Raw genomic sequence first — 107,116 nt, 5'->3', positions numbered from 1 at the left:
CATGGCCGGTGTCGGTGGGATAGTTGCGGTCCTGATGGAGCGAGATGGTCAGGATATCGGGGTCGTTCAAGAAGATCGCCTCGGTCCCGTTGCCGTGGTGGACGTCCCAGTCGATCACGGCGAAGCGTTTCGCGGGAGTTTCTGCCTGAGCGGCGCGGATGGCGATGGCGATATTGGCCAGCAGGCAGAAGCCATTGGGGCGATCGGGCAGGCAATGGTGGCCCGGCGGGCGCGAGAGGGCATAGCCGTTGCGGGCCTGTCCGGTGAGGATGTCGATCAACCCGCGTTTGGCGAGGCCTGCCGAGAGGGCAGCGAGTTCATAGCCGCCCCGCCCGAAGGGGGCGCGGGGGCCAAGTTCGCCGCCATCGGCATCGGACAGCGCCTTGAACTGGTCGAGATAGGTGGCGGGGTGGACGCGGAGGAGGTCGTCGCGCGTTGCGGGGTCGGCGCTGCGGGGGGAGAGGTGGTGGATCAGGCCCGTCACCTCGATCAGGTTTTTCAGGCGGCGTTTGGTTTCGGGCGATTCGGGCAGGCCGCCGCCGGGTTGCACCAGCGCGCCGATGGGGCCGCCCACGGGCAGGGTGAGGGCGTAGTTGCCGCCGTGATGCCAGAAGAGCCGTTCGTCGGTGTAGAAGGCGGTGATCATTCTGGCCTCGGGTCTGGGGGCGGTTGCGGGCAGGTTAGGCGCGGGGCAGGGTGGAAGGCCAGAGGGGAGATGCGATGAAGAAGGGTGAGCGGGCCGATCTGGCGGTGCCGGGGGCGGAGTTTGTGGTCAAGGCCGTGCCACGGGCGCGGGTGGCGGCGTGCGCGCTGGAGGGGGAGGTGTGGCGGATCGCAGTGCATGAGCCGCCCGAGGAGGGCCGCGCCACGGCGGCGGTGGCGGAGGCGCTGGCCCATGCGCTGGGCGTGGCGAAGGGGCGGCTGGTGCTGGTGCGGGGGGCGGCGTCGCGGGACAAGCGGTTCCGGCTGGATTAGGGGGCCTTTGTGGCGGGTTTGGCTTCGATCCGGTAGCTGCCTTCGGGCAGGTCCAATGCGGCGGCGAGGTCGCGCAGTTGCGTGAGCGACAGGGTGATGCGGACGGGTTCTTCGGTCAGCGGGTCAAGCTGTTCCAGCGTCACGCAATCCTCGAAGGCGAGGATGGTGATGTCTTCTTGCAGGCCTTCATGCCCCTCGTCGATGAGGGTGATCACGGTGGCGTCGAAATCGTGCTCGATGGTGAACATGGCAGGCAGGCTAGCGCGGTGATGTGGGGGCGTGCAATCGGGAAAACCCCGCATGGGCGGGGCGGCGGGCGGATGGGCGCTGAATTGCGCGTGAGGCGGGGCGGTGGGGGCTGGTTCGTGCCGCGCGCTTTGCTAGATTGCCGGGAACGAGTTTTGCAACGAGATTTGCGGACCCCTTGCTGGGGTGGCGCGGACGGATGGAACGGGCAGGCTATGCGGGCAATGGTTCTGGCGATGATGGCGGTAGGCGGGCTGGCGGCCTGTGTGCCGACTTACGAGGCGGGCTATCCCGCGCCCGTGCCAGTGGGCGAGGTGGCGCAGGTGGCCGCGGCACCATTGCCGCCCCGGCAGGCGGCGGAGAATTTCATCCGCGTGGTCCGGCAGGTGGAGCCGATGACCGAAGAGATTTGCCGCGCCCGCACGCGGGGGGTGAATTGCGATTTCCGCATCGTGATCGATGATCGGCCCGGAATGGGGCCGAACGCGTTCCAGACGCTGGATGAAACGGGGCGGCCGATCCTTGGCTTTACGCTGGCGCTGATTGCGGATGCGCGCAACGCCGATGAGATCGCCTTTGTGCTGGGCCATGAGGCGAGCCATCACATTCTGGGCCATATCCCGCAGCAGCAGCAGACTGCGATGGCGGGGGCGATGGTGGCGGGGATACTGGCGCAGGCGACCGGGGCCGGGTCCGAGGCGGTGCAGGCGGCGCAACAGATGGGCGCTTCTGTCGGCGCGCGGCGCTATTCGCGCGATTTCGAGCTGGAGGCCGATGCGCTGGGCACGGAGATCGCCTTTTACGCGGGATATGACCCCGTGCTGGGGGCGGGGTTCTTTGACCGGCTGCCCGATCCGGGGGATCAGTTCCTGGGCAGTCACCCGCCCAATTCCCAGCGCAAGGCGCAGGTGCGGGCGGTGGTGGCGCGGCTGGGCGGGTATTGAGCGCCGCCGCTTCGGTTTGATCTGCGTCAAGGCAGGGCGGGCTGCGCGCGGGCAGGGTTGTCGTCACGGGGCCGGGTTTGCGGCCCTGCAAGGAGGCGACGGGATGATCGGATATGCAGAGGCACCCAAGGCTTGGGGACTGACGCGCGGGATGGGCCGGGTGCTGGGCGTCAGCCTGACCGGCGCAGTGGTCGAGGGCTGGTTGCATCGTGGGGAACTTGCGGCGCTGGTGGATCGCTGTCAGGCCTGCGGGCAGGACGCGGATTGCACCGGCTGGCTGGCCAGCCATGTGACGGCGGAAACGCTGCCGGATTTCTGCGCGAACAAGGACGGGATCGAGGCGCTGGTTCCGCGCTGATCCGACGTTATCCGGGCCAGTCGTCGGGACCAGTCCTGGGGGGGCTTGAGGCGCGGAGGTCTGCGTGACAGGGTCGCGCGGATGGAAAAGCTTGGGGAAATCCTGCGCGACCGCGGGTCGCGCTATGCCGTTTCGGGCGGGCCGGTTGTGGGCCGTGCCGGGGTGGAGGCCTTGCTGGCCGATCTGAAGCGCGACAAGAAATATGCCAAGGCCACCCATAATTCCTGGGCCTGCATCCTGAGCGAGGGCGGGCCGCAGAAGGGCGATGATGGCGAGGCGGGGGCAGGAGCAGTGATCCTGCGGATGCTGGAGCGCGCGGGGCTGGTCGATCATGTGATCGTGGTGACGCGCTGGTATGGCGGGGTGCATCTGGGTGGTGACAGGTTTGCGCATGTGGTGACCTGTGTGCGGGCCTATCTCGACGCGCTGGAGCGGGCAGGATAAGGCTGACCTTGCGGCAGGCAGGGAGAGGGCGCGATGATCGGCTGGCTGAAGGCAGAGATACGCCGGATCGGCAATACGACGATCTGGTCCTGGCAGGGCTGGGTCTCGGCCTGGGCGCGGGAGAAATCGCTGCGGCAATGGACGCTGGTCAACCTGATCTCGGCCACGCTGGCGCTGACGCTGGACTTGACGCCGGGGGAACGGGCGCTGATCCTGGCGCTGGGCTTGCTGCTGCTGGCCGCCGAACTGGCGAATACGGCCATCGAGGAGGTGGTCGATTACATCTCTGAGGAGATCGATCCACGGGCAAAGCGGGCCAAGGATGCCGGATCGGCCATGGTGGCGGTGACGGCACTGGCGGGCGGGCTGGCCTGGGTGGTGATCCTGATCGGGTGAGGGGGCGTTCTCGGACGCAGAGCACGCAGCGGAAAATGACGCATTTTCCGGGGCACGCCGTTCGGGGCCGCCGCGCGCTGTGGCACAGGCGGATTTGGGTATTTGTGGCCAAGATGAAGGATCAGGGCCGCTTTGCCTGACGCCGCAGATGGGCGCGGTAGAGAATAGGCGCGGCGATCCGGTCGTAGAGCAGGGTCAGCGCCGGGTTGATGAGGGGCAACCCTGTAAGCCGAGCGAGCCAGCGCCAGCGCGGCAGGCCCGCCCAGATGGCGCGGAAGGCCGCGAGGCCGGAGAGCAGTTCGCCTTCTTTCAGCACATGCAGGCGGCGGGCGGCCTGATCCGGGGTCAGGCCGTAGCGGGATGCATCCTCCAGCCGGTCAAAGCGGAGGGGGGCACCGTCGCGGGCGGCGGCGGCGCGGTAATGATCAATCTCGAACCGGCAGACCGGGCAGGTGTCGTTGTAGAGGATGCGGGTTTCGTCGCTCATGCCCTGCAAGCTAGGTGCGGGGCGGGCGGGGCCAAGGGGGCCGTGACGATGTGTCAGAGCCGTGAATGGCTGCCATCGCAGAAGGGGGCCTTGGCGCTGGCCTTGCAGCCGCAGAAGAACAGCTTCTTGCCCTCTTCCGCCGTGACCTTGACCGGGGAAAAGCTGGTGCCCTTGTGGCTGCCGTCGCAGAAGGGCTGGTTCTTCGACTCGCCGCAGGCGCACCAGAAATAGGTTTTTCCCGCCTCGGCCTCGACCGGGTAGGGGGCTTTCTGGGCGATCTTGGGGATGTCGGACATTCGGCTGGCTCCTGATTGGCTTGCGCGTCGCAGGATGTGCGGCGGGCGGCCGTTCGGTCAAGCCGTCAGGCGACCCCAGAGATCGTATTCGCCCGCCTCTTCGACCTGAACCGTCACGATATCGCCGGGGGAGAGGGTGGCGAAATCTTCATCGATGAACAGGTTGCCGTCGATTTCCGGTGCATCGGCCTGCGTGCGGCAGGTGGCGCCTTCGTCATCGACCTCATCCACGATGACCTGCAGCACTTTTCCAACCTTGGCGGCCAGTTTGGCCTCGGATATTGCCTGCGCTTTTGCCATGAAGCGATCCCAGCGGTCCTGCTTCACCTCTTCTGGCACGTGATCGGGGAGCGCGTTGGAGCGTGCGCCGGGGACGTTTTCGTATTTGAAGCAGCCGACACGGTCGAGCTGCGCCTCATCCATCCAGTCGAGCAGGGTCTGGAATTCGGCCTCGGTCTCGCCGGGGTAGCCCACGATGAAGGTGGAGCGGAGTGTGATGTCGGGGCAGGTGGCGCGCCAGGCGGCGATTTCGTCCAGCGTGCGGGCGGCGGCGGCGGGACGGGCCATGCGGCGCAGGACGTCGGGGTGGGCGTGCTGAAACGGGATGTCGAGATAAGGCAGGATCAACCCTTCGGCCATGAGCGGGATCAGGTCGCGCACATGGGGGTAGGGGTAGACGTAATGCAGGCGCACCCAGGCGCCAAGCTGGCCCATTTCACGCGCCAGATCGGTGATATGGGCGCGAACGGTGCGGTCTTTCCACGGGCTGTCGTCATGCTTGCGGTCCACGCCATAGGCCGAGGTGTCCTGGCTGATGACGAGGAGTTCCCTGACCCCCGCCTCGACCAGCTTTTCCGCCTCACGCAGAACGGCATTGGCCGGCCGGCTGACGAGCTTGCCGCGCATGTCGGGGATGATGCAGAACTTGCACTTGTGGTTACAGCCTTCGGAGATTTTCAGATAGCTGTAGTGGCGCGGGGTCAGGCTGACGCCGGTGGCGGGCAGCAGGTCGATGAAGGGGTCGGGCTGCGGCGGTACGGCAAGGTGGACGGCGTCCAGCACCTGTTCGTATTGATGTGGTCCGGTGACGGCGAGAACCTTGGGATGCGCGCCGGTGATGTAATCGGGTTCCGCGCCAAGGCAGCCGGTGACGATGACGCGGCCGTTTTCCTTGAGCGCCTCGCCGATGGCATCGAGGCTTTCGGCGCGGGCAGAGTCCAGAAACCCGCAGGTGTTGACGATGACGGCATCGGCACCGGTGTAATCGGGGCTGATGGCATATCCTTCGGCCCGCAGGCGGGTGAGGATGCGTTCGCTGTCCACCAGCGCCTTGGGGCAGCCGAGCGAGACCATGCCGATGGTGGGCTGGCCCGCACGGCGTTCGTCAGGAACGCTGGCACGGGCAAGGTCGGGGCGCAGGTTGGGCGGGTTCTGGGTCATGTGCGCGCCATACCCCAAACGCGGCGCGGCGGGAAGGGCGGTGATCCAATCGCGCGGCTGCGCCGCATTGCTTTTGTCTCGCCTCCCGCGCCTGCGCGCGTCCGGCTCGGACGCAGGGGGCTTTCATCCCCCTCTTGGCCTGCTGCGCGGTCCAATTCACCCCCTGAGGGTATTTTTCCCAAGATGAAGGAGTGCTGGGTTTCATCTTGGCCCAAATACCCTCGGCGAGACAGCCAGCGGTGCGCCATCGGTTCGAACATCAATGGCGGAAAGGGGCGAAGCGCCCCCGCCTCTGAGCCGGAGCGCGCAGGCGCGGAGGCGAGGCAAAAGAAATGCGGCGCAGCCGCGCAATTGGATCACCGCTCGCCGCTTGCCCTGCGGGTGGGGGCGGCATAGCGTCCGGGGCGAGATTTGGGGCCAGATTTGGGGCCAGAGGAGACCTGCCATGACCGATACCCGCCCGCTGATCCTGTCCTGCCCCTTGCCGCGCAGTTTGCCGTTGATCTTCAGGCCGGACGGGTTGGCGGAATTGCGGGCGCGGTACCGGATTGTCGAGACGACGGATGAAGCCTTGCCCGCGCTGGCGGAGGATGTGCTGGCAGAGGCGCGCTATATCATCGGGCAGCCGCCGATGGATGGGGCGCTGCTGGCGCGGCTATCGTCGCTGCGCTGCATTTTCAATGTGGAATCCAATCTTCTCAACAACATGCCCTATGATGAGGTGTTCCGTCGCGGCATTCATGTGGTGACCACAGGGGCGGTCTTTGCCCAGCCGGTGGCCGAAATCGGGCTGGGGTTTGCGCTTTCGCTCTTGCGCAACATCCACGGGGCGGATGCGGATTTCCGGGCGGGGCAGGAGTTGTGGGGGGGTGACGGCAATGGCAATGCGCGGCTGCTGACCGGGGCAGAGGTGGGGATCATCGGGTTCGGGGATCTGGGCCGGGCCTGCGCGCGGGTGCTTACGGGGTTTGCGCCGCGCTTGCGGGTGTTCGATCCCTGGCTGCCCGTGTCGCGCATCCGCGAGGCGGGGGCGGAGCCTGCGACGCTGGAGGCGGTGCTGGCCGGGTCGGATGTGGTGTTCTGCACGGCAGCCGTCACGTCGGAGAACCGGGCCTTTCTGGGGGCGGAGGCTTTTGCCACCATGCGGCGGGGGGCGATCTTTCTGCTGCTGTCGCGTGCGGATGTGGTGGATTTTCCGGCGCTGATGGGTGCGGTGCAGGGGGGCCATATCCTTGCCGCGTCCGACGTGTTCCCCGATGAGCCTTTGGCCGTGGATCATCCGGTGCGGGCGATTCCCTGTTTCCTGCTTTCGGCGCATCGGGCGGGGGCGTTAGACATCGCGTTCAAGCGGATGGGTGAGATGGTGTTGGAAGATCTGGCCCTGCTGGACCGGGGTTTGCCGCCCATGGTCTGCAAGCGGGCCGAGCGGGAAACCGTGGCGCGGTTCCGGTCCAAACCCGTGGTGGTGAACTGATCCGCCGATGCGTCGGGCGGCGCTTGCGGCGCGGGCAGGGGCAGGCGTAACCTGCGGTTGATGCTGGGTTTGGGGGGTGGAATGCGCTGGGTTTTCCGGGTTCTTGGGGTGCTGGCGGTGCTGGTGGTCATTGGTGCGGCGGCGCTGGTTCTGATCCCGTCGGATCGGGTGGCGGCGCTGGCGGTGGCGCAGTTTGAAAAGGTCACCGGGCGGCAATTGACGATTGAAGGCGGCGTCACGCCCACGCTCTGGCCCGTGTTGGGCGTGGAGATGGGGCGGATCGAGATATCGAACGCCGACTGGTCCGAAGAAGGGCCGATGCTGGTGGCCGATGCGCTGGCGATCCGGATCGATTCCAATGCGCTGTTCGGGGGCGAGGTGCGGATCACCGGGCTGGAATTGACGCGGCCAGAGATATTGATCGAAAGCGGCGAAGAGGGCGCGGGCAACTGGGTGTTTGGCGGCGCGCAAGGGGGCACGGCGACGGCGGATATGGCGACGGCGGATACGCCCTTTTCGCTGGACCTTGGGGTCATTCGCGATGGCAGCATCGGCTATGTCGATCATGCGACGGGGCGGCGGGTGCAGTTGACCGGCGTCGATCTGGAGGCGCGGCTGGCCGATTATGATGGCCCGCTTGAGGTGACGATGACCGGCACTTCGGCGGGGGAGGCGGTGGCGCTGGACATGACTTTGGCGGCGTTCCGCACGGCCTATGAGGGGGGCGTGTCGCCCGTCACGCTGGCGCTGGAGGCCGGGGCGGCGCGGATCGGGTTTGAAGGGCGGGCCGGGTTTCAGCCGGTGATGGCCGAAGGGCGGCTGGAGGCGGATCTTGCCGATCTGCGCGCGCTGTCGGCGCTGGTTGGCATGGACGCACCGGCACTGCCGCAGGGGTTCGGGCGGGACAGCGTGACGGTGGCGGGGGATGTGACGCTGACGCCGGAGGGATCGGCGCATCTGCGCGGCGGGACCATCGCGCTGGACGGCACGGCGATCACCGGCGATCTGGACCTGACGCAGGGCGAGGCGCGGCCCAAGCTGGTGGCGCGGCTGGTGGTGGGCGATCTGGCTGTGGCCGAGAATGTGGCCGGTGGCAGCAGCGCGGGCGAAGGTGGCGGCGATGTGGCCACCGCGGGCTGGTCGGACCGGCCCATTGATGTGAGCGGGCTGTCGGCGCTGGATGCCGAGCTTGGCCTGCGGGCGGCGTCGCTGGACCTTGGGGCGGTGAACCTGGGGCCGGTGGCGGCCTCGGTCACGCTGGACAATGCGCGCGCGGTGATCCGGCTGGATGAGGTGGGTGCCTATGGCGGCACGGTGGGCGGGCAGTTCGTGGTGAACGGGCGGCAGGGCCTGTCGGTGGGCGGGGATATGGCCTTCCGCGATATCAGCCTGCAACCGATGCTGACGGACCTGACGGGGTTCGAGCGGCTGGTGGGGACGGGGGATCTGTCGGTCGATTTCCTTGGGTCGGGCAATTCGGTGGCGGCGATCATGAACAGCCTGTCCGGGTCAGGCGTGCTGAACCTTGGGTCGGGGGAGATTCTGGGGCTGGACATTGCGGGGATGATCACGCGGCTGGACACGGGCTATGTGGGTGAGGGGCAGAAGACGATCTTTGACAGCCTGTCTGCGAGTTTCGACATGGATCAGGGCGATCTGTTCAACAGCGATCTGATTCTGGCGGGGCCGGTGATCAGCGCCGAAGGATCGGGGCGGATCGGGCTGGGCGCGCGCGATCTGGAATATCGCATCCGGCCCACGGCCTTGCGCGGCGCGGACGGGACCGGGGGCATTTCGGTGCCGCTGTGGATCACCGGGTCCTGGGCCGCGCCGAGCTATGCGCTGGATCTGGAGGCGCTGGCGGAGGAGAATTTCAAGGAAGAGGCCAAGGCCCTTGAGGATGATCTGAAAGCCAAGGCCGCCGAGGAACTGGGGCAGGTGGAGGGCGAGTCGCTGGAGGATGCCGCCCGGCGCAAGCTGGAGGAAGAGTTGGGCGAGGGCGTGGGCGGATTGCTGGAAGGGCTGTTGGGCGGGAACTGAACGGAGTGCGATTTTTCATGCGAAAAATCGGGTGATCCTTCGGGGAAGGATCAGGCCTGACGGGCGGTAGGCGGGCTTGTCCGTTCGTGCGACGCAGTGCAGTCTTTGCGCGATGCGTGGGCAGGGGGGAAAGCCATGGGCAAGGATGTGGGTGAGGCGCTGACGGATGCGGCCTTTACGCGGACGCGGTTGAAAGGGTCGATGGTGGAGGCGTCATGGTCTGGGGCGCTGAGCTTTTTCCGGCGAAAATATACCAAAGACCTGACCGGGGTGGATGTGGCGATCACGGGCATCCCGTTTGACACATCGGTGAGCAACCGCCCCGGCGCGCGGCTGGGGCCGGAGGCGATACGGCGGGCATCCGCCCCGCATGCCTGGGGGCCGATCTGGCCGTGGCGGTTTGATCCGTTCGATACGCTGGCCTGCATCGACTATGGCGATTGCGGGTTCGACTGGGGCGAGCCGATGGAGACGCCCGCCGCGATCGAGGCGCATGTGGCGGGGATATTGGCGGCGGGGGCGACGACGCTGAATCTGGGCGGGGATCATTTCACCACCTATCCGACGCTGAAGGCCTATGCCGCGAAATATGGGCCGATGGGGATGGTCCAGTTCGACGCGCATCGCGATGTGGAACAGGATGCAGGCGGGCGCATCGACCATGGGTCGATGTTCTATTACGCGGTGCGCGATGGCATCCTTGATCCGAAACGCGTGGTGCAGGTGGGGATACGGACCTGTTTCCACGGCGAGCAGACGCATGGGATGACCATTCTGCATGCCGATCAGGTTCATGCCATGCCCGCCGAGGAGGTGGCGGCGGTGATCCGGCGGGTGCTGGGGGACGGGCCGTCTTACCTGACCTTTGACATTGATTGTCTGGACCCTTCCACCGCGCCGGGGACGGGGACGCCGGTTCCCGGCGGGCTGACCTCGTATCAGGCGCTGTCGATCCTGCGGGCGATGAAGGGGTTGGATTTCAAGGGGATGGATGTGGTCGAGGTATCGCCCCCCTTTGACCATGCCGAGATGACTTCGACCGCCGCCGCGATCATCGCGGTCGAGATGCTGTGCCTGAAGGCCTGGGCGCGGGGGGCGCGGGGGGCGGAGTGAGGGGCAAGGTCTGCTGACAGAACGCTGTCAGCAGGGGGGTGGTTTCTTCCGGGCGTCAACCGAAGGAAGGAGCATCCCATGCAAAAGGTTTCCGTCAATCCGTGGTCCTGGTCAAAGGCGCTTGGCTATGATCAGGGCGTTCTTGTCAGCGCAGCCGCGCGGCAGTTGATCTGTGCGGGGCAGACGGCTGTGGATGGCGCAGGCGCGCCGCAGCATCCCGGCGACATGCGCGCGCAGCTTGGGCTGGCGCTGGACAATCTGGAGGCGGTGCTGGCCGCCGGGGGGATGGGTCTGGGGAACCTTGTGCGGATCGCGGTCTTTGCCACCGATGTAGACGCGCTGTTGCCGCATATGGATGTGCTGGGCCGCAGGCTGGGGGCGGCGGGGGTGGCCCCGGCCATGACTCTGGTGGGTGTGACGCGGCTGGCACTGCCGCCCTTGATGGTGGAACTGGAGGCGGTGGCGATGGGCTAGGCTTGCGCTCTTTCCCGGTGCCGGGGCAGGTTGGGCGGGTGAGGCAGGATTGGGCGGGGGGCGGGATGCGCCGTGCGGAACGGCTGTTTCGGCTGGTGAACGAAATGCGCGCGCGGGGCCATTGCCGCGCGGCAGATCTTGCCGTTGCGCTGGAGATCAGCCTGCGCACAGTGTACCGCGACATCGCGCATTTGCAGGCCTCCGGCCTGCCGATTGAAGGCGAGGCGGGGGTGGGCTATGTGCTGCGCCCCGGCTTTTCCCTGCCCAGCCTGACCTTTACCCATGAACAACTGGATGCGCTGGCAGTGGCGCTGTCCTTTGCCGAGCGGGTGGATGACCCGGTTCTGGCGCAGGCGGCGCGCGAAGTGCGGGCGAAGGTGCAGGCAAGCCTGCCGAAGCCGGAATTGCGGCGGCTGGCGGATGCGCCCTTCTTCTCGCTTTCGCGCAAGACCGGGGCGGCGGATCATGCCGCGCGGCTGCGGGCGGCGATCCGGCAGCGGCGGATGGTGCGGCTGGCCTATGTCGATGCGGCGGGAGTGCAGTCAGATCGGCGGCTGCGTCCGCTGGCCGTCTGGACCTTTGAGGAAGGCTGGATGGTATCGGGCTGGTGCGAGTTGCGCGGGGATTTCCGCACCTTTCGGCTGGACCGCATCGCGGGGCTTGAGGTGCTGGACGAGCGTTTCGCGCCAGATGAGGCGAAGGACCTGCGCGCCTTTTTGGCGCGGGAGGCCTGCGAGGCGCAGTGAGGGGGGCAGGACTGCCCCCCGCAGGGATCAGCGGCGACGGTCGCGGCGCGCGCTCATGGGTTGGAAGGCCACGCCGACATGCGCCTCGCAATAGGGTTTGCCGGGCAGCGAGGGCAGGCCGCAGAACCAGAAATCATCGGTGGCCGGGTCGCCGATGGGCCATTTGCAGGTGCGTTCGGTCAGTTCCATCAGCGTCAGGCGGCGGGCGCGCTTTTCCACTTCGCGCACGGAGGCCAGCGCTTCAGGGCTGATCTCATTGGCGGAAGGCTGCGGCGGCAGGGGCTGGCCTGCGGGAACGATGGCCTTGCGGATCGGCAAAGGCGTGACATTGGACGGTGCAGCGGCGGGCGCGGCGGCGGCCGGGCGTTCGGGTGCCGTGCGCGCCGCGGGTTCGGGGCGCGCGGCCGGTTCGGGCCGGGGATCGGGCTTGGCGGCCGAGGCGGCGGCGACGGGGGTATCTTCCTCATCGTCCTTGCCGCCGGCGACGCGGTTGGACAGGCCAAGACGATGGACCTTGCCGATCACCGCGTTGCGGGTGACGCCGCCCAGTTCCTTGGCGATCTGCGAGGCCGACTGGCCTTCGGCCCACATGCGCTTGAGCGTCTCGACGCGCTCATCGGTCCAGGACATGACAACCCCTTTGGTGGATGGTTCCCCGCCATTCTAGACGGGACAGTGCGGGATACAAGACGGACGTGGCAAGATCAAGCGCTGCCGGAAGTTGTGGCTTTTCAAGGCGCGGATTTTGCCTTATGCCCCTACGGCATGAGCAACTGGACCGCACCTTTTTCGCTGCCCCGACGCCGACGCTGATTGCGCCGGACGTGTTGCCATGGCCCATACCTGCGGGCCGCCCCCCACCAATCGTTGACTTTGCACCCGCCCGGCCTTTACGGCTAGGGCTTCGCTTCAAGGACATGACCCATGATTTCTGCCGTCCTGCCGACCTATAACCGTGCCCCCCTTGCCTTTACCCATGGCGAAGGCTCTTGGCTTGTGGCCGAGGATGGCAGCCGATACCTGGACCTTGGCGCAGGGATTGCCGTGAACGCGCTGGGCCATGCCCACCCTGCGCTGGTCGAGGTGATCAGCGCGCAGGCGGCCAAGCTGTGGCATGTGTCGAACCTGTACCGCATTCCCGAACAGGAACGGCTGGCCGAGATGTTGGTCGACCGGACTTTTGCCGACACGGTGTTCTTCACCAATTCCGGGACGGAAGCCGCGGAACTGGCCATCAAGATGGCGCGGAAATACTGGTACGAAAAAGGCCAGCCCGAGCGGGTGGAGATCCTCTGTTTCGAAGGGGCTTTCCATGGACGGTCCACCGGGGCCATCGCGGCGGCGGGGTCGGAGAAGATGGTCAAGGGGTATGGTCCCCTGATGCCGGGCTTCGTGCATCTGAAATTCGGCGACCATGACGCACTGCGCGCGGCGATCGGGCCGCGGACGGCGGCGATCATGGTGGAACCCATTCAGGGCGAAGGCGGTATCCGCGTGTTGCCGGATGCCTGCCTCAAGGGCCTGCGCGATCTGTGTGACGAGTCCGGCGCGCTGATGATCCTCGATGAGGTGCAATGCGGCATGGGCCGGACCGGGCGGCTGTTCGCGCATGAATGGTCGGGCGTGACGCCCGATATCATGATGGTGGCGAAGGGCATCGGCGGCGGCTTCCCGCTGGGCGCGGTTCTGGCGACAGAGGCTGCGGCGGTGGGCATGGTGGCGGGATCGCACGGGTCCACCTATGGCGGCAACCCGCTAGGCTGCGCCGTGGGGGCTAAGGTGGTGGAGATCGTGTCGGACGACGCCTTTCTTGATGCGGTGAAGGCCAAGGGCGCGCGCTTCCGTCAGGGGCTCGAGGGGTTGGTCGCCAGCCATCCCGAGGTGTTCGAGGCGGTGCGGGGGCAGGGCCTGATCATGGGCCTGAAATGCCGCGCGCCGAATACGGATGTGGTGAAGGCGGCTTACGGCGAGCATCTGCTGACGGTGCCGGCGGCGGATAACGTGCTGCGCCTGTTGCCTGCGCTGAACATCACGGATGCGGATATCACCGAGGCCGTGGCGCGGCTGGACCGCGCCGCCCAACGGGTGAAGGCCGATGTCGCCGCATGAGGCCTATGCCTTCCCGCGGGTGACCCGCGCCGATTACCCGCTGCTGCGGGGCTGGCTGGCCCAGCCCCATGTGCGGGCGTGGTGGGGCGACCCGGAGGAAGAGATCGCGCTGATCGACGAGGACATTGACGATGGCCCGACCGATATGCGCCTTGTCGCATTGGGGGACCTGCCCTTTGCCTATGTGCAGGATTACCCCGCGCATCATTGGGGCGCGCCGCAGTTTGCCGGGTTTCCGCCCGCCGCGCGGGGGGTAGATACATTCCTAGGCGATCCAGCCTTTCTGGGGCAGGGCCATGCGCCGCGCTATCTGCACCAGCGCTGCCGCGACCTGGTGGCGGCCGGGGCAACGGCGGTGGTCATCGACCCCAGCCCCGATAATGAACGCGCTGTGCGCTGCTACCTCCGAGCGGGTTTCGTGCCGCGCGGCATCGCGCCCTGCGAGGATGGTGATCCGGTTGTTGTTATGGAATTCGATCCCGCCTCTTCCTCTTGGTGAAACCACCCATCTTGGGGCTTAGCCCCCTAAAAGCGAAATGACATGAAACACTTCCTTGATATCCACAAGACCGACGCGGCCGAGCTGCGGGCGATGATCGACAACGCCCATGCGATGAAATCAGCCCGCAATGGCCGCCCGCGCGGCGCGCCGGATGATGACCAGCCCTTGAAGGGGCGGATGGTGGCGCTGATCTTCGAGAAGCCCTCGACCCGGACTCGCGTGAGTTTCGATGTAGGCGTGCGCCAGATGGGCGGCGAGACGATGGTCCTGTCGGGCAAGGAAATGCAGCTGGGCCATGGTGAGACGATTGCCGATACGGCGCGGGTTCTGTCACGCTATGTGGATCTGATTATGATCCGCACGTTTGAAGAGGCGACGCTGCTGGAGATGGCGGAACATGCCACGGTGCCGGTGATCAACGGGCTGACCAACCGCACCCATCCCTGCCAGATCATGGCCGATGTGATGACCTATGAGGAACATCGCGGCCCCATCGCGGGGAAAAAAGTGGTGTGGTGCGGTGACGGCAACAATGTCGCGGCCAGCTTCCTGCACGCGGCGGGGCAGTTCGGGTTCGATTTCACCTTCACGGGGCCGGAAACGCTGGACCCCGAAGACAAGTTCGTAGAGTTCGCCCGGGGCAAGGGCAGCAAGGTGACGATCCAGCGCGATCCGTTCACGGCGGTGGAGGGGGCTGATCTGGTGGTGACCGACACCTGGGTGTCGATGCATGACCCGGAATCGGCCAAGGAACGCCGCCACAACCAACTGCGCCCCTATCAGGTGAACGAACAGCTGATGAGCCGGGCAAAGCCTGACAGCCTGTTCATGCATTGCCTGCCCGCGCACCGCAACGATGAGGCGACAAGCGCGGTGATGGACGGCCCGCATTCGGTGATCTTTGACGAGGCCGAGAACCGCCTGCACGCGCAAAAGGCGGTGATGCGCTGGTGTCTGGGGGTGTGAGCCAAAAATCTTCGAAGATTTTTGCAAATTTCTTCGAAGAAATTTGGGGTGCGCGTCCTGATCTGTTGTGCCTTTTGCGAGTGTTGCCGTGTCGTCCAGACCCCTGTTTCCCAGCTCTGCCCGCTTGCGCCATCTGCTGCTGACCGATCTGGTGGCGCAGAACGGTCGGCTGCACCTTACACGGGCGCTGTCGCGGGCCTTGGGGCTTCGGCGGCGCGATCTGCGGGTTGAGGTGGATGGCTGGATTGCCACTGGCGTGCCGATGGAATGGTGGGCGCGCAATCACCTGATCTGGACGGGGCGGTCCGAACGCATCGTGTTGCAGGCCACATCCGACGAGGTGACGACGCTGGTCACCGCGCTCCGTTCGGTGCGGCAGCATGGGCATGACAGGTCAATGCTGGGCGATGCGGCGGACCTGCTGCATCAGGTGATGGAGGCGTTGACGCCCGCCACCCGCAGCCGGCTTGTCGCGCTGGCGGGGGGCGAGTTGTCGCTTTTGCCGCCCGTGATGGCGGCGGATGACAGTTCGGGCAGCCCGGTGCGCGCGGCGGTTCTTGCCGCCCTGCGCGATAGCCGCGTCCTTGGCTTCATCTATACGGCATCGGATAGTGCGAGGTCCGCGCGCGAGGTCTGGCCCTTGGGCCTGACGCATCATGGGGTGTGCCTTCTGGCCTTTTGCACCCTGCGTCAGGCGTTCCGGACCTTTCGCATCGACCAGATTGCCGCACCGCAGATCGGTCCGTCTGTGCCCAAGTCGCGCGATGCGCTTTTGCGCGACTGGCGGCACTTCGATCCCGGGGGGGACGAGCGTTGGGATATCGAGACGGGCGAGATGAGGGGCGACCCCGATGCCGAGGACGGCTGTTGACACGGGGCCTTGACGGGCAGACGGTCGCACCAACCCCATCAAGGACCCCGCCATGCATCACCGTTCCGTCGCCGTTTACGACCGTTTCCTTGCCAACCTGTCCACCATTCTGACCAAGGCCGAGGCGCATTGTGCGGCGCGCAATATCAAGCCTGAGGCGATGCTGACCTTCCGGCTTTACCCTGACATGTTCCCCTTTGTGCGGCAGGTGCAATTGGCCTGCGATTTCGCGGCCCGCGCGGCGGCGCGGCTGGCCGGGGAGGAACCGAAGGGCTTTCCCGATACCGAAACGACCTTTGCCGAATTGCAGGACCGCATCCGCGCGGCGCGGGGCTATATGGCGGGGTTCGAGCCTGCCCGCTATGACGGGGCCGAGACGCGGGCGATCACGCTGAAGATGCGGGGGCAAGAGGTCACGCTGAGTGGCGAGAATTTCCTGAACCTCTATTCCCTGCCGCAGTTCCATTTCCACCTGACCACGGCCTACAACATCCTGCGCCACAACGGGGTGGAGTTGGGCAAGGGCGATTACATGGGGGCGGCGTAAAGGCATGAGGACCGCGCTGCTTTCCATCGACATGCAGATGGGTATGGCCGACCGCATCGCGGCAGGCCGCCAGCAGGCCAATCCGCAGGCCGAGGCGCATGTCGCGGCGCTGCTGGCGTTGTTCCGGGGGCAGGGCTGGCCCGTGGTGCATGTGTTCCACGATGAGCCCGGCACGCCTTTTGCGCGCGATCTGCCGGGGGGGCAGCCGATGCCCTGCGCGCTGCCTGTGGCGGGGGAGCCGGTGCTGTGGAAATCCCGGTCTTCGGCCTTTGCCGGGACGGGGCTGGAGGCGCTGTTGCGGCAGATGGGGGTGGAGCGCGTCGTCGTGGTGGGTGCGGTGGCGGCCTTTTGCGTGACATCGACCGTGCGGTCGGCGTCAGACCTTGGGTTCGCGGTGCTGCTGCCCGAGGATGCGCTGCTGGCCTTTGACCTTGCGGCGCTGGATGGCGGGCGGCTGGATGCGCGGGATATCTTGCGCATGACCCTGGCCGTGCTGGGCGCGGATTTCGCGCGCGTGCTGCGGGCCGATGAGGTGGCGGCGGTGATCGCCGCCTGATCAGGGGGGACGATCAGGCGGGGACGGGGCGCAGGCCATCGGCCGGGGCTGAGCGGCGGGCCATGAGCGCCACCACCACCAGCAGCACCGCCAGCGCGCCATAGGTAAGCCGGAAACCCACATGTTCGGCGACAAAGCCGATGGCCGAGGGCGCGACGAGGATGCCGGAATAGGCCATCATCGACACGGCTGCGATCCCCGCGCCGGGCGACATGCCGGGCAGGTTTCCTGCGGCGGAGAACATGATCGGCATCATGTTGGCGACACCCAGACCTGCCAGGAAGAATCCCGCAAGCGCCGCGACCTCATTCGGGGCCAGCGCCGCGCCCATCAGACCGACGGAAGCGATCAGCCCTGACCAACGCAGCGTGGCCACCGCGCCAAAGCGGTTGCGCACGCCATCGCCTGCAAAGCGCATGATGGCCATGGCGGCAGAGAAGAAGGCGAAGGCAAGACCGGAGCGCGCCACCTCGGCCCCCAGTTCCTGACGCACATAGAGCGCGGCCCAATCCAGCACCGCACCTTCGGGCACCATGCAGAACAGCGCCAGCAGCCCGAGGATCCAGACCGAGGCCGCGCGCGGCACGAGCTGCGCCCGTTCGGGTGTGGCGCCGGGGGCAAGGACGGGGCGCGCGTCATCGGGGGCAAGGAAGGGCATCGCCACCAGCACCGCCAGCGCGGCCATGCCCGCGGCCCAGAGCGCCTGCCCCCCGGCCCCCAGATGGGCCAACAGCCAGCCGCCGCCCGCACCGCCAAGAAAGCCGCCCACGCTCCAGAATCCATGGAGCGAGGACATGACGGCGCGGCCAAGCCTGCGTTCCACCTCTACCGCATGGGCGTTCATCACCACATCCATGGAGCCAAGCGTCGCGCCGAACAGCGCCATGGCGGGGATCAGCAGCATCAGGTTGGGCGCGAAAACCACCAGCGGCAGTGCGGGCAGGATGGACAGAGCAAAGACGCGCAGCACGCGGCGCGCGCCGAATATCTCGATCAACCGGCCGGAAAAGAGCATGGCCCCGATGGCGCCAAGGCCGAGGACAAGGATCAGCAGGCCCAGCGTCGCCTCGGTGATCTGATGGCGCGGCAGCAGGAGCGGGATCTGCGGCGCCCAGGCCCCCATGACAAAGCCATTGGCCAGGAACATGGCCGAAACTGCCCAGCGGCCACGGCGGGTGATGTGCAGGTCGGTCATCGAAAACGCTCCGGACAGGTCGGCTTGTTGCATAAGCGAGCGGCTGGCCCGGCGAAAGGGGCGATGCGTTGACGTTTCGTTACAGCGCGTTTCTGGCTTATGATTCTGGCCCATGACTCTGGCCTGTGAGGGTGCCGTCGCGCGCGCCCTGCGAAATTTCTGCGAAATTTCAGAAGGGACGATCTTCTGCGAAGATCGGTGGCCAATCCCTCACAGACGGATCTGATCGTGATTTTTCGCAGAAAAATCGTGCGATCAGGTGCCGCGGGGTTTGGCGCGCAGGGTGGGTTCGGCCACGGTCGGGTCTTCGGGCCAAGGGTGGCGCGGGTATGCCCCGCGCATGTCCTTGCGCACATCGGCATAGGAGGTGGCCCAAAAGCGGGGCAGGTCCATCGTCACCTGCACCGGGCGCTGGCCGGGCGAGAGGAGCGTGATGCGCAAGGGCAGCCGTGCCGCGCCCACGACCGGGTGGCGGGTGACGCCGAACATTTCCTGCAGGCGCACTTCGATTGCCGGGGCCTCGCCATCGTAATCAATCGGCACATGGCGGCCGAGGGGGGTGTTGAAATGGGCGGGCACCAGCGTATCAAGGCGCTGGGTCTGGTCCCAATCCAGCATGGCCTTGAGTGCGTTTGTCGTGTCGAAAGCACGAAGGTCGGCTTCGGTTCTGGCGCGGCCCAGATGGGGGAGGAGCCAATCTTCCAGCGTCGCGATCAGCGCCGCATCGGTCATGTCGGGGAAATCGGTGCCACCGCCGCGGGCCAGTTCCACGCGGGCGCGCAGGCGGCGGGCGGCGGCGGTCCAGGGCAGGCCAAGCTGGTGGATCCCGTCAAGCGCGGCGCGGGCCATCGCCTCGGCCGGGGCGTCGGGCCAGATCCGATCATCCAGCACCAGCGCGCCCAGCCGCTCCTGACGGCGGGCGAGCACGCGGCCTTCGCGGCGGGACCATTCGCAGAGGTCGTGCCAGCGGATGCGGTCGGCAAACAGGGCGCGCAATTCGGACTCGGTGATGGAGATTGCCTGCCGGATCGTCGCCTCGCGCGGGTCGCCGTCCAGATCGGTGGCGACGATCAGCCTTGCGCCCGACAGGGGCAGGCCTGCGGCCATGGCCGCGCCCTTGCCGCCCGACAGCACCCAGCGCGGGGCGTCGCCCTTGCGGCGCATGCCAATCCGGTCGGGGTAGGCCAGTGCTGCCATCTGCGCGGGGGACAGGCCGTCTTGTGTGCCCTGGGGGATGGCGCGGGAGAGGCGTTTCGCCTCATCCCGGATGCGGTCGATGGTGGGGCGGTGGGCCTGTGGCGGGGGGCGGTCGATGGCCTTGAGGCGGGTGGTCAGATCGGGCGGGTCGCCACGCAGCGGGTCACGTTCGGCCAGCAAGGCGGCAAGGGGGGCGGCAGCGGGGCCTGCGATGGCCAGCATATGGCCAAGGCGAGGATGCAGCGGCAGGGTGGCAAGGCGCTTGCCATGGTCGGTGATGCGGCCAGCCCCATCCAGCGCGCCAAGATCGGCCAGCAGGGCCTGCGCCTCGGCCAGCACGCCGGGATGGGGGGGCGTGAGGAAGGGCAGGTCGGCCCCGCCCCAGAGGGCGAGTTCAAGGGCGAGGGGGGTAAGGTCGGCGGCCTCAATCTCGGCCGGGGGGAAGGCGGACAGGCCGCCTTCTTCGCCCTTGGTCCAGAGCCGGTAGCAGGTGCCGGGGGCCACGCGTCCGGCGCGGCCGCGCCGCTGTTCCGCTTCGGCCTTTGTCACGCGCTCGGTGACAAGGCGCGACATGCCAGAGGGCGCGTCAAAGCGTGCGCGGCGGGCACGGCCGCCATCCACCACGACGCGGATATCGGGAATGGTGAGCGAGGTTTCCGCGATGGAGGTGGCCAGCACGATCTTGCGCCCCGGCACGGGGGCAAGCGCCGCGCGCTGGGCGGTGAAATCCATCGCGCCGAACAGGGGGCGGATCACCATACCGGGTGGCAGGCGGGGGGTAAGGGCGGCTTCGACGCGGCGAATTTCGCCTTCGCCGGGCAGGAAGCACAGGATGCCGCCCTGATCGGTTTCCTCCCATGCCTGCTGGATCAGGTTGGCCATCGCGGCCTCATACCGCAGGGAGGCGTCCGGGGGGCGTGGCAGCCAGCGGGTTTCCACCGGGAAGGCGCGGCCCTCAGAAGTGACCATGGGTGCATCGCTCATCAGGCGGGCGACGGGGGCGGCGTCCAGCGTGGCCGACATGACCAGAAGGATCAGGTCATCGCGCAGGGCGCTGCGGATTTCGAGGCAGAGTGCAAGGCCCAGATCGGCATTCAGGCTGCGTTCGTGGAATTCATCAAAGATCACCGCGCCGATGCCTTCAAGGCCGGGGTCGGACTGGATCATGCGGGTGAGGATGCCTTCGGTGACCACCTCGATCCGTGTGGTGGGGCTGACCTTCGCCTCGCCGCGCATGCGGTAGCCCACCGTTTGACCTACGGATTGGCCCAGCGTTTCCGCCATCCGTTCTGCCGCGGCGCGGGCGGCAAGGCGGCGGGGTTCCAGCATCAGGATGCGGCCTGTGGTCACCAGACCGGCGGCGAGAATGTCGAGCGGCACGCGGGTTGTCTTGCCCGCGCCGGGGGGGGCCTGCAACACCGCCATGCCGCGCGCGGAAAGCGCTGCCCGCAGGGCGGGCAGGGCATCGTCGATGGGCAGGGGGGCGGGGCCTGAGTCGGTCATGGCCCCTTATCGCGGGGGCGGGGGCTTTGGGCCAGAGGGCAGAGGGGGCAGATTCAGCGGCGGATCAGCCTTGCCTTGCCGATGAGGCTGTCCATTTCCACCTCGGTCACGCGCAGCAGGCCGTTTTCGGTGGGCATAAGGGTGAGGGTGAAGGGGAAGCGTGTTCTTTCTTCCATATCCTCGGGCGGGTAGCCTGCGATGCGGCGGTATTCGCCGGTGCAGGTGACCGTGCCGCCTTCGCCGGGGCGAGAGGGGCCGACAGTCAGTTCGGTGGCGCGGCGGCCATCGAACATCTTGAAGCGGCGGTTGCATTCAGCGCCCGGCGCCACGTCGCGCAGGGTGAGGTAGAGCGCGCTGATCGGGTCCACGGTGCCGCCTTGCGTGGCGGCGTCGATCTGCCAATCCGCCGCTTCGCGGGCTGGCAGGTCCACGCGCAGCAGTGGCACGCCATCGGTGTAATCCATCACCGTTTCGCCGGAGCGGCGACCGGCCTTTGCCTGCGCCGCATACCGGGTGGGGCGGGGCAGGTCGCCCTGAATCACCCCTTCGGCCTGCGCGGTGAACTCAATCCGCCGCATCAGCGCCAGAAGGCCGGTTGAGATGAAACCTGCGGTCACGTTGTAGGCGTCGCCTTGCTGGCTGGCGGAAAAATCCAGCTTGGCGGCGGTGATGCCGGTCATCACCAGATCGAACTGACCGCTTTCCTGCGCGGTCTGTGCCTGTGCGGGCAATGGCGCGGCAAGGGCCAGCGTCAGAGAGGCGACGGCAGCGAGGGCCAGCGCGCGGGGGGAAGGGGGGGCAACGGGGCGGGCGGTCGTCTGCATCAGCGGCGGCCTTACGATCGGGGCGGGGCCGGAATCGCGCCGCCGCCGGTTGCAGCTCTGGCATAACCCGCGTGGGTCGGGCACAAAAGACCGGCTGCCCCACAGTTGTGTGAATTTCACATGACGGGCGCGGGGGCCAAGTGGGACGATCCGGGGGACGGCATGGCCGGCAGGGACAACGACATCGCGGCGCTGGCCGAAGGCGTGGCGGCGGGGGATCGCCGGGCGCTGGCGCGGGCGATCACGCTGGTGGAAAGCGGGCGGGCCGATCACCGGGCGCAGGCCTTGGACCTGCTGGCGCGGCTGCGGGCACCGGGACAGGCGGCGGCGGGGCGGCAAGCGCTGCGGCTGGGCCTTTCGGGCACGCCGGGGGTGGGGAAATCCACCTTTATCGAGAGTTTCGGCCTGATGCTGACGGGGCAGGGCAAGCGCGTGGCGGTGCTGGCGGTTGATCCAAGCTCGGCCCGGTCGGGCGGGTCGATTCTGGGCGACAAGACACGGATGGAGCAATTGACCCGCGATCCGCGCGCCTTCATCCGCCCCTCGCCCAGTCAGGCGCAGATGGGCGGCGTGGCGCGGCGGTCGCGTGAGGCGGTGGCGCTGTGCGAGGCGGCGGGGTTCGACATCGTGCTGATCGAGACGGTGGGGGTGGGCCAATCGGAAACCGTGGTGGCCGAGATTTGCGATCTGTTCCTGCTGCTTCTGGCCCCGGCGGGGGGGGATGAGTTGCAGGGCGTGAAGCGCGGGATCATGGAGATGGCGGACCTGATCCTAGTGAACAAGGCGGATGGTGACCTGAAGCCCGCCGCGCTGCGCACCATGGCGGATTATGCGGGGGCGTTGCGCCTTTTGCGCCGCCGCCCGCAGGACCCGGAGGGGTTTCCCAAGGCGATGCCCGTTTCGGCGCTGGCGGCAGAGGGGCTGGCAGCCGCATGGGCAGAGATGCAGGCGCTGGCGAAGTGGCGGCAGGCGCACGGGCATTGGCAGGCGCGGCGCGCGGCGCAGGCGCGGCACTGGTTCGAGGAAGAGGTGCGGCAGGGCTTGCTGGCCGTGCTGGCACAGGGTCAGGCGCGGGGTCGGCTGGCCGATCTGGGGGCCGAGGTCGAGGCCGGGCGGCTGACGCCAGAGGCGGCGGCGGCGGAGATGCTGCGTGGGCTGGACTGAGTCGCGAACTGGGGTCGCAGCGATGAGGGGCGCGGGGGCCGGACTGATTTTTCGCAGGAAAATCGTTGTCCGGGCCTACGATTTTCCTGCGAAAAATCATGCCCGGAGACGGAACCCCTGTTCGGGGTCGCTTGACGGGGGCGGGCTTTGCCCTTACACGCCCCAAATCGAATTCGGACACCCGGGGTGACTCGGGGGATGTCCATTTTACACACGAAGGAACACGACGATGTCGCGCGTCTGCGAACTGACGGGCAAGGGCCCGATGACCGGCAACACCGTGAGCCACGCGAACAACAAGTCGCGTCGCCGCTTCCTGCCGAACCTGAACGAGGTCACGCTGATCTCGGACGTGCTTGGGCAATCGTTCAAGCTGCGCATTTCGGCGGCTGGCCTGCGGTCGGTTGACCATCGCGGCGGCCTGGATGCCTTCCTCGCCAAGGCGAAGGATGACGAACTGTCGCCCACCGCCCTGAAGATCAAGAAAGAGATTGCCAAGGCTCAGGCTGCCGCCTGATTCCTGTTGCCGTTTCCGAAAGGCCCCGCTGCGCGCGCCGCAGCGGGGCCTTTCGCATTTGTGCCAAGCGGCGAATGGTCCTCTTTCCCGCGCGCCCCGGCTGCGCTAGAGGGGGCGGATGATGCTGCGTCTGGTCTCCTTTGTCTGTCTTGCGCTGATGTTGTCGCTGACCTCGGTCACGGCTGCGGTGGCGCATATGCGGGCGGCAGGGGCGATGCAGATCGTGATCTGCGGCACACCCGGCGTCGAAGAGGTCATCACGCTGGATGCCTTTGGCGACCCGTTGCCGGTGGTGCATCATTGCCCGGAATGCCTGACCTTGGCGGCGGGCGTGGCGCCCGATGCGCCGCAGGTGGCGCGCCCGATGGGGCGGATGGCGCAGGTCCGGGCTGGGCTGTCCGGCCCCGATGCCCATCCCATGGTCGCGCCACGGCCCACGGCGCGCGGACCGCCCCTGTTTCTGTGACTTGCAAGCCTGAGCTTTCTTTCACAGACCAACAAGGACATGATCCATGACGTTCCGTCTTTCCCTTGCCGCCTTGGCGGCGACCCTGTTCCTGTCGATTCCCGCCACGGCGGAAGAGCACCCCGAGGGGATGCATGTGCATGACATCTATGCCCGCAGCACCGGGCAGGTTGGCGCATCCGGCGCGATCTTTCTGATGATCCACAACAACACCACCACGGATGACCGTCTGCTGGGCGCAGCATCCGATGTGGCCGAGCGGGTGGAGTTGCACACGCATCTCGAAGACGCGAATGGCGTGATGCAGATGCTGCATGTCGAGGAAGGCTTTGCCATCCCGGCGGGTGAGATGCATGCGCTGGCGCGCGGCGGCGATCACGTGATGCTGCTGGGCCTGACGCGCGAGTTGAAGGATGGCGACACCTTCCCCGTGACGCTGACCTTCGAGGCGTCGGGCGAGGTGGTGATCGAGGCCACGGTCGACAATGAACGCAAGCCCGAGGATGGTGGCATGATGATGGATCATGGCGACGGCCATGATCATAGCGGCCATGGCATGGGCGGCTGATCTGGCTGGCTGAGTTGCCGGGTTGATTTGCTGGGCTGATTTGTAGGCCCGATTATTAGGCTGGGCGCACTTGCCAAGCCAAGCGCGCTTTGCCATCCCTTGGGGTATGGCAAAGCGCATCCTTTTCGTCTGTCTGGGCAATATTTGCCGGTCCCCCACGGCCGAGGGCGTGGTGCGGGCAATGGCAAGGGCCGAGGGGTTGACCCTTGAGGTGGACAGTTGCGGCACGGGCGGCTGGCATGCGGGCGAACCGCCGCATCCGCCCGCCGTCACTGCAGCACGGGCGCGGGGCTATGACCTGTCACTCCTGCGGGCGCGGCAGGTGACGCGCGAGGATTTCACCCGCTTTGACCGTATCTATGCGATGGACCGCGCCAATCTGCGCGATTTGCAGGCCCTGCGCCCGGAGGGCGGGGCAGAGCCGGAATTGTTCCTGCGTCATGCGCCGCAGCATGGCGATGCGGTGCCGGACCCGTGGTATACGGGGGAATATGACCGCGCGCTGGACATGATTGAGGATGCGGCGCGGGGTTTGATTGCCGAATTGAAGGCCGTGCGCGACTGAGTTGAACCAGCGGGCGCGTCAGCCGGCGCAATAGGCCTCGGCCGTGGCGCCGAAATTCTTGTAGCGTTCCCAGAAGGCATCATCCCCGTCGCGCTTGGACATCCAGGTTTCATGCGCGCGGTCGGGATCGCGGAAGAAGGCGGCTGCGCGGCGCTGGTCACCACTGCGCAGCGTCATGTCGGCGACCTGCTGGATGCAGGCGCACAGGCTGCGGTTTGCGGCGTCGCGGTCGGACCGCAGGCAGGCGCGTTCGATCTGCCCGGCAGAGGCCGGGGCGGTGGAAACGGGAAGGGCCAGCGCGGCCAATGCCACGCAGAACAGGACGGTTTTCATTTCTCTGCCTCTTGTCCCCGGCAAGGCGGTGCGGCGCACGCCCCCTGCGGTGATCGTTTTTTCTGGGGCGACTATGCCGATTCGGCGGGTTTTTTTCAATTCCCCTAGGCCACGGCGCGACAATTCGGCAGTTCGGGCGTGCGCGGCGCAAGATGGGGCGTGTCGGGTGGTGACGGGCCACCAGATGGGGCGGCGGCAGGGGGGATTGTGGCCGCGCGCCCTGCCCGGCGGGGGCGCGGGGTGGCGGGCGTGGCAGGGGTATTTGGGCCAAGATGAAGCGGCAGGGCAGATCCGGGGCAAATCAGTGCGCCTTGGCCGCAAAACGCCCGTCGCGGGGGGCTTTCCGCGCCTTGTGGGACAGGCTATATGCGCGCCATGACCCAGCTTGACCTCATCCGCAATTTCTCGATCGTGGCGCATATCGACCACGGGAAATCCACCCTTGCCGACCGGCTTATCCAGATGACCGGGACGGTGGCTGCGCGCGATATGAAGGCGCAGATGCTGGACAGCATGGATATCGAGCGGGAGCGGGGCATCACCATCAAGGCGAACACCGTTCGGATCGAATATCCGGCCAAGGATGGCAAGACCTATATCCTGAACCTGATCGACACGCCCGGCCATGTGGATTTCGCCTATGAAGTGTCGCGCTCCATGCGCGCCGTCGAAGGCTCGCTTCTGGTGGTGGATGCCTCGCAAGGGGTCGAGGCGCAGACGCTGGCCAACGTCTATCAGGCGCTGGATGCGGGGCATGAGATCGTGCCCGTGCTGAACAAGATCGACCTGCCCGCGGCCGAGCCCGAACGCGTGAAGCAGCAGATCGAGGATGTGATCGGGCTGGACGCCTCAGAGGCCATCAACATCTCGGCCAAATCCGGCCTTGGCATCCCCGACGTGCTGGAGGCCATCGTTACCCGCCTGCCCGCGCCCAAGGGTGACCGCAACGCGCCCCTGAAGGCGATGCTGGTCGACAGCTGGTATGATGCCTATCTGGGCGTCGTCGTCATGATCCGCGTCATCGACGGGGTGATCCGCAAGGGCGACCGCATCAAGATGATGCAGACCAATGCCGTCTATGGCGTGGACAAGCTGGCCGTGCTGAAGCCGCAGATGGTGGATATCGAAGAGCTTGGCCCCGGCGAGATTGGCATCTGGACCGGGTCGATCAAGCAGGTGCGTGACACCCGCGTGGGCGACACGATCACGTCGGAACGCAAGGGCTGCGACACGCCCCTGCCGGGCTTCAAACCCGCGCAGCCGGTGGTGTTCTGCGGCCTGTTCCCGGTGGATGCGGCCGATTTCGAAGACCTGCGCGATGCCATCGAAAAGCTGCAACTGAATGACGCGTCGTTCAGTTCGGAAATGGAAACCTCGGCCGCGCTGGGCTTTGGCTTCCGCTGCGGGTTCCTGGGCCTGTTGCACCTTGAGGTGATCCGCGACCGGCTGGAGCGGGAATATGACCTTGACCTGATCACCACCGCGCCGTCGGTCGTGTTCAAGCTGCACATGAAGGATGGCGAGGTGCGCGATCTGCACAACCCCGCCGATATGCCCGACCTGACCTATATCGACCACATCACCGAGCCGCGCATCAAGGCCACGATCATGGTGCCGGACGAATACCTCGGCGATATCCTGAAGCTGTGTCAGGACCGGCGCGGCATCCAGCTGGACCTGTCCTATGCCGGCAACCGCGCGATGGTGGTCTATGACCTGCCGCTGGCCGAGGTGGTGTTCGATTTCTATGACCGGCTGAAATCGGTGACCAAGGGCTATGCGTCCTTTGACTATACGATTTCCGAATACCGCGAGGATTACCTCGTGAAGATGTCGATCCTGGTGAACGAAGAACCCGTCGATGCCCTGTCGATGATGGTGCACCGGGATAGGGCCGAGGCGCGGGGCCGCGCGATGGTGGAAAAGCTGAAAGAACTGATCCCCCGGCACATGTTCAAGATCCCGATTCAGGCCGCCATCGGTGCCCGCGTGATCGCGCGTGAGACGCTGTCAGCAATGCGCAAGGACGTGACGGCCAAGTGCTATGGCGGAGACGCGACGCGGAAGCGGAAGCTCTTGGACAAGCAGAAGGCCGGGAAGAAGCGGATGCGCCAGTTTGGCAAGGTGGAGATCCCGCAGGAGGCGTTTATCTCGGCGTTGAAGATGGATGGGTGAGGGGTGCAGAACGCAGTAAATTGAATGCCAGTTCAATGATGTTGACCGATAGCTTGTTGCACGCGATTGACATAGAGGTTTCAATCTCGGGTAAAATCAGTTGCAACGTGTTGTAACCAAGCTCCTTACCGCCGTGGCCGTATATGTTAACCGTTTCCCTCCCTCCAATTAGTAGCTTGCGCTTCTGCTTAAAGAGACACGCTCCAAATTCTGGTGCGTATTCAACACCAGAAGATCGCAGATTTTCTTCGCAAAGGCGAAGCAGTTCTTTGCCTGATCCTTTGATGAAGTATCTGTGAAAAAGACTGTGAACTAGAGGTACGGTTGAGTAGAGCGTTGCAGATGAGTGGTAATGCTCAAAGCCAAACGGAAGCGCCACTGGAACGAGTTGACCGTCAACCGCTACGTGTGGCGTCGCTGCCTTCCTATGGCATTCAGATATATCAAAGAAAACTCTGTCGTCATTTGCAAGCACTCGATTTGCAAATGATTTAAAGTCTCCCCCGCTTATGCTTTCCACTACAGCTCCAAGAACTTGGTAATTGAAATTGGAGTAAAGATAATCCCTACTAGGACTAAACGCTAACGGCTCTGTTACCGCCGGACCGTCCCTTAGGAGACGATAAATCCAGTCGATTGTTGAGCCGATTTGCGAGCTTCTCCAATCGTAATTGACCTTTTTGAGTCCAGATTGGTGGTTGAGAAAGGCCAGGATCGAAGCGTCGTTGGGAAAGTCTACGATCCGTTCGAATTCAGGAACGTGCTTCGTCACTTGGTCGTCAATCTGAAGCTTGGATACAGCCTTGAGTTCAAGTACGCAAAGGCTGGTAACAAGTTTGCAAACCGAAGCTAGCATGAAGAATCTGCTTTCATGCTCTATTGTGTGTCCAAAGTCGCACACTTCAAAGTGGTCTGTTTTGTCGCTCACAGTTATCGAAACCGAAACTCTCGGAATGCGTGAGTTGATTGCAAACGACCGAATTTCTCTTTGGTCAAGCATCAGAAAACTATAAACCCACTCTCTACGGTGTGTGCGAAATTAGAGCAGGCGAATTAGCCATGTCGAGATTTTCGATTTCATGACGAATTCGCGGAACCTCAATGTCCTTGAAATCCGGCTTAATGAAGACATACAAGTCGGAAATAGGTTTGTTTGAGCCCACCGCAATGTAGACATTTCTACCGTACATCACTTCTTTAACCTGTCCAACCAACAGAGACATTGTTCCCCGGCGCCGGCGATCGGAATCTTCAAAGAAATTAAGAACGACACTGTCGTGATAAATCTCCCCTCGCACAGTGAACGTTCTGGTTGCCCCAGATCCATCTTTAGCAACTGTTCTTGAAAGCACTCCTCTAATTAGACTTCCCTTTTGCGTAAGATCAAGTGAACCTATCTTTTCGTGTCGAGTATTTTCATACCAATCCCACTTGCCGTGGATTAGTGTGTCCGATCTAAAATAAGATATCACACGATCCCGAACCGCTGGAAAAAAGACGAATTGTAGCGCGAGAACAAACACGCCACCTACAACGCTGAAGAACAAATCTGAAAGCATATCTTAGCGGTACCTGCCAGCCCTTCGTCTGAACATATTTTCGAATTTCAATCTAAATTGCAACGACTTTCCTATCTAGGGAATGGCTCCGAAACCTGTCTTGTGCGACCGGTCAGAAGTGCTACTTTGCCGCCCCCTCAAAACAACCCGTCGCCGCCCTGATCCTGCTCGATGGCCTCGTCTACCACGATGGCTCCGGCGCCGCCGACGATGAGGGGGGCGCAGGCGGAGAGGGTGGCGAGGGTCAGCAGCGCGGCGAGGGCTTTGGCGAGGGGTGCGGGCATCGGGCGATCCTTGTGCGGGCCGGATTGGGCCAGTGGTGTGGGGACGGCAGCGGATGTGCCGGTTTGCAAGTGTTAACACCCTGATGCGGGGGTTGTCCGGGAAAATCTTGGTGTCTGTGCGCGATGCGCGGGGGCTTGCAGGCGGGCCGTGGGATCGGGCGGGGCAGGGGCGGGGTTGCCCCCGCCCGCGCTGAGATCAGAGGTCGGCCTGAACCTCGGCCGCGGTGGTGGTCACGGTGCTGCCTGCGCCTTGCAGATCGCGGCCAGCGCCTTTGAAGGTTTCGCAACCGGCGGTCGCCAGCACGGCCAGCAGCGGGATCAGGATCATCGGTTTGGCCAGCAGCGTTTTGGAAAGCAGGGTCATTGGGTCATCTTTCATGTGTAAACCAATGACTAACGCCAGCATCGCGGCGGTGGTTCCCCTGCGACGGGGATTTTTTGCGAAAGGTGGGGGTTTTGTTAACGGCGCCCTGCACCGGGGTGCGCTGCGTGCATACGCCCGTCTGCACCGCCATCTGCACCGGGTGCTGAACGGGTGATTTGGCCACATTGACGCGATGCAGCAATCATGCTGCAATGCAGCAATTGTCGTCTGAGGCGACCTTGGGGAGCGCCATATGGGCCATGTCATCACCGTCGCGCAGCAGAAGGGCGGGTCGGGGAAAACCACCCTTGCTGTCAATCTGGCTGTTGAATTTCTGAAGCGTGGTCAAAGGGTTGCGATCCTTGATACCGATCCGCAGGGCAGCCTTGGCCGCTGGTTTCTGGCCCGCCGGGATGGGGTGGGGGTGGAGGGGATGGAGTTCTCCACCGCCAGCGCCTGGGGTGTTTCCTATGAGTGCGAAAAGCTGAGGAAAACCAATGACATCGTGATCGTCGACACGCCGCCCAAGGTGGATGCCGACCTGCGCCCCGCGCTGCGCGAGGCCGATCTGGTGCTGATTCCGGTGGCGTCTTCGCATGTCGATCTCTGGGCGGTGGATGGCGTGCTGGATCTGATCGCGCGCGAGGGGCGGGCGGCGTTGGTGGTGCTGAACCGCTGGAAGGCGGGCACGCGTCTGGCCGATGAGGTGGCGCAAGCCGCTGGAGATAAAGCGAAAGTTGCCGTGGCGCGGTTGGGCAACCGCGTGGTTTTTGCCGAAACGCTGGGCGTCGGGCTGGCCGCGATGGAGGCAGGGCGCAGCCCGGCGCGGGCCGAGGTGGCGGCGTTGGCTGATGAGGTTCTGGCCAGCCTTCAGGGCTGATCGGGGCCTTTCACAATGAGCACCCAACCCGCGTAAGCCCCTGCTGCGCCGAACAGAATGGCCCACATCGGGTTGCCCAGCATCAGTTCGAACCCGGCCCAACCAAGGGGCGCGAGCGCGGTGGCCCAGCGCACCCAGGCGCGGCGGAACATCGGGTGGTTGGGGTCGAGAAAGGTTTTCATGCGCGCCTCGTGATCGGGTGCCCCCTTATGCGACAGCGCGGGGATTCGGCAAAGGGTGGCGTTGCGGCTTTTGTGGCGGGGCGGGGGCGGCGCTGCTTCGCGGTGGTGGGGCGATTCTTCGGGAAAAAGGAAACAATTCCGGGCGAAATCCGCCGCACTTGCCCGGCTTGCCATGCTGTTGCCTTGTTTGGCGGCGAGTCTGGCAACAGTCCCTTTTTCGCCAGAGTGCCATGCAAACGCCGTCGCGCCTTCTCTTTCTATGTTTTGCGGCCATGATTTATTGCATGCCGCGCGCGGACGAGCCTGCCGGGCCGCTGTTCCTGCTGTCGTCGGTCACGGCGCTGGCGGCGCTGATGATCTGGATGCGGGCGGCCTTTGCCGCGCGTCTGCCAAAGTTTCGCCGCCGCCGCCGTCGCCGCCGTCCGCCACGCCCGGTGCAAGAGCGGCGCTGGGTGGTGATCGACGGATCGAATGTGATGTTCTGGGAGGATGAGACGCCGTCGCTGTCTTCTGTCACGGCGGTGGTGGGCGAGGTGCGCCGGGCGGGGCTGACGCCGCTGGTGTGGTTCGATGCCAACGCGGGTTACAAGCTGGCCGACCGGTATATGAACCCACGCGATCTGTCGCGGGCGATTGGTCTTTCGGCCAAGCAGGTGCGTGTTGCGCCCAAGGGTTCGCCTGCCGATCCGCTGCTGCTGGATGACGCGGCAAAGCTGGAATCGGGCATTGTCAGCAATGACCGCTATCGCGATTGGGTATCGCGTTTCCCCGAAGTGATCCGGCCAGAGATGATGGTGCGGGGGCGGGTGGAAGGCGGGGCGGCGCTGCTGGATTGGCCCGCCACCGCCGTGCATTAGCGGCGGCGTTTGGTTCCGCCGCGCTGGCCCGCGCGGCCTGCGGTGGAGCGGCCGGAGGATTTGACAGCGGCCTCGGCTGCCTCTTCCACCGCGGATTGGCGGGCGAGGGGATCGTCGGCGATGGCAAGTTCGACCGCCTCGAGCCGTTTCACCTCATCCCGCAGTCTGGCGGCTTCTTCGAATTCAAGGTTTTCGGCTGCCTTGCGCATTTGCAGGCGCAGGGCATCGAGATGGGCCGCGAGGTTGGAGCCGACCATCGGCTTGTCGACCCGTGCCGTGACGCGGGCCATGTCGGTATCGCCTTGCCAGAGACCGGCGAGCACGTCTTCGACGTTCTTCTTTACCGTGGTGGGGGTGATGCCATGGAGCGTGTTATAGGCGATCTGCTTGTCGCGGCGGCGGTTGGTTTCGGCCATGGCGCGTTCCATGCTGCCGGTGATGCGGTCGGCATACATGATGACGCGGCCCTCGGAATTGCGCGCGGCGCGGCCGATGGTTTGAATGAGTGAGGTATCCGAGCGCAGGAACCCTTCCTTGTCGGCATCCAGAATGGCGACAAGGCCGCATTCGGGGATGTCGAGCCCTTCGCGCAAGAGGTTGATGCCGACCAGCACGTCGAAGGCGCCAAGGCGCAGGTCGCGCAGAATTTCGATGCGTTCGATCGTGTCGATGTCGCTGTGCATATAGCGGATGCGGATGCCCTGTTCGTGGAAATATTCGGTCAGGTCTTCGGCCATGCGTTTGGTCAGCGTGGTGACCAACACGCGTAGGCCGCGTTGGGCGACGATGCGGATTTCGGCCAGCAGGTCATCGACCTGCATGTCGACAGGGCGGATTTCGACCTGCGGGTCGATCAGGCCGGTGGGGCGGATGACCTGTTCGGTGAAGACGCCGCCGGTCTGTTCCATTTCCCACTTCGCCGGTGTGGCGGAAACGAAGACGGATTGGGGGCGCATGGCATCCCATTCCTCGAACTTCAGGGGGCGGTTGTCCATGCAGGAGGGCAGGCGGAAGCCGTGTTCGGCCAGCGTGAATTTGCGCCGATAGTCGCCGCGATACATGCCGCCGATCTGGGGCACCGAGACGTGGGATTCATCGGCAAAGACGATGGCATTGTCAGGGATGAATTCGAACAATGTGGGCGGCGGTTCGCCCGGTGCCCGGCCTGTCAGGTAGCGGGAGTAGTTTTCGATCCCGTTGCAGACGCCGGTCGCCTCAAGCATTTCCAGATCGAACTGGGTGCGCTGTTCCAGACGCTGCGCTTCGAGCAGTTTGCCTTCCTTGATGAGCTGATCAAGGCGCAGGGCAAGCTCGCCCTTGATGCCCTTGATCGCCTGCTGGATCGTCGGGCGCGGGGTGACGTAGTGGCTGTTGGCGTAGATGCGGATCTGTTTGAACGTGTCGGTCTTGACGCCGGTGAGCGGATCAAATTCGATGATCGCCTCCAGCTCTTCTCCAAAGAAGGAAAAGCGCCAGGCGCGGTCTTCGAGGTGGGCGGGCCAGACTTCGACCGAGTCGCCGCGCACGCGGAAGGAGCCACGGGCGAAGGCCTGATCGTTGCGGCGGTATTGCTGGGCCACCAGTTCGGCCATGACCTTGCGCTGGTCATACATCTGCCCGACCATCAGATCCTGCGTCATGGCGGAATAGGTTTCCACCGAGCCGATACCGTAGATGCAAGAGACAGAGGCCACGATGATAACGTCATCGCGTTCCAGAAGCGCGCGGGTGGCCGAGTGGCGCATCCGGTCGATCTGTTCGTTGATCTGGGATTCCTTCTCGATATAGGTGTCGGACCGCGGGACATAGGCCTCGGGCTGGTAGTAGTCGTAGTAGGAGACGAAGTATTCCACCGCGTTGTCGGGGAAGAAGCCCTTGAATTCGCCGTATAACTGGGCGGCCAGCGTCTTGTTGGGGGCGAGGATGATGGCCGGGCGCTGGGTCTGTTCGATGACCTTGGCCATGGTGAAGGTCTTGCCTGTGCCGGTGGCCCCCAGCAGAACCTGATCGCGTTCGCCGGCCAGAACCCCTGCTGATAGTTCGGCAATCGCGGTGGGCTGGTCGCCCGCCGGTTGGAAGGGAGTGGACAGCACGAAGCGACGCCCGCCTTCCAGCTTTGGCCGGGTCAGCACGTCGGGGCGTTCGCTGAGCGCGTTGGTGTTGTTGTGGGGCATCTGATTCCCTCCGGGGATTCGGGCCAGTTGGAGAGATTTGATCCGTTTTTGTTCCCCTGCAAGCGCGGTTGGGGCGGACTTGCGAAAAGTTTCGCAAGCGTGAAGAAGGTTGGATCAATTTTATGGGGTTTTTCGTCGACGGGCGCATCCTTGGGTTGCAAAGCGTTCAGGAATGGGGGATGGTGAAGGGGCAAGCAGCAAGGCTGCCGATCGGTCGCACCACACACCCCACCCACACTCCCCGTGGCCGATCGGCAGTTTCTGAAGCAAGGTGAGACATGCTGGTGCTTGCGTCCGGCGGCCAATTTCGCCACAACACCCCTGCACGATCAGGAGGTATCCCATGCGCGCCCGTATCTATCAGCCTGCCCGAACCGCCATGCAATCCGGCACGGCCAAGGCAAAGGGATGGGTGCTGGAATTCGCGCCCGCCGCAGCGCGGGAAGTGGACCCTCTGATGGGCTGGACATCGTCGGGTGACACGCAGGCGCAGGTGAAGCTGCGCTTTGATACGCGCGAGGCGGCGCTGGCCTATGCCGCCGAAAAGGGGATCGAGGTCGAGGTGACGGAGCCCAAGGCGCGCAAGCCGGTGATCCGCCCGCGCGGCTATGGCGAGAATTTCGCGACGGATCGGCGCGGCGCCTGGACCCATTGAGGGTCGCGCCGTGATGGATGTGACGATCACCGAGGAAAGCCCGGTCGGTTCCGACCTGCGGCTGCTGTTTGAACGGCATACGGCGGATATGCATGCCGATACGCCGCCTGAATCGATTCACATGATGGATGCGTCGGAACTGGCCACCCCGGCGGTGCGGTTCTTTGTGATGCGCGATGTGGGGATGCCGGTGGGCATGGGCGCGTTCAAGCGGATCGACGATACCCATGCCGAAATCAAATCGATGCATGTGCTGACCGAGGTGCGGGGGCGGGGCTTGTCGCGCCGGATGCTGGACCACCTGATCGCCGAGGCGCGGGTGATGGGCTATCGGCGGCTGAGCCTTGAGACCGGGGTGCAGCCCACCTTTGTGGCGGCGCGGGCGCTTTATGCCAAGGCGGGGTTCGTGGACTGCCCGCCGTTCGAGGGCTATTGGGATGATCCCAATTCGGTGTTCCTGACGCTGACGCTTTGAAGGTCTTGCCTGAACGCGCGCGGTCGGCCAAAAGGGGGCCATGGTCCCGTAGCTCAGCTGGATAGAGCAGCCGCCTTCTAAGCGGCGGGTCGGGGGTTCGAGTCCTCCCGGGATCGCCACCCAAGCCATAAGTGCTTGATGTGCCGCCATAGTTACGCCCCCATCAATCTTGGTTTACCGTTGGCCGTTCCCGCTATGATCGCCTGACGATTCACGCGGTCGGTATATTCCTGCACCTCGTCTAGCGTCACATGCCCCACCCAAGCCTGCATGATCGTCACGGAAAGCCCCGCTTCGGCCAGCTTGTGCATCCGATACTTGCGAAGTCCGTGGGCTGTCTTGCCCGTCAGTCCAGCCTTGCGTGCGGCAGCGGCGAACCACTGGCTAAAGCCTTTCTGCGTTCTCGGCTGGCCGTATGCCGTCAGCATGTAGACCAAGGCCCGCGTATTCTTGATGCAGGCTTCTAGATCGGCGCGTTGATGCTCTAGGCCGAAGGCTTGGCATGTCCACGGCACATAGGCGGGCTTGCCCGTCTTTTGCTGCGTGAACGTCAGCACCCCGTCAGCCCCGACCATTTGCGGGCCTAGCCGGATAGCATCGACGCACCTCGCCCCTGACCATTGCAGAATTTCCATAGCGGCACGTTCTGGCGTTCCGATGTGCCAATGCGCGCGGAAGGCGGCGATGTCGGCATCCGTCCAGGGCTGATGGCCGCCCGTGCGGTCGAGGCGCTTGCGTTTCACGCCGTGCGACACGTCGCCAACCGTCGCCCCGGTGCGCCGCCAGAAGTCGCATAGCTTGCGCCACGCCTTTAGCCGGGATGACGCCACGGCTGGCGATAGCGGCTCTAGATCGGCTTCGATGTGCTTGCCTTGAAGGTGGGCAAGTTTGGCCTTTGCCCCCTGTTCGCTGATCTTGTCCGCATGGCGACGGATGATAGCGCGATAGGCGGGCTTTAGGTCGCTGTAAGACCGCGATGCAAGGTAAGCCTCGCATCCGGCTGCAACCGTGTCAGGCGCGACCCTAGACCGCTTCTGTGGGGCCTTCTGTTCCTCGGCCAGCCATGCCGCAACAAATGCCGGATCATCTTCGGGAATGCCGTTTGGCAGGGGCTTGCGGGTGCGCCTGTGGTAGCGGTGTTCTTTCCCGTTCTTGATGACCCTATGGACGCGCGGCAGTTTCATCGGCGTCCGAATGCCCCGTCGCATGTGTTGTTCCCCTCGCCTTCGGTTGGCAAGGTGGAAGCATAAGCATCAAGGTCTAGGCGGTCGTAAAGCCGTTTTCCGTCCAGCACCTTTCGCGGGATCGGCAAGTCGCGCAGTTTCGTTGCGGACACGCCAAGGTAAGCGGCTGCATCCGGCGTCGGCAGAAGGCGCGGGGCGAATGTGATGTGCTTAGTCATGCGGCATGTCCAGCATCGCCGCCGCTGTCTGCGCGCGAACGGCGAGGGGGCTATGGCGCGTCATTGGGGACCTCGCGGGCATATCGTTTTGTGATTGCCTGAACGCGCTGCTTGCTGGCCTTCCAAATCTGGTAATACTTGGTCAGTTCTTTTAGCGCGCTGCGTTTTGGCATCACGTCTGGCGGGTCAAGGCATTCAACGCCCCATCCCGTCGGCCCTCCGGTCAATCTAGCAGTCACACAGATTGGCGGAATGCCGAATGTAAATGTGATATAGTCACCGTGTTTCAGCGGCACCCCGTCCTCGTCTTTTGGCGCGTTCATCCGGCTCACCCCCTCAACCTGGCGCAGGCAGCCCACACGCCCGCGATGAATGCAGCGATCAGCAGCGCGGCGCAGGTCATGGGCTGGCCTCCCAATGAACCCCGATGATCCGCAGCCCCGGCAGTTTGCCGACATTGGCTTGCCAGACCTGTTCCGGGTCTGTGCCGTGCAGAACGATGCCATAAAGCCCGTCATCGCCCCGATAATCGCACTGCCACGGCGTAAACGGGCCTAGAGCGGATGGACTGCGTTCTTCCGCTGCGACACGGCGCAGGGCGTCCCAATCGTGCGTCATGGCTTTCCCTCCGGGATCAGGGCGATGACGGCCTGCGCTGCTTTCCCGCAAGCCCGCATTCCGTTCATATCGCCAAGCGACTTCTGCACGTCTGCAACAAGCCAGACCGTTTGCGCCGCCTCTTTCAGCGCCCCCGCCCGCACGTCCTCGGCGGGTGCGGCGGGAAGGGCGCGGATGGCGTCTTGCACGTCCTGCCATGTGTGGCTGGTGAAAACGGCGGGGCTAGACAGAGTTCCACCCTCGGCCCGCGATGCGTATCGCTTCCAATGGTAGTCAGCCATTGCCTTGACGGCATCCCCGCGCCGGATCAGGTCGTCGTCACCCATTGCTGCCTCCATCGGCGATGGCGGCGCGGAAACTTCCGATCTGGCCCAAAATGGCGCTTGCCAAGTTGAATGCGCTTACCGGCTCACCGTCATTGCATTGCTGTTTTGCTGTGTCGCAGCGTGACACTATCGTCGCCAGAATGCCGCGCAGGGTGGCGTTTTCGGCCTCGGCGGCAAGGTGGCGTTCGCGGCTTTCTGCCCATGTTGTCAACAGCCCGTTCCGCTCCTGCGTCACCTCCGCCACCGTCGCGGTCAGCGCCGCGATGCGGGCGCGCAGGCGGGCGTTTTCGTTGTGAAGGTCGTCATGGCGATCCATGAGTTTGCAATAATCTTGCGCCCCCTGATCACGGTCCGCCGTGAGGGCAGACAGGCGGGCGGCGGCTCTCGCCTCAATAGCAACAGCCAGCTTGTCTAGCCGATCCCAAACAAGATTGTTGAGAGACGTATCAACTTCTGGATTGTGGTAGTTAATTATACTGTCCAAATCGGACAGCGCTGTATTCAGCAGAAGGTTCCGTTCTCTATCCGCGTGGCGTCCCACCAGATCATCCCCCGGCGCGATGTGGCGGGCTATGGCGGCGAGGGCGTCGGCATAGGGTATCCACTTCCCGTCAGGCGTAGGCTTTCCGGGATGCCCGTCTTGCTGCCACATGATGTCATAGCCGCTATGACGCGGCACGTCAGCCAGCCAGCGGGCGGCTTGTTCGGTGGGGGTCATGCGCGGGGCTCCAATTTGGCGAGAATGGCGCGGGCGTCATCTTCCGCCTCAATCAGCCATTTCAGGTTTGCGGTTGGCCCGGTAATGGTAAGCGCCCCATCGCCGTGTTGATCTTTCGCAGAAACCGCCTCAAGCAGGTTGTCCAGCGCCTCCACCAGTTCCGCCACCACCCCGTCGTCGGGGGCTTCCAGCGCGGCGAGAATGCGGGCAAGCCTCTTGCGTTCCTCCATGACAGCGGCGGATTGCGGGCTCTTATGCGAAGGCTCGAACTTACCGCGATACGTCGTTTTCACTTTGCCGACAGCCAGAAGCGCCAGCACCGCGTCCCGGTCGATCATGTCACCCATTGCTGCCTCCATCTGTGAGAGCGGCGCGGGCAGGCTCAACCGCAGTCAGGAAATGCAAGATCATCTTTCCGGTGTTGTCGTGGCCTTCTTTCACCACCTCATCAATGATCCGACAGGCTTCCATCGCGTGTTCGTGCGCCCCCTCCATCCGCGCCAGACGGGCGCGCAAGCGGGACACCTCGGCCTCGGCTTGATCGGCCCTTTGAGCCTGCTTCATTGACGCGACATGGTGCGCACCCGCGCCTTCAAACCACTTGTCACGATCAGTTTGCGTTTCCGCCACCTGCGCCGTGAGGTAAGATACGCGGGCGAGAAGGGCGGTGATTGTGCTGGCGGCGCGCTTTCGTGTTGGCGTGCGCGCACCTTGCAGCACGATCAGAACGGCCGTTGCCCGCTCCACCAGATCACCCCCCGGCGCGAGGTGGCGGGCTATGGCGGGCAGCAGATCGTGCCAGTGGACATACGCGCCATTTGGGTCTTCGCGCAGCAGTTCTTCGCCAACGTGGACAAAGCGCGGCACGTCAGCCAGCCAGCGGGCGGCGAGTTGTTCGGGGGTCATGCGCGGGTCTCCGGTGTGTTGTGGGCGACAAGGGCGAGGGCGGGGGTCATTTGGCGAAAGCCGTAGCCGCAGCGCGGGCATTTGCAGCCAACAAACGCGGGCCAGCTATAGCCACACCAAGAGCAGCTTCTTTTCAGCGATGGCATCCCAGCGCCTCCTTGAGGTTGATCCACTCTTGACAGTGGGTCAGCGGGCCGGCCTCACAGGCAAATGCATACCGTTCAATGCGCTCCACCAGTTCCGCCACCACCCCGGCGCCGGGGGCTTCCAGCGCGGCGAGCATGCGGGCCTCGTAGTCGGCTTGGGCTGCGGCCTTGGCGGCTTCAATGGTGGGGAAGCGATGCCAACTGTTGAACAGGCGCGGATGCTCGATTTCATACGTGCCGCCCTCATGCAGAACGACTTGGTATTCGTCGCCGTAAAGGTCTTTCGCAGCGCCGTTCACCCACACCAGCGGCTTCACCCGCACGGGCGCGGGGGCCTGGGCGATGTCGGCGCGGACGTATTCATTCGTGTAGTTCATAGACGGCGTGTCAAAACCAACGTGGCATTTGCCTTCCGTGCTGGCCGTCCAAATCCGTTCCGGTGCTTGCGTCATCCCCACCACCCAATCCAAATTGCCACCCCGCGCCCCAGCGCATACCACCCGGCAATCCCGCCAAGCAGCGCAAACGGAAGCCACCACCCGTCAGGAAGCCGATACGTCGGAGGCGCGGTCATGGCGCACAGCCAATCATCAGGCGCAGTTGCCTTTCTTGCGCAGCCCACGCCGCAGCCCTCGCCGCATCCCACGCCGCAGCCCACGCCGCATCCCTCGCCGCATCCCTCGCCGCATCCCTCGCCGCATCCCACGCCGCAGCCCCCGCCGCATCCCTCGCCGCATCCCTCGCCGCATCCCACGCCGCAGCCCACGCCGCATCCCTCGCCGCATCCCACGCCGCATCCCTCGCCGCATCCCTCGCCGCATCCCACGCCGCAGCCCTCGCCGCATCCCACGCCGCAGCCCCCGCCGCATCCCTCGCCGCATCCCTCGCCGCAGCCCTCGCCGCAGCCCTTTCGGCTTGTGTGGCATCATCACGGCGCAGCATGGCAATCTGATCGCGCACCCGCGTATCGTTGGGGCTTTTGGCGTCAAAATGATGCAATACCTGATCTGCGCACCATGCCTGAAAATGCCGCGACAGGCGTTCCAGCGAATTGGCGCGCAGGCACCACAGCGCATCATCCAGACCGTTGCTTTCAAGGATCGTGAGCAGGGACAATGGCTCGTCATCAGCCTTTGTCTTGCCCAAATGCTTGAGCAGCTTTTCCCAGCCGTCGCGGCAAGGCTCGTGCGCGCGGATTTCGTTTAGTGTGGTGATGCTGTGAAAAGCAGGCTCCACATGCGGCAGGCAGTCGGTTTCGTCGTACAGTTTATTCATCACTTCCCCCCGTAAATCGGATTGCGGACAGGACGCGGGCTTGTTTCCATGACCAAGCCAAGATGCGGCATGGCATCAGATGCAGGCTCAACGCAGGCGGCAGGCTGTTCATACGTCACAGCCACCTCCCAGCAGGCGTCCAAGGCATCAGGGCCTGTGAACGCGCCTTCCAGCGTAGATGCGACGAAAAGCAGAATAACGGGGGCCATCAGAAGAACGCCTCAATCAGAACGGCGGTCGTAACGGCGGCGGCTGCGGCGTCCTGTTGCGCGTCCATCGTGCGATAACCGCGCTCGGTGCATTCGACGTATTGCGGGGTTCCCGGCTTGTAACCGATGGCGTCACATTCGTTCTTTGCGCCTTGTGCCAGTTGTTCCGGCGTGGCGCAGGCGGCGAGGATTGCGACGATTGCGAGTGCTGCGTATTTCATTTGTGCTGTCCTAGATTAAGGCCGCGAAGATGGCGGCGAAGATTGCGGTTAGAGCGAGAAACGGGATCATCGGCGCGCAACAACCAAGACTATCGCGGCAATCACCAGCACCAGCGCGGCAGGCATCCAAAGCGGCGCAAGCACCCACCACCAAGACCACGCAATGTAGCCTGTTAGTTTCAGCGCAATGAACAGGATTGCCAGCAATCCAAAGAAGCCAATTCCGCCGCTCTTGTTATTTGTGTTTTGTGTCATTCCGTCATTCCGCTTAAAAGTCCCCCGCCCGAAGGCGAGGGAAGTTGCAGGGAGGATGCGCCTTAACCCAAGCGCGGGGATTGGCCCTTGGACAGCTTCGCGGCGATCCAGACCAAGACGACCGTCAAGCCGTCGATCATGAAATCCACGAAGCTAGGGGTGACAAAGCGGCAGGCCATATCGCGGGCTGTGTCGGTCATGTCATTCCTCACAGGGACAGGACGCTGTAGAGCGTCACGATGGCGACGAAGGCGAAGGCGACACACTCGCGGAGTTCGCGGGCGTATTCCTCGCGGCGGAGTTCGGAGAGGGGGCGGAGGTCACGCATTGACTTCACCCGCGCCGAAGATGGTCACGGAAGCCTTGAACCACTCGCCTTCCTTGGTCGTGCGGACGCGGTAGCTAAGGCCAGCTTCAACAGCCTTTTCGGTGATGGCGCTGATTTCGGAGAGCAGGGTTTCCCGGTCCTGCTCCTCAAATTCGTGGTGGGTCATGCCGCCACCTCGTCGGCTTCGATCTGCGCCAGGAACCAAGCATCCGGCACATCGGCGGTGAGCATGTCGAAAGCCTCGCCGGAAGCTGCGCGCCACGGGCTCGACTGATGCCAGCGCGTTTCTACGCTGATGATTTCCACGGTCGGGCCTTCGGCGGGGCTGAAACCCTCGGCGGCGTTGTGCCAGGTCACAGCCTTGCGGCCTGCGGTGACGGTGAAGGTGTAGCGGGCTTCCAGCGATGCGATGACGGTCTTGCCGTCCATCACGTGAACCTCGCGGTGAGCGATGTGCATAGTTTTTCCTCTCAAGCGGAAGCCCGCCCCGCCTCAAACGCGGCGGCGACAAGCAGGTGAATTGGCATGGCTTCAACGATTGCGCCGGGTCTCCACCCTGTGCCCTGGCAATCGGGGCAGGGCGTCCAAACGGTGTTGCGCGGATCGTGGCTGGACGGTTCGCGGTGGCCGCGTTTCCCACGGCACGTCCGGCAGAACTCATCGGGATTGTAGAGCGTCATTTCCCATACCCCTGATCGAAGTCGAAAACGAGGAACGGGCCCTCCCGCAGGATCGGCAGGAACATCTTGCCAAACGGCAGATCGAGGTCGCGGATCAGCAGGCGCGGGAAGTTGAAGGTGAAGTAGCGGAAGCCCTTCCGATACTGCGCGACATACAGGCCGCGATCATCGGCATTGAGGGCAACGCGCCGTCCGCCGTCGTGGAAGAAATCAGCGGCGCGCACTTGGGGAAGGGCCACCTTCGGCACGAACAGGTTGCACATCAGCGTGCTGCGAGAGTGCAGAATGTAGGCAACGTCAGGCTGGGCGGCATCAGAGCGCGGACGGCCGCGCGTCCCTTCGATCTTGCGCCACATCGGCGGAGCGGTGGGGGTGGAGATTTGCTGGAACTGACTATCCGGGGAAAGGTCGTTCATCGGGGTTATCCTCACTGGGGTTTGTGGGGACATTGTTTGCACAGAGCAAACACCGGCACAAGAGAAAAGTTTGCGGTTGGCAAATATTTTAGTGACGTGTAAGAATCACCTTGCCGCGTGGTGCGGCAGGCACGAGGGAAACGGGATGGAAGTTGGAAAGCTGGAGGTGGAAATCGTAGATGCGGGCTTCCGCTTCGAGGATGTCGCGCTAGGCGGAACGGCCCTGCGCTTTTACATCAACTTGGACAATCAGTTTATTGAGGGCATCCGCGCCGTTGTGGACTTTGGCAGGGCTGCGGTCGAGGTGCAGGACGAGGGTGGCGGCGGAGCCTACTACATACTCCTAAGCAGGCCCTTCTTTGTGCGGCGCATGCTGACATACTCAATCGACGGCTTCTTTAAAGACAGGCCGGACGGCGTCCCGCTGTTCCGTTGCTGGCCGGGAAACGATCACTGGATTGATGACTTCGACAGCAAGAAGGGCGACAGCAGAATTGCCTGCCGTGTCGAGCGGTGCAACAACACGGTTTACAAGATCCACTACTGATGGGCGCGTTAAAGGTCGTAGCTGTCCACAATGGCCGCTGCGATCTTCCGCTTGTCGTGGAGCGTGATGGTAAAGCCTGCATCAGATGGATGCGCGCTAAACCCCGGCTCAACTTCAAACGTTGTGATGTGTCCCGCATCTGCCCTTCGGCCTGTTGCAAGGCTGGCGCGACCCTGCATCGGATTATGATGTTCAGTCACTCGATATTCGCGGCCATCGTCTCCACGGCACAAAAACACCTTAACCGCTGTCATTCTGGCCTCCCTGATTCCAGCTTGCAGCGTAGCACGAAACTGAAACTTAAAATCGCCGCATGGCTGTCAAAGAGGAGTGCTTTGAATGACCCTAGAGTGGATCATCATCATCGGCCTGATCGTCGCTCAGCTGGCGACGTGGATTGGGATATTCATCCTGAAATCAGACAGCGTGTCATTAGAGCAAAACCTCAGATGGATGCTCGTTGACATTCGGAACATAAAAAAGCGCATGGATAGCTGATCGCCAGCCTCTATGTCGTGCTTTGTGATAAGGCGCCTATCCGTGAGGCTAACGCAGTATCGTAGCTTTGGATATTCCCGCTTCTGATCTTCCCACGGCTTTTGCGCTTGCTTCACCGTATCCTCGCCAACAATGCGACTGCAACGAAGGCGTGGAACGGAAACCGATACTAGGTTGATCGATACGTCCGCCCTGTTGCGGATGGTCAGGTCTAAAACATGCCAGCGCGCGCTTTCTGGATCTTCCTGCGCGACGGCCTTCACGTAGGGCGGCTGGCGAGTTGATGCAAACTTGAACTGCCGATAGCCCAAATACAACGCACCAGCCCCAAGCGCCGCGTTCAACCCATCATAGATGCTTGGCGCTTCGATCATGCTCATTCAGACAAGTTATTGAAGCAATCGAGTTCAACATCGTTTCTAAATCTGGCAACTTCCATCTCCCTGAACTCGTCAGTAACCATGGCCGGGCGCTTGTAGGCTTCTAAGATAACTTGCTTAATGATTTCAATCGCTTCCGGGATTGTTTGATCTTTCAATGCCTCGGTCATCGTCTCATTAAGCGGCGCTTCAAGTTGCCGAACTGTCATCACATGGAAGGCAAGCTCGCCCATGGCCTTGCAGTCCTCTGTGGTAAAAGCGTGTGCATTTCCCGCTGTTAATAATGCCGCTGTAGTAAGTGCAAGGTGTGCTTTCATTTTATGCTCCATTGATCGCGGCAATGGTGGCAGCACCTCTTTCGTGAGGCAAGGGCTGTGTTCGTAGTGGCTCTTAAAACCTCCTGATTCCCTCGCAAAATACTGCGCCAGATTTTAGCCATCGCATAACGCTAAAACCCGTGGGGTATCAGAAGTGTTTGGGAAGCCCAGCGTCACGCAGTGAACCGTTGGCGGTGTGCTTGGACTTGCTGCCGTGGTCTACGGTGAAGTTCTGCTTTGTGATGGGGCTATACCATATCTCATGATCGCCCCTTCCTGGCCTAACGTAGTGGCATCCGGCGCGACGTAATATCTCTACCAGCTCACGATAGAAGCTGGCCATTCAGGCGGCAACCGTCACCTGAATGCGCTTGTCTGCATGGATGGCCACGCCAACGGGGCCTGTCATCTTGGGGCCGTTCAACTCGAATAGGTCTTGCAGCGCCCCGGCAACCTTGACGCTGAGTTGCTCAAGGGTTTCCGCCTCTACGTTCAAGCCATACACATCGGGGCTAGACGCAACCCACACGCATGCCTCGTCATCCCATTCCGCCAGAACCTGCAACTCTTTCGCCATGGCTTCCTCCATGCGGTCTTTGCCGCTTCGTTCGATTATTGCACACGTAGCATGTGGCGTCACTAGGGACAAAGCACGGTAAAGTGACGTTGCTGCCAGAAATCATTCGCAAGCATTAACACGCCGTAATTGCTGGATTTTGTAATCCATTCATCCACAGAAACCTTTTGCTCGCCCCTCTATGTTCCCGCTTCGTTCTGCTAAGGTGACTTCGCGTAAACGAGGTGATTGATGACAAAAGAACTTTTGACTTTGGCGGAACGTCTTGATGATCGGCAGCTTGCAGAGCTTGTCAGCTTTGCGTCTCGCCTTGCGACTGCTTCACAAGGAACAGGGCATACTCAACAACCTGGCGCTGGTGAGCCTCATCCAGTTGCTCAACAGCCTCGTCAAGCTGGCCCATAACGGCACTGCGCTTTTCCGTAGCATCATCGAACAGGTCCGCTACGCCAAGCCCAAAGGCATCCGCTATCTGGCGGATCGTCTTTGCGGTGTAGCTTCGCGCGCCCGTCTCAATCTGCGACAGGAACGGCTTAGACACGCCTGACCGTTCGGCCAGATCGTCAAGCGTCCATTTGCGGTCTTTGCGTAGCTGGCGAAGGATCAGGGCCATGTCTCGTTGTCTCACCTAAGCCGCAAGAAGTAAAATTGCGGACAGCAAACTTTTTGCTTGCAAGCATGTTTGCGGTGTGCAAACAATGCACCCATGACAAAACTTCGCACCTTCCTTTCCCAAAGCGGCACAACTCAGGCGGAACTCGCCAAAGAGGTTGGTGTTTCGCGTCCCTACATGAGTGAACTCGTGGGCGGCACGAAAATCCCATCTTTGGAGAACGCCGTAGCCATCGAACGCGCCACCAACGGCGCGGTTCCAGCTTCTTCTTGGATCAACTCGCAAAGGGCCTCCCCCAATGGCTAACGTGCGTCCCTTCCAGATTGATACGTCGAACGCCTGCCCGGTGTCGCCAAGCGACTTGTCCGACATTCATGCCGTGGATTTGTCCGGCATTTTGTCCGGCCGGCGTGTAGATCTGGATGGGATGCGGCGTCGGACGCCGGGCAAGTGGTCGGCCTTCATCCGCGCCCATTTCCGCGACCCGGTGGCTGTAGCCTATTTCTTCAACGTGGATGAGAAGAGCGCCCGCAACTGGTGGCATGGCCGCAACGAGCCGCGCCTGTCGGCCCTGTCTGCCATGTTGCAGGTTGTTCCTGTTAACGCCCGCATCGTCATCGTCAACTATCTGGCGGGGGCGGCGTGATGGGTCAGATCAGTGATAACCAAATTCCAGCCAAAGCTGTGAATGGCCGCGCGACCGTTTCGCGCATCACGAAAGGAGACCTGTCTCAAAATTGCTTTGTTGACCCATGCGAACCTGATTGCGATACGGCTGGCCCCGCTCACACCGCCAGCCGTATCAAATCGGTGAATGTCCGCAAACACCGTGAAGCGCCGATCCAGCAGGCCATCGTCAGCTATCTGCGCAAGGTGCTGCCAAAAGGTTCTGTGGTTCACCACAACCGCAATGAGATTGCCCGTTCCGGGAAATCTTTCCGGAATGAGATTGCCCGCGCCAAGTCACACGGCATGGTAAAGGGCTTTCCCGACCTGATCTGCATCTATCCCGGTGGAGCCTGCTTCTTTGAGGTCAAGGCCGAAGGCAACTATGCCGACGCCGCTCAAAAGGAACTTCACTCAGGGCTTAAGGATATCGGCCACTTCGTCGCCGTTGTCCGGTCGATTGACGATGCTCGGCAATACCTGACCGAATGGGGCATACCCAACAAAGACCCTTCCTAATTCCCTCCAAGAGAGGGTTAACCCGTCGCGCGGTGGAGGTTTGGCGATCACACCCCGACTACAGCACGAAAGGATTGAGCCATGGCTCTTTCGCTTCAAAATCTGGTCCGCAAGACATCGGACAAGCCGCCCCGGATCATCATCTACGGGCGGGGCAAGATGGGAAAAACCACACTTGCCAGCGAGTTTCCCGACCCGATCTTCATCCAGACGGAAGAGGGCGAGGGCAACATCGAGGTGACAACATTCGCCCAGGAACCGCTCAAGAAGTATGCCGAAATCGAAGAGGCAATCGAACTCCTGCTCATGCAGGATCATGACTTCAAGACCGTCGTAATCGACAGCCTCACGCAGCTTGAGCCGATCATCTGGTCGGAAGTGTGCCGCAAGAACAACTGGAACAGCATCGAGGATGCGGGCTACGGCAAGGGCTACATCGAGGCCGATACCGTTTGGCGGCACTTTCTGGACGGGCTGGAAGAACTTCGCCGCAAGGGCATGACAATCGTCATGATTGCCCATGAGCAAGTCGAGCAATTCAGCGATCCAGAGCGCGACGATTACAGCCGCTACAAGATCCGCCTGCACAAGCGGGCTGAGGCGATGGTGCGGGAACGGGCCGATGTGGTCGGCTTCCTCAACATGGTCGTCAACATCGACAAGACAAAGCAGGGCTTCGGCAAGGAAGTCGTGAAGGCGAAAGGGTCGGGCCAGCGGACGCTGCACCTCGCGCCCAAGCCGACCTTCGAGGCTGGCAACCGTTACGAAATGCCGCCTTTTGTGCTTGTCAATCCCGGCGAGGGCTACGCGGCGATTGCCGGGTATCTGCCGGGGCAGAGTGTGAAGAAGCAGCAGCAAGCAGCGTGAGAGGAATAGAGAGATGGTTGATTTTGGTGGAACTTACGACGCCAGCAATGGCGAAACGATGGAAACGCGGGACGCTCTTCCCGCTGGCGAATACATCGCCTCCATCGTGAAGAGCGAAAGAAAAGACGCAAAGACGGCAGGCAATGCCTACGTCAATGTCGAGTTTGAGGTGATGGAAGGGCAGGCGGCGGGCCGTCGGTTCTGGACCATGCTGAACCTCTGGAACAGCAATCAGCAGGCGGTGGAAATCGCACAGCGCGAACTCAACTCGATCTGTCATGCCGTGGGTAAGCTTCGGGTTTCTTCTTCGGAAGAACTGCACGGAATCCCGATGCGCGTCACCTTGGGCCAGAAAACCGACAGCTACGGCACCAAGAACACGGTCAAGGGCTACGCGCCGATGAATGGGGCTGGGGGTCAAAGCCAGCAGCAGCAGCAATCCAGCGGCGGCAGTTCTGCGCCGTGGGGCCGTCGTAGCGCCTGATCTAGCCGGGACGCCGCCAGCAGTCGCCAAACCTTCGGCGGCGTCCCTCTCCCAAAAAACCCGCTTCTTTGGAAGCAAGCCATAGGAGGTATCCTTTATGGCACGGAGCATCTTTGCCCCGCTAGAGGGCAATACCGTCGCGCTTTGCGAACTCACGGGGCCTTTTGCGCCCTGCCGCAAGTGCGGCTGCAAAACCGCAACCGTTACCGTCGAACCCGTCGGCATCCATCTTGGTGGACTGCGCTGCACGTCCTGCAACTCGATCACGTCTTGGCTGGGCCGCGATCACCTTGCCGCAATGTTGGCAAGCACCATGGGGAGGGCTGCGTGATGGGCGGCAGACTTCCAACCCGTCAAGATGATGAGCTTCATCTGCGCGCCGTGCGGATGCGAAGCATCGGTGTGAGCGCGGCAACAACAGCCCGTCGCCTTGGCCTTGAATCGGCGCGGGCGCGGGTGATCACCAATCGCATCAAGCAAGCCGACATCAAGGAAAGCGGTGAGCCGCAGGACGTGGTTCGTTCGGCATATTGGGGAGATGCCGCGTGACCGATCTCCCCCCACCCCCAATGCCAACGGTCGACGCAATCTTCGCCGCCCGTGCCGCCGCATACAACAGCCGCACCCAATATGAAGGCTACGGCATCGGCGCATCGGATCTAGGCCAGGATTGCGACCGGGCGATCTTCTATTCCCTTCGGTGGGCATCGCCACAAGAGGAAATCGACGGTCGCAAGGCCCGCATCTTTGAGCGCGGCGATATTGAAGAGCGGCGTGTCCTTGACGATCTGCGGGCTATCGGTGCGGATGTGCGCGAAGCCGATCCGGCAACGGGCAAGCAATGGCGCTTCTCGCTCGCCAACGGCTTTATCCGAGGCAAGGCAGACGGGCGCATATCGGGCATCCCCGATGCGCCAAAGTCCGAGCATGTGCTGGAAATCAAGAGCCTCAAAGCCTCTGACTTTCGGGCCATCCTCAAACATGGGCTGGCCAAGGCCAAGCCGATGCACTGGCACCAGCTTCATGCTGGCATGGCCGCGCTTGGCATCGACCGTGGCCTATACATCGGGACCAACAAGGATACGGAAGAAATACTGACGGAGCGGGTCAAGCTAGATCAGGATCAGGCCAACCGCCAAGAGGCGCGCGTCCTATCCGTTCTGGACATGCACTATGCGCCCGGTCGGATCAGCGACAAATCCGACGCCTTCGCTTGCCGCTTCTGCAAGCACAAGGGCGTTTGTCACGATGGCTTCGCCGCACGGCGCAACTGCCGGACCTGCATCCACTGGACCTTCACAGAGGACGGCAACGGCCATTGCAGCCGCTTTGACGAGCCGCGCAAGCCGGATCAGCAGAAGCGGACAGACTGCCCCGCGCATCTGTTCCTGCCCGCCCTAGTGGCCGGGGAGCAGATCGACGCCGACCCCGACGCTGAAACCATCACCTATCGCCTCTCCGACGGTTCGATCTGGATCGACGGGGAAAGCCATCATCAATCCAAGGATCAATGACATGCCTTTCATGACAATCATCGAAGGCGGCGTATCGCTGCTCTACTGCAACGGCGTCTTTCGGCAGGCCAATCTCTACCACCGCAACGGCGATGTTTACGCCAAGTGGGGCGCTGGCTTTGTCCGCCTTGGCGCAGGCGGTGCAACATCGCATCCCAACGTCAAGTGGCGCGAAGTCGATACGGGCAACGCGGGCATGTGGCGGGAAAACATTCACCGCGTGGAGTTCATTCCGGCGGCAACCCATATCGAAATGGTGGCAGCATGAAACTCTCCATCGAAACCAAAGCCCTGCAATCCGGCCTTGCCATCGCAGGCCGTGTGATCAGCGCCAAAGCCCCGTGGCCGATTTTGTCCAACATCAAGATTGCAGCCCAAAAGGACAAGATCACCCTGTCCGGCTGCAACGGCGATACGACATTCGAGGCGGACGTCGCGGCAACCGTCACAACGCCGGGGGCAACGCTTCTGCCCTTCGATCATCTGGTCAAATTCATCGCTGCCGCCAAAGGCACAACAGTTGAAATCGAGGCGTCCGGCAGCGGCTATGTTGTCAAATCGGGGCGCGGGCGCATCGTGCTGGCTCCGTCCAATCTGGAAGATTATCCGGCATATCGTCCGCCAGAAGGTCAGGCCGGAACGCTGGACGCCACGACCCTAAACGCCGCTCTCAAGTTCTGCGTTGCCGCAGCTGACGACAGCGAGGCGCGATACTACCTGCAAGGTGTCTATGTGGCCGAGCGGAATGGTGGCCTGGAGTTTTGGGGAACCGACGGCCACGCACTGCACCACACCGAAATCGCGGAAGCCGATCCGATTGGCGGTGGCGGCATCCTCCCGACCGATGCCGTGGGGATCGTCACTAATATCGCCGACCGCCATGACACTGTGCAGCTTTTGGTCTGTGAGAGGGGTTGGCACATCATCACTCCGTCCGTCCGGGCTTTCGGAAAGGTAATTGACGGCTCCTATCCAGACTGCCGCCGCGTCTTGGCGGGATTTACGGATTGGCGCGAAGTCATCGCTGGGCCCAAGGATGAGCTTATCGCCGCCCTGTCCGTTGCCGCCTGCGGTACCGACGAAGGGGCTGGCGGGACGCGCCAACTGGTGATCCGGGGCAAGACGGACAACCCCGTCATTGCCTTCGGTCGCGGGGCGCGAGGCGGGGTTATGTCGACTGGGCGCGCCGAAATGGACGTTCGGGCAAAGGCGGACTTTGCAGGCTGTGTCAATTCCAAGCTGATGCAAGCCGCGATCACCGGGATTGGTGCGTCCGACGTGACGATCCAGCACTGTGGCGCGGCTTGGAAGGTCGAGCCGTCGCAGAAATCCACCACCTCAGAAACCTACGCCATCGTCATGTCTATCCGGGCATCTGATGAGGAGATGGCCGATGCAGCTTGAGGTATCAAATCATCTGCCAGAATTGAAATTCACAGATCAGGTTATGGAGAACCTGAAAGAATATCATGCGTTTTTGGCTGAAAAAAAGAAAATTCAATGGGCCTATATCTACGGCTTGATTGATCCAAGAACTGATGATGTCCGCTACATTGGTAAGTCAATCAGGCCATATCAGCGACTCCAAAACCATATGAACGATGTGTCAAAATGCCATCGCTCTCACTGGCTTCAAGAGCTTAAACGCGCAGGCCTGAGACCAGAGCTTTGGATTATGGACCGAATTGAGGCCGATGCAAATTGGCAAGAGTTGGAGCGCGATTACATTGAGCATGGCCACTTTGCAGATTGGCCACTGACAAATAGCACGTCTGGCGGGGATGGTGTGTGCAACCTTCCACCAGAAACGCGCGAACGGATGAGGGCGACGTGGTTGGGCCGCAAGCACCGCGCAGAAAGCCTTGTGCGTATTGGAGACGCATCGCGCGGCAGACATCACAGTGAGGACCATAAGGCCCGAATGAGCGCCATCATGGCAGGCAGGAAAATAACTTGGGTATGCAAGGTCTCTGCCGCCTTGGCGAAGCTTTCTCAAGAGGATCAATCTGCGATTTTACAGTCTTTGAGTGAGGGTGCGACCGTTAAGTATTTGGCGGAAAAATACGGCGTTCACCGCACCACCATAAGCAAGGTTAAAATGGGACAGTACGCCCCACGCGCCTCAGGTGGAGTGGCCGCATGAAACTCCGCGACTATCAAGAAGAGGCCGTCGCCTCGATCTTCAAGCACTTTGAAGATCACACCACAAATCCCCTTGTCGTCGCCCCCACGGGGGCGGGCAAGTCCGCGATCATCGCCGATTTTGTTCGGCAGGCCTGCACAATCTATCCGGCCACGCGCATCCTGATCGTGACCCACGTGAAGGAGCTTATCGCGCAGAACCATGCGCAACTGCTGCGCTTCTGGCCACAAGCCCCGGCTGGCATCTACTCCGCAGGGCTTGGCCTAAAACAGGGGTCGCGTCAGATCGTCGTGGCAGGCGTTCAATCCATCGCCCGCAAGATCAGGGAATTCAAACCCTTTGATCTGGTGATCGTGGATGAGGCGCACCTGATCCCGAGATCCGACAATACGCTCTATGGCAAGCTGTTTGCTGGCCTCAAAGCATCCAACCCTGCGATCAAGATCATCGGTCTGACCGCCACGCCTTACCGCCTGGACAGCGGGCGGCTGGACCGTGGCGAGGGCGCGATGTTCGGGCGCATCTGCTACGATATCCCCGTCGGCATGCTGGTGGAGCGCGGATACCTATCCCCGCTGGTCAGCAAGCGCCCCGGCATGACCTTTGACCTCAAAGGCATCCGGACGAAGATGGGCGATTGGTCCGAAAAGGACATGGCCGCGCGCTTCAACACCGATGAGGTGACAGAGGCGGCGGTGACAGAGATTGTCACCCTCGGAGCCGACCGCGCCTCTTGGCTGCTGTTCTGCATCTCTGTTGAGCATGCCGAGGCCGTGCGCGACAGCCTGCGGTCAAAGGGCATCAGCTGCGAAACCGTGACGGGGGCAACCCCGGCGCAAGAACGGGCGCGGGCGCTAGATGCTTACAAGGCGGGCAGGGTTAGGGCGCTTACATCCGTTGGGGTTCTGACAACAGGCTTTGACGCGCCGCGCACCGATCTTCTGGCCTTCCTGCGACCGACGCAATCCACGGGCCTTTATATCCAGATGGCGGGTCGCGGCATGCGGACCCATCCCGACAAGACGGACTGTCTTGTTCTGGACTTCGCGGGCAACGTCGCGCGCCACGGTCCCGTGGATGGCATCACGGCACCGGAGGAAAAGCGGAAAGGCGAGGGTGAAGCACCGACCAAGTTCTGCCCGGAATGCGCGGAAATCCTGCTTATCGCGGCGCGCGAATGTCCCTGCTGCGGCTTCCTATTCCCCGAGCCGGAAAAGAAGATTGAGCGCACGGCAACCACTGAGGCGATCATGAATTTGACCGCCGAAGAGGTGTGGCATCCCGTGACCGACTTCGACGTGGCCCGTCACAAAAAGGACGGATCACCAGACAGTCTGCGTCTTGAATACCTGATCAACGGGCAAGTGATCCGCGAATGGGTTTGCATCGAGCATACAGGCTTCCCGCGCCAAAAGGCCGTGCGCTGGTGGGAAATGAACGCCACTGGACGCGCGCCGGATACCGTGACTGAGGCGCTTGATCGGCGGGCTGATATTCGGCGTCCGGCTGAGGCGGTGCTGATCCGAGAGGGCAAATATCACCGGATCAAGCGGATGCGGTTTGGGGAAAACAACTGGGAAAGGGTGGCGGCGGAATGAACCTCGCACAAGGAAACCTCTTGGCCATCTTCCATGCTGGCCTTGTCCATCGCTGGCACCGCAGCCCGTTCCTTGCCCATACCGTTGATCGACTGGACGGGCATCAAGGCCGTGTAGCCCGCATCATCCTCATGCTGCACCCGTCGCCATCAAGGGCGCTGATCTTCCATGCCTTGACCCATGATGACGGGGAGAGCGCGACCGGGGACGTGCCGTCTCCAGCCAAGAAAGCCAATCCGATCCTTCGTCGCGAGTTGGAAATCATGGAGGATGAGCGGCGGGCAGAGTTGTGGGGCGCGGATGACCCGCTTTCCCAGTCAGATCAGCTTTGGTTCCACTTCGCCGACAAGCTGGACGCCTTCATGTGGGCCAAGCATCACCGCGCCCCGATGGACGGCGACGGCTGGCCAGAAGCGCGCGAATGGCTTGCCCTGTGCGCTGTCGAGTTCGGCCGGGAGCGTGAAGTCCTGCCCCTACTCGGAATTTGTTCCGGAAAACCTTTTGAGGTGGCCGCATGACCGCCTTCCTTCCAGGCTTTCCCTGTGCCGTGTGCCGAAGGGCGTCTACCGGATTTTCAATCCATCGCCCCGGCCATCCCGTCGCTCAATTCTGTTCCGAGGGCTGCATGTCCGCTTATACCAAAAACCCAAACCTGACCGCCGATGAAGCCGCCGCCGCATGGGCTGGGGGCGAGGATGGGGGGCAATACCTAGACAGCATCGGAAAATTCGATCTGCGGAGCCTGTCCGAAAAGGAATGGGGCGAGTTTTGCGGGCGCGTATTTGCTGGCGCTTGCGCTGATCTTCGGCGGCGCGCCGATGATACAATTCCGTTTTGAGGTAAGCATATGAAAATCCTTATAGGCTGTGAAACCTCTGGCGTCATGCGCCGCGCCTTCTCTGCTCTAGGCCATGATGTTTGGTCAGTTGACCTTCTGCCATCTGAGGACGGCAGCAACCGCCACATCATCGGGGACGTGCGAGACTATCTAAACGAGGGCTGGGACTTGCTGGCGGTAATGCACCCGCCTTGCACCCGACTTTGCAATTCCGGTGTGCGCTGGCTGTCCGTGCCGCCACCGGGGCGTACTCTCCCCGACATGTGGGCCGAGCTGGACGAAGGCGCGGCGCTGTTTGCCGCCTGCTGGTCCGCACCGATCCCGCGTGTGGCAGTCGAAAACCCCGTCATGCACAAACACGCAAAGGCCAGAATGCCCGCTGACCTTCCCGCGCCCCAGATCGTCCAGCCGTGGTGGTTTGGCGAACCGTTCTTCAAGGCAACGGGGTTTTATCTTCGCGGGCTTCCCAAACTTGCCCCGACCTATCGCCTGACCCCGCCAAAGCCGGGGACGGCAGAGCATAAGCAATGGTCCGCCGTCCATCGCGCGCCGCCCGGTCCTGATAGGTGGAAGTTCCGCAGCCGCACATTCGATGGAGTGGCGCGCGCATGTGCCGACCAATGGGGTAATGCGATGATGGGGGAAATGGTAGCATGACCTCCCCCTATTCCCTCTACTCCGACACGCTGCGCGACAACGGCTATCACGTCATGCCGGCCATGCCGGGGGCGAAGATCCCCGGATCGTTCCAAAACGGCCATTGGCAACCGCTCAACCAATGGTCCAAGTGGTGCGACGATCTTCCGCCAGAGTTCATCCACACCCGCTGGCAGGATTGGCCCGACGCGGGCATCTGTCTGGCCCACGGCAACGTGGTCGGGCTGGATATCGACACCGACCGGAAAGACGTCGAGGCCGCAGCCCTTTCCGCCATCACTCCATCGCCAGCCCGTAAGCGGGGGGCAAAGGGCTGGACGGGCTATTACCGCGCCCCGGCATCGATCCACCATTCTGCCCGCGTCCGCTGGTATGACGGCGAAAAGGTGGCCGTCGAACTCTTGCTGCACGGCACACAATCCGTTCTGCCGCCAACCATCCATCCAACCACAAAGAAGCCTTATCAGTGGATCACGCCTGACACGCTGGAAAGCCTGTCCATAGATGACTTGCCGCAACTGCCTGACGATGCAGTTGACAGGCTGGATCGGGCTTTCGCCGAAATCGGCCTAAAGCGGCAAGCTCCGCGCAAAGCCCCCGTAAACGGGGCAACCATCGATCCGACCGCGCCCGATCTGGAAAAACCATTGGGCCGTTCGATCAATGACCGGGCAATGGAGGCAATCGATAAGTGGTGGCCTGACCTCAACATGCCAAAGAGCCGCAACCGGGGCCGCCCAGGCTTCTGGGAGGCTGTTCCCTATTGGCGCGTGTCAAACTCTGGCCGCGCCCCGCAAGACCGAAACCCCAATCTGCGGGCGTCCCCAAACGGCATCGTGGATTTTGGGGCGGACGTGACCTATACGCCCGCCAGCCTTGTGATGGTCGTAAGGGATTGCAGCTACGGCGCGGCGGCGGAATGGCTCATGCCGTATCTCAGGCCAGAGCCGGGGATTGATCTGGCGAATTTTCATGTTCCTGAGGTTCAATCCATTCCAGAACCAGAACCCGAACCCACACCAGAACCAATCCCAACCAAGTCACCCATATCACCCTTAACCAAATACCTTGATCGGCCATCAACGCGCCCAAAGCCAAGGACGCCAACCCCGGTATCACCAAGAGAGTTCGCATCCCTGTTTCCATCCGACTGCCCGCCATTCCCGATACAAGACTTCCATCGTGATCTGTCAGGCCTGTTGCGTGACCTGACGATCTACATCGACGAGGCGGCAAACATGCGATCAGAGCAGGGCGCTTTCGGAGCCGCACTGGCCATGCTTGGAACAATCCTCAGCCGCAAGGTGGAGATTTCCGAAACCGGACTGCGGACCAACATCTATGTGATCGGCACGGCTGAATCCGGCGCGGGCAAATCATCAGCTATGAACGCCATGCTGCGGGCCTGCGATGAGTTTGGCGTGTCCGACCGCATGGCAGGGTCAGACTTCACGTCAGGCGCGGCTATCCTGCGCGAGATGGATGACGGCAAGCCCAAGCTGTTCTCAATCGACGAGTTCGGGGACGTGATCCGGCGCGTCCTGAACCCCCGTGCCGCCGCTCATGAGCGCGATATCGGGCGCATCCTGAAGGACATGTATTCGTCAGCGTCCGGCGTCTATCGGGGCAAGTCCTACGCCAACCAAGACAGGCAAGACCTGATCGAGCCGCATCTGTCGCTTTACGGCGTATCCACGCATGAGGCGTTTTGGGAAGGCATCGACGGCAAGTCATTCAACGATGGCCTGCTGGCCCGCTTCATCTCAATCCCCATCGGCATGACGGAGCCGCAAACGCCGTCCTGCGGGCGCTACGACTTGGTGGCAGATGGCATCAAGGCTGTGTGCGCAGCGGGGCAGGCCAAGGGCAATCTGGCGGGCGCGGTTGATGTGCCGACGCCTGCCAAGTTGGATACGGTGATCTTCTGCCGATGGATGGATGACAGGGCGAAGTATCAGAGATACAGCGATCACGCCGCAAAGGAGAGTATCCCCGGCGCACCATCGATCATCAATCGGATCTGTGAAAACGGGATGAAAATAGCGATGATCAACGCGGCTGGGCGGATGCCTGATGCGCCAATCATCACCGACGATGACTATGATCTAGGCATCGCCGTGGCCCATTGGTCCGCTATCTCAATGATGTGCGATATCGCCAAATACTACGTTGAAAACGCCTCGCACAAGAACCTCAAGCGCGTCCTTGAGTTCATCATGCAGGGTGGTGCAAAGGGGCGTAGCAAGTCGGAAATCACACGCGCCATGCAGGGCGTCTTTGTGAACAAGACGGAAGGCGACAACATCATATCCGCCCTCAAGGCCGCAGAGCAGGTGGTGGAGGTAGCCCGCCAGACGCAAACCAAGCCCGTGACAGCCTACGTTGCTGCGGAGTTCGTAAGGCCGGATTAAGTCAAATCCCGACTAAAAAAGTATGGCAAAAGGCCCCTTCGGGGGCCTTTCTGCTGTAATCTTTCAAATCTTTCATAAATCTTTCAGTGACACTTAGCCGATGCTGCGGTGCAGCAAGTATATGTTTTTAAATGATATATCTATAGGAAGAGAAATAATTCAAATTTTTCAAATCTTTCTAGGGGGGGTGTTGTTTATGGGGTTACATAGCTAGACCCCCCCCTAGTATTATTTGAATTATTGAAAGATTTACCCAAAGGCACTTTTCCCCTTCCATGGGGCTTGGCCTGTTTGGTATGTTGTGCAGGCCAAACCTTCGCCGCGTCCTGTGAGGACGCAAGATGACTAAAACCACTCGGAACGCCCAATGATCTGCCCAGAGCGCAACCTCTGGCAAGCGGCCCTTTTGCTGGCGCTTTACGACGCCACCCGCCCGATCACTTCGGCTGAGGCCCGCCGCAACAAGTCCGACGCTCATGCCTGGATCAAATCGGGCCGCAAGGACTTCCGGCGAGTGTGCGAGTGGGCAGGCTTTGATCCGGACATGGTGCGAGATGCCTACCTGTCGGGGCTGGTTCGGGTCGAGAATGTGCTGACCCAAAAGCAGATCAGCCGGATGGTGGCGTGATGGGCAAGCGGAAGGTCAAGAAATCTCAAACCTCCATCGCCGCCACGGCTGACGTATGGGAGGACCGCGACGGCAAGGCTAGACCCACGGCAGAGCGCCGCGCCAAGGGCATGTTCCGGCTGGTTGACGGCGACGACGCCGGGGTAACTGTTGCAGTTGACCAATGCGCCACCATGCTTGATTGGCTTGCCCTGCGCGGTATGATCGACGGCGACCAAGCGGCGGCTGGCCTGTTGCTGGCGGGCTTGCTTGAGCGGACGCGGCTAGTGGGGCAGGGGCGCTCTTGCCTCAACTTCGATCCCGTTGGGCGTGACGGCGACGAAATCAGCCCGCAAGCCGTGGAGGATGAACGCGACCGCGCGGAGATCTACATCGGCGTCGGCATGGCCGCATGGGCAGAGTTGCGCCGCGTGTGTCAGGATGGACAGGGGCCGCGTGACTTGGACAAGCTGCGGTATGGGCTGGATCACTGCGTTAAGTTTTGGAGGATTGCGTGATGCAAGAACAGAAGTGGGTTCGCACTGATGTGTGCGAGTGATGCGCGGCCTGTGCCGAAGTGGATGCGCAACGGCTTTGTGCGTAGAGTTTCGCGCTGGATCGTAAATAAGCTGTGTCCGGGGCTGGTAGATGAGTTGCTGCACTTTCGTGGAGCGCATTTCTCTTTGCAGCTAGAGAACAGTTATCTGCGTGAGCAGTTGAAAATGGCGCGAGTTGAGATACAGAAGCTATCAGGAGGCGATGATTGATGACCGACATTCACAAGGAAGCACTGGAATACATCTTCGGCGCGGGTTGCGGCGCAGGTATCGATTGGGAACGCGTTGTTAGGGAGAAACTGACGCCGCCACTACCGCTGCCGTATCACTACGCGATGATGTTCTATTCGCCGTGGATGCCGATCGAGACAGCACCGAAGGATGGGACCGAGTTTCTCGCCCTAAACTATGACGGCTTAATCCTTCACTGCGATAAGGTTTCTACATCCTTTCTCGGCAACCTGTTTTATAGCGTTAAAGGCTCCACCGCACATTGTTCCCCAACCCACTGGATGCCTCTCCCCAAACCTCCCTCTTGAACCGCCGCGAAGCGTCACAAGGCGCTTGAGAACATTTAGAGAACACATACAATGGTCGGGCCGAAAGCAGTTGAAGCCTGCAATCGGCCCTAACCTCAAACGATGAAGGGCATCGTCTTATGGCTATTCACCAACCTATCCGAGTAGAGGGCCATCGTCCACGGCTCAACCAAGAAGCGCCGTGGTCCGACAAAGCAAAGAAGTCCGCCATAGCACAGGATCGTCAGCGCGCGGTTCTATACGTAATCCAGCGCGAGGGAAGCCGCATTTGCAAGGTGGGGCGGACGACCCAACTCAAGCAAAGGCTTTTGGAATTGCAGCGCATTACTCGATTCAGGCTGAATGTCCAATTTTGGGCGGAAGTCATGGCATATGATGCATCGCGCGTTGAAACCGAGGCCCTGAGCAACATCTGGAGCGCATTTGGTCGCCAAAGGGTTTCTGAATGGCGGATCGTGGAACCTGCTAGCGCGGCAGAGGCAATCGTTAACGCTTGTCAGAAGCTAGGCGTTCGCATCTTCGCAATGGGCGGCTTCCCCGGCGCGCTTGACCCATCGATGAGTGAGGTCAAAGAGCTTCTGTGCGAACCCGTCGAGTTTATTGATAAGTGGGGCAGGCTGCCACGTGAAGAATATGCGCCACAAGCGCGCTCAGTAAGCATTTGACGCGGCACCGCGACATGTGCTATTTTCTCGCCTAGATAGGTATGCCCAATCGAAACCCTCGCCACAAGCGAGGGTTTTTTCATTTCTAGACCAAGGTGAACCAAGATGGCAGGCAAGCGCAAAGAGGGGCGCGGCAGGCCTTCGGACTATGATCCGGCGATGTGCGATAAGGTCATTGGCCTTGGCGACACGGGGATGGGCAAGTGTGAGATGGCCCGCGAACTGGGGATTGCCTATAACACGTTTGAGGCGTGGCAGGATGAGCATCCTGAATTTCTGAAAGCCGTAAAAGAGGCTTTGGCCCGTTCGCAGGCTTGGTGGGAACAAAATGGACGCATTGCCACGTTCGGCGGCGTCCAAGGCTTCAACGCCACATCCTACATCTTCCAGATGAAGAACCGCTTCCGGCAGGACTGGAATGACACGGTTCGAACCGAACTCACAGGCCGCGACGGTGGCCCGATCCAAACGCAAGATGTGACCGTGGAGGCCTTGATTGACGAAGCAAGGCGACTTGGCATCGATCCAGAGGCTCTTGGCCTCAATCAAAAGGGTTAACGTCAACCCGCAAGGCAAGCTGCTAGACTTCGCCAGGTATATGTTTCACGCCCGCGAAGGGATGCACCTGATCGAGGGGCCGCATCACAAGCTGATTGCCGAAACGCTGGATCGAGTGCTGGCAGGCGAGATTAGCCGCCTGATCATCACGGTTCCGCCCGGCTACACGAAAACTGAATTTGCCGTTGTTAACTTCATCGCAAAGGGGTTTTTGCTCAACCCGGCATCGCGCTTCATCCATGCGACGTTCTCTGACGATCTTGCCCGCGAAAACTCAGATAAGGTCAAAGGCCTGATCCAGCTTCCCGATTATCAGGCAATCCAGAAGGTCAGCATCCGCGCCGACTCAAGCGCCAAAGACCGATGGAAAACGGTCGAGGGCGGCGGGATGCTGGCAAAAGCGGCGGGCGGGCCGATCACAGGCTTTCGGGCCGGATACATGGATAAGGCGCGCTTTACCGGGGCGCTGGTGGTTGACGATCCGCTCAAGCCGGATGACGCTTTCAGCCCCGCACGGCGGCAAGCGGTTAACAAGCGGGCCACAAACACGTTTCGGTCGCGTCTGGCGCATGACGGTGTGCCGATAATCGTCATCATGCAGCGGCTGCACAGCGATGACTTTGTGGGGCATCTGCTAAAAGGCGGCACGGGCGAAAAGTGGCATCATCTCGATCTGCCCGTATGGGTGGAGCGGGGGATGGAATACCCCAAGGAATGGATGCACGGGATACCGATCCCGCATGACCTGCCAGAAGGGCCGCTCTGGCCCGAAAAGCACGACGCGGCTGAGATCGAAATCCTGAAGGCGGATAGCTACACGTTTGCCAGCCAATACATGGGTCGTCCCGTATCGGCTGAGGGCGCGCTGTTCGACATGGACGGGTTCCAATGGTGGCATGAGTTGCCGCCGTTTACCTACACATGCGTTTATGTCGATACCGCGCAAAAGACGGGTGAGCGGAACGATTACAGCGTCCTGCAACTTTGGGGCAGGGCGTCGAACGGGATCTACCTGATCGATCAGGCGCGGGGCAAATGGGAAGCGCCGGAACTGGAAAACGCGGCGATTGCGTTCTGGTCCAAGCACAAACAACCTTCGCCGCCACGGGCAATGAAGGTTGAGGATAAAGCCAGCGGCACAGGGCTGATCCAATCGCTGCGGCGCAAGGGCATCCCGGTAGTGGGTATCCCGCGCAACAAGGACAAATACACGCGGGGCCTGGACGCGGCGCCGTGGATTGCATCGGGGCAAGTCTACCTGCCCGCCAATGCCACGTTTACCCCGGCACTGCGCTTGGAATTGCAGAACTTCGACGGCTTGGGTTCGGGTCACGATGACCAGTGCGACCCGGCCATGGACGCTATCGCTGAGATGCTTGCGGGCAACTCCTACACACTGGACAACCTATGAACGTGATCCGCAACATATTTGACGGGCTGTCCAACTTCACTGCCAACCTTGGCAATGGGCGGGACAAGGCATCCCACTCTTTCTACAGCTACACGCCCATGTCGCAGGAGGCGTTGCTTGCCGCCTATCGCGGTGCATGGCTTCCCGGCAAGATCGTGGATATCCCAGCCGACGACGCTTGCCGGATGTGGCGGGCGTGGAACGCAAAGCCGGAGCAAATCAGCGCGATTGAGGCTGAGGAGAAACGCCTTGGCCTGCGGATCAAGCTGCGGCAGGCGTTGAAACTCGCACGGCTGTATGGCGGCGCTGCGCTGCTGATTGGCACGGGCGATGCTGATCCGTCCTTGCCGCTCAACCCGGAAACGGTTCGGCGCGGTGGCATCCGCTATCTGACGGTGCTTTCGCGCTTTCAACTGGTGGCGGGGGATATCGACCTGGACCCCACATCGGCGGGCTTCAATAAGCCGATGTTCTACACGGTGAGCGCAACTGCACGTCAGGTGCGAGTGCATCCGTCGCGCGTGGTGATCCTGATCGGGGCAGGGGTTCCGAGCTACTACGACGCTGCCGAACAGGGCTGGGGCGACAGCGTTCTGAACAAGGTCTATCAGTCAATGTTGCAAGCCGATGGCACAAGCGCAAACGTCGCATCGCTGGTGTTCGAGGCGAAAGTCGATACCATCGGCGTCCCCGGCCTGATGAACCGCATCTCTGAGGCCAATTACGAGCGGCAGCTTAACAAGCGGTTTTCGCTGGCAGAGACGGCAAAAGGCATCAACGGGACGCTTATCCACGATACAGAAGAGGTGGTTGGCCAGAAGCAAGCCAACTTCGCCAATCTGCCCGATGTGATGGATCGGTTTTTCCAGAACGTCGCCGGGGCGGCGGATATCCCGGTTACGCGGCTGTTCGGGACAAGCGCCAAGGGTATGAACGCTACGGGCGAAGGCGACCTGAAAAACTACTACGACCACATCAAGGCCATGCAGGAACTGGACCTGACCCCGGCCATGTATGTGCTGGATGAGTGCCTGATCCGTTCCGCGCTTGGGTCGCGCCCTGCTGAGGTGCATTGCGCATGGTCGAGCCTGTGGCAGACCACGGAAAAGGAGCGCGCCGATATCGGGCTGGTGACAGCGAAGACAGCCAAGACGCTGGTTGAGGCTGCGCTGTTCCCAGAGGCAACGCTGGCAGAGGCCACGGCTAACGCGCTGATCGAGGTCGGGGCTATGCCGGGGCTTGAGGGCGCTATCGCTGAGTTCGGCATGGAGCGCGATGAGCCGACCGAGGAGGATGATCTAGTGGCCCTGCCGCCGCAGGACGTGGAGCCTATCCGCGATCAACGTGAGCGCAATATGAACACAAACGTGGGTCAAAAAGATGAATGATATTCTTCCAGATGTTGTTGGTGGCGGTAATGTGATTCGCGAGGCAATGCCTGTTGTTGGCTTTGACACAGCCGGAAACCCCACAGCGGGGCCGGGTGCCGCTTATTCAAACGGCACCAGAGAACACACAACCAGCACCATTTCTAGGCGGGCCATTGGCGCAACAACTGCGGCGTTTGCGTTGCCCGCAGTTGGGCCATCACGCGAGATCTACGTCATGGCGAACACGCGCTGCTTCTTCAAAACTGGAACATCGACCGTGACTGCCGCGCCGGGGGACAGCCACCCACTCGCTGTAGACGAGCGGTTTTATTTCCGCGTTCCAGACGGCCACACGCACATCGCGGTGATCAGGGACGGCAGCGACGGCAACATCACAATCTGTGCGGTGAAGTAATGCAGCCGGGGCGAGCTGGATCAATCGGCAGGCTTGGCCTGTCGGCGGGCCGTCGCGCATGGAGTCCCGCGTTGCTGTTTGCAGCGGGCGACGTGGGCTGGTTCTTCGACAATACGCGCGCAAGTCTTTTTCCGACCGACCCGGCGGTCAATTCGGTGTTGGTTGGGCAGGGCATCGCCTTGCAGACGGGGCGGGCGCTTGGTGTGAACCGCAGTCAGCCCAACGCTGGTGCGCGGCCCCTCTATGCAGAGCATCCGGCGTCAGGAGTCCGCAACTTTGTCAACGGATCGGCTGATCCCGGCAATAATGCAGTCTGGGTGCCCAGTGCTACTAGCAACGGCGTCACGATCACGCGGGTAGCATCAGGCATTGACGCAGATGGACTGCCCTATGCTGACTACACTGTGGTTGGAACTGCGACGGCTGTCTCATTCATATCCGCTCTGGCCCACTCCGCGTCACGAGTTGCCGCGCGCCCAGGCCAGCAATTCACCACCAGCTTTCGCGCGCAGGTCATCGCTGGGACAGTCCCCCCTGTGGATTGCGGAGTTCGCGCTGAAATGCGGGGCGAAACCGCGCCTGCGGCAGATATTGAAGGAAGCGCTAGTGTCGTTTTCAGATCAACAACAGAGGGCGTTGTATCACATACATTGACCCTCGCCGCAGGCACTACGAACCAAGCGCGTGGAACTGTTGTGTTCCGTACGATAAGCGGCGCGACGGTAAATTACACCGCACGCGTCAAGGCGGTTCAGTTCGAGCGCGGACCTTTCCGCACGAATTACCAGTTCAACTACGCCCGCCACCGGATCGAAGAGCCGGGCTTCGCGCAGGTCGGCCATGTCCTCTACGACGGTGTAGATGATTTCATGCAGACGCCTGCGCTTGCCTTCGCGGGCAAGGACAAGGTGACGGTTTGCACGGCGATTGCGAAGATTTCGGACGCGGGGCGCGCGTCGGCTCTTGAATTGGGAGCGGGGCCATCCCCGCGCTTCAACATCGAAGCGCCGGACGTGGCGGGGCGTGATGCGTATGCGTTTGGGACGGGTTCTTCTACAGTGGCGACGGTTGGCACAGCAGGCTTCCCAGCCCCCGACACAGCGGTCGTGACGGGTATCGGCGACATTTCCGGCGACGTGTCAATCCTGCGCCGCAACGGTCTGCAAATCGGTCAAACCGCAGCCGACCAAGGCACCGGGACGTATCAGACTGCGCCTGTATTCTTCGGGCGGCGAGGCGGCACATCGTTCCCCTTCAATGGGCGAGAGTATGCCTCATTCGGCATCTCACGCCTGCTATCGGCGGGCGAACTGGCGCAGCTTGAGGCTTGGATGACCCAGCGGATAGGAGGCATTGCAGCATGAAAAGCGCCGTCCTCATCGCCCCCGGCAGCGCAAGAGCGGCAGCTAACGCGCTGGCCGCGAAAATGGGCTGGGGCACGGAAAACTACTCCGTGCCGCTGTCCCCCACTGGCGCGACCCCGGCGACTCATTGGGGTTGCAGGGCTGACGTTTCTGACAGCTTTGTCGCCCTGCTGGAAAACCCGCCTGCCGAGGCGGTTGCAGTGATCGCGGTGTTGACGATTGACCTCCGCGAAGGTGGCGACCCGAGAGGCCACTTCCTTGAGGTGATCGCCTCACTGGGGCTGCAATTCGTGCAGTCGGAAGACTGACCTCGGCGCGATCTAAACACCCGTAAGGAAAACCCCCATGATCCTGCATGACAATGCGACCGTCTCCGGCATCCGCCGGACGGCGGAAGGCTACCTTGTGGCCGATGCAAAGGTGGCCCGCACGGGCATACAGCTTTATTCCGGCGCTGAACTCGGCCTGACAGACCGCCCCATCGTGCGCGTCTGGCGTCCAGAGGATGAGGTATTCGCAGACAAGGCCATGCGAACCTTTGCCCATCGGCCTGTGACCATCAACCATCCATCGGATCTGGTAACGGCGGACACTTGGAAGTCGGTTGCCGTAGGGCAGACGGGCGATGAAGTCATCCGCGACGGCGCTTTCGTGCGCGTTCCCCTTGTCCTGATGGACGCCGCCGCGATTGCCGCTGTCGAGAGCGGCACCCGCGAATTGAGCATGGGCTACACGTCCCAGATCGAATTTGCCGACGGCGTTACCCCGGACGGCGAACCATATGACGCGATCCAGCGCGACATGCGGATGAACCACCTTGCCATCGTCGCCAAGGCGAGGGGCGGTTCTGAGTTGAAAATTGGCGATAAGGAGACTGACATGGCGGACGCCATCAAAACCCGGACTGTCATGGTTGACGGTCTGCCTATCGAGGTAGCGGACGCCGCTGCCACGATCATCGAGAAGCTGCAAGGCGACCTGACTGCCGCCCGCAAGCAAGTGACTGACGGGGAAACCGCAATCGCCAAAAAGGACGCTGAGATTGACGATCTCAAAGGCAAAGTCCTGACCGACGCGCAAATCGACGCCCGCGCCCAAGCCCGCGCCGATCTGCTGGGCAAGGCCCGCGCCATCGCCGCAACCATCGTCACCGACGGCAAGTCTGATGCGGAGATCCGCAAGGCCGCTGTTGTGGCCAAGCTGGGCGACGCTGCCGTTGAAGGCAAGTCCGACGCCTATGTGGAAGCCCGCTTTGACATCCTCGTTGCCGATGCTGACCCGATCAAGGGGCAGGGCAAAGAGACCGTCAAGCTGGGCGATGCTGACAAGGCATACCGTGAAGCAACCGCCGAACTGACTTCGGCATGGAACAAGAAAGGGGCCTGATATGCCTGCAATCCAAACGAACTACCCCGCCGAAATGGCGGCGGCTTACGAGGGCATGATTGCCAACACGGAGCCGAACAACCTGATCTCGCGTCAGGTCGAGGGCGCGGCCATCGGCTTCGGCAAGGTCGTGAAGCAAGGGACCGCCTCTAATGGCGTTGCCGCTGCAACCGCCGCTGCTGACGTGGTGCGTGGCATCACCGTGCGCGATCAGTCGGTTGACGCTAACTCGCCGAACCTTGTCCCGGTCAACGAAAGCGCGCTGATCCTTCAGCGTGGCGTGATCTGGGTCACGGCGGGCGAAAGCGTCGTGGCGGGCGACCCCGTCTACATGGTCGTCGGCACGGCGCAGGCTGGCCGCTTCGGCAAAACCCCCACCAACAACCTCGCAATCCCCCGCGCCATCTTCGACAGCGCTGGCGGCGTGGGCGCGCTGGTCAAAGTTCGTATCGGCTAAGGAGGCCGCTGAACATGCAGATGAATTTCAATGACGCGGTGCAGGCCAACCTTGGCTTTGTGACCTCGCAAACCTCTCACATCGAGGCAGGCGTCTATCGGATCAAGTATCCCGATGTAGACTACGCCTCGCTGATCCCGGTCGATACCTCGGCAGGCGAGTGGTCCAAGTCGGTGACGTTCTACTCGATGGACGCCGCTGGCCGCGCCGACTGGATCAACGGCAACGGCAAGGACATTCCCGTTGTCGGCGTCGGCATGGAGAAGTTCGAGAGCGCGGTTTACACCGCTGGGATCGGCTACTCCTACGGCTTCGAGGAAGTGAACCAGGCGCGGATGCTCGGCATCTCGCTGGACGCGGAAAAGGCCTCTGCGGCCCGCCGCGCATACGAGGAAATGATCTACCGCATCGCCTTCAATGGCGACAGCGCGAAGTCGTTCCAAGGCCTGTTCAACTACTCGGGCGTTCCGGCGGCGTCGGTCGCGGCGGATGGCACGGGCGCTTCGACCCTCTGGGCGAACAAGACCCCGGACCTGATCCTGCGCGATATCAACGCGCTGCTGACGGGCATCCACACCTCCACTAACACGGTGGAAATGGCCGATACCCTGATCCTGCCGATTGAGCGCTTCATGCTCCTGTCGTCGCAGCGTCTCGGCGATACGGCGATGACCACGCTGGAGTTCCTGCGTCAGTCTAACGTGTATACCGCGACCACGGGCCAAGCCCTGACCATTCGCGGCATGCGCGGGCTGACCACGCAGGGCGCTGGCAACACCGCCCGTATGATCGCCTATCGTCGGTCGCCGGAAGTACTGAAGCTGCACATCCCGATGCCGCACCGCTTCCTGCCCGTGCAGGTGGAAGGCCTCCAGTTCACCGTTCCGGGCGTGTTCCGCCTCGGCGGTCTGGATATCCGCCTGCCGCGCGCTGTCAGCTACGGCGACGGCATCTGATCGAGATGGGGGCGGGAAAACTCGCCCCCTCTTTCATTGGGAAAGGGAAACAGCACGAATGATCACCAAGGGAAAATACCGAGTTGGCGTCAGCTTTAACCCGTCAAAGAGCAACATCGTTGATGACATCAAGACTGCTGCCGCCGATCTGATCGACCTGATCGAGGGCATTGATCTTCTTGTCCCGTGTGACGCCGGATCGACGCGACAGGGCGAAGTGGCGCGCCTCAAATCACTGGCGCAAACCGCGATTGAAGAGGGTGCTATGTGGGCCGTGAAGGCCGCAACCAAACCCGACCCGCATCAGAAATGAATTGAAGGAAACGGCACGATGGCACTGGTCAAGAACGCATCAAATATCCCGCTCGGCATCACGCCGGAACACATGATCCCGGCTGGCGCTGAGGTCGAGATTGCAGACGATATCGTGACGGCGGCGATGAATAGCCTTGTCGTCACCTTCTGGATCGAAAACGGCGATTTGGTGATCGAGGGGCTGACGGATAAGCCCAAGCGGGGGCGTAAGGCGAAGTCCGAAACCACTGAGACGGAAACCAAGTCGGAAACATCTGAGACTTCATCTGAGACGGAACCGACCGAATGACCTACGGCACCCTTGCGGCGGCTGACGCCTATCATGCACAGCGCGGAAACGCCGCTTGGGCGGCTGCATCCAGCACGGATCGAGAGGCTGCACTGTTGCGCGCATCCGATTGGCTGGACGGGTATTATATTCACCGCTGGCCCGGTTCACCTGCGGCTGGCGGTGATCAGACGCGGGCATGGCCCCGCGTCGAGGCGATTGACCGATATGGCAACACACTGACGGGCATCCCGGCGCGTGTCGAGAGAGCCGCATATGAGGCGGCGCTGTTTGAGGTTCTTACGCCTAGATCCCTTGCCCCGCGTGTGGTGCAGTCGGAAACCAAGGTGCTAACCAAAGTCGGCAGCATCCAATGGACGCCAATGGGCAAAGGCGAATTGGCCGAAAGCCTGCCGTTCCTTGCCTCTGTTGAAAACATCCTTGCCCCGATCATCGAAGATGAACGCGGCGAACCTGCGCTTCTGGTGGTGTGATGGGTATTGCTGATGAAGTCCAAGCCGCTCTAGCGGAAGCTGGCACGGCAGTCGGCAACGGCCCGCTGTTGTTTCCGTTCACCCGCGCAGGCGTCCAAGAAACCCCGTGGGATACTGCCGGGGCAGGCGTAAGCTACACCCTCACAGGCATAGACGAGGGCATCAAGGAGGTCTACATTCGTGGTTCATCGGAAACCCGTAAGGCGCGGATGCTCATGGTGGACGCGACAGGCATTGCGCCGATGGTGGGTGACAAGGTGACCGTTGCGGGCAGCCCGCATGACGTTCTCGCCGTGATGCCGGAAGCCCCCGGTGGGGTCGCGCTATACTACCAAGTGGAGATTAGCACCTGAGCCTCGCTCAATGCCTCTACTACCTCATTCATATGCGCGACGGTCGGCCTGCCGCCGCGCGTCTTGTCCTCTCATTGCCGCCCGCGTTCTTCCGCCAGCATGATATTGCTATGTTGGCAGCATGGAAGGCGGGCAGGGATGCAGCCCTAGGCGACTAGATGCTCACACAACGTCAACAGCGCGAACTCTACGACAAGCTCGTGGAGCGGTTCGGGCGCACCATTGGCGATGCCTTCTTTGAAGCCATCCAGAACGCCGCGACAAACGTTTCCATTGCCCAGCTAGAGGACGCCATCAACCGCAACGACCTGCGGGCCTTGGAAATGCTCTTGCGGCTAGAGCAGGGCGCATTGTTCCCGGTGTCAGAGGCCATCCGTTCCGCGTTCATCGGCGGCGGGCTGTCGGCTGGCACAATCATCAGCCGGGGGCAGTTTGGCTTTGACGGCAGGCATTACCGCGCTGAGGCTTGGGTGCGTGAAAACGCCGGGACGCTGGTGCAGGGCATCGAAACGCAAACGCTGGAAATGCTGCGGACGGTCATGGAAAACCGCGTTGCAACGGGCGAAAGCGGGGCCAAGACCGCGCGGGCTATCGTCGGCACCTACAACCGCGCAACGGGGCGCAGGGAAGGCGGTTTCCTCGGCCTGACCTCGCAGCAAACGGATGCAGCCATTCGGGCGCGGGCTGAGCTGGGCAATCTGGACGCCAACTATTTCACCCGCAAGCTACGGGACAAGCGGTTCGACCGCATGGTGCAGAAGGCCATCGACGCGGGCAAGCCTCTGTCGGCTGCGGATATTGACCGCATTATTCGGGGCTACAACAGCAAGCAACTCCGGTATCGGGGTGAGCTGATCGCGCGGACGGAAGCCCGCGCCGCCATCTCCAGCGGCCAATACGAAGGCTTGACGCAGGCGGTTGAGCGCGGGGCAACGATAACGGCCAAGTGGATACATGGCGGCAGCCGTGAGCCGCGATTTGACCATCTGGCAATGGATGAAAGCCCGCCACGCTTGCTAGGTCAGCCATTCATTATGGCGGATGGCACGGCGCTAAGATACGCGCACGATCCGCAAGCGCCGATCCGGCACCGCGCGGGCTGCAAGTGTTCAATGTTCTTTAGGGTGGTGTGACATGGTAAAATCGTTCAGCGCTGATCTTCGCAAATTCAAAGGCCTTACCGTCGAAAAGATGGAAAAGGTTGTTCGGGCATCCGTTCAGGATGTTCTTGAGGGCGCGCAAACAACAGCGACGGGTATCACAAAGGGCGGGACGCTCAAGGTCGGTAATATCCCGGTTGCCGAGGGCGAATTGGCCGGAAGCCTCACTTCATCGGTTGCTGGTGGCGGCGAGAGTGTGGGTGAGGCATCCTACATCGTTGCAATTGAGGGCTATAAGCTCGGTGCGCCCATGCAATTTGCTTGGCCGATGGTTTACGCCATGCGGATCGAAAACGGCTTTGTCGGCACCGATGCCTTGGGCCGGGAATACAATCAACCGGGCTGGCATTTTGTCGGCATCAACGCCGCCAAATGGGAAGAGCATGTAGCCAAGAACGCCGCAAACCTTGCTTGAACCACGCTAAAAAACATGCTACGAAAAGGACGCCCCCATTATGTCCAATCTAAACGCGATTGAAACTGCCATCGGGCAGCGTCTCGCAACCCCCGCAATCCTGCCAATCGTTTACCCGAACAAGGCCGCATCGCCTGCAAAGCCCTACGCGGTTTTGCAGCATGTTCCGACCATGCGCGACAGCAAGGCCATATCTGGCGACGGTGGCGTGATTGAACGGGGCTACTTCACGATAACCGTGGTGGCACCGTCTAACACGTTCTCCACCGTGGCAAACGGCAAGGCTGACGAAATCGCGGCGCGGTTCCCGATGGGCTTTAAGCTGGCGGTCAACGGTCGCATCTTGACGGTCACCAAGCCCGCCTCTCCGATGACGCCGTATCCCGATGGCTCGGATTGGCGTCAACCCATCCGCGTGGACTATCAGGTCACGGATCGCTGATCCCGTCGCCTGCCGGGACATGCAGGCACCCGCAACCCGGCCCCCATCACGGGGGCCTTTTTCATTCCTGAAAGGCTCCCAACATGCCCGCAATCACTGCGACTACCGTCGCGGGTGACGGTCGCGTCACGGCTACTGAGACGACGCTGAACGGCACCACCGACGCCCTCTCCTACGTTCCCGGCAACGGCCAAGTGCTTGTTCTGCGGAACGCCACCGCAGGCGCGCTTACCCCGTCTATCGGGTCCGGGCTGACCAACACCCGCGTCCCCGGCATCGGCCCTGTGTCCGTGTCGGCATACGCCATCGGCTCCATCGCCGCTGGCGCTGTTGCGGCAATCCCCCTGGACTCCATCGGCGCTTACCTCGCCGGGGCGACCGTCTCCATCACTGGCGGGACTGGCCTTGTTGCCACCCTCTACAACCGCTGAAAGGGCTAAGACATGGCTTCTTCGACTTCTATCGGCACGCTCTTTAGCGTGTCCACCGCCGCTCCTGCCACGCTGGATGCTGCGGGCTATGCCGCGCTGACCTACACGCAGGTCGGTGAAATCACCGAGATCCCCGAGTTTGGCGCGGAGCATGCGGTTGTCACGCATACGCCTCTCGCCACTGGCGTTGTGGACAAGCAGCACGGCGAAGTGAACTACGGCTCACTGACCATCCCGTTTGCTGAGGACGTGGACGCGGGCCAGACGCTTCTGAGCACCGCGCTGGCGAACAAGACCGTGATTTCCGTCAAGGTCGCGTTCCCCTCGGGCCGCATCCGTTACTTCCGCGCCCGCGTGTTCTCGACGCGCGTTTCGGCCTCGACGGGTTCGGTCGTGTCGGGTTCCGCGATGGTGGAAATCATCTCGCCCATCGTTCTCGTCAGCTGACGGGACGACGCCGGGGGCTGGTTTCGTGCTGGCTGGCCCCCGGCACCATTCCACAGCACGTTAGCACATGAGGCACGACTATGGATTTTGCACAACTGGACCTCGCAGCCGCCTCCGAAAAGGGCGCGGACTGCCATCTTGAACATCCCGTTTCGGGCGAACTTCTCTACACGGCAGACGGCAAGCCGATCACCATTCGCGTGGTTGGGCAGGACAGCCGAGAGTTTCGCGCTGCGGTTGCTTCGGTTTCGGAGCGGGCAGGGAAGGGCAAGCCCTCGCTGGACAAGGCCGAGGCAAACGGCATCGAAATTCTGTCCAAGCTGGTGACGGCATGGCACGGCATCCAGTGGGACGGCAAGCCACTGGAATGCACCCCCGAAAACGTCCGCATGTTCTTGTCCAAGTTCCCGCCGATCCGCGCGCAGTTGGATGCGTTCATCGCGGACCGTTCCAATTTTTTTCGGACTACCGGGAAGAAGTAATCCTATGGGCGCGGCAACACGCTTGGTTGTCGGCTAAGGCGGGGCGGTGGGAGGTGGGTGAACTGCCTCCCGTCCGAGACGAATACCTTCCCAAGTGCTTGCTGAGTGCCGGACCCGTCGAACAAACGGGCTTTGGCGCAGTCGGCATCAGCCCGCAACGGCTGGAAAGCTGGTGCAGGCTGACAGGCTGGCCCGTAAACCCTTGGCAGGCTGAGGTAGTGCTGGAAATGTCATCGGCCTATGCGGCGCAGGTGAGCGACGACAAAGCCCCGGCACCTTGGCAGCGGGAAATCGAGGACAAGGCCGCACTCGGAGACGCCATTGAGCGCGTCTTTGACATGGCGGCTGCGGTGAAGAACAGATGAAGGCTTCTCAGTCCATCAAGGCGGCGCTGCGGATGGGGCGGGGCTAAAAAGAACAAGGGGGCAGACTAGCTACCCCCTTGCACCTGTGTCCCTTGCGGGAAGCGGTCACGGTCGCCCGCGCCGTATCTGTGGCAAGATATGTTACGGTTGCTTAGTCGAGTCAAGATTAAGTTGACTGCGCGGGGTCCGAATGGCTGCGCTGCGGATGGGGCGTTAAAATGCGAAAAGATGGCTTGTCTATGGTCGGCACCAAAGGGCCAGAACTCATTGCCGTTCAAGCAAGTCGCGGATGTTGTCCGCGCGCGCAGCGATCTTCTCTGCAAGATTGGCTGCGTATTCGGATGCTAAGAGTCCGACTTGCAGCAGCTCTGTGGATTCTTCGTCTGTAGGTTGGTGGCGGGTCCAACTGCTTGTGCGTATTAACCTCACCATCTGCGAGAGGGCGTCGTCCTGAGCATCTTTTGGGCCGTAGCCGTAGACCTGCGCCAGAATGACCTCAATGAAGAACTCTTGAACCGTTAGCTTGGCCAAAATGGTTCGTTCCGTATCTTTATCCATCTACCCCTCCATGCAAAGCGTCACGGTGGGGTAGAATCACGCGGTGTGTAAAGAGGGCGGCTGGTGCCGCCCTTTTCTATTCGGCTGACTCTAGTATTGAGCCGTCCGCACCCAAGACCTGCCAAACTTCAATATCGTATCGCACGTCAAACCCAGCGGCTCGCTCTGGTAGGGGCTTCGTCAGGTAAACAACCTCTCTCACCGTTTCCCCCGGTTCAATCCCGCCGGGAACCGCGAAATCAACCCTCTCTTTGCTCCATTCGACTGCTCTGCCTTCTGATCGCGCAAAGGCATGCATCCTGATGGTGTCGACAGTTTGCGCGCCGTTGTTTCGGTAATCACACGTCAACAACGCCATCTGCAAACTCCCTCTAAGTTCGACTTCGCAGTTTGAAACCTCCACGGCAAATGCCGGGGCGGCAGTAAGCAAAAAAAATGCCAAGGCGCGCATCTAAAACCCCCAAGGAAACGAAGTATGGACTTTGCAACCTTAAGCATCGGCGTCAAGAGCGAGGCCCTTCTTAGGGCTGAGCGTCAGCTTGACGATCTTGCGGCAACCGGGGGGCGCGCGGAGCGTTCCCTTAATCGCAGCATGGACCGCGTTGAGGATGGTTTTGAGCGCGCTGAACGTGGCGCGCGTCGCGCCAATGACGGCCTAGACCTGTATCAGCGTGGCCTTCAACACTTTGCAGGCTTCGCGGCTCAAGCGGCTGGCGCAATCGCTGGCGCGCTGTCGGTTGGCGCTGTCGCCCGCGCTACCGAAGAATACACGCGGCTATCCAACGGCTTGCGCGTCCTTGGCCTTTCGGCTGCGGAGGCTTCGCAGACCTTAGAGCAGATCAATGAGATTGCTACCCGCACAAGATCGCCTCTCGCTGCAACTGCTGAGCTCTATCAGCGTGTCAGCGTGGCGGCTGGTGAAATGGGCGCATCCCAAGCCGACGTTCTGCGGTTTACGGAAAACGTAGGTCTAGCACTGGCGCAGCAAGGCACGTCTGCGGCGGCTGCATCCGGCGCACTGTTGCAACTCTCGCAGGCAATGGCGGGCGGCACGGTTCGGGCCGAAGAATTTAACTCGATTTTGGAAGGCGCGTTCCCCCTTGCTCAAGCGGCGGCGCGCGGGATTGACGAGGCTGGCGGATCGGTTGGGCGGCTTCGGCAGCTTGTGATTGAAGGCAAGATTTCTTCGGAAGAGTTCTTCAACGCCATACTTTCGCAGTCTGGTGCGCTTGAGGCGGCTTTTGCAACGAGCGTTCCAACAATCTCACAGGCATTTGGGGTTCTTGGTAATAACCTCATCATCACCATCGGCCAGATGGATCAAACGCTTGGCATTTCTGCGGCGGTGGCAAACGCCATCCTGCTTGTGGCTGAGAACGTTGACCGTTTGGCAGTCTATGTGGCGGCGGCTGGCGTGGCCTTTGCTGCGGTATACACGCCCGCAATCATCGCTGGGGCGGTGGCGCTTGGCAGGCTTGTTGCTGGACTTGTGGCGACCCGTGCGGCGCTTCTGCGGACGGGCTTCGGTGTCCTTGTGGTTGCCCTTGGTGAGGCAACCTATCAGGTAATCCAGCTTGCGGAGCGCATGGGAGGCTTTGGCAACTTGGTGAAGGCCGTAGGGGATCTTGCGGTTGAGGTCTGGGAGCGCATCGGCAACGGGACCAACTTCGTAGTCCAGAGCGTGATTGCAATGGCCTATGCCATGCAGACCAACTTCCTCATGGCATTGAACCGTATGCTGTCGGGCTTTGTGGAGTTTACCAACTCTGTCGCTGACGGAATCAACGCCTTGTTCGGCACTGGCCTGACGGGCATGAGTGCAGAGATTACGCAAGAGATTGGCCGTTCTGCGATTGCCGCTGATGATTTCCGCGCATCTGCTCAAGCATCGGCGGACGCGGCGGCGAAGGCGTTCACTTCCCCGCTAAAGTCGGTTGAGGCGTTCACCCGTAGCACTGTTGCGGGCACGAAGGCTGTTACTGGCCTCGGCACAAACGGCAAATCGGCATTGAGCGGCGTTGCTGGCGCGGCTGGCGGTGCGGCGCGCGCTGTTGAGGACTTGAACGAGCAAGGGCAGCAAACGCCTAGCTGGGTGAATGGCGTTGCAGACGCATTTGGCGAGTTTGTTGCTTCCGGCTTCCGTGACTTCAAAGGCTTTGCTCGCAGCATCGTTGACACTTTCCGCAACATGATTGCCCAGATGATTGCCACGGCGGTCGCAAACCCCATCAAGATTGCGCTTGGCATCGGCGGCACAGGCATCGCAGGCGCGGCCAATGCAGGAACGGGCGGCGGCGGGCTGTTCAGCGGCTTGATCGGCAGCTTCGGGCAAGGTCAGGGGCTTGCTGGCCTAGGCGGCGGCACGGGCTTCCTCGGCGGGCTTGGCAACGTTGTCGGCGGCTTTTCCACAGGCGGGTTTGGCGGTGCTTTCTCTGCCATCGGCAAGGCGTTCTCTGGCATCACATCGGGCATCGGCGGCTTTGCATCGGCCATCGGCGCGGCTCTCCCCGTTGTCGGCGCAATCGGCCTTGTCCTGTCCGCCTTCCGCAAGAAGGTCACCGAACTGGATTCCGGCCTGCGCGTGACCATCAGCGGCATGGATGCTGTTGTCGAAACCTTCCGCACCACGGAAACCAAGCGGTTCTTCGGCCTGTCGAAAAGGGTGGCCACTGGTTACGCGGCGGCAAAGGCTGAGGTGGAGGGGCCTGTTCAAACCGCTCTTGACCAACTCGGCGCATCGACCCGCCTCATGGCCCAAGCCATCGGCGCAACGGGTTCGGCGCTGGATACCTTTGCGTATCAATTCAGCGTGTCCACCAAGGGGCTTTCCCAGAGCGATGCACAGCAGGCCATCACGGACGCTTTCGGCAAAGTGTCGGACGAAATGGCGCGGCTTATCCTGGCTGAGGCTGAGGGCTTTCAGCGCATCATTGAAACGACCACGCGGGAAGTGACAACGACGCTTGGCGGGCGCGGGCGCGGCGGTGCCTTGAGCGAACTCATGAGCGGCACGGTTACGAATACCGTCACCGAAACCGTCGATAACATCACGGAATTTGTGAGCAAGTTCCAGCGTGAGGGCGAAACGGCAGGCCAGACGTTGCAGCGGCTGTCGGACGCTATCGGCGCGGTGAACGGTTCGCTGCAATTCCTCGGCAAGACGATGTTCGACGTGTCGATTGCAGGGGCGGACATGGCATCGCAGTTGGTCGACGCCTTCGGTGGTGTTGAGGCGCTGCAATCCGCAACGCAAAGCTACTTCCAGAACTTCTACAGCGAGGCCGAACAACTAGCCCTGCGGACGGATGCTTTGGGCCGTTCATTCGCCGCGCTTGGCGTTGCGATGCCTGCCACGATGCAGCAATTCCGCGCGCTGGTGGAGGCGCAGGATCTCACGACTGAGGCAGGCCGCAAGCTGTATGCGGGGCTTCTGTCGGTGTCGGGTGAGTTTGCGGCTGTGACCAATGCGGTAAATCAGGCTTTGCAGTCTGCGGTTGACCAAGCAAGAAACGGCCTGCAATCGGCGGTGACCGCAGAGCAATCCGCGATTAACGCGCAAATCCAAGCCCTGCAAACACAGAGACGCGAGGCAGAGGAGGGCCTTGCCATCGCAGAGCGCCTGCGCCGTTCCGCCCGTGATGTTCTTGGCCTCAACGAGGAACTGGTTGAAATACAGAGACAATCCGCGCTTCGCCAGCTTCGCACAATGCTGGAAACAGGCCGTATCGACCGGGGCCGAATTGATAATCTGGTGTCATCGGCAACATCCTTTGGGGATACGTTCAAGACCCGCGAAGATATGCTTCGTGAGCAGGTCAAGACCGCCAGCTTGCTGGAAGCCTTGGGGGTGCAGCAAGAAAACGAAGCCATGCGGCAGATGCTGGCAATCGAGGAGCAAATCTTCCTTGCCGAACAGCAGATCGAAGCATTGGACAAGTTGCTTGTCAGCAATGGGATTGTAAACAACAGCGTTCTAAGTGTCGCATCTGCCGTTTCTCAACTGTCTGGCGCGATAAACGCCTTGGCTGCGGCGCAATCGGCTGCGGCGGCAAGCGCGCCCGTTGCGGTCGGCTCTCCGACCTTCCAACAGGCCGTTAACGAGATCACGGCAAACCCGTCTGCGCCAGTCACCCAGCAGCAAGCGCAGGCAATCCTTGGGGGGCAAATCGGCAGCTATGCCGATCCCGCTGCGGCTGCGGCCTTCCAAGCCCAATCATCGGCAAGCCTTGCGGCATGGGTGGCAAGCCTTGGCATCCCGTCCTTTGCCGATGGCGGTATGCACTCTGGTGGCATTGCCTTGGTGGGTGAGCGCGGCCCTGAGTTTGTCAACATGGGGCCGTCGCGCGTTTTTAATGCGGAACAAACGCAACGGATGCTTGGCGGCGGAAATGCCGACGAGGTGAAAGCCCTGCGCGCGGAAATGCAGAAGAACAACGAATACATGCGCGAACTCGTGAAGATTAACCTCAAGCAAGAGCGCGAATTGCAGGAAATCCGCATCCAAGGGGAACCCGCATGAAGATCATACCTCCCTTTATGGTCAAGCCTGCCAATCTGGTGAGCAACGTACCGATTACCGAAACGCTATGGACGCCGGGAACTTATGCGTTTGGTGTGCAGAGATATGTAGGCACAACCATTTATGAGGTTGTAGCAATCGGCGGCACATCGGATGAACCCGTTGCTGGGTCAATGGCAACGCCTCCAACTTGGATTGCTGTTGGTTCAATCAACCGCTTTAAGATGTTCGACTTTGTGATTGGTGACGCCACAATGCGGGCGGGGCCGATTGACGTTACAATTACACCAATGCAAGTGGTCAACGCTGTCGCCCTGTTTCAGGTGCAGGGCAATACGGTTCAAGTCGTTATGACAGACCCCGTTGACGGGATTGTTTATGATGAAACAAAGTCGCTTGTAGATAACACGGGCATCTCGGATTGGTATCAATACTTCTTTGCGCCTGTTGAAAAGGCTACTGAGGTGGCGTTTTTCGATCTACCTTCTTACGGAACGGCGAATGTACGCATAGTCATTGACGCTGGGACTGAGCCAACCGCCTGCGGTGAGTTGATTATCGGCAGGTCTGTAACCATCGGCACAACGCTGCAATCGTTTGACTTTGGTATTGAGGACTTTAGCCGAAAGGAACGCGATGACTTTGGCAACTTCATCATCGTGGAGCGGCGTTTTGCCAAGCTGTCAAACTACGACATTTTCCTTGAAAACTTTCAGGTAAATGCCGCTTTCCGCGAGTTGTCGAAAATACGCGCAACGCCTGCTGTTTATGTGGGCAATGAGAAATTCCCGGAAACAATCGCACTTGGGTTTTACCGTGACTTTGCCACGCTTCGCACGGGGCCTGTAACTTCCGAAATGACGCTCGAAATCGAGGGGCTTGTCTAATGACCACCATTCCGCAGTTTCCGACGCCTGTTCCTAACAGGGGACAGGCACCAGATGTGTTTGTGCCTGCGGCTGATGCCTTTGTCGCGCATCTTCCTCTGTTCGTCACCGCAGCCAACGCGCTTGGTGCAGAGGTCAGTGCTGATACGCTGTTGACCGCGCAGAATGCGCTGGACGCGCAGGCGGCGCGCGATATTGCTGTTGGGGCAGCGAACTTCGTTGGAGACTATACCGCGCTAAGGCTTTATGCGATTGGCGAAAGCGTAGTGTTCAACGGGATGCGCTTTATCAAGCGGAGCAATGCGCCTGCGGGGACGACGCCAGTTAACGGGCTGGATTGGCTTTTGATCGCTCCCGCCGTTGAGGTTCAGCAGTTTCTCGTTTCTGGCACTTGGACAAAGCCTGTAAACGCGCGCTTTGTTCTCGTTGAATTGTGGGGTGCTGGTGGCGGCGGCGGCGCTGGTAGACGCGGCGCGGTGGGAAGCGTTCGTTTTGGCGGTTACGGCGGCGGTGGCGGCGGTTATCGATACAGGCTTTACGCTGCTGCTGGTCTTCCGGCTTCTGCGATTGTATCTATCGGTGCGGGCGGTTTGGGCGCGGTTTCCACGGCGACAGATAACACTAATGGCGCAAATGGCGGAAATGGCGGCACAACTTCCTTTGATACGTTCCTTCGGGCTTTTGGCGGTGGTGGCGGTCCGGGTGGCGACAACAACGTAGCGCTTCAAGGGGGTGGCTTTGGCGGCGCTGCGCTGTCTGGTGCTAACCTGAACATTTCTGCGGGCGCTGGCGGTGGCGGCGGATTTGATGGCGCTGGACCATCATACAACTCTGCGTTTGGTGGCGCGCGTGGCGGTGGATATAACGGCATTAACCAACCACTGGCGGGTTCAGCTTCTGTGTATGCGGGCTGCGGCGGTGGAGTTGGTGGCGGCATTGACGCTGGAAACGTAGCCTACAATGGAGCGGCGGGTGGCGACCCTTTCAATAACACACTAAACGCCGTTGGCTTCGCGGGCGGAGGCGGCGCGGGCGGCACAAACGCCAACGGCACAGCAGGTGGGCCATTCCAAGGCGGCGGCGGAGGGGGGCCTGTCGCTGCGGGCAACGTCACTCGCAACGGCGGCGCGGGCGGTATCGCCTCTGGCGGCGGTGGTGGCGCTGCCTCCACCAACGGCACGAACTCCGGCGCTGGTGGCAACGGTGGCCCCGGCTTTGCGCGCATCACGACTTGGGGGTGACCATGAGATACGCAATCATTGAAAACGGCATCGTTGCCAACATCGCGCTTGCCGATGCGCCCTTGGCTGAGAATTGGATCGAACTGCCAGAGGACAGCGAGGCGCAAATCGGCTGGACCTACGCGCGCAAGAAGTTCACTGCGCCGCCTCCGCCTCCGCCCATCATCCCGTCATCCGTCACCCCGCGCCAAGCCCGCCTTGCGCTGGCGTGGGCTGCCTCCCCCGATCCGGCATACCCCCACATGCTGGGAATGGTGGAGGCGCTGTTTGACGGCCTGCCAGAACCGCAAAAGACCGTGGCGAAAATCAGTTGGGAATACTCCACTGTTATCGAGCGGTCTAATCCTCTGATTGCCCAGCTTCAAACGCTTGTCGGGCTGACGGATGAGGAAATCGACGCGCTATTCATCGCGGCATCAAAGCTATGACGGGAACCAACATCACCAACCAGGACGCCTTCGGGCGTCCTTTTCATTTGGGGGCGCGGCCATGAATGGGAGCATCGCGGTGAAAACGACCAACGGCGTGGCTGTCGCCGGAATAACCATGCCGTCTTGGATGCCCACGTTGTCGGAAGCGTCCGTGTTTGCCGCCGATGTTGTGCCGATCCTCTCGGCCATCTGGCTGCTGATCCAAATCATCCGATTCCTGCGAAAGGGTGACAAATGAAGAAGCCGCTTATCGGAGCGGCTGCGGCCTTCACGGCTGCGGCTGTCGCTTTCGTCGGCCCTTGGGAAGGTGAAAAGACGGAAGCCTATCTTGACCGCATCGCCAACCCGCCTGTGTGGACCGTGTGCTACGGCGAAACGCGGGGCGTGGAGAAGGGCGACCGCTATACCCCGGCGCAGTGCAAGGCCATGCTTGCCGTGGCGCTGCAAGAGTATCACGACGACCTAGCCAAGTGCATCCCCGCGCTTCCCAAGCAATCGGTCGAGGTGCGCGTGGCCCTGTCGTCTTGGGCATACAATGTCGGTGTAGGTGCGGGCTGCAACTCCACCCTCGCCAAGCGCGCAAACGCGGGGCGGTGGAAAGAAGCCTGCGACCAACTCCTGCGCTGGAATAAGGCAGGAGGCGTCGTCGTGCGCGGCCTGACCAACCGTCGCCAAGCGGAGCATCGGCTGTGCGTGTCTGGGCTATGAACCCCTACATCATCGCCGGAACCCTCGGCGCAATCATCCTGTCGGGCATCATCGGCTACTGGCAAGGCGCATCCATCTGCGAAGGACGCCACGCCAAAGCACTAGCCGAAGCTCAACAGCAAGCCATCGCCGCATCCAACCGCGCAGCCTTGCGGGAACTGGACCGCCTTGCAGCGCAAGCGGAAGCGGATGCACTCGCACAACAGCTAGAGGATCAAGCCTATGCGGATAGCCCTGACGGCTGCGGCCTTGGCGCTGACCGGGTGCGGCGGCTCAACCGTCTCTGACCTCGCCCCGCCTCCATCCCTTCTCCAGCCCTGCAACGCACCTGTGAGCATCCCCGACCGGGAACTTACCGATCAGGACGTTGAAATCCTATGGGGCAGGGATCGCCGCGCCCTGCGCGCCTGTGCAAGCCTCCATGCGGGGCTTGTGTCTCACATCAGCACGGATGATGGACAGCATGCCAACACCCCCACTGACCAACGATGAACTGATGGAAGCCGTCAACGCATGGCGCGAGACGGGAAACAGTTACATGCGGGGCGCGCAACTCCTCGGCATGAACTACGATCGGTTCAAAAACCGCTTGGACACGGCAAAGCAGCGCGGCTTGCATCTGTCACCGGGGGCGCAATCCGTCATCGCCCGCGCGAAACTCTCACCCGTCGAAGCCAAGGGCGGATGGATACACGACTACGACGCAGACGGTAAGAAAATCGGCACAACCCGATGGGCGGTTGAGCCTGACGGTCTGGACGAACAGCTAGACCGTATCCGCGTGGCGTTTGAAGGCATAACGTCAACCCCGGCCATCCCTGCGCCATCGGCAACGCTAGGCGACCTGTGCAACGTCCTGCCGCTCTATGACGTGCATTGGGGCATGTCGGCGTGGGGTGAGGAGACGGACGGGCCTGACTATGACCTAGACCTTGCCCGCGACGATCTCATGCGGGGCATGGAAGCCGTGCTGGCAACCGCGCCAAGGGCTGACACCTGCATCCTGATCCTTGGGGGTGATTTGCTTCACGCGGATGATAACAACGCGCAGACCCCGGCAAGCAAGCATCCGCTGGACGTGGCTGCGCGCATGTTCCGCGTGACGGATACCGCCATCGCCATCGTGAAGTATGCCGTCACCCGCGCACTGCAGCATCACCAGCGCGTTGTGGTGCGCGTCCTGCGCGGCAACCACGATCCGAACTCACACCGCGCCATCGCCTTTGCCCTGCGGGAATGGCTTGCATCTGAGCCGCGCGCAACGATTGATATGGACCCGCGTGAAATCTTTCAATTCCAGTGGGGCCGCTCTGCCATCTTCGCGCAGCATGGCGACCGCATGAAGCCCGTCGATCTTGCGTTGAAGTTATCCGACGTTTGCCCGTTCTGGTCGGAAAGCCCGCATCGCTATGCCTACACAGGCCACAAGCACCGCATGGCGGCGGAACGGATAGGCGGGTTGAACTGGGAACGCCTTGAGCCTTTCGCCCCTGCCGATGAATACGGCGCATCTTGGGTTAACCGCCGCGCCATGAAGCTTGATACCTACCACAAGCACCGGGGCCGAATTGCCACTGTGCTAGATCCGTTGGAGCGCCAATGAACCGCCGCGAAATCCTCGCCAAAGCCGACGAACTCATCCACGGCGACCGTCAGGCGCACTACGGCACCCCGCAAGAGAACTTCGCGCGCATCGCTGCGGGATGGTCAGTCATCCTCGGCAAGCCCGTGACGCCGGAACAGGTGGCGCTGTGTATGAGCTGGCTCAAGATTGCGCGGCTGGTGAATGGGCCGCACGACGACAGCTATGTGGATGGAGCGGCTTATCTGGCGCTGGCCGGGGAGTTGGCGGCAAAGCCATAGCATTGCATTTGCCGGATGCAAGGGCGGGGGTTTGCGTGTCCTACGCTGGCGGGTTTCGTGTCCAACATCGCCTGTCGCTTGTTGCACATGGCCGACGCTACCATTCCACCTATGGCCTCGCTTTGTTCCGGCAGAGTGGCAGGGGCTAACTCGTTGAAATCAGTCATTCCCAGATGACTTAAAAGCACCTGTCTGGTTTACAGGCCAGCGCGCAAGCCATTGAAAAACATAGGGCGGCGCGGCGCATGGTTTACAGCGCAAGGCATTGGAAACACGCGCGATTCGCAGTCCTCCCGGGATCGCCAGTATCCATTCAGGTCAAAGCCGTGCGCCGTGCTTTCTGGTGCGTCAGGTTGGGTGTTCAGGTGCGTCGGTGGCGCGCCAGACGGCGGTATCGGACGACGGCTGCGGCAGGTACGGTGGGTTTGGCCGGATCGGCGGGGAGGGGCGCGGCGGATCAGGGCTGCGCCGTGTCGCGCCGGAGCAGCCAGCCGCCGGGCAGGACGAAGGCCGCAAGCGTGCCGATGCCCAGCATCGTGAGGCCCAGCACGAAGAACCACCCCGCCACCGGCACCAGCCATGCGAGACCCGTGAGAAAGGCCCCGAGGCAGGCGAGCGCGAACTTGGCCAAAAGGCTATCGGGCATGGGGCGCCCGATGCCCAGCCAAAGCCCCACGCCTAGTACGTAAGAGCCCAGCGCATAGCCGGCAAAGATCGCCAGCATGGTGAAAATCAGCATGACCGGCAGTAGGAAGATGCCCACCAGCGTCAGCATCAGAACGAACCCCGATCCCGCCAGCGCCGAGGTGACCAGAAACCCTGACCAGATCGCGCGGCCCGGATGGGCCAGCGCCAGCGTCCGCCAGTTCTGCACTGCCTGCGGGGCAATTGCGATGACCATGGCGGCAATCAGGCCCGAGATCAGGACTCCCGTCAGAAAACCTGTGACGATCCGCCAGAGCGGAACCTGCATCGGCATCCGGTCCGACCATTCGCTTTCGTCATATTGCGTGGTCTGTTCGATCTTGACGCGGTTCGCCGGGGCAACCGTTTCGGGCACGATGATGCTGGCGGGATCTTCTGCATAGATCGTCAAAGCGCCGCCAACCCGTGCTTCGGGGCCGAAAGTGATGGTCTCGCCCACCAGCACCGCATCGCCTGCGATGCCGCCTTGCAGGGTGATGTCGCCCGCGGTCACCAGCGCATAGCCGCCGACCGCATCTATCGTGACCTCGGCCCCCGCAGCCCGAAGATTGCCCGAAACGGCGGGCAGTCGCAGTTCATACCCCGTGACCGAGGCGTCACCGCCGATCGCGGCCGTCACCGTGACGCTGTAGCCCGCCGCGAAAAGATCACCGGCCACGGGCGCGGCCACCGCCACCCGCCGCCCCGCCAGATGGGCTGACCCACCCACGGGCGCGGAAACCGAAACCGCGTTGCCTGCCATGAAAAGATCGGTCACGGCCGGCCCGTCGAAAGCGACCGTTGCGCCGGCGAGATACTTGTCTTGCGCGATGGTGAGGCTGCTGGTTTCCGCAGCGGCAGGGAGGGCCAGCAGCCCGCAGGCCAGGATCATGTAGCGCAGCATTGGGGGGCATCCTTGGATTGTGGGGAAAGCGGCAGGGGTGCTATTCGCTGGTGACGCCGTCGAAGACTTCGCTTGAGGTTTCAGCCTCGGACTTGGTTTTTTCGACCAGTTTGTCGACATGGTTGGGCGGGCCGTAGATCGTGTAGAGCCGCAGCGGCTTGTCGCCGGTGTTGATCAAATTGTGCTTGGCCCCGGCTGGGACGATCAGGCCGTCGCCCCCTTTGATCTTGTGGCGAAGCCCGTCGATCACGACCTCGCCATGGCCCTTTTCGATGCGGAAGAACTGGTCATGCGTTGCATGGGTTTCCATGCCGATGTCCTGACCGGGGGTCAGTGTCATCAGCACCAGTTGCAGGTTGTGCCCGGTATAAAGCACCTGCCGGAAGGCGGTGTTCTTTTCGGTCAGCGTTTCGATATCGGCGAGATAGCCCTTCATGGCGGCATCCTTTCGGGTCAGGGGTGGGATCAGTTGTTGCGGCAGCCCGGGACGTTGAGATCACGGCAGAAATATCCGGCTGCACCGCCGACCACGGCGCCGGTCAACGGACTTCCGCCTGTAACGCCACCGATCACCGCACCACCAGCGGCCCCGGCAAGGCCGCGTTCGGCGTCGCTGGCGAGGCAGCCGGACAAGGAAAGGCAGATGGTGGAAAACAGCAGGACGGACCGTATCGGCATGGTGAGCTCATTTCTGAAAAGGGTTTGGGTGGCCATGACGGCTTGGCGCGGATCGCGCCCGGGCCGGGTGGCCCTTGGCGAACCTGAAACAGGATGCGCTGCTGTGGGGACGGGTGTGCTGCCCCAGATCAGTGGACCGCGCGTATTTCGGTCGTCAGTGCGAGGGCCGCGGATTTGTTGCGTTGCACCGCCCAGCGCCAGATCGGTTTGAGCAGTTCCAGCGCGAGAAGGACGGACAGGCCTGCGAGCGGCGGCACGGCAAGATGGGCCGGATCGAGGGCGGCAAAGCCGAAAAGGTCGCGCGCGGGGGGCCAGAACAGGGTGACGGCCAGCAGGGCGGCCACGATGGGCAGCACCACGGCCAACGCCCGGTTCGGGCGGGTGATCGCCGTGAAGATGGAGGATGAACGTGACCTGTCCACCAGAATGAGCGCCACGATGGCGAAGACGAGGGCAGCGAAGGTCATGCCGCGCACCTGATCGGTTGTCAGCCCATAGCCCGGCGCGAGGGCAAAGATCGTTGCCGTCACGGCCAGCACCAGCACGCCTTGCACCAGGCTCCACAAGACCGTGGGGCCGGAAAAGAGCGGCTCGGCCGGTGGGCGCGGGGGGCGGGACATGATGCCCTCTTCTTCAGATTCAGCTTCGAAGACGAGAGAGCAGACCGGGTCGATCACCATTTCCAGAAAGGCGATGTGCATGGGGCCGAACAGGATCGGCATGCCGAAAAGGAGGGGCATCAGCGCCAACCCGGCGATGGGGACGTGGACGGCGAGGATGAAGCTCATTGCTTTGCGCAGGTTGTCATAGATGCGGCGGCCAAGGCGGACCGTGGTGACGATGGAGCCGAAATCATCGTCGAGCAGGACGATGCTGGAGGCCTCGCGCGCGACATCGGTACCGCGCCCGCCCATGGCGATGCCGATATGGGCGGATTTGAGCGAGGGAGCGTCATTCACGCCGTCCCCTGTCATCGCGACGACCGCCCCGGCGGATTTCAACGCGGCGACGATGCGCAGTTTCTGTTCCGGCATGATGCGGGCGAAGATCGTCACGTCCTTGACCGCCGTTGCCAGTTCGGCATCCGACATGGCGGCAAGGTCCGGGCCGGTGACGACCCTGTCCCCCTGCAACCCTGCCTCGGCCGCGATGGCCTGTGCCGTGGCGGGATAGTCGCCAGTGATCATGATGACCCGGATCCCGGCGCTGCGGCACTGGGCCACGGCATCGGGGACCGAGGCGCGCAGGGGATCGGCCAGGCCCACAACGCCAAGGAAGCGAAAACGGAAATCGCGGGGATCATCGGGCAGGCTGCCCTGATGTGCGGCCTCGGCAACACCCAGCACGCGCAGGCCTGCGCTGGCCATCTGGTCGACCTGTGCCGTCAGCGTGGCGCGCGCCGCATCGTCAAGATGGCAGAGGAGGGCCATCGCCTCGGGTGCGCCCTTGGCGGCGACTTGCCAGCCTGCGCCTGCCGCCCATGCCTGCGACATGGCCAGCAGGGCGGGCGAGAGGGGATAGCTGCGAACCAGATGCCGCCCCGCACCGGGAAGGGTTTCGCCATCGCGCAGGTCGGCCTTGGCCAGCGCGTGAAAGGCCTTTTCCATCGGGTCGAAGGGTTCGGGCGCCGATGCCATTACCCCTGCCGCAGCCAGTTCGCGAAAGGTGTCTGGCAGGGCCGTGCCTGCCTTGGTCGCCGTGCCATCGGACAGGCGCAGTTCGGCAATGGTCATGCGGTTTTCCGTCAGGGTTCCGGTCTTATCGGTGCACAGGACAGAGGCCGCGCCCAGCGTTTCAATGGCCGATGCGCGGCGCGTGAGCACCCGCACCTTGGATATCCGCCATGCCCCCATCGCCATGAAGACCGCCAGCACCATCGGAAATTCCTCGGGCAGCATGGACATGCCGACGGCGATCCCCGCCAGCACGCCATCCAGCCAGCCGCCCCGCAGGACACCGTAGAGCACCACCACCGCCACGCTGACGGCCAGACCCACGGCGGCAAAGATGATGACCAGCTTGCGCATCTGGTGTTGCAGGTGGGGGGTTTCGGTCTGAAGCTGGCCCAGCGAAGTGCCGATCCGGCCGATCTCGCTGGCTTTGCCGGTGGCGGTGACGCAAGCCATGCCCGTGCCCCGCACGATCAGGCTGCCGGAATAGACCATCGGCTGATCTTCGCCCCCCGGTCTGCCCTCTGTCGCTGCGCCTGCGCGCTTTCGCACCGGAACGGCTTCGCCCGTCAGAAGGGATTCATCGGCGGACAGGTCCTGGGCCACGATGAGGGCGGCATCGGCGGGAACCCGGTCGCCTTCGGCCAGCACGATCACATCGCCGCGTGCCACATCGCGGCCGGCGATGCGTTGGCGCGTGCCGTCGCGGATGACCAGTGCGCGCGGGCTGGTCAGATCGCGCAGGGCTTCGAGAACGCGTTCGGTGCGCGCTTCTTGCACCACGGTGATGCCGACCGACAGGCAGGCAAAAGCCAGAAGGATCAGCGCCTCTTCCCGGTTGCCCAGAAGCAGGTAGACGATGCCCCCGGCCACGAGAAGGGCCAGCATCGGTTCGCGCAGCACGTCTGCAATGATCCGCAGGGGCGAGCGTCGTTTCGCCTTTGGCAATTCGTTCGGACCCTCTGACGCAAGCCGGGCGGTGGCTTCGGTCTGAGTCAGGCCGACAGGGATTGTGGGGGCGGGTTGGGCCATAGGTGCTTTCGGCAAAGGGCGCGGGGAACGCGCCGGACATCATCGCATGGCCCGGGTGACCCTTGCTTTGACCTGCATCAGTGATGGTGGGGGGATTGGCTGGCCCGTTGCACGATGCCTGCGCGCTTTCTTCTGGATGACCTGCGTTTGCCGGGGGATGTTGCTGATCTGTGGCAGCGCGACATGGCCTTGTCGGCGCTAGGGTCAGGGGATGTGGGGCGTTTGGCCCCTGCCAGACCGGGGGAGTGGGCATCATGTCGGACGGTCGGTTACCGATCTTGCCTTTCCCGCTGGTCCCGTCCTTGCCGCCAAGGGCCATGCCGGTGCTCGCGATCATGCAGCGCAGGGGGGCACGTCGATCCCTGCGCTGGGGCGGCTTGTGATCAGGGCGGCGCAAAGCGGTGATTGCATGGCCGTCGTGATCTGCGAGCCTGCATCATCTTACACCCTCATTTCCCGGAAAGTGCCCCATGCCCCAGACTGACACCGTCAATCGAAGATTTGTCCTTGCCGAGCGCCCAAAGGGTGAGCCGACGCCGGCCACTCTGCGCCTTGAGACGGGGCCGGTGCCGGTGCCGGGACCGGGCCAGATGCTGCTGCGCACGGAATATCTATCGCTTGATCCCTATATGCGCGGACGGATGAGCGATGCGCCCTCTTACGCCGCGCCTGTGGCGGTGGGGGCCGTGATGGAAGGTGGGACGGTGGCGCAGGTGGCCGCGTCGCAGCTTGCCGGCTTTGAACCCGGCGACTGGGTGCTGTCCTACAATGGCTGGCAGGATTATGCGCTGTCTGACGGTGCGGGGGTTACGCCGCTTGGCCCTAAACCGGACCACCCGTCCTGGGCGTTGGGCATCATGGGGATGCCGGGGTTCACGGCGTGGGCGGGTTTGACGCAGATCGGCCAGCCCAAGGCGGGTGAGACGGTCTGCGTTGCCGCCGCGACCGGCCCGGTCGGTGCGACAGTGGGGCAGATCGCGCGACTGATGGGCTGCCATGTGGTGGGAATCGCGGGCGGGCCTGACAAATGCGCCCATGCGGTGGCGACGCTGGGGTTTGACGCCTGTATCGACCACAAGGCGGCAGATTTTGCCGACAAGCTGAAGGCGGCGGCCCCCAAGGGCATTGACGTCTATTTCGAGAATGTGGGGGGTGCGGTGTTCGATGCCGTCCTGCCGCTTTTGAACCCCGGGGCGCGGGTGCCGGTCTGCGGGCTGATCTCGCAATACAACGCGACCGCTGCGCCGGATGGGCCGGACCGCCTTTCCATGCTGATGGGGCAGGTGTTGCGCAAGCGGATAACCCTGCGCGGTTTTATCATCTTTCAGGACTTTGCCGCCCTGTACCCGACCTTTGCAACGGCCATGGCGGCCTGGCTGGCGGCGGGCGACATTCAGTACCGCGAGGATATCGTGGATGGGCTGGAACAGGCACCGCGCGCCTTCATCGGCCTGCTGCGTGGTGAGAATTTTGGCAAGCTGGTGGTCCGCGTAGGCCCGCCCACGACAGGAGTATCCGATGCCCGCACTTCCCTTTGATGTGACCGAGATCGAGGAACTTGTGCTGCGGTTGAACGCCGTGACTGCAAAAGAGGGCATGGATATTCCCGATCTTGGCGGCAATGCCACGGATGATGCGGTGGCGGAGAGTTTGCAGGAAGTGCCGGGCGATCTGAGCCGGGATGAAATCACCCAAGCCATTGAGAGCATGAATGACGAACAAAAGGACGCGCTGGTCGCCCTGTTCTGGATCGGGCGGGGCGATTCCGGCCCTGAGGAGTGGGAGGAAACCAAGGTGCTGGCCCGGCAGCAACATGATGGGTTGGTCAGCCGCTATCTGCTTGGTCAGCCGGATGCCGGGGAGTTTCTGACCGAGGGGCTGGAGAAGATGCTGGACTTTGGGGTGGACTAACGCGCCGGAGCGAAATCAGGGAAGCCGGGGGCGGGGCAATGATCGCCAGCTTGGTGGAAGTTTGCCACGAAGGGGCAAAGCGGGGGGACGACCGGGGGCTAGAATGCCGAGTGGCGTTTGCGCGCGGGGGCGGGATTACTCAAAGATCAGGGCGATCTCTTGTTGCGTCAGCAGTCGCCAGTCACCGGGGGCCATAGCGCCGGGCAAGGACAGGCCGCCCAGACTTTCGCGGTGCAGGGCGTCGACATGGTTGCCGGTGGCCGCAAACATGCGGCGCACCTGATGGTAACGGCCTTCGGTCACGGTGAGCAGGGCTTCGGTTTGCGACAGGACCGTCAATTCGGCAGGCGCCAGCGGCTTTTCTTCGCCATCCAGCATCAGGCTGCCGGAGGCGAACAGATCGCCTTCGGTGCCGATGAGCGGACGGGCCAGACTGGCGCGGTAGGTTTTCCTGACATGGCGTTTGGGGCTGATGATCCGGTGCAGAAGCGGGCCATCATCGGTCAGCAACAGCAAACCGGAGGTCTGTTTGTCCAGACGACCGATGGTTGAAATGGCGGGATCGCGCCGCCGCCAGCGTTTGGGAAGGATATCAAAGACCAGCGGCCCGTCTTCCTTGTGCGAGCAGGTCATCCCCAACGGTTTGTTCAGCAGGATCACCAGCCCTGCGAGCGGATCAAGCGCCTCGTCATCGATCTTCATGCGGGATGGCAGATCCGGCGTCACGGGAATGCGCTGGGTGACGTCCGTTACCTCGGCCGCGTCCAGCGTGATGCCGCCCGCCTTGGCCAAACGCGCCATTTCGCTGCGCGAGCCATAGCCCATGGCAGAGAGTAGCTTGTCGATGCGGGTGGTGGGAACCTTGGCCATGACGTTGATTTCCTGCTGCCGCCCGTTTGGGGCGGTTGCAGCCTTTGCGTGGGCTGCACCATGGGACGGCTGCCACAAGTGGCCAAGCGGACCCTGCCCTTGATGCCGCGCGGTGGTCGCGTGGGCGGTTATTTCAGCTTGATGCAGAAATGCTTGCGGACGGGTTTTTCGATCTTCCAGGTGCCTTTGAACGTGGGTTCCACCGCGAAGGCATCGCCGGGGTGCAAGGTGACGGGGGTGCCGCCATCGGGTGTGATGGTGATCTGGCCGTCGATCAGGTGGACGAACTCATAAAAGCTGTAGCTGGCATGCCAAGTGCCGGTCGTCGCCTCCCATGTGCCGCTGATCACGCTGCCATCGGCCGAGGTGTGCTGGACCCAGGTTTTCATGGTGGGGTTGCCGTCGATCTTGGTCCAGCCGTCGAGATCGGTCAGCATCGGATCGGGGCCCGGGGCGGGAAAGCGGAAAACGGTGTCGGCCATGTCTGACGCTCCATCTGTCGTGTTGGGGATAGTGGTAGGGGGCGATCCGGTGGCTGGCAAGCCGGAAAGGGGCGGGCAAGGGGGTTGCCTGATGCGGGCGGATCGGTCAGGGAAAAGGCAGGTCTGGGTGGGGAAGGATGAGGATGCTGATCCGGGGCGCGACGGCGGCGGATGCCGAACATCTGGTGCGGTTCATCAATATGGCGGCGGATGATCTGCCGCTGCATTTCTGGAAGAAATCGGTGGGGCCGGGGGGCGATCCCTGGGCTTATGGCCGGGAGCGGGCGGCGCGGGAGAGCGGGTCTTTCTCTTTTGGCAATGCCTGGCTGGCCGAGGTGGAGGGGCAGGTTGCGGCCTGTCTGCTGGGCTATCCGGCCGAGGATGAGCCTGCGCCGATTGACCCGGATACTCCGGCGGTCTTTGTGCCGTTGATGGAGTTGGAGGCTTTGGCGCCGGGGTCGTGGTATCTGAACGTGCTGGCCACCTATGACGGGTTCAGGGGGAAGGGCTGCGGCTCGGCGCTGCTGGCCCATGCCGAGGGCGTGGCGCGTGGATTGGGGCGGGGAACGATCAGCCTGATCGCCGCCGACACGCATCAAGAGGCGCTGCGGCTTTATGCGGCGAAAGGGTATCGCGAGGTGGCCAGCCGCCCGGTGGTAAAGGGCGATTGGGCGGTGGATGCGCAGGAGTGGATCCTGTTTATCAAGACGCTTTGAGATTTGGGGCGGGGGGCTGATGGCCCCCCACGCGCCATCACGTCTTGTGCGGCAGGGTGCTTGGCGCGCCGCCTTCGAACCGGTTGCCGTGGCGATAGTCGCAAGGGGCCTCTTGCATCTGCAGATGCAGGCCGGTGCCGGTGAAGGGATGGGCGCGGGCGACGTCTTCGTCGAAATCGATCCCCAGACCGGGGGCCTCTGACGGAATGATATAGCCGTCTTCCCATGTGATCGTGTTCTTGATCAGTTTCAGATGGAAGGCCCCGCCGGTTTCAATCGTTTCCGCGATCAGCAGGTTGGGGATGGAGGCCGCGAAATGCACGTTGGCCGCCCATTCGACCGGGCCTGCATAGAGATGCGGGGCCATTTCGGCGTTGAAGATTTCGGCCATGGCGGCGATCTTTTTCGCCTCCCATATCCCGCCCACGCGGCCCAGGGCGGGTTGCAAGATCTTGACCCCGCCCGCACGCAGAAGAGTTCCGAATTCGGCTTTGGTGGTGAGGCGTTCGCCGGTTGCGAGGGGGACGCGCACGGATTTGGCGACCTCGGCAAATTCAAGCAGGTTGTCCGGCGGGATCGGTTCTTCGTACCAGAGCGGGTTATAGGGTTCCAATTCACGCCCCATGCGGATGGCGCCGGGGGTGGTGAACTGGCCATGGGTGCCGAACAGAAGGTCGGCCCGGTCGCCCACGGCATCGCGGATGGCCTTGCAGAAGGCGACGGAGCGGGTGATGTCGGACATGGCGGGTTCATGGCCGCCGCGGATGGTGTAGGGGCCGGCGGGATCGAATTTCACCGCGGTGAAGCCCATGTTCACAAAGCGCAAAGCGGCCTCGGCCGCGGCATCCGGATCGACCCAGAATTCGGCGCTTTCCTTGCCGGGTTCGGGATAGAGGTAGGTATAGCTGCGGATGCGGTCATTCATCTTGCCGCCCAGCAGGGCGTGGACGGGGCGATTGCGTGCCTTGCCCAGAATATCCCAGCAGGCGATCTCAAGGCCTGAAAATGCTCCCATCACGGTGGGATCGGGGCGTTGAGTGAAGCCTGCGGAATAGGCGCGGCGAAACATCAGTTCGATGTTTTCGGGGTTTTCGCCCTGCATGTGGCGTTCGAACACATCCTCGATCACCGCTTTCATCGCCTTGGGGCCGACGGTGGAGGCGTAACATTCGCCATATCCCACGATGCCGTTGTCGGTGGTGAGTTTCGGGAAAATCCAGTAGCGCCCGCCCCAGCCCGGGAAGGGCGGCGCAACGACGAAGATTTCGAGATCCTTGAGCTTCATTCCGGCCTCCCGCCTTGGATCACGGGCGGACCGGGGGTTTTGCAACCCCGGACCCCCGCAGGGTATTTTTGCCAAGATGAAGGTGGCAAGGCAGAAGATCGTGATCGTTTGCGACCTGCGCGCGACGCTTTCAGGATTTCGTGCGGCCAGTGATGTGCAGCGCAAGGCAGACAACCATCAAGACCGAGGCCAGCAGGAAGGGGGCGCCGGGGGAAAAGACCGGGGCCGAGGGCGCGGTGAAGGCCGAGAAGGTGGCGGTCATCAGGAGCGGCGAGGTGATCATCGCGATGGCGTTGAGCGAGGCGAGGACGCCCTGCAATTCGCCCTGCGCATCGGCAGGGGCGGCGCGGCTGGCCAGCGCCTGAAGCGCGGGGGTGACGACACCGCCCAGTGCGGTGATGGGGGTGATGATCAGCGCATGGGCACCTTGGGTAACCAGGCCGAGGGCGGCGAGCGTGGTGATATCCACCCACATGCCGTAATGCGCGGCGCGGTGTTCGCCGAAGCGTTTGATCAGCGGGCCGACAAGGACGGCTTGGCCCACGGCAAAGCTGATGCCGTAAAGCGCGAGCGAGAGACCCACCATCGTGCTGTCCCAGCCGAAGCGGGCTTGTCCGTAATAGGCCCAGATCGCCGGGTAGACGTTCATGGCAATGCCGAGGATCAGGAAGCAGGTCAGCACCCGCTTCACCCCCGGCAGTTTCGACACGGCGCGCAGCGCGCCCAGCGGGTTGGCGCGGGCGAGGGAAAAGGGGCGGCGGGTGGCATCGGTCACGGTTTCGGGCAGAACGAAATAGCCGAAGATCATGTTGGCCAAGGCAAGGGCCGCGGCGGCGTAGAAGGGCGCGTGCAGATCGACCGAGGCAAGGAGGCCGCCGATCAGCGGGCCCGCGACGAAGCCCACGCCGAAACAGGCCCCGATCAAGCCAAAGCGCGCACCGCGTTTTTCGGGGGGGGTGATGTCGGCGATAAAGGCGGTGGCGGTGGAATAGGTTGCCGCCGTGATGCCTGCCACCACCCGGGCGGCCAGCAGCAGCCAGATCGTCGGAGCTATGGCCATGACCAGGTAGTCCAGCGACATGACGAAAAGAGAGATCAGCAGGATCGGCCGCCTTCCGAAGCGATCCGACAGCGAGCCGATGATCGGGCCGAACAGGAACTGCATCACGGCGTAGGAGGTGGACAGCAGGCCCCCCCAAAGTGCGGCCTGTGACAGGCTGCCGCCCGTGACGCTTTCGATCAGGTCGGGCATGACCGGGAAGATCAGGCCGATGCCGATGGCATCAATGGTGATCGTCAGCAGGATGAAGGTGAGGGCAAGTTTTTCGCGGCGGTCGGACATGCGGGTTCCCGGCCCGTGCGTCGGGCGCATGGCGGGACGCTAACGCCTGTCAGGCGCGCTTGACAGGGGGGAGTTGCGCGATGGCGTGGATCTTTTGGGCCAATGCCTCGGGTGCCGCGAAGAAGGGGGAGTGCGAGGTGGCAAGGTCATGGATGTGGTCAGGGGGCAGGCGGGCGGCCATGGTGGCCTGATAGTCCGGCGGGATCGCGCGGTCATCCGTGCAGCGGATGTAGTGGCGCGGCAGGGATTCAGCGCGGGCGGTGTCGGGGATCGGGGTTTCCTGCGGGCGGATGGCTTGCGCGCAGAGGCGGCGGCGGGCGAGGGCAACATCTTCGGGCGGGCAATCGTGATAAAACAGGGCAGGGGATTGGTCCGGGTCGAAGGTAAAGGTGGTGCGGGTGGGGTCGATCTGGAACGATCCGGCGAGGGGTTGGCGCGGGCCTGCGCGGCGCATCTCGGCCATCGTTATGCCGGGGATGGGGAGATAGGCGCAGAGGTAGATCAGCGCAGTAAAGCGGTCGGGGGCCAGTTGGGCGGCGGCGGTGATGGGAAAGCCGCCCATGGAATGCCCGACAAGAAGCGTGGGGCCCTGCGTCGCGTTCAGGATGGCTTGGGCGTAGCTGTCGAGCGTCACCGTGGCGGGATCGGTGCTGTCATCGCCATGCGAGGGCAGGTCGATGGCGCGGGCGTGGTGGCCTAGGGCGGTGAGCGCGGGGATGACACGGTGCCAGCACCATGCGCCATGCGCCGCGCCGTGGATGAGCAAGATGTCAGACATGTGCGATTTCCATCAGGAATTGGCCGATAAGGGCCGCGTATTCGGCGGGCTTTTCGACGGGCGGGATGTGGCCCGTGCCGCGCATCAGGGCAAAGCGGTGGCCCCGGATGAGGGCGGCGGTTTCGCGCACCAGATCGGGCGGGGTGGAGCCGTCATTGGCGCCGGCGATGGCGAGGGTGGGCAGGGTGAGCGTGGCGGTGGTTTCAAAGAAATCCGTCCCCGAAATGGCGGAAGCGCATCCCATCCAGCCTTCGGGATCGGTGGCGAGGAACGTCTGCCTGAGCGACGGCAAGGCGGGGTGGTCGCGCCATTTGCGGCCCAGCCAGCGTTCCATGGTGGCGTCGGTCAGCGAGTCCATACCCGTGGCACGGATGGCGGCGATGCGCGCTTGCCACTGTTCCGGGCGGCCGATGCGGGCGGCGGTGTTGGACAGGATCATGGCGCGGATCAGATCGAGGCGCTTGACGGCCATCCCTTGGGCGATAAGGCCGCCGATGGAGAGGCCGAGGATGACGGCGTCCTTCAGCGCGAAATGATCCATCAGGCGTTCGGTATCGCGGATCAGCGTGCCCATGTTGTAGGGCGCAGGCGGCACGTCGGATGCGCCATGGCCGCGCAGATCAAAGCGCAGGATGCGCAGCCCGGGGGGAAGAAGGGGGATCACCTCATCCCAGATGCGGAGATTGGTGCCCAAGGCATGGATCAGCACAAGGGGCGCGCCGGAGGGCGGGCCGCTGATTTCGGCATTCAGGCGCAGGTCGGGCAGGAAGACGGGGGGCATGTTCGATTCTGAAATCGGAGTGAAGGGTTTGGGGGTTTCGTGACGGGTGGAAAGGTTCGGAAAGGACAGTCAGTTGGCGAAGCGGTCGAGCGCGAGGCGGAAGGTATCCGGGTCCACATTGCCGCCGGAGGCGGTGCAGATCACGGTATCGGGCAGCCTTTCGCGGAACAGGGCTGCGGCCAGTGCGATGGCGCCGCCCGGTTCCAGCACGATCCGCAGATGGGTGAAGGCCAGCGCCATGGCGTGCAGCGCCTCATCATCCGTTGCGGTAAGGCCGGGGCCGCACAGGCGTTTGAGGATGGGGAAGGTGAGGCTGCCGGGGGCGGGCGTCAGGATCGCGTCGCAAATGGAGCCGGTCATCGCGGCGTTGCGTTCGATGCGGCCAGAGGCGAGGGAGCGGGCGGCATCGTCGAACCCTGCGGGTTCAGCGGTGCGGACAGTGAGGCCGGGGGCGCGGGACTCCAGCGCGAGGGCGATGCCTGCGGTCAGGCCGCCGCCGCCGCAGCAGGTGATGACGGTGGCGCTTTCGATCCCAGCCTCGGTGGCCTGGGCGGCGATTTCAAGGCCGGTGGTGCCCTGGCCTGCGATGACCTGCGCGTCATCGAAGGGCTTGATGAGTGTCAGGCCGCGTTCCGCCGTCAGGCGTGCGCCGATGGCATCGCGGTCTTCCGTTGCGCGGTCATAAAGGATCACCTCGGCCCCATAGGCGCGGGTGTTGGCGATTTTCACCTGTGGGGCGTCAGAGGGCATGATGATCGTGGCGGGGATGCCGTGGCGCTGGGCGGCGAGGGCCACGCCTTGGGCGTGGTTGCCCGAGGAATAGGCCAGCACGCCCCGCGCGCGGGTGGCGGGGTCGAGGGCCGAGATGGCAGACCAGCCGCCCCGAAACTTGAACGATCCGGTGAGTTGCAGGCATTCGGCCTTGATGAAGATGCGGCGGCCAAAGGCGGCATCCAGAAGCGGCGCGTTCAGCAGGGGGGTGACGCGCGCATGGCCGCGCAGGCGGGCGGCGGCGGCGTCTATCAGGGTGATGTCGGTCATGCGCCGCAGGCTTTCAGGAAGGAATGAATGGCGGTGAGGCTTTCGGGCTCATCAAGAAAGGGGATATGGGCGCGACCCGGCACCTCGGCAAAGATCATGTCGGGGCGGCGGTGGCGCATCTGGGCGGTGGTGTCCGGGGTGAGCAGGTCGGAATTTGCGCCGCGGATCAGGGCAAGCGGCAGGCCTGCACAGGCATCAAACAGCGGCCAGAGATCGGCGGGCGGGCCATCGAAACCGGCAAGAAAGGCGTCGCGCAGGGCGGGATCATAGGTGATTTTCAGCCCGGTCTCCGTGGCGGTGTAATGCAGCCGCGCCTCAGCCAGCCAGCGATCGGGCGCGACATTGGCGAAGCCGGGCATGTTGCGGGGCAGGGCGGCGGCAAGGGTTTCGTGATCCTTGGCGGCGGGGTTGCGGCCTACGTAATCGAAGATGCGGGTCAGGCCGGGGCGGTGAATTTCGGGCCCGATGTCATTGAGACAGAGGCCGATGAGGCGGGGTTTTGCCAGCGCGGCCAGCAGCATGCCGATCAGCCCGCCGCGCGAGGTGCCGAGGAGGGCGGCATGGTCGACACCCAGATGATCGAGCAGGTCGAGCGCATCCTTGGCCTCTTGCGGGACGGTATAGGTGGCGGCCCCCGTCCATTGGCTGCTGCCACGGCCCCGGTAATCCATGCGGATCAGCCGGAGGGGGGGCAGGTGGGGGCGGAGATAATCGAAATCCGCCATGGTGCGGGTCAGGCCCGGCAGGCAGAGGAGCGGCAGGCCCGTGCCTTCATCGCGATAGGCGAGGCGGGTGCCATCGGGGGTGGTGAAGATCTGGGTCATGCAATCAGCCGGGGCAAATGAGTGAGGTCGGGGATTTCGTGCAGCGGTCCTTGGGGGAGGCGGTCTTGCGGGGCATTCGCGCGATTTACCCAAGCGGTGCGAAAGCCGAAGCGGGCGGCGCCTGCGATATCCCAGCCATTGGACGAGACGAACAGCACGTTCTGCGGCCTCGCGCCGGTATGCGCCTGAACCAAGGCATAGACGCTGGCATGGGGTTTGTAGGTGCGGACAGAGTCGACAGACAGGGTGGTGTCGATGAGCCCGGTCAATCCGGCCGCGGCCTGAGCAGAGGCAAGCATCGCGGGCGTGCCGTTGGACAAGATGGCAAGGTGCAGGCCGGTGGATCTGAGATTGTGAAGCGTTTCTGCAACCTCGGGGAAGGCATCAAGTTCATCATAAAGCGCCAGCAGGTCACGGCGCAGGGCCGGATCGGACAGGTGATGCGCCTGCATCCCCCAATCAAGCGCGTCGGCGGTGACCTGCGCGAAATCGGCATAGGCACCGGTGATGGTGCGCAGCCATGTATATTCCAGCTGCTTGCGCCGCCAATCTTCGGCCAGTTTGGGCCAGACTGCCGCAAGGGCCGGGTGGCCGTCGGCGGCGCGGCGGGCCGGGGCGGCGATGTCGAACAGCGTGCCATAGGCATCGAAGACAAGCGTGGTGACGGACATGGGATCCCCTTTGATGCAATCTGGCACAGGCGGTGGAAGGGTGTAAGGGGGGGCGCGACCATCGGGGCGCTTGCCCCGCAGCGGGGCATTGCCTAAACCCCTGAGGCGCTACGCAGGGAAGAGACATGGCCAAGGACGACAGTGCAGAAATGCGCGCAAGCTCAAAGCAGGTGGGCGCGCTGCGTGGGCTTGCGCCCTTTCTGCGGCCCTATCGGGGTATGACAGCGCTTGCCATTGCGGCATTGGTGCTGACGGCGGGGATGAGTTTGCTGCTGCCTTTGGCCGTGCGGCGGGTGGTCGACGGGTTCAACGAGGATGTGGCGATCCTGGACCAGTATTTCGGCGCAGCGCTGGGCATAGCGGCGCTGCTCGCGATCGGGACGGGGGTGCGTTATTACCTTGTGACCAAGCTGGGTGAGCGGGTGGTGGCGGATATTCGCCGCGCGGTGTTTGACCGGGTGATGGGGCTGAGCCCGGCGTTTTTTGAGAAATTGCTGACCGGCGAGGTGCTGAGCCGGATCACCACGGATACGACGCTGATCCTGTCGCTGATCGGATCGTCTGTCTCTGTGGCGCTGCGCAACATCCTGATGCTGGTGGGAGGCATGGCGTTGCTGTTCCTGACATCGGCCAAGCTGTCGGGGCTGGTGCTGCTGATCGTGCCAGCGGTGGTGGTGCCGATCATCGTGTTGGGGCGGCGGTTGCGGGGCCTGAGCCGCGAGACGCAGGACTGGATCGCCAATTCATCGGGGACAGCGTCCGAGGCGCTGATGTCGGTGCAGACGGTGCAGGCTTTTACGCATGAGGCGCGGACGCGGGCATCGTTCGCCGAGGTGACGGAAAAATCCTATGGCGCGGCGCAGACCCGCACGCGGGTGCGGGCGCTGATGACGGTGATCGTGATTTTCCTGACCTTTACCGGGATTGTGGGCGTGATGTGGATCGGCGCGCGCGATGTGCGCGCAGGCGTGATGACGCCGGGCGAATTGGTGCAGTTCGTGATTTATGCGGTGATCGTGGCCGGGGCCGTGGGGGCGCTGTCGGAAATCTGGGGCGAGGTGCAGCGCGCGGCGGGGGCAACGGAGCGGCTGGTGGAATTGCTGGGCGCGGTGGACCCGGTGATTGACCCAGCGACGCCTGTGGCGCTGCCCCGCCCGGTGCGGGGGGATATCGCGTTCGAGGGCGTGACCTTCCGCTATCCGGCGCGGCCGGAGGTTTCGGCCCTGAACGGGGTAAGCCTGCGGGTGGCGCCGGGTGAGACGGTGGCGCTGGTGGGGCCATCGGGGGCGGGCAAGACGACGATCCTGCAACTGCTGATGCGGTTCTATGACCCGCAAGAGGGCGCAGTGCGGATGGACGGCGTTGACCTGCGCGATATGGCGCGGGGCGATTTCCGCCGTGCGATTGCGCTGGTGCCGCAAGACCCGGTGATCTTTGCGGCATCAGCGCGGGAAAACATCCGCTTTGGCCGCCCGGATGCCACGGATGCCGAGGTGGAGGCGGCCGCGCAGGCGGCGGCGGCGCATGATTTCCTGATGGCGCTGCCGCAGGGCTATGACACCTGGCTGGGCGAGCGGGGGGTGATGTTGTCGGGTGGGCAGAAGCAGCGCATCGCCATTGCGCGGGCGATCCTGCGCGATGCGCGGGTGCTGCTGCTGGACGAGGCGACATCGGCGCTGGATGCGGAATCCGAGCGTGCGGTGCAGGCGGCGGTGGAAAGCCTCTCGGAGGGGCGGACCGTGCTGGTCGTGGCGCACAGGCTGGCCACGGTGAAGCGGGCGGATCGGATCGTGGTGTTCGACAAGGGCCAGATCGTCGCCGAAGGAACGCATGAGGCGTTGGTGGCGGAAGGCGGCCTTTATGCCAGACTGGCGCGGCTGCAATTCACCGACGGGCAGGCGTGATCCCGCTTTGACGTTGCGTATTGCGTGCCATCGCGTCTTGCGGGGCCGTGCGTGAGCCATCATCCTTGCGCGACAAACTGCCCTCCGGGAGGATAATGGGGGGCGGGACAGGGGAGGACGACATGGGTGAATTCGCAAATCTGGCAGATGTGAAGGCGATTGAGGCAGAGATGCCCTGGGAAGCGCGCGGCATGGCGCGCACGATGTATGAATTCCTGAGCCGGACGAAAGCCGCCCATGGGTCGCGCCCTGCCATCAGCTATCAGATCCTGTCGGGGCCGAAAGAAAAGGCCGAAACGCTGACGTGGAGCGCCTTGCATGGCAAGGTGACGCAGGCGGCGAACCTGTTCCGTAGCCTTGGGGTTGGGGAAAAGGATGTGGTGGCTTATGTGATGCCCAACAGCCTTGAAACCGCGATCACCCTGCTGGGGGGGGCGGTGACGGGGATCGTGAACCCGATCAACCCGCTTCTGGAAGCCGAACAGATCAGCGCCATCCTGCGGGAAACCGGGGCCAAGGTGGTGGTCACGCTGAAGGCGTTCCCCAAGACGGATGTGCCGCAGAAGGTGGCCGAGGCGGTGAAGCACGCGCCTTCGGTCAAGACGGTGCTGGAGGTGGACCTTGTGCGCTATCTCGCGCCGCCGAAATCATGGATCGTGCCGCTGATCCGGCCCAAGAACCCTGTGTCGCATCTGGCCAATGTGAAAAGCTTTGCTGCCGAGATGGCGCGGCAACCTGCGGACCGGCTGACATTCGAAGATCGCACGGAAGACCGGGTGGCGGCCTATTTCCACACGGGCGGTACCACGGGGATGCCCAAGGTCGCGCAGCACAAGGTTTCCGGCATGGTCTATAACGGCTGGCTGGGGCAGCGCCTGCTGTTCAAGGAAACCGATTGCGTGATGTGCCCGCTGCCGCTGTTTCATGTGTTTGCGGCCTATCCGATCCTGATGTCGATGATCGCATCGGGGGCGCATGTGGTGTTTCCCACGCCTGCGGGGTATCGGGGCGAGGGGGTCTTCGACAATCTGTGGAAGTTGATCGAGCGGTGGAAATGCACCTATCTGATCACCGTGCCCACGGCGCTGGCCGCGTTGATGCAGCGGCCGATTGATGCCGATATCTCAAGCCTGCGGAACGCGTTTTCCGGGTCTGCGCCTTTGCCGGTGGAGCTTTACAACAAGTTCTTCAAGGCGACCGGGGTGGAGATCGTCGAAGGGTACGGCCTGACGGAATGCACCTGTCTGGTATCCGTCAACCCGCCGGGGGGAACGAAGAAGATCGGGTCGGTCGGTCTGCCCTTCCCGCATACGCATGTGCGGATCCTGTTGCAGGCGGGCGAGGGGTTCCGCGAATGCGGGGTGGATGAGGTGGGCGAGATCTGCGTCGCCAATCCCGGCGTGTTCGAGGGGTCGACCTATACGGAGGTGGACAAGAACAAGGGTCTGTTTGCCGAAGGGCGGTTCCTGCGGACCGGCGATCTGGGGCGGATTGATGCGGATGGGTATCTGTTCATCACTGGGCGGGCGAAGGACCTGATCATCCGGGGTGGGCATAACATTGACCCGGCGGTGATCGAGGAAGGGTTGATGAAGCATGATGCGGTGGCCTTTGTCGGCGCGATCGGGCAGCCGGATGTGCATTCGGGCGAATTGCCCTGCGCCTATGTAGAGCTGATCAAGGGCAAGGAGGTGGGGGTGGACGCCCTTATGGCCTATGCCCAGACCCATATCCACGAACGCGCGGCGATCCCTAAACATATTGAAATTCTTGCCGAATTGCCGAAAACGGCGGTGGGCAAGGTGTTCAAGCCCGACCTGCGGCGCAAGGCGATCACGCGGGTTTATGACGCGGCGCTTGCCGAGGCAGGCATCGGCGCGCATGTGGCGGAAGTGGTGGAGGACAAGAAGCGCGGCCTTGTCGCGCGGCTTGTGCGTAACGGGCCCGTGGATGAGGCGAAGGTGGCCGAATTGCTGGGCGGGTTCACCGGGCCTTGGGAATGGACGGACTGATTTGGACAGTCTGAGGCCCTTGGGCCTCAGACCTCCATCCAGATTGTCACGGGGCCGTCGTTGTTGAGACTGACATCCATGTCGGCCCCGAAGATGCCATTGGCAGTGGGGATGCCTTCGGCCTGCACCTTGGCGGTGAAGTATTCGTAGAGGCGCTTGCCCTCATCCGGTTTGGCGGCGGTGGAGAAACCGGGGCGGTTGCCGCGCAGATCGGCGGCAAGGGTGAATTGCGACACGATCAGTGCCGCGCCCCCGATATCGCGGACCGACAGGTTCATCTTGCCCTGATCATCCTTGAAAATCCGCAGCTTGGCGATTTTGGCGGCAAGCTGGTCGGCCTGCGCGTTGGTGTCACCCTCCATCGCGCAGATGAGGATCAGGAGGCCCGCGCCGATTTCGCCCGTCACCGCGCCATCGACGGTGACCGAGGCGCGGCTGACGCGTTGGAGGACCGCCCTCACAATTCGTGCCGCCAGGGCGGGTTGGCGCCGGGGCGGGAGACGGTGACGGCAGCGGCTTTAGTGCCAAGGGTGAGGGCGGCGTCCAGCGTGGCGTCGGAGAGGGTGGAGAGGGCGGATTTGGAAAGCGCGCCTGCCTCATGCAACGCGGCCAGCGCCCCTGCGTTGAAGGTATCGCCTGCGCCGACGGTATCGGCCACAGTGACGCGGGTGGCGGCGACAAAGCGGTTTTGCGTGGCGGTGATGGCGCGGGCGCCGGATGCGCCTTCGGTGATGAAGACGAGTTTCGGCCCCTTTTCAAGCACTTGGCGGGCGAGGGCGGAGACGTCGCCGGGGCCAAGCAGCCAGTGCAGATCTTCATCCGACAGTTTCACGATATCGGCGCGGGCGATCATACCTTCGATCCGGGCGCGGTACTGCGGTTCCTTGCCAGCGATGAAGCCGGGGCGGATGTTCGGGTCGATCATGGTGACGCGGGTGGCGGCCTCGCGGGCCTGAAGGGCGGCGTAGGTGGAGGCGGCGGGGTCGTTCACGAGGGAGATGCCGCCGAAGAAGAGGGTGGTGATGGTGGCGGGCAGGGTGGGGAGTTCATCCTGTGACAGGAGGCGGCCTGCGGTGCCTTCATCGTAGAAGGCATAGGTGGCCTGGCCGTCGACCAGCTTGACGAAGGCCACGGTGGTTGGCCTGTCAGAGCGGGCGCAGAATTGGGTGTCGACCTTGGACGCTTCCAGCGTTTCGGTCAGGATCTGACCCAGCATGTCATTGGAAATGCCCGAGAAAAACGCCGATGGTGCGCCGAGGCGGCCAAGGGCGATGGCGGTGTTGAACACCGCCCCGCCGGCATAGGGCGAAAAGGCGGGTTCACCCAGCGTGGTGGTGCGGGGGAGCATGTCGATCAGGGCTTCGCCACAGCTGAGAATCATTCGGGCCTCCTTGGATTGGGGCGGACCATAGCGGATTGCGCTGTGTTAGCGCAAACATTCAGCGCGAAAACCACGGGGCGAGGTTGGCGCGGATGCGGGCGAGGGGGGTGTCACCGGTGGTGTCGGGTTGGAAAGGTTGGCCGGTGATCGCCTCGAACGCGTCGATATAGACTTGGGCGGTGTGCTGGATCATTTCCGCCGGGATTTCGGGGATCGGGTCGGTATAGGGGTCGCAGCGGGCGGCGACCCAGGCGCGGATCACGTCCTTGTCGAAGCTGGGGGGGCGGGTGCCATTGGCGAAGGCCTCGGCGTAGCCGGAGGCGAGCCAGTAGCGGCTGGAATCGGGGGTGTGGATTTCGTCGGCCAGAAGGATGTTGCCGTCGGCATCCGTGCCGAATTCGTATTTGGTATCGACCAGGATCAGGCCGCGCTCAGATGCCATCTGCTGACCCCGGGCGAAGAGGGCGAGGGCTTTTGCCGACACTTCATCCCATTGCGCCTGCGTGAGAAGCCCTTGGGAAACAATCTCTTGCGCGGTGAGCGGTTCATCATGGCCGCCGTCGAAGGCCTTTGACGTGGGGGTGATGATGGGGGCGGGGAGGGCCTGATTGTCGCGCAGGCCATCGGGCAGGGTATGGCCATACATGGCGCGCTGGCCCTGTTTGTAGAGCGTGAGGATCGAGGTGCCGGTGGTGCCCGCAAGGTAGCCGCGCACGACGATTTCAACAGGCAGGATCGTGAGGCGTTTGCCGATGACGACGTTGGGGTCGGGGTAGGAAATCACATGGTTGGGGCAGATGTCGGCGGTGTGATCGAACCAGAATTTCGCAGTCTGGGTCAGGACCTGGCCCTTGAACGGGATGGCGGCGAGGATGCGGTCGAAGGCGGAGATGCGGTCGGACGAGATCAGGATGCGGGTGCCATCGGGCAGGTCATAGCAATCGCGGACCTTGCCGAAATAGGGGTTGGGCAGTTCCGCGATATGGGCCTGTGCCAGGATGCGGGTGAGGTCGGTCATCAGGGCCCCCAAGGATGCGTTTGGAGGGGTGATGCGGCGGGGCGGGGGCGGTGTCAAGCGGCGGGGCGGGGAGTGCGGGTAAGCTATTGCGGACGCTAGATTAATTTGGCGGGCGGGGCGCGTTTTGCGGTGCCGCTGCCGGTGCAGCGCGTGGTGCAGACGGCTGTGCATACGCGCGGTGGGGTATCAGGCCGTTAACCATGGGGTGAGTCGGGACGGAGGGGGCGATTTCTGGCGCAGAAATCGTGGCGGAAATTGACGCAATTTCCGGGGAGAGGGTTCTGGGAGGGTGGCCTGCTGGGGTTGGGTTGAATTGGGTATTTGGGCCAAGGTGAGGGGGCAGGGGCGGTGCCTTGGACCTGCTGGGCGGTGTGCCGTTTGGGGGGGGGCGCGGCGGATGGGTTGGTTTTGGGCCACGGCTTCGAGGACACGGGGAGAGAGGTCCCGGGCCAAGCCCGGGACGGGGTTTCAGGGTTTTCGCGTTCAGCGCGACTGGGTAACGGCCAGCACGATGCCCGCGATGATGAGGCCCGCGAGGATGGCGAAGGCGATCTTCCATGCGCTCCACGGGCGTTCGCCCTGCACCTTGCCGGTCTGGCCGTTGACGACGAAGCGGTAGCTTTTGCCGTTGTATTTGTAGGCGGCCATCCAGATCGGCAGGAGGATGTGCTTGAAGGTTTCCGCGCTCCAGTCGGTATCGACATCCTCGACGCGCTGCTCGTCGCCGCCGATATCCTGACGGACGTCCTGATGTATGATGCCCGACATCACCTCGCGCCCCATGGCGTGGCCATCGGCGAGGGTGACGGTGTAGCCCTCGGCCGTGAAGCCGGCGAGAAAGTCCTTTTGCCAGGGTTGCAGGGCGGACAGGTCCCAGGGAGCCAGATTGTCGGTGTATTGGCGCGGCAGGCTTTGGCTGGCGAGGATCAGCACATCATCGAAGCGGCGGCTGACCCAGCCAGAGCGCGACGACCAGCGGGTGCGGCGGACCTGTTCGGTTTCCGTGCGGCCATTGCGGGTGACCGTGCGGGATTCGTAGTAATGATCGCCGCGCTGGCCGCGATAGTGCGAGCGGGTGGCGGCGTCAAAGGTCCAGTAGGGGACATAGAGGCCGTTCAGCGCGCGGCCCTTGCGGGCATATTCCTGCAAGCCGTTGGGGGCGAACCAGAGGCTGCCCAGCCAGTTTGTCATGGCGGTGCGGGCCTGCTTTTCATCCAGTGCGAAGGGCAGGACGGCCTGCGGTTTGATCCGGCGTTCCTCGCCGGTGCCGATCACGACCGGGGTGGCGCAGAAGGGGCATTCGGCGGCGTGGGTCGCGCCCTGAAATTCCACCTGCGCGCCGCAGGAGGGGCAGGGCGTGATGCGGACCTGTTCCATCTGGGCAGAGGGCAGATCGTCGGACAGGCCGCGGGCGAGGTCGATCTCGTTCAGGGTGCGGCTGCGGGCGGCGGGCAGGTCGGGGATGGGCTGGCGCGCGCCGCAATGGTCGCAGACCAGTTCGGTGGCCCCCGGCGCATAGCGAAGGTCGGCCCCGCATTGATTGCAGGGCCAGTGCTGGCGATCGTCAGGCATGGTTCAGACCCCGGGCGGCGGCGGTGGCGGGGGCACTTGGCCGAAGAGGCGGGCGAGATCGGTGTCGGCGGCGGGCTTCCACCCCTCCATCCCGGCGGACCAGACCTGTGTGCTGCGCGTCAGGCTGCCATTGGCGATGAGGGCGGCGAGGTCGGTTTCCGCGAAGGGGCCCTTGGTCGCGCCGTTTTCAGCGAGGTGCCATTGCCGGGCGGCAGGCGGGGGGGGCGGTGGCGGCGGGGTGGCTGCGCCTGCGGGCGCGCCCCATGGCCCCATGTTTTGCGCCATCGACATGCCCATCGCGGCACCGATCCCGGCGGTCATGGCATCGCCGCCGCCAGAGCCGGGTTTTCCGAGTGCCTCGGCAGCGGAGAACTGCATGTATTTGTTCAGATCGCCCGCGATGCCCACGGAGGTGCGCTTGTCGAGTGCCTTTTCCACCTCTTCAGGCAGGGAGATGTTTTCGATGTAGAATTCCGGCAGGGTCAGCCCGTAATTGGCGACCAGCGGCGCGATGGCGGTGGTGACGAGTTTGCCCAGGTCTGCGGTGTTGGCGGCCATGTCGAGCACGGGGATGCCGGAGCCTGCGATGACGCGGGAAAATTCCTGAATGATGATGTTGCGGATCTGTAAGCTGATTTCATCGGCGGTGAATTCGCCATCGGTGCCGACGATTTCGAGCATGAACTTGCCCGGATCGCCCACGCGCATGGAATAGGTGCCGAAGGCGCGGATGCGGACCGGGCCGAATTCCGGGTCGCGGCACATGATCGGGTTCTTCGTGCCCCATTTCAGATCGTTGAAGCGGGTGGTGGAGATGAAATAGACCTCGGCTTTGAAGGGCGAGTT

139 protein-coding genes and 1 tRNA gene (2 of these 140 cut by a window edge) are annotated in these 107,116 nt (G+C 62.8%); 82 read left to right on the top strand and 58 right to left on the bottom strand.

Translation table 11 applies throughout. From position 1 onward, the window contains the following. On the bottom strand, window positions 1-646 hold the 5' portion of the coding sequence (locus tag RSE12_17455) for a class II histone deacetylase (protein ID WRH62137.1). The gene continues 482 nt to the left of window position 1, outside the view; 646 of the gene's 1,128 nt are visible here — the first part of the coding sequence; its start codon is at window positions 644-646; its stop codon lies off the left edge, out of view. A gap of 74 nt (window positions 647-720) precedes the next feature. Between RSE12_17455 and RSE12_17450 the strand changes: the two genes are divergently transcribed. After that, on the top strand, window positions 721-975 hold the full coding sequence (locus RSE12_17450; protein ID WRH62136.1) for a DUF167 family protein: 255 nt from the start codon (window positions 721-723) through the stop codon (window positions 973-975). On the opposite strand, the gene RSE12_17445 is transcribed toward RSE12_17450, so the two are convergent. Then, complete coding sequence (locus RSE12_17445) at window positions 972-1,223, bottom strand: hypothetical protein (protein ID WRH62135.1); 252 nt, start codon at window positions 1,221-1,223, stop codon at window positions 972-974. The genes RSE12_17450 and RSE12_17445 overlap by 4 nt on opposite strands. 213 nt (window positions 1,224-1,436) lie before the next feature. On the opposite strand from RSE12_17445, the gene RSE12_17440 reads away from it, so the two are divergent. The 4 genes from RSE12_17440 (at window position 1,437) to RSE12_17425 (ending at window position 3,363) form a co-directional block, all read left to right on the top strand. After that, window positions 1,437-2,165: a M48 family metallopeptidase gene (locus RSE12_17440; protein WRH62134.1), complete on the top strand. Its 729-nt coding sequence runs from the start codon at window positions 1,437-1,439 to the stop codon at window positions 2,163-2,165. Window positions 2,166-2,268: 103 nt separating this feature from the next. Then, window positions 2,269-2,523 carry a DUF6455 family protein gene (locus tag RSE12_17435; GenBank protein WRH62133.1) on the top strand — a complete coding sequence of 85 codons (255 nt, stop codon included), beginning with the start codon at window positions 2,269-2,271 and terminating at the stop codon, window positions 2,521-2,523. Window positions 2,524-2,604: 81 nt separating this feature from the next. Continuing rightward, window positions 2,605-2,967 (top strand): YigZ family protein, encoded by a 363-nt coding sequence (locus tag RSE12_17430; GenBank protein WRH62132.1) that lies wholly within the window; start codon window positions 2,605-2,607, stop codon window positions 2,965-2,967. Window positions 2,968-3,000: 33 nt separating this feature from the next. After that, complete coding sequence (locus RSE12_17425; protein ID WRH62131.1) at window positions 3,001-3,363, top strand: diacylglycerol kinase; 363 nt, start codon at window positions 3,001-3,003, stop codon at window positions 3,361-3,363. 121 nt (window positions 3,364-3,484) lie between these two features. On the opposite strand, the gene RSE12_17420 is transcribed toward RSE12_17425, so the two are convergent. Genes RSE12_17420 through rimO form a run of 3 tightly spaced genes read right to left on the bottom strand, consistent with a single transcriptional unit; the run spans window position 3,485 to window position 5,586 of the window. Continuing rightward, on the bottom strand, window positions 3,485-3,850 hold the full coding sequence (locus RSE12_17420) for a DUF393 domain-containing protein (protein WRH62130.1): 366 nt from the start codon (window positions 3,848-3,850) through the stop codon (window positions 3,485-3,487). A gap of 53 nt (window positions 3,851-3,903) precedes the next feature. Further along, window positions 3,904-4,146, bottom strand: a complete 243-nt coding sequence (locus RSE12_17415) for a CDGSH iron-sulfur domain-containing protein (protein ID WRH62129.1) — start codon at window positions 4,144-4,146, stop codon at window positions 3,904-3,906. 57 nt (window positions 4,147-4,203) lie between these two features. Beyond that, window positions 4,204-5,586, bottom strand: coding sequence for a 30S ribosomal protein S12 methylthiotransferase RimO (gene rimO, locus RSE12_17410; GenBank protein ID WRH62128.1), 1,383 nt, complete (start codon window positions 5,584-5,586; stop codon window positions 4,204-4,206). Between the two features lie 445 nt (window positions 5,587-6,031). On the opposite strand from rimO, the gene RSE12_17405 reads away from it, so the two are divergent. From RSE12_17405 to RSE12_17385, 5 genes are all read left to right on the top strand, one after another. Next, window positions 6,032-7,060, top strand: a complete 1,029-nt coding sequence (locus tag RSE12_17405; protein WRH62127.1) for a hydroxyacid dehydrogenase — start codon at window positions 6,032-6,034, stop codon at window positions 7,058-7,060. A gap of 81 nt (window positions 7,061-7,141) precedes the next feature. Further along, the gene (locus RSE12_17400) at window positions 7,142-9,100 is read left to right on the top strand and encodes an AsmA family protein (GenBank protein ID WRH62126.1); all 1,959 of its coding nucleotides are present in this window, start codon (window positions 7,142-7,144) and stop codon (window positions 9,098-9,100) included. A 135-nt stretch (window positions 9,101-9,235) separates the two neighbouring features. Further along, window positions 9,236-10,213, top strand: a complete 978-nt coding sequence (gene speB / locus RSE12_17395) for an agmatinase (GenBank protein ID WRH62125.1) — start codon at window positions 9,236-9,238, stop codon at window positions 10,211-10,213. Between the two features lie 78 nt (window positions 10,214-10,291). Continuing rightward, a complete protein-coding gene (locus RSE12_17390; GenBank protein ID WRH62124.1) occupies window positions 10,292-10,687 on the top strand; it encodes a RidA family protein in 396 nt (131 codons plus the stop codon). 2 nt (window positions 10,688-10,689) lie between these two features. Continuing rightward, on the top strand, window positions 10,690-11,433 hold the full coding sequence (locus RSE12_17385; GenBank protein WRH62123.1) for a YafY family protein: 744 nt from the start codon (window positions 10,690-10,692) through the stop codon (window positions 11,431-11,433). Window positions 11,434-11,460: 27 nt separating this feature from the next. Here the strand turns inward: RSE12_17385 and RSE12_17380 are convergent, their stop codons facing one another. Then, a complete protein-coding gene (locus RSE12_17380) occupies window positions 11,461-12,063 on the bottom strand; it encodes a GcrA family cell cycle regulator (GenBank protein WRH62122.1) in 603 nt (200 codons plus the stop codon). Window positions 12,064-12,357: 294 nt separating this feature from the next. Here RSE12_17380 and RSE12_17375 point away from each other — a divergent pair, with 294 nt between their 5' ends. From RSE12_17375 to RSE12_17350, 6 genes are all read left to right on the top strand, one after another. Beyond that, a complete protein-coding gene (locus tag RSE12_17375) occupies window positions 12,358-13,542 on the top strand; it encodes an aspartate aminotransferase family protein (GenBank protein ID WRH62121.1) in 1,185 nt (394 codons plus the stop codon). After that, window positions 13,529-14,041 carry a GNAT family N-acetyltransferase gene (locus tag RSE12_17370; protein ID WRH62120.1) on the top strand — a complete coding sequence of 171 codons (513 nt, stop codon included), beginning with the start codon at window positions 13,529-13,531 and terminating at the stop codon, window positions 14,039-14,041. The genes RSE12_17375 and RSE12_17370 overlap by 14 nt, the downstream gene beginning before the upstream one ends. Window positions 14,042-14,083: 42 nt before the next feature. Then, a complete protein-coding gene (gene argF, locus RSE12_17365) occupies window positions 14,084-15,010 on the top strand; it encodes an ornithine carbamoyltransferase (GenBank protein ID WRH62119.1) in 927 nt (308 codons plus the stop codon). Window positions 15,011-15,098: 88 nt separating this feature from the next. Further along, window positions 15,099-15,881, top strand: coding sequence for a WYL domain-containing protein (locus RSE12_17360; protein ID WRH62118.1), 783 nt, complete (start codon window positions 15,099-15,101; stop codon window positions 15,879-15,881). Window positions 15,882-15,933: 52 nt separating this feature from the next. Further along, window positions 15,934-16,428, top strand: a complete 495-nt coding sequence (locus RSE12_17355) for a DUF1993 domain-containing protein (GenBank protein ID WRH62117.1) — start codon at window positions 15,934-15,936, stop codon at window positions 16,426-16,428. Window positions 16,429-16,432: 4 nt separating this feature from the next. Then, window positions 16,433-16,984: an isochorismatase family protein gene (locus RSE12_17350; protein WRH62116.1), complete on the top strand. Its 552-nt coding sequence runs from the start codon at window positions 16,433-16,435 to the stop codon at window positions 16,982-16,984. A gap of 13 nt (window positions 16,985-16,997) precedes the next feature. Here the strand turns inward: RSE12_17350 and RSE12_17345 are convergent, their stop codons facing one another. The 3 genes from RSE12_17345 to RSE12_17335 all read right to left on the bottom strand — a co-directional run bounded on the left by RSE12_17345 (window position 16,998) and on the right by RSE12_17335 (window position 21,703). Then, window positions 16,998-18,179 (bottom strand): MFS transporter, encoded by a 1,182-nt coding sequence (locus RSE12_17345; protein ID WRH62115.1) that lies wholly within the window; start codon window positions 18,177-18,179, stop codon window positions 16,998-17,000. Window positions 18,180-18,434: 255 nt separating this feature from the next. Beyond that, the gene (gene hrpB / locus RSE12_17340; protein ID WRH62114.1) at window positions 18,435-20,879 is read right to left on the bottom strand and encodes an ATP-dependent helicase HrpB; all 2,445 of its coding nucleotides are present in this window, start codon (window positions 20,877-20,879) and stop codon (window positions 18,435-18,437) included. A gap of 53 nt (window positions 20,880-20,932) precedes the next feature. After that, window positions 20,933-21,703, bottom strand: coding sequence for a DUF3108 domain-containing protein (locus tag RSE12_17335; GenBank protein WRH62113.1), 771 nt, complete (start codon window positions 21,701-21,703; stop codon window positions 20,933-20,935). A 162-nt stretch (window positions 21,704-21,865) separates the two neighbouring features. On the opposite strand from RSE12_17335, the gene meaB reads away from it, so the two are divergent. The 5 genes from meaB (at window position 21,866) to RSE12_17310 (ending at window position 24,983) form a co-directional block, all read left to right on the top strand. Continuing rightward, window positions 21,866-22,867 carry a methylmalonyl Co-A mutase-associated GTPase MeaB gene (gene meaB, locus RSE12_17330; protein ID WRH62112.1) on the top strand — a complete coding sequence of 334 codons (1,002 nt, stop codon included), beginning with the start codon at window positions 21,866-21,868 and terminating at the stop codon, window positions 22,865-22,867. A 229-nt stretch (window positions 22,868-23,096) separates the two neighbouring features. Further along, window positions 23,097-23,384, top strand: coding sequence for a 50S ribosomal protein L28 (gene rpmB / locus RSE12_17325; GenBank protein ID WRH62111.1), 288 nt, complete (start codon window positions 23,097-23,099; stop codon window positions 23,382-23,384). 121 nt (window positions 23,385-23,505) lie between these two features. Continuing rightward, window positions 23,506-23,850 carry a hypothetical protein gene (locus RSE12_17320; GenBank protein WRH62110.1) on the top strand — a complete coding sequence of 115 codons (345 nt, stop codon included), beginning with the start codon at window positions 23,506-23,508 and terminating at the stop codon, window positions 23,848-23,850. 46 nt (window positions 23,851-23,896) lie between these two features. Next, window positions 23,897-24,418: a copper chaperone PCu(A)C gene (locus RSE12_17315; GenBank protein ID WRH62109.1), complete on the top strand. Its 522-nt coding sequence runs from the start codon at window positions 23,897-23,899 to the stop codon at window positions 24,416-24,418. A gap of 106 nt (window positions 24,419-24,524) precedes the next feature. Continuing rightward, window positions 24,525-24,983, top strand: a complete 459-nt coding sequence (locus tag RSE12_17310; protein WRH62108.1) for a low molecular weight protein-tyrosine-phosphatase — start codon at window positions 24,525-24,527, stop codon at window positions 24,981-24,983. Window positions 24,984-25,001: 18 nt separating this feature from the next. Here the strand turns inward: RSE12_17310 and RSE12_17305 are convergent, their stop codons facing one another. After that, window positions 25,002-25,316: a hypothetical protein gene (locus tag RSE12_17305; GenBank protein ID WRH62107.1), complete on the bottom strand. Its 315-nt coding sequence runs from the start codon at window positions 25,314-25,316 to the stop codon at window positions 25,002-25,004. 375 nt (window positions 25,317-25,691) lie between these two features. Between RSE12_17305 and lepA the strand changes: the two genes are divergently transcribed. Beyond that, a complete protein-coding gene (lepA, locus tag RSE12_17300) occupies window positions 25,692-27,491 on the top strand; it encodes a translation elongation factor 4 (GenBank protein WRH62106.1) in 1,800 nt (599 codons plus the stop codon). On the opposite strand, the gene RSE12_17295 is transcribed toward lepA, so the two are convergent. The 4 genes from RSE12_17295 to RSE12_17280 form a co-directional block, all read right to left on the bottom strand. Beyond that, window positions 27,463-28,491, bottom strand: a complete 1,029-nt coding sequence (locus tag RSE12_17295; GenBank protein WRH62105.1) for a serine hydrolase domain-containing protein — start codon at window positions 28,489-28,491, stop codon at window positions 27,463-27,465. The two genes, lepA and RSE12_17295, sit on opposite strands and share 29 nt — an antisense overlap. A gap of 22 nt (window positions 28,492-28,513) precedes the next feature. After that, window positions 28,514-29,050 (bottom strand): hypothetical protein, encoded by a 537-nt coding sequence (locus tag RSE12_17290; protein WRH62104.1) that lies wholly within the window; start codon window positions 29,048-29,050, stop codon window positions 28,514-28,516. Between the two features lie 137 nt (window positions 29,051-29,187). Further along, complete coding sequence (locus tag RSE12_17285; protein ID WRH62103.1) at window positions 29,188-29,334, bottom strand: hypothetical protein; 147 nt, start codon at window positions 29,332-29,334, stop codon at window positions 29,188-29,190. 196 nt (window positions 29,335-29,530) lie between these two features. Continuing rightward, window positions 29,531-29,698 carry an entericidin EcnAB gene (locus tag RSE12_17280; GenBank protein WRH62102.1) on the bottom strand — a complete coding sequence of 56 codons (168 nt, stop codon included), beginning with the start codon at window positions 29,696-29,698 and terminating at the stop codon, window positions 29,531-29,533. A gap of 253 nt (window positions 29,699-29,951) precedes the next feature. On the opposite strand from RSE12_17280, the gene parA reads away from it, so the two are divergent. Further along, window positions 29,952-30,578: a ParA family partition ATPase gene (gene parA, locus RSE12_17275; GenBank protein WRH62101.1), complete on the top strand. Its 627-nt coding sequence runs from the start codon at window positions 29,952-29,954 to the stop codon at window positions 30,576-30,578. Here parA and RSE12_17270 read toward each other — a convergent pair. After that, window positions 30,569-30,760, bottom strand: a complete 192-nt coding sequence (locus RSE12_17270) for a hypothetical protein (GenBank protein WRH62100.1) — start codon at window positions 30,758-30,760, stop codon at window positions 30,569-30,571. The two genes, parA and RSE12_17270, sit on opposite strands and share 10 nt — an antisense overlap. Before the next feature lie 284 nt (window positions 30,761-31,044). On the opposite strand from RSE12_17270, the gene RSE12_17265 reads away from it, so the two are divergent. Beyond that, the gene (locus RSE12_17265; protein ID WRH62099.1) at window positions 31,045-31,617 is read left to right on the top strand and encodes a hypothetical protein; all 573 of its coding nucleotides are present in this window, start codon (window positions 31,045-31,047) and stop codon (window positions 31,615-31,617) included. Here the strand turns inward: RSE12_17265 and uvrB are convergent. Beyond that, window positions 31,614-33,791, bottom strand: coding sequence for an excinuclease ABC subunit UvrB (uvrB, locus tag RSE12_17260; GenBank protein ID WRH62098.1), 2,178 nt, complete (start codon window positions 33,789-33,791; stop codon window positions 31,614-31,616). The two genes, RSE12_17265 and uvrB, sit on opposite strands and share 4 nt — an antisense overlap. A gap of 343 nt (window positions 33,792-34,134) precedes the next feature. Between uvrB and RSE12_17255 the strand changes: the two genes are divergently transcribed. The 3 genes from RSE12_17255 to RSE12_17245 all read left to right on the top strand — a co-directional run bounded on the left by RSE12_17255 (window position 34,135) and on the right by RSE12_17245 (window position 35,040). Further along, the gene (locus RSE12_17255; protein WRH62097.1) at window positions 34,135-34,446 is read left to right on the top strand and encodes an ETC complex I subunit; all 312 of its coding nucleotides are present in this window, start codon (window positions 34,135-34,137) and stop codon (window positions 34,444-34,446) included. A gap of 13 nt (window positions 34,447-34,459) precedes the next feature. Then, window positions 34,460-34,921: a GNAT family N-acetyltransferase gene (locus RSE12_17250; GenBank protein ID WRH64849.1), complete on the top strand. Its 462-nt coding sequence runs from the start codon at window positions 34,460-34,462 to the stop codon at window positions 34,919-34,921. A 42-nt stretch (window positions 34,922-34,963) separates the two neighbouring features. Further along, window positions 34,964-35,040, top strand: a tRNA-Arg gene (locus RSE12_17245). Between the two features lie 33 nt (window positions 35,041-35,073). Here RSE12_17245 and RSE12_17240 read toward each other — a convergent pair. The 16 genes from RSE12_17240 to RSE12_17165 form a co-directional block, all read right to left on the bottom strand. After that, window positions 35,074-36,129: a tyrosine-type recombinase/integrase gene (locus RSE12_17240; protein WRH62096.1), complete on the bottom strand. Its 1,056-nt coding sequence runs from the start codon at window positions 36,127-36,129 to the stop codon at window positions 35,074-35,076. Beyond that, the gene (locus RSE12_17235) at window positions 36,102-36,323 is read right to left on the bottom strand and encodes a DNA-binding protein (protein WRH62095.1); all 222 of its coding nucleotides are present in this window, start codon (window positions 36,321-36,323) and stop codon (window positions 36,102-36,104) included. The genes RSE12_17240 and RSE12_17235 overlap by 28 nt, the downstream gene beginning before the upstream one ends. Before the next feature lie 50 nt (window positions 36,324-36,373). Further along, a complete protein-coding gene (locus RSE12_17230; GenBank protein WRH62094.1) occupies window positions 36,374-36,646 on the bottom strand; it encodes a hypothetical protein in 273 nt (90 codons plus the stop codon). Between the two features lie 76 nt (window positions 36,647-36,722). Beyond that, window positions 36,723-36,941 carry a hypothetical protein gene (locus tag RSE12_17225; GenBank protein ID WRH62093.1) on the bottom strand — a complete coding sequence of 73 codons (219 nt, stop codon included), beginning with the start codon at window positions 36,939-36,941 and terminating at the stop codon, window positions 36,723-36,725. Continuing rightward, entirely contained in the window at window positions 36,938-37,267 is a 330-nt protein-coding gene (locus RSE12_17220) for a hypothetical protein (GenBank protein WRH62092.1), read from the bottom strand. The genes RSE12_17225 and RSE12_17220 overlap by 4 nt, the downstream gene beginning before the upstream one ends. After that, window positions 37,260-37,985: a bZIP transcription factor gene (locus tag RSE12_17215; GenBank protein ID WRH62091.1), complete on the bottom strand. Its 726-nt coding sequence runs from the start codon at window positions 37,983-37,985 to the stop codon at window positions 37,260-37,262. The genes RSE12_17220 and RSE12_17215 overlap by 8 nt, the downstream gene beginning before the upstream one ends. Further along, window positions 37,982-38,332: a hypothetical protein gene (locus tag RSE12_17210; GenBank protein WRH62090.1), complete on the bottom strand. Its 351-nt coding sequence runs from the start codon at window positions 38,330-38,332 to the stop codon at window positions 37,982-37,984. Before RSE12_17210 ends, RSE12_17215 begins: the two co-directional genes overlap by 4 nt. Next, window positions 38,325-38,891 carry a hypothetical protein gene (locus tag RSE12_17205; protein WRH62089.1) on the bottom strand — a complete coding sequence of 189 codons (567 nt, stop codon included), beginning with the start codon at window positions 38,889-38,891 and terminating at the stop codon, window positions 38,325-38,327. Before RSE12_17205 ends, RSE12_17210 begins: the two co-directional genes overlap by 8 nt. Window positions 38,892-39,024: 133 nt before the next feature. Beyond that, a complete protein-coding gene (locus tag RSE12_17200) occupies window positions 39,025-39,489 on the bottom strand; it encodes a hypothetical protein (GenBank protein ID WRH62088.1) in 465 nt (154 codons plus the stop codon). Between the two features lie 118 nt (window positions 39,490-39,607). Next, complete coding sequence (locus RSE12_17195; GenBank protein ID WRH62087.1) at window positions 39,608-40,312, bottom strand: hypothetical protein; 705 nt, start codon at window positions 40,310-40,312, stop codon at window positions 39,608-39,610. A gap of 208 nt (window positions 40,313-40,520) precedes the next feature. After that, window positions 40,521-40,742 carry a hypothetical protein gene (locus RSE12_17190; protein WRH62086.1) on the bottom strand — a complete coding sequence of 74 codons (222 nt, stop codon included), beginning with the start codon at window positions 40,740-40,742 and terminating at the stop codon, window positions 40,521-40,523. 66 nt (window positions 40,743-40,808) lie between these two features. After that, window positions 40,809-40,997, bottom strand: a complete 189-nt coding sequence (locus tag RSE12_17185; GenBank protein WRH62085.1) for a hypothetical protein — start codon at window positions 40,995-40,997, stop codon at window positions 40,809-40,811. Window positions 40,998-41,059: 62 nt separating this feature from the next. Then, window positions 41,060-41,197, bottom strand: coding sequence for a hypothetical protein (locus RSE12_17180; protein ID WRH62084.1), 138 nt, complete (start codon window positions 41,195-41,197; stop codon window positions 41,060-41,062). Between the two features lie 120 nt (window positions 41,198-41,317). Beyond that, window positions 41,318-41,491 carry a hypothetical protein gene (locus tag RSE12_17175; protein WRH62083.1) on the bottom strand — a complete coding sequence of 58 codons (174 nt, stop codon included), beginning with the start codon at window positions 41,489-41,491 and terminating at the stop codon, window positions 41,318-41,320. Beyond that, a complete protein-coding gene (locus tag RSE12_17170; GenBank protein ID WRH62082.1) occupies window positions 41,488-41,784 on the bottom strand; it encodes a hypothetical protein in 297 nt (98 codons plus the stop codon). Before RSE12_17170 ends, RSE12_17175 begins: the two co-directional genes overlap by 4 nt. 217 nt (window positions 41,785-42,001) lie before the next feature. Beyond that, the gene (locus RSE12_17165; protein WRH62081.1) at window positions 42,002-42,421 is read right to left on the bottom strand and encodes a hypothetical protein; all 420 of its coding nucleotides are present in this window, start codon (window positions 42,419-42,421) and stop codon (window positions 42,002-42,004) included. Window positions 42,422-42,566: 145 nt separating this feature from the next. Between RSE12_17165 and RSE12_17160 the strand changes: the two genes are divergently transcribed. After that, on the top strand, window positions 42,567-42,968 hold the full coding sequence (locus tag RSE12_17160; protein ID WRH62080.1) for a hypothetical protein: 402 nt from the start codon (window positions 42,567-42,569) through the stop codon (window positions 42,966-42,968). Window positions 42,969-42,976: 8 nt separating this feature from the next. Here the strand turns inward: RSE12_17160 and RSE12_17155 are convergent, their stop codons facing one another. The 6 genes from RSE12_17155 to RSE12_17130 form a co-directional block, all read right to left on the bottom strand. Then, window positions 42,977-43,222: a hypothetical protein gene (locus tag RSE12_17155; protein ID WRH62079.1), complete on the bottom strand. Its 246-nt coding sequence runs from the start codon at window positions 43,220-43,222 to the stop codon at window positions 42,977-42,979. A 126-nt stretch (window positions 43,223-43,348) separates the two neighbouring features. Continuing rightward, complete coding sequence (locus RSE12_17150) at window positions 43,349-43,846, bottom strand: hypothetical protein (protein WRH62078.1); 498 nt, start codon at window positions 43,844-43,846, stop codon at window positions 43,349-43,351. After that, complete coding sequence (locus tag RSE12_17145; protein ID WRH62077.1) at window positions 43,843-44,163, bottom strand: hypothetical protein; 321 nt, start codon at window positions 44,161-44,163, stop codon at window positions 43,843-43,845. Before RSE12_17145 ends, RSE12_17150 begins: the two co-directional genes overlap by 4 nt. A 148-nt stretch (window positions 44,164-44,311) precedes the next feature. After that, window positions 44,312-44,506, bottom strand: a complete 195-nt coding sequence (locus RSE12_17140; GenBank protein WRH62076.1) for a type II toxin-antitoxin system HicA family toxin — start codon at window positions 44,504-44,506, stop codon at window positions 44,312-44,314. Then, a complete protein-coding gene (locus RSE12_17135; protein WRH62075.1) occupies window positions 44,507-44,752 on the bottom strand; it encodes a DUF1902 domain-containing protein in 246 nt (81 codons plus the stop codon). It abuts the gene before it with no gap. A 280-nt stretch (window positions 44,753-45,032) separates the two neighbouring features. Next, a complete protein-coding gene (locus RSE12_17130) occupies window positions 45,033-45,353 on the bottom strand; it encodes a helix-turn-helix transcriptional regulator (protein WRH62074.1) in 321 nt (106 codons plus the stop codon). Window positions 45,354-45,446: 93 nt separating this feature from the next. Here RSE12_17130 and RSE12_17125 point away from each other — a divergent pair, with 93 nt between their 5' ends. The 40 genes from RSE12_17125 (at window position 45,447) to RSE12_16930 (ending at window position 72,507) form a co-directional block, all read left to right on the top strand. Continuing rightward, complete coding sequence (locus RSE12_17125; protein WRH62073.1) at window positions 45,447-45,659, top strand: helix-turn-helix transcriptional regulator; 213 nt, start codon at window positions 45,447-45,449, stop codon at window positions 45,657-45,659. After that, window positions 45,652-45,999 (top strand): hypothetical protein, encoded by a 348-nt coding sequence (locus tag RSE12_17120; protein ID WRH62072.1) that lies wholly within the window; start codon window positions 45,652-45,654, stop codon window positions 45,997-45,999. Before RSE12_17125 ends, RSE12_17120 begins: the two co-directional genes overlap by 8 nt. Then, the gene (locus RSE12_17115) at window positions 45,999-46,538 is read left to right on the top strand and encodes a hypothetical protein (GenBank protein WRH62071.1); all 540 of its coding nucleotides are present in this window, start codon (window positions 45,999-46,001) and stop codon (window positions 46,536-46,538) included. The genes RSE12_17120 and RSE12_17115 overlap by 1 nt, the downstream gene beginning before the upstream one ends. A gap of 81 nt (window positions 46,539-46,619) precedes the next feature. After that, window positions 46,620-47,405, top strand: coding sequence for an ATP-binding protein (locus tag RSE12_17110; protein WRH62070.1), 786 nt, complete (start codon window positions 46,620-46,622; stop codon window positions 47,403-47,405). A 13-nt stretch (window positions 47,406-47,418) separates the two neighbouring features. After that, window positions 47,419-47,889, top strand: coding sequence for a DUF669 domain-containing protein (locus RSE12_17105; GenBank protein ID WRH62069.1), 471 nt, complete (start codon window positions 47,419-47,421; stop codon window positions 47,887-47,889). A 97-nt stretch (window positions 47,890-47,986) separates the two neighbouring features. Next, window positions 47,987-48,220, top strand: coding sequence for a hypothetical protein (locus RSE12_17100; protein WRH62068.1), 234 nt, complete (start codon window positions 47,987-47,989; stop codon window positions 48,218-48,220). Next, window positions 48,217-48,438, top strand: coding sequence for a hypothetical protein (locus RSE12_17095; GenBank protein ID WRH62067.1), 222 nt, complete (start codon window positions 48,217-48,219; stop codon window positions 48,436-48,438). The genes RSE12_17100 and RSE12_17095 overlap by 4 nt, the downstream gene beginning before the upstream one ends. 20 nt (window positions 48,439-48,458) lie before the next feature. Then, entirely contained in the window at window positions 48,459-49,403 is a 945-nt protein-coding gene (locus tag RSE12_17090; GenBank protein WRH62066.1) for a hypothetical protein, read from the top strand. 1 nt (window position 49,404) lies between these two features. After that, window positions 49,405-49,671, top strand: coding sequence for a hypothetical protein (locus RSE12_17085; GenBank protein WRH62065.1), 267 nt, complete (start codon window positions 49,405-49,407; stop codon window positions 49,669-49,671). Continuing rightward, window positions 49,668-50,807, top strand: coding sequence for a DNA polymerase III subunit beta (locus RSE12_17080; protein ID WRH62064.1), 1,140 nt, complete (start codon window positions 49,668-49,670; stop codon window positions 50,805-50,807). The genes RSE12_17085 and RSE12_17080 overlap by 4 nt, the downstream gene beginning before the upstream one ends. After that, window positions 50,797-51,546, top strand: coding sequence for a hypothetical protein (locus RSE12_17075; protein ID WRH62063.1), 750 nt, complete (start codon window positions 50,797-50,799; stop codon window positions 51,544-51,546). The genes RSE12_17080 and RSE12_17075 overlap by 11 nt, the downstream gene beginning before the upstream one ends. Continuing rightward, complete coding sequence (locus tag RSE12_17070) at window positions 51,543-53,144, top strand: DEAD/DEAH box helicase (GenBank protein ID WRH62062.1); 1,602 nt, start codon at window positions 51,543-51,545, stop codon at window positions 53,142-53,144. Before RSE12_17075 ends, RSE12_17070 begins: the two co-directional genes overlap by 4 nt. Continuing rightward, window positions 53,141-53,662 (top strand): YfbR-like 5'-deoxynucleotidase, encoded by a 522-nt coding sequence (locus RSE12_17065; protein WRH62061.1) that lies wholly within the window; start codon window positions 53,141-53,143, stop codon window positions 53,660-53,662. Before RSE12_17070 ends, RSE12_17065 begins: the two co-directional genes overlap by 4 nt. Beyond that, window positions 53,659-53,982, top strand: coding sequence for a hypothetical protein (locus tag RSE12_17060; protein ID WRH62060.1), 324 nt, complete (start codon window positions 53,659-53,661; stop codon window positions 53,980-53,982). The genes RSE12_17065 and RSE12_17060 overlap by 4 nt, the downstream gene beginning before the upstream one ends. 9 nt (window positions 53,983-53,991) lie before the next feature. After that, a complete protein-coding gene (locus RSE12_17055) occupies window positions 53,992-54,639 on the top strand; it encodes a hypothetical protein (GenBank protein ID WRH62059.1) in 648 nt (215 codons plus the stop codon). Further along, entirely contained in the window at window positions 54,636-57,050 is a 2,415-nt protein-coding gene (locus RSE12_17050; GenBank protein ID WRH62058.1) for a bifunctional DNA primase/polymerase, read from the top strand. The genes RSE12_17055 and RSE12_17050 overlap by 4 nt, the downstream gene beginning before the upstream one ends. A gap of 367 nt (window positions 57,051-57,417) precedes the next feature. Then, on the top strand, window positions 57,418-57,678 hold the full coding sequence (locus RSE12_17045) for a hypothetical protein (protein ID WRH62057.1): 261 nt from the start codon (window positions 57,418-57,420) through the stop codon (window positions 57,676-57,678). Continuing rightward, window positions 57,678-58,175, top strand: a complete 498-nt coding sequence (locus RSE12_17040) for a hypothetical protein (GenBank protein ID WRH62056.1) — start codon at window positions 57,678-57,680, stop codon at window positions 58,173-58,175. Before RSE12_17045 ends, RSE12_17040 begins: the two co-directional genes overlap by 1 nt. Before the next feature lie 248 nt (window positions 58,176-58,423). Then, window positions 58,424-58,753: a DUF551 domain-containing protein gene (locus RSE12_17035; protein ID WRH62055.1), complete on the top strand. Its 330-nt coding sequence runs from the start codon at window positions 58,424-58,426 to the stop codon at window positions 58,751-58,753. 119 nt (window positions 58,754-58,872) lie between these two features. Beyond that, window positions 58,873-59,418: a GIY-YIG nuclease family protein gene (locus tag RSE12_17030; protein ID WRH62054.1), complete on the top strand. Its 546-nt coding sequence runs from the start codon at window positions 58,873-58,875 to the stop codon at window positions 59,416-59,418. Between the two features lie 105 nt (window positions 59,419-59,523). Next, a complete protein-coding gene (locus RSE12_17025; protein ID WRH62053.1) occupies window positions 59,524-59,976 on the top strand; it encodes a hypothetical protein in 453 nt (150 codons plus the stop codon). A 40-nt stretch (window positions 59,977-60,016) separates the two neighbouring features. Then, window positions 60,017-61,387, top strand: coding sequence for a phage terminase large subunit (terL, locus tag RSE12_17020; GenBank protein WRH62052.1), 1,371 nt, complete (start codon window positions 60,017-60,019; stop codon window positions 61,385-61,387). A 2-nt stretch (window positions 61,388-61,389) separates the two neighbouring features. Next, window positions 61,390-62,775, top strand: a complete 1,386-nt coding sequence (locus tag RSE12_17015) for a DUF1073 domain-containing protein (GenBank protein ID WRH62051.1) — start codon at window positions 61,390-61,392, stop codon at window positions 62,773-62,775. Further along, on the top strand, window positions 62,768-63,172 hold the full coding sequence (locus RSE12_17010) for a hypothetical protein (protein WRH62050.1): 405 nt from the start codon (window positions 62,768-62,770) through the stop codon (window positions 63,170-63,172). Before RSE12_17015 ends, RSE12_17010 begins: the two co-directional genes overlap by 8 nt. 71 nt (window positions 63,173-63,243) lie before the next feature. Continuing rightward, window positions 63,244-64,536, top strand: a complete 1,293-nt coding sequence (locus tag RSE12_17005) for a hypothetical protein (protein ID WRH62049.1) — start codon at window positions 63,244-63,246, stop codon at window positions 64,534-64,536. Further along, on the top strand, window positions 64,533-64,844 hold the full coding sequence (locus tag RSE12_17000) for a hypothetical protein (protein ID WRH62048.1): 312 nt from the start codon (window positions 64,533-64,535) through the stop codon (window positions 64,842-64,844). Before RSE12_17005 ends, RSE12_17000 begins: the two co-directional genes overlap by 4 nt. A 37-nt stretch (window positions 64,845-64,881) precedes the next feature. Next, the gene (locus RSE12_16995) at window positions 64,882-65,922 is read left to right on the top strand and encodes a DUF2213 domain-containing protein (protein WRH62047.1); all 1,041 of its coding nucleotides are present in this window, start codon (window positions 64,882-64,884) and stop codon (window positions 65,920-65,922) included. Window position 65,923: 1 nt separating this feature from the next. Beyond that, window positions 65,924-66,379 (top strand): hypothetical protein, encoded by a 456-nt coding sequence (locus RSE12_16990; GenBank protein WRH62046.1) that lies wholly within the window; start codon window positions 65,924-65,926, stop codon window positions 66,377-66,379. Between the two features lie 14 nt (window positions 66,380-66,393). Beyond that, window positions 66,394-67,335 carry a DUF2184 domain-containing protein gene (locus tag RSE12_16985; GenBank protein WRH62045.1) on the top strand — a complete coding sequence of 314 codons (942 nt, stop codon included), beginning with the start codon at window positions 66,394-66,396 and terminating at the stop codon, window positions 67,333-67,335. A 58-nt stretch (window positions 67,336-67,393) separates the two neighbouring features. Continuing rightward, complete coding sequence (locus RSE12_16980) at window positions 67,394-67,648, top strand: hypothetical protein (GenBank protein ID WRH62044.1); 255 nt, start codon at window positions 67,394-67,396, stop codon at window positions 67,646-67,648. Window positions 67,649-67,666: 18 nt separating this feature from the next. Beyond that, window positions 67,667-67,939, top strand: coding sequence for a hypothetical protein (locus tag RSE12_16975; GenBank protein ID WRH62043.1), 273 nt, complete (start codon window positions 67,667-67,669; stop codon window positions 67,937-67,939). Next, the gene (locus RSE12_16970; protein WRH62042.1) at window positions 67,936-68,412 is read left to right on the top strand and encodes a DnaT-like ssDNA-binding protein; all 477 of its coding nucleotides are present in this window, start codon (window positions 67,936-67,938) and stop codon (window positions 68,410-68,412) included. The genes RSE12_16975 and RSE12_16970 overlap by 4 nt, the downstream gene beginning before the upstream one ends. Then, window positions 68,409-68,765 (top strand): hypothetical protein, encoded by a 357-nt coding sequence (locus RSE12_16965; protein WRH62041.1) that lies wholly within the window; start codon window positions 68,409-68,411, stop codon window positions 68,763-68,765. Before RSE12_16970 ends, RSE12_16965 begins: the two co-directional genes overlap by 4 nt. Window positions 68,766-68,923: 158 nt before the next feature. Then, entirely contained in the window at window positions 68,924-69,898 is a 975-nt protein-coding gene (locus tag RSE12_16960; protein ID WRH62040.1) for a hypothetical protein, read from the top strand. 1 nt (window position 69,899) lies between these two features. Next, window positions 69,900-70,340 carry a hypothetical protein gene (locus tag RSE12_16955; GenBank protein WRH62039.1) on the top strand — a complete coding sequence of 147 codons (441 nt, stop codon included), beginning with the start codon at window positions 69,900-69,902 and terminating at the stop codon, window positions 70,338-70,340. A gap of 40 nt (window positions 70,341-70,380) precedes the next feature. Then, window positions 70,381-70,782 (top strand): phage tail terminator-like protein, encoded by a 402-nt coding sequence (locus RSE12_16950; GenBank protein WRH62038.1) that lies wholly within the window; start codon window positions 70,381-70,383, stop codon window positions 70,780-70,782. An 83-nt stretch (window positions 70,783-70,865) separates the two neighbouring features. Beyond that, a complete protein-coding gene (locus tag RSE12_16945; protein ID WRH62037.1) occupies window positions 70,866-71,213 on the top strand; it encodes a hypothetical protein in 348 nt (115 codons plus the stop codon). 12 nt (window positions 71,214-71,225) lie between these two features. Beyond that, window positions 71,226-71,660 (top strand): hypothetical protein, encoded by a 435-nt coding sequence (locus RSE12_16940; protein ID WRH62036.1) that lies wholly within the window; start codon window positions 71,226-71,228, stop codon window positions 71,658-71,660. Window positions 71,661-71,740: 80 nt separating this feature from the next. Further along, on the top strand, window positions 71,741-72,142 hold the full coding sequence (locus RSE12_16935; protein ID WRH62035.1) for a hypothetical protein: 402 nt from the start codon (window positions 71,741-71,743) through the stop codon (window positions 72,140-72,142). A gap of 98 nt (window positions 72,143-72,240) precedes the next feature. Continuing rightward, entirely contained in the window at window positions 72,241-72,507 is a 267-nt protein-coding gene (locus RSE12_16930; GenBank protein ID WRH62034.1) for a hypothetical protein, read from the top strand. Window positions 72,508-72,771: 264 nt separating this feature from the next. On the opposite strand, the gene RSE12_16925 is transcribed toward RSE12_16930, so the two are convergent. Together RSE12_16925 and RSE12_16920 are read right to left on the bottom strand one after the other, a co-directional pair. After that, entirely contained in the window at window positions 72,772-73,065 is a 294-nt protein-coding gene (locus RSE12_16925) for a hypothetical protein (GenBank protein WRH62033.1), read from the bottom strand. Between the two features lie 76 nt (window positions 73,066-73,141). Continuing rightward, window positions 73,142-73,516, bottom strand: coding sequence for a hypothetical protein (locus RSE12_16920; protein ID WRH62032.1), 375 nt, complete (start codon window positions 73,514-73,516; stop codon window positions 73,142-73,144). Window positions 73,517-73,540: 24 nt separating this feature from the next. Here RSE12_16920 and RSE12_16915 point away from each other — a divergent pair, with 24 nt between their 5' ends. From RSE12_16915 to RSE12_16875, 9 genes are all read left to right on the top strand, one after another. Further along, on the top strand, window positions 73,541-77,584 hold the full coding sequence (locus RSE12_16915; GenBank protein WRH62031.1) for a tape measure protein: 4,044 nt from the start codon (window positions 73,541-73,543) through the stop codon (window positions 77,582-77,584). Continuing rightward, window positions 77,581-78,471, top strand: a complete 891-nt coding sequence (locus RSE12_16910) for a hypothetical protein (protein ID WRH62030.1) — start codon at window positions 77,581-77,583, stop codon at window positions 78,469-78,471. The genes RSE12_16915 and RSE12_16910 overlap by 4 nt, the downstream gene beginning before the upstream one ends. Continuing rightward, on the top strand, window positions 78,471-79,712 hold the full coding sequence (locus RSE12_16905) for a hypothetical protein (protein ID WRH62029.1): 1,242 nt from the start codon (window positions 78,471-78,473) through the stop codon (window positions 79,710-79,712). The genes RSE12_16910 and RSE12_16905 overlap by 1 nt, the downstream gene beginning before the upstream one ends. Window positions 79,713-79,714: 2 nt before the next feature. Further along, a complete protein-coding gene (locus RSE12_16900) occupies window positions 79,715-80,140 on the top strand; it encodes a hypothetical protein (GenBank protein WRH62028.1) in 426 nt (141 codons plus the stop codon). Between the two features lie 61 nt (window positions 80,141-80,201). Then, entirely contained in the window at window positions 80,202-80,381 is a 180-nt protein-coding gene (locus tag RSE12_16895; protein WRH62027.1) for a hypothetical protein, read from the top strand. Next, window positions 80,378-80,851, top strand: a complete 474-nt coding sequence (locus tag RSE12_16890) for a lysozyme (protein WRH62026.1) — start codon at window positions 80,378-80,380, stop codon at window positions 80,849-80,851. The genes RSE12_16895 and RSE12_16890 overlap by 4 nt, the downstream gene beginning before the upstream one ends. Continuing rightward, complete coding sequence (locus RSE12_16885) at window positions 80,848-81,138, top strand: hypothetical protein (protein ID WRH62025.1); 291 nt, start codon at window positions 80,848-80,850, stop codon at window positions 81,136-81,138. The genes RSE12_16890 and RSE12_16885 overlap by 4 nt, the downstream gene beginning before the upstream one ends. A gap of 176 nt (window positions 81,139-81,314) precedes the next feature. Then, window positions 81,315-82,454, top strand: coding sequence for a hypothetical protein (locus RSE12_16880; protein WRH62024.1), 1,140 nt, complete (start codon window positions 81,315-81,317; stop codon window positions 82,452-82,454). Continuing rightward, window positions 82,451-82,714 carry a DUF6378 domain-containing protein gene (locus RSE12_16875; protein ID WRH62023.1) on the top strand — a complete coding sequence of 88 codons (264 nt, stop codon included), beginning with the start codon at window positions 82,451-82,453 and terminating at the stop codon, window positions 82,712-82,714. The genes RSE12_16880 and RSE12_16875 overlap by 4 nt, the downstream gene beginning before the upstream one ends. A 457-nt stretch (window positions 82,715-83,171) precedes the next feature. On the opposite strand, the gene RSE12_16870 is transcribed toward RSE12_16875, so the two are convergent. The 4 genes from RSE12_16870 to RSE12_16855 form a co-directional block, all read right to left on the bottom strand. Next, window positions 83,172-84,302 carry a hypothetical protein gene (locus tag RSE12_16870; GenBank protein ID WRH62022.1) on the bottom strand — a complete coding sequence of 377 codons (1,131 nt, stop codon included), beginning with the start codon at window positions 84,300-84,302 and terminating at the stop codon, window positions 83,172-83,174. Between the two features lie 40 nt (window positions 84,303-84,342). Further along, window positions 84,343-84,738 (bottom strand): cupin domain-containing protein, encoded by a 396-nt coding sequence (locus RSE12_16865; protein WRH62021.1) that lies wholly within the window; start codon window positions 84,736-84,738, stop codon window positions 84,343-84,345. Window positions 84,739-84,767: 29 nt separating this feature from the next. Then, window positions 84,768-84,980 (bottom strand): hypothetical protein, encoded by a 213-nt coding sequence (locus RSE12_16860; GenBank protein ID WRH62020.1) that lies wholly within the window; start codon window positions 84,978-84,980, stop codon window positions 84,768-84,770. A gap of 128 nt (window positions 84,981-85,108) precedes the next feature. Further along, window positions 85,109-87,682 (bottom strand): cation-translocating P-type ATPase, encoded by a 2,574-nt coding sequence (locus RSE12_16855; protein ID WRH62019.1) that lies wholly within the window; start codon window positions 87,680-87,682, stop codon window positions 85,109-85,111. Window positions 87,683-88,152: 470 nt separating this feature from the next. Between RSE12_16855 and RSE12_16850 the strand changes: the two genes are divergently transcribed. Together RSE12_16850 and RSE12_16845 are read left to right on the top strand one after the other, a co-directional pair. Beyond that, window positions 88,153-89,220, top strand: coding sequence for an NADP-dependent oxidoreductase (locus tag RSE12_16850; protein ID WRH62018.1), 1,068 nt, complete (start codon window positions 88,153-88,155; stop codon window positions 89,218-89,220). Further along, on the top strand, window positions 89,201-89,593 hold the full coding sequence (locus tag RSE12_16845) for a DUF3775 domain-containing protein (protein ID WRH62017.1): 393 nt from the start codon (window positions 89,201-89,203) through the stop codon (window positions 89,591-89,593). The genes RSE12_16850 and RSE12_16845 overlap by 20 nt, the downstream gene beginning before the upstream one ends. A gap of 135 nt (window positions 89,594-89,728) precedes the next feature. Here RSE12_16845 and RSE12_16840 read toward each other — a convergent pair whose 3' ends face one another. Both RSE12_16840 and RSE12_16835 read right to left on the bottom strand, forming a co-directional pair. Further along, window positions 89,729-90,463, bottom strand: a complete 735-nt coding sequence (locus tag RSE12_16840; GenBank protein WRH62016.1) for a 16S rRNA pseudouridine(516) synthase — start codon at window positions 90,461-90,463, stop codon at window positions 89,729-89,731. A gap of 128 nt (window positions 90,464-90,591) precedes the next feature. Continuing rightward, window positions 90,592-90,945 (bottom strand): cupin domain-containing protein, encoded by a 354-nt coding sequence (locus RSE12_16835; GenBank protein ID WRH62015.1) that lies wholly within the window; start codon window positions 90,943-90,945, stop codon window positions 90,592-90,594. Window positions 90,946-91,082: 137 nt separating this feature from the next. Here RSE12_16835 and RSE12_16830 point away from each other — a divergent pair, with 137 nt between their 5' ends. After that, entirely contained in the window at window positions 91,083-91,661 is a 579-nt protein-coding gene (locus RSE12_16830) for a GNAT family N-acetyltransferase (GenBank protein ID WRH62014.1), read from the top strand. A gap of 37 nt (window positions 91,662-91,698) precedes the next feature. Here RSE12_16830 and RSE12_16825 read toward each other — a convergent pair whose 3' ends face one another. The 7 genes from RSE12_16825 to RSE12_16795 form a co-directional block, all read right to left on the bottom strand. Then, window positions 91,699-92,946, bottom strand: coding sequence for a mandelate racemase/muconate lactonizing enzyme family protein (locus tag RSE12_16825; protein WRH62013.1), 1,248 nt, complete (start codon window positions 92,944-92,946; stop codon window positions 91,699-91,701). Between the two features lie 130 nt (window positions 92,947-93,076). Further along, complete coding sequence (locus tag RSE12_16820) at window positions 93,077-94,288, bottom strand: TCR/Tet family MFS transporter (protein ID WRH62012.1); 1,212 nt, start codon at window positions 94,286-94,288, stop codon at window positions 93,077-93,079. Between the two features lie 49 nt (window positions 94,289-94,337). Beyond that, complete coding sequence (locus RSE12_16815; protein WRH62011.1) at window positions 94,338-95,066, bottom strand: alpha/beta fold hydrolase; 729 nt, start codon at window positions 95,064-95,066, stop codon at window positions 94,338-94,340. Further along, complete coding sequence (gene pcaD / locus RSE12_16810) at window positions 95,059-95,847, bottom strand: 3-oxoadipate enol-lactonase (GenBank protein WRH62010.1); 789 nt, start codon at window positions 95,845-95,847, stop codon at window positions 95,059-95,061. Before pcaD ends, RSE12_16815 begins: the two co-directional genes overlap by 8 nt. A 69-nt stretch (window positions 95,848-95,916) precedes the next feature. Beyond that, window positions 95,917-96,888: a threonine/serine dehydratase gene (locus RSE12_16805; GenBank protein ID WRH62009.1), complete on the bottom strand. Its 972-nt coding sequence runs from the start codon at window positions 96,886-96,888 to the stop codon at window positions 95,917-95,919. After that, window positions 96,885-97,712, bottom strand: coding sequence for an alpha/beta hydrolase (locus RSE12_16800; GenBank protein WRH62008.1), 828 nt, complete (start codon window positions 97,710-97,712; stop codon window positions 96,885-96,887). The genes RSE12_16805 and RSE12_16800 overlap by 4 nt, the downstream gene beginning before the upstream one ends. Continuing rightward, window positions 97,709-98,383, bottom strand: coding sequence for a haloacid dehalogenase type II (locus tag RSE12_16795; GenBank protein WRH62007.1), 675 nt, complete (start codon window positions 98,381-98,383; stop codon window positions 97,709-97,711). The genes RSE12_16800 and RSE12_16795 overlap by 4 nt, the downstream gene beginning before the upstream one ends. Before the next feature lie 125 nt (window positions 98,384-98,508). Between RSE12_16795 and RSE12_16790 the strand changes: the two genes are divergently transcribed. Both RSE12_16790 and RSE12_16785 read left to right on the top strand, forming a co-directional pair. After that, window positions 98,509-100,287, top strand: a complete 1,779-nt coding sequence (locus RSE12_16790; GenBank protein WRH62006.1) for an ABC transporter transmembrane domain-containing protein — start codon at window positions 98,509-98,511, stop codon at window positions 100,285-100,287. Between the two features lie 122 nt (window positions 100,288-100,409). Then, on the top strand, window positions 100,410-102,299 hold the full coding sequence (locus tag RSE12_16785) for an acyl-CoA synthetase (GenBank protein WRH62005.1): 1,890 nt from the start codon (window positions 100,410-100,412) through the stop codon (window positions 102,297-102,299). Window positions 102,300-102,325: 26 nt separating this feature from the next. Here the strand turns inward: RSE12_16785 and dtd are convergent, their stop codons facing one another. The 5 genes from dtd to RSE12_16760 form a co-directional block, all read right to left on the bottom strand. Beyond that, window positions 102,326-102,760, bottom strand: a complete 435-nt coding sequence (gene dtd / locus RSE12_16780) for a D-aminoacyl-tRNA deacylase (protein WRH62004.1) — start codon at window positions 102,758-102,760, stop codon at window positions 102,326-102,328. After that, on the bottom strand, window positions 102,757-103,680 hold the full coding sequence (locus tag RSE12_16775) for a carbohydrate kinase (protein ID WRH62003.1): 924 nt from the start codon (window positions 103,678-103,680) through the stop codon (window positions 102,757-102,759). Before RSE12_16775 ends, dtd begins: the two co-directional genes overlap by 4 nt. Window positions 103,681-103,738: 58 nt before the next feature. Then, window positions 103,739-104,698, bottom strand: coding sequence for a phosphoribosylaminoimidazolesuccinocarboxamide synthase (locus RSE12_16770; GenBank protein WRH62002.1), 960 nt, complete (start codon window positions 104,696-104,698; stop codon window positions 103,739-103,741). A gap of 483 nt (window positions 104,699-105,181) precedes the next feature. After that, entirely contained in the window at window positions 105,182-106,270 is a 1,089-nt protein-coding gene (locus RSE12_16765; GenBank protein WRH62001.1) for a primosomal protein N' (replication factor Y) - superfamily II helicase, read from the bottom strand. Window positions 106,271-106,273: 3 nt separating this feature from the next. Continuing rightward, window positions 106,274-107,116, bottom strand: partial view of an SPFH domain-containing protein gene (locus tag RSE12_16760; protein ID WRH62000.1) — the 3' portion only. The gene runs 258 nt beyond the window's last position; only the last 843 of its 1,101 coding nucleotides appear in the window; the start codon falls outside the window, past its right edge; its stop codon occupies window positions 106,274-106,276.

Source organism: Fuscovulum sp. (assembly GCA_035192965.1).
Lineage (GTDB): Bacteria > Pseudomonadota > Alphaproteobacteria > Rhodobacterales > Rhodobacteraceae > Paragemmobacter.
Note: the sequence above shows the minus strand (reverse complement) of the source record. Positions and strands in the feature narration are given on the sequence as shown.

Coding starts and splice junctions, on each gene's coding strand:
- RSE12_17450 (WRH62136.1), top strand. CDS start 721: ATGAAGAAGGGTGAGCGGGCCGATCTGGCGGTGCCGGGGGCGGAGTTT.
- RSE12_17445 (WRH62135.1), bottom strand. CDS start 1,223: ATGTTCACCATCGAGCACGATTTCGACGCCACCGTGATCACCCTCATC.
- RSE12_17440 (WRH62134.1), top strand. CDS start 1,437: ATGCGGGCAATGGTTCTGGCGATGATGGCGGTAGGCGGGCTGGCGGCC.
- RSE12_17435 (WRH62133.1), top strand. CDS start 2,269: ATGATCGGATATGCAGAGGCACCCAAGGCTTGGGGACTGACGCGCGGG.
- RSE12_17430 (WRH62132.1), top strand. CDS start 2,605: ATGGAAAAGCTTGGGGAAATCCTGCGCGACCGCGGGTCGCGCTATGCC.
- RSE12_17425 (WRH62131.1), top strand. CDS start 3,001: ATGATCGGCTGGCTGAAGGCAGAGATACGCCGGATCGGCAATACGACG.
- RSE12_17420 (WRH62130.1), bottom strand. CDS start 3,850: ATGAGCGACGAAACCCGCATCCTCTACAACGACACCTGCCCGGTCTGC.
- RSE12_17415 (WRH62129.1), bottom strand. CDS start 4,146: ATGTCCGACATCCCCAAGATCGCCCAGAAAGCCCCCTACCCGGTCGAG.
- rimO (WRH62128.1), bottom strand. CDS start 5,586: ATGACCCAGAACCCGCCCAACCTGCGCCCCGACCTTGCCCGTGCCAGC.
- RSE12_17405 (WRH62127.1), top strand. CDS start 6,032: ATGACCGATACCCGCCCGCTGATCCTGTCCTGCCCCTTGCCGCGCAGT.
- RSE12_17400 (WRH62126.1), top strand. CDS start 7,142: ATGCGCTGGGTTTTCCGGGTTCTTGGGGTGCTGGCGGTGCTGGTGGTC.
- speB (WRH62125.1), top strand. CDS start 9,236: ATGGGCAAGGATGTGGGTGAGGCGCTGACGGATGCGGCCTTTACGCGG.
- RSE12_17390 (WRH62124.1), top strand. CDS start 10,292: ATGCAAAAGGTTTCCGTCAATCCGTGGTCCTGGTCAAAGGCGCTTGGC.
- RSE12_17380 (WRH62122.1), bottom strand. CDS start 12,063: ATGTCCTGGACCGATGAGCGCGTCGAGACGCTCAAGCGCATGTGGGCC.
- RSE12_17375 (WRH62121.1), top strand. CDS start 12,358: ATGATTTCTGCCGTCCTGCCGACCTATAACCGTGCCCCCCTTGCCTTT.
- RSE12_17370 (WRH62120.1), top strand. CDS start 13,529: ATGTCGCCGCATGAGGCCTATGCCTTCCCGCGGGTGACCCGCGCCGAT.
- argF (WRH62119.1), top strand. CDS start 14,084: ATGAAACACTTCCTTGATATCCACAAGACCGACGCGGCCGAGCTGCGG.
- RSE12_17355 (WRH62117.1), top strand. CDS start 15,934: ATGCATCACCGTTCCGTCGCCGTTTACGACCGTTTCCTTGCCAACCTG.
- RSE12_17350 (WRH62116.1), top strand. CDS start 16,433: ATGAGGACCGCGCTGCTTTCCATCGACATGCAGATGGGTATGGCCGAC.
- RSE12_17345 (WRH62115.1), bottom strand. CDS start 18,179: ATGACCGACCTGCACATCACCCGCCGTGGCCGCTGGGCAGTTTCGGCC.
- hrpB (WRH62114.1), bottom strand. CDS start 20,879: ATGACCGACTCAGGCCCCGCCCCCCTGCCCATCGACGATGCCCTGCCC.
- RSE12_17335 (WRH62113.1), bottom strand. CDS start 21,703: ATGCAGACGACCGCCCGCCCCGTTGCCCCCCCTTCCCCCCGCGCGCTG.
- meaB (WRH62112.1), top strand. CDS start 21,866: ATGGCCGGCAGGGACAACGACATCGCGGCGCTGGCCGAAGGCGTGGCG.
- rpmB (WRH62111.1), top strand. CDS start 23,097: ATGTCGCGCGTCTGCGAACTGACGGGCAAGGGCCCGATGACCGGCAAC.
- RSE12_17320 (WRH62110.1), top strand. CDS start 23,506: ATGCTGCGTCTGGTCTCCTTTGTCTGTCTTGCGCTGATGTTGTCGCTG.
- RSE12_17315 (WRH62109.1), top strand. CDS start 23,897: ATGACGTTCCGTCTTTCCCTTGCCGCCTTGGCGGCGACCCTGTTCCTG.
- RSE12_17310 (WRH62108.1), top strand. CDS start 24,525: ATGGCAAAGCGCATCCTTTTCGTCTGTCTGGGCAATATTTGCCGGTCC.
- RSE12_17305 (WRH62107.1), bottom strand. CDS start 25,316: ATGAAAACCGTCCTGTTCTGCGTGGCATTGGCCGCGCTGGCCCTTCCC.
- lepA (WRH62106.1), top strand. CDS start 25,692: ATGACCCAGCTTGACCTCATCCGCAATTTCTCGATCGTGGCGCATATC.
- RSE12_17295 (WRH62105.1), bottom strand. CDS start 28,491: ATGCTTGACCAAAGAGAAATTCGGTCGTTTGCAATCAACTCACGCATT.
- RSE12_17290 (WRH62104.1), bottom strand. CDS start 29,050: ATGCTTTCAGATTTGTTCTTCAGCGTTGTAGGTGGCGTGTTTGTTCTC.
- RSE12_17285 (WRH62103.1), bottom strand. CDS start 29,334: ATGCCCGCACCCCTCGCCAAAGCCCTCGCCGCGCTGCTGACCCTCGCC.
- RSE12_17280 (WRH62102.1), bottom strand. CDS start 29,698: ATGACCCTGCTTTCCAAAACGCTGCTGGCCAAACCGATGATCCTGATC.
- parA (WRH62101.1), top strand. CDS start 29,952: ATGGGCCATGTCATCACCGTCGCGCAGCAGAAGGGCGGGTCGGGGAAA.
- RSE12_17270 (WRH62100.1), bottom strand. CDS start 30,760: ATGAAAACCTTTCTCGACCCCAACCACCCGATGTTCCGCCGCGCCTGG.
- RSE12_17265 (WRH62099.1), top strand. CDS start 31,045: ATGCCGCGCGCGGACGAGCCTGCCGGGCCGCTGTTCCTGCTGTCGTCG.
- uvrB (WRH62098.1), bottom strand. CDS start 33,791: ATGCCCCACAACAACACCAACGCGCTCAGCGAACGCCCCGACGTGCTG.
- RSE12_17255 (WRH62097.1), top strand. CDS start 34,135: ATGCGCGCCCGTATCTATCAGCCTGCCCGAACCGCCATGCAATCCGGC.
- RSE12_17250 (WRH64849.1), top strand. CDS start 34,460: ATGGATGTGACGATCACCGAGGAAAGCCCGGTCGGTTCCGACCTGCGG.
- RSE12_17240 (WRH62096.1), bottom strand. CDS start 36,129: ATGCGACGGGGCATTCGGACGCCGATGAAACTGCCGCGCGTCCATAGG.
- RSE12_17235 (WRH62095.1), bottom strand. CDS start 36,323: ATGACTAAGCACATCACATTCGCCCCGCGCCTTCTGCCGACGCCGGAT.
- RSE12_17230 (WRH62094.1), bottom strand. CDS start 36,646: ATGAACGCGCCAAAAGACGAGGACGGGGTGCCGCTGAAACACGGTGAC.
- RSE12_17225 (WRH62093.1), bottom strand. CDS start 36,941: ATGACGCACGATTGGGACGCCCTGCGCCGTGTCGCAGCGGAAGAACGC.
- RSE12_17220 (WRH62092.1), bottom strand. CDS start 37,267: ATGGGTGACGACGACCTGATCCGGCGCGGGGATGCCGTCAAGGCAATG.
- RSE12_17215 (WRH62091.1), bottom strand. CDS start 37,985: ATGACCCCCACCGAACAAGCCGCCCGCTGGCTGGCTGACGTGCCGCGT.
- RSE12_17210 (WRH62090.1), bottom strand. CDS start 38,332: ATGGGTGACATGATCGACCGGGACGCGGTGCTGGCGCTTCTGGCTGTC.
- RSE12_17205 (WRH62089.1), bottom strand. CDS start 38,891: ATGACCCCCGAACAACTCGCCGCCCGCTGGCTGGCTGACGTGCCGCGC.
- RSE12_17200 (WRH62088.1), bottom strand. CDS start 39,489: ATGACGCAAGCACCGGAACGGATTTGGACGGCCAGCACGGAAGGCAAA.
- RSE12_17195 (WRH62087.1), bottom strand. CDS start 40,312: ATGAATAAACTGTACGACGAAACCGACTGCCTGCCGCATGTGGAGCCT.
- RSE12_17190 (WRH62086.1), bottom strand. CDS start 40,742: ATGAAATACGCAGCACTCGCAATCGTCGCAATCCTCGCCGCCTGCGCC.
- RSE12_17185 (WRH62085.1), bottom strand. CDS start 40,997: ATGACACAAAACACAAATAACAAGAGCGGCGGAATTGGCTTCTTTGGA.
- RSE12_17180 (WRH62084.1), bottom strand. CDS start 41,197: ATGACCGACACAGCCCGCGATATGGCCTGCCGCTTTGTCACCCCTAGC.
- RSE12_17175 (WRH62083.1), bottom strand. CDS start 41,491: ATGACCCACCACGAATTTGAGGAGCAGGACCGGGAAACCCTGCTCTCC.
- RSE12_17170 (WRH62082.1), bottom strand. CDS start 41,784: ATGCACATCGCTCACCGCGAGGTTCACGTGATGGACGGCAAGACCGTC.
- RSE12_17165 (WRH62081.1), bottom strand. CDS start 42,421: ATGAACGACCTTTCCCCGGATAGTCAGTTCCAGCAAATCTCCACCCCC.
- RSE12_17160 (WRH62080.1), top strand. CDS start 42,567: ATGGAAGTTGGAAAGCTGGAGGTGGAAATCGTAGATGCGGGCTTCCGC.
- RSE12_17155 (WRH62079.1), bottom strand. CDS start 43,222: ATGACAGCGGTTAAGGTGTTTTTGTGCCGTGGAGACGATGGCCGCGAA.
- RSE12_17150 (WRH62078.1), bottom strand. CDS start 43,846: ATGAGCATGATCGAAGCGCCAAGCATCTATGATGGGTTGAACGCGGCG.
- RSE12_17145 (WRH62077.1), bottom strand. CDS start 44,163: ATGAAAGCACACCTTGCACTTACTACAGCGGCATTATTAACAGCGGGA.
- RSE12_17140 (WRH62076.1), bottom strand. CDS start 44,506: ATGGCCAGCTTCTATCGTGAGCTGGTAGAGATATTACGTCGCGCCGGA.
- RSE12_17135 (WRH62075.1), bottom strand. CDS start 44,752: ATGGAGGAAGCCATGGCGAAAGAGTTGCAGGTTCTGGCGGAATGGGAT.
- RSE12_17130 (WRH62074.1), bottom strand. CDS start 45,353: ATGGCCCTGATCCTTCGCCAGCTACGCAAAGACCGCAAATGGACGCTT.
- RSE12_17125 (WRH62073.1), top strand. CDS start 45,447: ATGACAAAACTTCGCACCTTCCTTTCCCAAAGCGGCACAACTCAGGCG.
- RSE12_17120 (WRH62072.1), top strand. CDS start 45,652: ATGGCTAACGTGCGTCCCTTCCAGATTGATACGTCGAACGCCTGCCCG.
- RSE12_17115 (WRH62071.1), top strand. CDS start 45,999: ATGGGTCAGATCAGTGATAACCAAATTCCAGCCAAAGCTGTGAATGGC.
- RSE12_17110 (WRH62070.1), top strand. CDS start 46,620: ATGGCTCTTTCGCTTCAAAATCTGGTCCGCAAGACATCGGACAAGCCG.
- RSE12_17105 (WRH62069.1), top strand. CDS start 47,419: ATGGTTGATTTTGGTGGAACTTACGACGCCAGCAATGGCGAAACGATG.
- RSE12_17100 (WRH62068.1), top strand. CDS start 47,987: ATGGCACGGAGCATCTTTGCCCCGCTAGAGGGCAATACCGTCGCGCTT.
- RSE12_17090 (WRH62066.1), top strand. CDS start 48,459: ATGCCAACGGTCGACGCAATCTTCGCCGCCCGTGCCGCCGCATACAAC.
- RSE12_17085 (WRH62065.1), top strand. CDS start 49,405: ATGCCTTTCATGACAATCATCGAAGGCGGCGTATCGCTGCTCTACTGC.
- RSE12_17080 (WRH62064.1), top strand. CDS start 49,668: ATGAAACTCTCCATCGAAACCAAAGCCCTGCAATCCGGCCTTGCCATC.
- RSE12_17075 (WRH62063.1), top strand. CDS start 50,797: ATGCAGCTTGAGGTATCAAATCATCTGCCAGAATTGAAATTCACAGAT.
- RSE12_17070 (WRH62062.1), top strand. CDS start 51,543: ATGAAACTCCGCGACTATCAAGAAGAGGCCGTCGCCTCGATCTTCAAG.
- RSE12_17065 (WRH62061.1), top strand. CDS start 53,141: ATGAACCTCGCACAAGGAAACCTCTTGGCCATCTTCCATGCTGGCCTT.
- RSE12_17060 (WRH62060.1), top strand. CDS start 53,659: ATGACCGCCTTCCTTCCAGGCTTTCCCTGTGCCGTGTGCCGAAGGGCG.
- RSE12_17055 (WRH62059.1), top strand. CDS start 53,992: ATGAAAATCCTTATAGGCTGTGAAACCTCTGGCGTCATGCGCCGCGCC.
- RSE12_17050 (WRH62058.1), top strand. CDS start 54,636: ATGACCTCCCCCTATTCCCTCTACTCCGACACGCTGCGCGACAACGGC.
- RSE12_17045 (WRH62057.1), top strand. CDS start 57,418: ATGATCTGCCCAGAGCGCAACCTCTGGCAAGCGGCCCTTTTGCTGGCG.
- RSE12_17040 (WRH62056.1), top strand. CDS start 57,678: ATGGGCAAGCGGAAGGTCAAGAAATCTCAAACCTCCATCGCCGCCACG.
- RSE12_17035 (WRH62055.1), top strand. CDS start 58,424: ATGACCGACATTCACAAGGAAGCACTGGAATACATCTTCGGCGCGGGT.
- RSE12_17030 (WRH62054.1), top strand. CDS start 58,873: ATGGCTATTCACCAACCTATCCGAGTAGAGGGCCATCGTCCACGGCTC.
- RSE12_17025 (WRH62053.1), top strand. CDS start 59,524: ATGGCAGGCAAGCGCAAAGAGGGGCGCGGCAGGCCTTCGGACTATGAT.
- terL (WRH62052.1), top strand. CDS start 60,017: ATGTTTCACGCCCGCGAAGGGATGCACCTGATCGAGGGGCCGCATCAC.
- RSE12_17010 (WRH62050.1), top strand. CDS start 62,768: ATGAATGATATTCTTCCAGATGTTGTTGGTGGCGGTAATGTGATTCGC.
- RSE12_17000 (WRH62048.1), top strand. CDS start 64,533: ATGAAAAGCGCCGTCCTCATCGCCCCCGGCAGCGCAAGAGCGGCAGCT.
- RSE12_16995 (WRH62047.1), top strand. CDS start 64,882: ATGATCCTGCATGACAATGCGACCGTCTCCGGCATCCGCCGGACGGCG.
- RSE12_16990 (WRH62046.1), top strand. CDS start 65,924: ATGCCTGCAATCCAAACGAACTACCCCGCCGAAATGGCGGCGGCTTAC.
- RSE12_16985 (WRH62045.1), top strand. CDS start 66,394: ATGCAGATGAATTTCAATGACGCGGTGCAGGCCAACCTTGGCTTTGTG.
- RSE12_16980 (WRH62044.1), top strand. CDS start 67,394: ATGATCACCAAGGGAAAATACCGAGTTGGCGTCAGCTTTAACCCGTCA.
- RSE12_16975 (WRH62043.1), top strand. CDS start 67,667: ATGGCACTGGTCAAGAACGCATCAAATATCCCGCTCGGCATCACGCCG.
- RSE12_16970 (WRH62042.1), top strand. CDS start 67,936: ATGACCTACGGCACCCTTGCGGCGGCTGACGCCTATCATGCACAGCGC.
- RSE12_16960 (WRH62040.1), top strand. CDS start 68,924: ATGCTCACACAACGTCAACAGCGCGAACTCTACGACAAGCTCGTGGAG.
- RSE12_16955 (WRH62039.1), top strand. CDS start 69,900: ATGGTAAAATCGTTCAGCGCTGATCTTCGCAAATTCAAAGGCCTTACC.
- RSE12_16950 (WRH62038.1), top strand. CDS start 70,381: ATGTCCAATCTAAACGCGATTGAAACTGCCATCGGGCAGCGTCTCGCA.
- RSE12_16945 (WRH62037.1), top strand. CDS start 70,866: ATGCCCGCAATCACTGCGACTACCGTCGCGGGTGACGGTCGCGTCACG.
- RSE12_16940 (WRH62036.1), top strand. CDS start 71,226: ATGGCTTCTTCGACTTCTATCGGCACGCTCTTTAGCGTGTCCACCGCC.
- RSE12_16935 (WRH62035.1), top strand. CDS start 71,741: ATGGATTTTGCACAACTGGACCTCGCAGCCGCCTCCGAAAAGGGCGCG.
- RSE12_16925 (WRH62033.1), bottom strand. CDS start 73,065: ATGGATAAAGATACGGAACGAACCATTTTGGCCAAGCTAACGGTTCAA.
- RSE12_16920 (WRH62032.1), bottom strand. CDS start 73,516: ATGCGCGCCTTGGCATTTTTTTTGCTTACTGCCGCCCCGGCATTTGCC.
- RSE12_16915 (WRH62031.1), top strand. CDS start 73,541: ATGGACTTTGCAACCTTAAGCATCGGCGTCAAGAGCGAGGCCCTTCTT.
- RSE12_16910 (WRH62030.1), top strand. CDS start 77,581: ATGAAGATCATACCTCCCTTTATGGTCAAGCCTGCCAATCTGGTGAGC.
- RSE12_16905 (WRH62029.1), top strand. CDS start 78,471: ATGACCACCATTCCGCAGTTTCCGACGCCTGTTCCTAACAGGGGACAG.
- RSE12_16900 (WRH62028.1), top strand. CDS start 79,715: ATGAGATACGCAATCATTGAAAACGGCATCGTTGCCAACATCGCGCTT.
- RSE12_16895 (WRH62027.1), top strand. CDS start 80,202: ATGAATGGGAGCATCGCGGTGAAAACGACCAACGGCGTGGCTGTCGCC.
- RSE12_16890 (WRH62026.1), top strand. CDS start 80,378: ATGAAGAAGCCGCTTATCGGAGCGGCTGCGGCCTTCACGGCTGCGGCT.
- RSE12_16885 (WRH62025.1), top strand. CDS start 80,848: ATGAACCCCTACATCATCGCCGGAACCCTCGGCGCAATCATCCTGTCG.
- RSE12_16880 (WRH62024.1), top strand. CDS start 81,315: ATGCCAACACCCCCACTGACCAACGATGAACTGATGGAAGCCGTCAAC.
- RSE12_16875 (WRH62023.1), top strand. CDS start 82,451: ATGAACCGCCGCGAAATCCTCGCCAAAGCCGACGAACTCATCCACGGC.
- RSE12_16870 (WRH62022.1), bottom strand. CDS start 84,302: ATGCTGCGCTACATGATCCTGGCCTGCGGGCTGCTGGCCCTCCCTGCC.
- RSE12_16865 (WRH62021.1), bottom strand. CDS start 84,738: ATGAAGGGCTATCTCGCCGATATCGAAACGCTGACCGAAAAGAACACC.
- RSE12_16860 (WRH62020.1), bottom strand. CDS start 84,980: ATGCCGATACGGTCCGTCCTGCTGTTTTCCACCATCTGCCTTTCCTTG.
- RSE12_16855 (WRH62019.1), bottom strand. CDS start 87,682: ATGGCCCAACCCGCCCCCACAATCCCTGTCGGCCTGACTCAGACCGAA.
- RSE12_16850 (WRH62018.1), top strand. CDS start 88,153: ATGCCCCAGACTGACACCGTCAATCGAAGATTTGTCCTTGCCGAGCGC.
- RSE12_16845 (WRH62017.1), top strand. CDS start 89,201: ATGCCCGCACTTCCCTTTGATGTGACCGAGATCGAGGAACTTGTGCTG.
- RSE12_16840 (WRH62016.1), bottom strand. CDS start 90,463: ATGGCCAAGGTTCCCACCACCCGCATCGACAAGCTACTCTCTGCCATG.
- RSE12_16835 (WRH62015.1), bottom strand. CDS start 90,945: ATGGCCGACACCGTTTTCCGCTTTCCCGCCCCGGGCCCCGATCCGATG.
- RSE12_16830 (WRH62014.1), top strand. CDS start 91,083: ATGAGGATGCTGATCCGGGGCGCGACGGCGGCGGATGCCGAACATCTG.
- RSE12_16825 (WRH62013.1), bottom strand. CDS start 92,946: ATGAAGCTCAAGGATCTCGAAATCTTCGTCGTTGCGCCGCCCTTCCCG.
- RSE12_16820 (WRH62012.1), bottom strand. CDS start 94,288: ATGTCCGACCGCCGCGAAAAACTTGCCCTCACCTTCATCCTGCTGACG.
- RSE12_16815 (WRH62011.1), bottom strand. CDS start 95,066: ATGTCTGACATCTTGCTCATCCACGGCGCGGCGCATGGCGCATGGTGC.
- pcaD (WRH62010.1), bottom strand. CDS start 95,847: ATGCCCCCCGTCTTCCTGCCCGACCTGCGCCTGAATGCCGAAATCAGC.
- RSE12_16805 (WRH62009.1), bottom strand. CDS start 96,888: ATGACCGACATCACCCTGATAGACGCCGCCGCCGCCCGCCTGCGCGGC.
- RSE12_16800 (WRH62008.1), bottom strand. CDS start 97,712: ATGACCCAGATCTTCACCACCCCCGATGGCACCCGCCTCGCCTATCGC.
- RSE12_16795 (WRH62007.1), bottom strand. CDS start 98,383: ATGTCCGTCACCACGCTTGTCTTCGATGCCTATGGCACGCTGTTCGAC.
- RSE12_16790 (WRH62006.1), top strand. CDS start 98,509: ATGGCCAAGGACGACAGTGCAGAAATGCGCGCAAGCTCAAAGCAGGTG.
- RSE12_16785 (WRH62005.1), top strand. CDS start 100,410: ATGGGTGAATTCGCAAATCTGGCAGATGTGAAGGCGATTGAGGCAGAG.
- RSE12_16775 (WRH62003.1), bottom strand. CDS start 103,680: ATGATTCTCAGCTGTGGCGAAGCCCTGATCGACATGCTCCCCCGCACC.
- RSE12_16770 (WRH62002.1), bottom strand. CDS start 104,698: ATGACCGACCTCACCCGCATCCTGGCACAGGCCCATATCGCGGAACTG.
- RSE12_16765 (WRH62001.1), bottom strand. CDS start 106,270: ATGCCTGACGATCGCCAGCACTGGCCCTGCAATCAATGCGGGGCCGAC.